Origin of the sequence: Raoultibacter timonensis (assembly GCF_900240215.1) — a bacterium.
Taxonomy (GTDB): domain Bacteria; phylum Actinomycetota; class Coriobacteriia; order Coriobacteriales; family Eggerthellaceae; genus Raoultibacter; species Raoultibacter timonensis.
This window is the reverse complement of sequence record NZ_LT964679.1, coordinates 213,532-328,874: the sequence shown is the minus strand read 5'-3', so window position 1 is coordinate 328,874 and position 115,343 is coordinate 213,532. Positions and strand designations below refer to the sequence as shown.

General features: G+C 58.7%; 91 protein-coding genes (1 of these 91 running past the window's edge). 32 read left to right on the top strand and 59 right to left on the bottom strand.

The window, feature by feature from the left end:
* The 3 genes from C1722_RS01340 to C1722_RS01330 all read left to right on the top strand — a co-directional run.
* Window positions 1-1,010, top strand: the 3' portion of a protein-coding gene (locus C1722_RS01340; protein ID WP_180994977.1) for a PucR family transcriptional regulator. It extends 193 nt beyond the left edge of the window; the window shows 1,010 of its 1,203 coding nt (coding positions 194-1,203); the start codon falls outside the window, past its left edge; the stop codon is at window positions 1,008-1,010.
* A gap of 176 nt (window positions 1,011-1,186) precedes the next feature.
* Window positions 1,187-2,827, top strand: coding sequence for an FAD-dependent oxidoreductase (locus tag C1722_RS01335; RefSeq protein ID WP_180994976.1), 1,641 nt, complete (start codon window positions 1,187-1,189; stop codon window positions 2,825-2,827).
* Between the two features lie 171 nt (window positions 2,828-2,998).
* Window positions 2,999-4,588 (top strand): PucR family transcriptional regulator, encoded by a 1,590-nt coding sequence (locus C1722_RS01330; protein ID WP_102377667.1) that lies wholly within the window; start codon window positions 2,999-3,001, stop codon window positions 4,586-4,588.
* Between the two features lie 7 nt (window positions 4,589-4,595).
* On the opposite strand, the gene C1722_RS01325 is transcribed toward C1722_RS01330, so the two are convergent.
* Together C1722_RS01325 and C1722_RS01320 are read right to left on the bottom strand one after the other, a co-directional pair.
* Window positions 4,596-5,000 carry a hypothetical protein gene (locus C1722_RS01325; RefSeq protein ID WP_102377666.1) on the bottom strand — a complete coding sequence of 135 codons (405 nt, stop codon included), beginning with the start codon at window positions 4,998-5,000 and terminating at the stop codon, window positions 4,596-4,598.
* 50 nt (window positions 5,001-5,050) lie between these two features.
* Window positions 5,051-6,589: a fucose isomerase gene (locus C1722_RS01320; RefSeq protein ID WP_102377665.1), complete on the bottom strand. Its 1,539-nt coding sequence runs from the start codon at window positions 6,587-6,589 to the stop codon at window positions 5,051-5,053.
* 282 nt (window positions 6,590-6,871) lie between these two features.
* On the opposite strand from C1722_RS01320, the gene C1722_RS01315 reads away from it, so the two are divergent.
* Together C1722_RS01315 and C1722_RS01310 are read left to right on the top strand one after the other, a co-directional pair.
* On the top strand, window positions 6,872-7,492 hold the full coding sequence (locus tag C1722_RS01315) for a LysR family transcriptional regulator (protein ID WP_102377664.1): 621 nt from the start codon (window positions 6,872-6,874) through the stop codon (window positions 7,490-7,492).
* A gap of 67 nt (window positions 7,493-7,559) precedes the next feature.
* Window positions 7,560-7,754 (top strand): hypothetical protein, encoded by a 195-nt coding sequence (locus C1722_RS01310; protein WP_146040576.1) that lies wholly within the window; start codon window positions 7,560-7,562, stop codon window positions 7,752-7,754.
* 36 nt (window positions 7,755-7,790) lie between these two features.
* On the opposite strand, the gene C1722_RS01305 is transcribed toward C1722_RS01310, so the two are convergent.
* The 3 genes from C1722_RS01305 to C1722_RS01295 all read right to left on the bottom strand — a co-directional run bounded on the left by C1722_RS01305 (window position 7,791) and on the right by C1722_RS01295 (window position 11,069).
* Entirely contained in the window at window positions 7,791-8,216 is a 426-nt protein-coding gene (locus C1722_RS01305) for an FKBP-type peptidyl-prolyl cis-trans isomerase (RefSeq protein WP_102377662.1), read from the bottom strand.
* 84 nt (window positions 8,217-8,300) lie between these two features.
* Window positions 8,301-8,660 carry a 4Fe-4S dicluster domain-containing protein gene (locus C1722_RS01300; protein WP_102377661.1) on the bottom strand — a complete coding sequence of 120 codons (360 nt, stop codon included), beginning with the start codon at window positions 8,658-8,660 and terminating at the stop codon, window positions 8,301-8,303.
* Window positions 8,661-11,069 carry a molybdopterin-dependent oxidoreductase gene (locus C1722_RS01295; RefSeq protein WP_102377660.1) on the bottom strand — a complete coding sequence of 803 codons (2,409 nt, stop codon included), beginning with the start codon at window positions 11,067-11,069 and terminating at the stop codon, window positions 8,661-8,663.
* 402 nt (window positions 11,070-11,471) lie between these two features.
* On the opposite strand from C1722_RS01295, the gene C1722_RS17100 reads away from it, so the two are divergent.
* Genes C1722_RS17100 through C1722_RS01285 form a run of 3 tightly spaced genes read left to right on the top strand, consistent with a single transcriptional unit; the run spans window position 11,472 to window position 14,198 of the window.
* Complete coding sequence (locus tag C1722_RS17100; protein WP_219724265.1) at window positions 11,472-12,074, top strand: molybdopterin-dependent oxidoreductase; 603 nt, start codon at window positions 11,472-11,474, stop codon at window positions 12,072-12,074.
* Window positions 12,050-13,852, top strand: a complete 1,803-nt coding sequence (locus C1722_RS01290) for a molybdopterin-containing oxidoreductase family protein (RefSeq protein WP_219724264.1) — start codon at window positions 12,050-12,052, stop codon at window positions 13,850-13,852. Before C1722_RS17100 ends, C1722_RS01290 begins: the two co-directional genes overlap by 25 nt.
* A 10-nt stretch (window positions 13,853-13,862) precedes the next feature.
* Complete coding sequence (locus tag C1722_RS01285) at window positions 13,863-14,198, top strand: 4Fe-4S dicluster domain-containing protein (protein WP_102377659.1); 336 nt, start codon at window positions 13,863-13,865, stop codon at window positions 14,196-14,198.
* 814 nt (window positions 14,199-15,012) lie between these two features.
* On the opposite strand, the gene C1722_RS01280 is transcribed toward C1722_RS01285, so the two are convergent.
* The 6 genes from C1722_RS01280 to C1722_RS16805 form a co-directional block, all read right to left on the bottom strand.
* Window positions 15,013-16,248 carry an MFS transporter gene (locus C1722_RS01280; RefSeq protein ID WP_102377658.1) on the bottom strand — a complete coding sequence of 412 codons (1,236 nt, stop codon included), beginning with the start codon at window positions 16,246-16,248 and terminating at the stop codon, window positions 15,013-15,015.
* A gap of 401 nt (window positions 16,249-16,649) precedes the next feature.
* A complete protein-coding gene (locus C1722_RS01275) occupies window positions 16,650-16,988 on the bottom strand; it encodes a 4Fe-4S dicluster domain-containing protein (RefSeq protein ID WP_102377657.1) in 339 nt (112 codons plus the stop codon).
* 8 nt (window positions 16,989-16,996) lie between these two features.
* The gene (locus C1722_RS01270) at window positions 16,997-19,291 is read right to left on the bottom strand and encodes a molybdopterin-dependent oxidoreductase (RefSeq protein WP_102377656.1); all 2,295 of its coding nucleotides are present in this window, start codon (window positions 19,289-19,291) and stop codon (window positions 16,997-16,999) included.
* 126 nt (window positions 19,292-19,417) lie between these two features.
* Window positions 19,418-20,224: a 4Fe-4S dicluster domain-containing protein gene (locus C1722_RS01265; RefSeq protein ID WP_102377655.1), complete on the bottom strand. Its 807-nt coding sequence runs from the start codon at window positions 20,222-20,224 to the stop codon at window positions 19,418-19,420.
* Complete coding sequence (locus tag C1722_RS01260) at window positions 20,224-22,830, bottom strand: molybdopterin-dependent oxidoreductase (RefSeq protein WP_219724263.1); 2,607 nt, start codon at window positions 22,828-22,830, stop codon at window positions 20,224-20,226. The genes C1722_RS01265 and C1722_RS01260 overlap by 1 nt, the downstream gene beginning before the upstream one ends.
* A gap of 123 nt (window positions 22,831-22,953) precedes the next feature.
* Entirely contained in the window at window positions 22,954-23,097 is a 144-nt protein-coding gene (locus tag C1722_RS16805; RefSeq protein ID WP_180994975.1) for a hypothetical protein, read from the bottom strand.
* 532 nt (window positions 23,098-23,629) lie between these two features.
* Here C1722_RS16805 and C1722_RS01255 point away from each other — a divergent pair.
* Window positions 23,630-24,313: a TetR/AcrR family transcriptional regulator gene (locus C1722_RS01255; protein ID WP_102377654.1), complete on the top strand. Its 684-nt coding sequence runs from the start codon at window positions 23,630-23,632 to the stop codon at window positions 24,311-24,313.
* On the opposite strand, the gene C1722_RS01250 is transcribed toward C1722_RS01255, so the two are convergent.
* The 12 genes from C1722_RS01250 to C1722_RS17095 all read right to left on the bottom strand — a co-directional run bounded on the left by C1722_RS01250 (window position 24,310) and on the right by C1722_RS17095 (window position 38,154).
* Window positions 24,310-24,693, bottom strand: a complete 384-nt coding sequence (locus C1722_RS01250; protein WP_244386025.1) for a 4Fe-4S dicluster domain-containing protein — start codon at window positions 24,691-24,693, stop codon at window positions 24,310-24,312. The genes C1722_RS01255 and C1722_RS01250 overlap by 4 nt on opposite strands.
* 196 nt (window positions 24,694-24,889) lie before the next feature.
* The gene (locus C1722_RS01240; RefSeq protein ID WP_180994974.1) at window positions 24,890-26,104 is read right to left on the bottom strand and encodes an MFS transporter; all 1,215 of its coding nucleotides are present in this window, start codon (window positions 26,102-26,104) and stop codon (window positions 24,890-24,892) included.
* Window positions 26,105-26,234: 130 nt separating this feature from the next.
* Window positions 26,235-27,869 carry a helix-turn-helix transcriptional regulator gene (locus tag C1722_RS01235; RefSeq protein WP_102377651.1) on the bottom strand — a complete coding sequence of 545 codons (1,635 nt, stop codon included), beginning with the start codon at window positions 27,867-27,869 and terminating at the stop codon, window positions 26,235-26,237.
* A gap of 304 nt (window positions 27,870-28,173) precedes the next feature.
* Entirely contained in the window at window positions 28,174-28,596 is a 423-nt protein-coding gene (locus C1722_RS01230; protein ID WP_102377650.1) for a hypothetical protein, read from the bottom strand.
* A 30-nt stretch (window positions 28,597-28,626) separates the two neighbouring features.
* Window positions 28,627-30,174, bottom strand: a complete 1,548-nt coding sequence (locus C1722_RS01225) for a fucose isomerase (protein WP_102377649.1) — start codon at window positions 30,172-30,174, stop codon at window positions 28,627-28,629.
* Window positions 30,175-30,489: 315 nt separating this feature from the next.
* A complete protein-coding gene (locus tag C1722_RS01220) occupies window positions 30,490-31,824 on the bottom strand; it encodes an MFS transporter (protein WP_102377648.1) in 1,335 nt (444 codons plus the stop codon).
* Between the two features lie 166 nt (window positions 31,825-31,990).
* Window positions 31,991-32,311: a hypothetical protein gene (locus C1722_RS01215; RefSeq protein ID WP_146040575.1), complete on the bottom strand. Its 321-nt coding sequence runs from the start codon at window positions 32,309-32,311 to the stop codon at window positions 31,991-31,993.
* Window positions 32,304-33,329 (bottom strand): MFS transporter, encoded by a 1,026-nt coding sequence (locus tag C1722_RS01210; RefSeq protein ID WP_102377646.1) that lies wholly within the window; start codon window positions 33,327-33,329, stop codon window positions 32,304-32,306. Before C1722_RS01210 ends, C1722_RS01215 begins: the two co-directional genes overlap by 8 nt.
* 43 nt (window positions 33,330-33,372) lie before the next feature.
* The gene (locus tag C1722_RS01205; RefSeq protein WP_102377645.1) at window positions 33,373-34,743 is read right to left on the bottom strand and encodes an MmgE/PrpD family protein; all 1,371 of its coding nucleotides are present in this window, start codon (window positions 34,741-34,743) and stop codon (window positions 33,373-33,375) included.
* 150 nt (window positions 34,744-34,893) lie between these two features.
* Window positions 34,894-35,244 carry a 4Fe-4S dicluster domain-containing protein gene (locus C1722_RS01200; RefSeq protein WP_102377644.1) on the bottom strand — a complete coding sequence of 117 codons (351 nt, stop codon included), beginning with the start codon at window positions 35,242-35,244 and terminating at the stop codon, window positions 34,894-34,896.
* Between the two features lie 36 nt (window positions 35,245-35,280).
* Window positions 35,281-37,809 (bottom strand): molybdopterin-dependent oxidoreductase, encoded by a 2,529-nt coding sequence (locus C1722_RS01195; protein ID WP_102377643.1) that lies wholly within the window; start codon window positions 37,807-37,809, stop codon window positions 35,281-35,283.
* A gap of 105 nt (window positions 37,810-37,914) precedes the next feature.
* Window positions 37,915-38,154 (bottom strand): zinc-ribbon domain-containing protein, encoded by a 240-nt coding sequence (locus C1722_RS17095; RefSeq protein ID WP_219724262.1) that lies wholly within the window; start codon window positions 38,152-38,154, stop codon window positions 37,915-37,917.
* A gap of 734 nt (window positions 38,155-38,888) precedes the next feature.
* Here C1722_RS17095 and C1722_RS01180 point away from each other — a divergent pair.
* The 3 genes from C1722_RS01180 to C1722_RS01170 all read left to right on the top strand — a co-directional run bounded on the left by C1722_RS01180 (window position 38,889) and on the right by C1722_RS01170 (window position 42,231).
* Window positions 38,889-41,219, top strand: coding sequence for a molybdopterin-dependent oxidoreductase (locus C1722_RS01180; protein ID WP_102377641.1), 2,331 nt, complete (start codon window positions 38,889-38,891; stop codon window positions 41,217-41,219).
* A 1-nt stretch (window position 41,220) separates the two neighbouring features.
* Window positions 41,221-41,553 (top strand): oxidoreductase, encoded by a 333-nt coding sequence (locus tag C1722_RS01175; RefSeq protein WP_102377640.1) that lies wholly within the window; start codon window positions 41,221-41,223, stop codon window positions 41,551-41,553.
* Window positions 41,554-41,790: 237 nt separating this feature from the next.
* On the top strand, window positions 41,791-42,231 hold the full coding sequence (locus C1722_RS01170; RefSeq protein ID WP_102377639.1) for a helix-turn-helix transcriptional regulator: 441 nt from the start codon (window positions 41,791-41,793) through the stop codon (window positions 42,229-42,231).
* 68 nt (window positions 42,232-42,299) lie between these two features.
* Here the strand turns inward: C1722_RS01170 and C1722_RS01165 are convergent, their stop codons facing one another.
* The 9 genes from C1722_RS01165 to C1722_RS01120 all read right to left on the bottom strand — a co-directional run bounded on the left by C1722_RS01165 (window position 42,300) and on the right by C1722_RS01120 (window position 56,573).
* Window positions 42,300-43,991 carry an AMP-binding protein gene (locus C1722_RS01165; protein ID WP_102377638.1) on the bottom strand — a complete coding sequence of 564 codons (1,692 nt, stop codon included), beginning with the start codon at window positions 43,989-43,991 and terminating at the stop codon, window positions 42,300-42,302.
* Between the two features lie 9 nt (window positions 43,992-44,000).
* Entirely contained in the window at window positions 44,001-44,579 is a 579-nt protein-coding gene (locus C1722_RS01160) for a helix-turn-helix domain-containing protein (RefSeq protein ID WP_102377637.1), read from the bottom strand.
* A 940-nt stretch (window positions 44,580-45,519) separates the two neighbouring features.
* Window positions 45,520-45,873, bottom strand: coding sequence for an oxidoreductase (locus tag C1722_RS01150; RefSeq protein ID WP_102377636.1), 354 nt, complete (start codon window positions 45,871-45,873; stop codon window positions 45,520-45,522).
* Window positions 45,874-45,875: 2 nt separating this feature from the next.
* Complete coding sequence (locus C1722_RS01145; protein ID WP_102377635.1) at window positions 45,876-48,440, bottom strand: molybdopterin dinucleotide binding domain-containing protein; 2,565 nt, start codon at window positions 48,438-48,440, stop codon at window positions 45,876-45,878.
* Window positions 48,441-48,744: 304 nt separating this feature from the next.
* Window positions 48,745-50,049: an MFS transporter gene (locus tag C1722_RS01140; RefSeq protein WP_102377634.1), complete on the bottom strand. Its 1,305-nt coding sequence runs from the start codon at window positions 50,047-50,049 to the stop codon at window positions 48,745-48,747.
* 215 nt (window positions 50,050-50,264) lie between these two features.
* Window positions 50,265-51,581: an MFS transporter gene (locus tag C1722_RS01135; protein ID WP_102377633.1), complete on the bottom strand. Its 1,317-nt coding sequence runs from the start codon at window positions 51,579-51,581 to the stop codon at window positions 50,265-50,267.
* A gap of 335 nt (window positions 51,582-51,916) precedes the next feature.
* Window positions 51,917-52,255, bottom strand: coding sequence for a 4Fe-4S dicluster domain-containing protein (locus C1722_RS01130; RefSeq protein ID WP_102377632.1), 339 nt, complete (start codon window positions 52,253-52,255; stop codon window positions 51,917-51,919).
* Window positions 52,256-54,793, bottom strand: coding sequence for a molybdopterin-dependent oxidoreductase (locus C1722_RS01125; RefSeq protein WP_102377631.1), 2,538 nt, complete (start codon window positions 54,791-54,793; stop codon window positions 52,256-52,258).
* Between the two features lie 190 nt (window positions 54,794-54,983).
* The gene (locus C1722_RS01120; RefSeq protein WP_244902399.1) at window positions 54,984-56,573 is read right to left on the bottom strand and encodes a response regulator transcription factor; all 1,590 of its coding nucleotides are present in this window, start codon (window positions 56,571-56,573) and stop codon (window positions 54,984-54,986) included.
* Window positions 56,574-57,486: 913 nt separating this feature from the next.
* On the opposite strand from C1722_RS01120, the gene C1722_RS01110 reads away from it, so the two are divergent.
* The 3 genes from C1722_RS01110 (at window position 57,487) to C1722_RS01100 (ending at window position 60,652) form a co-directional block, all read left to right on the top strand.
* Entirely contained in the window at window positions 57,487-59,910 is a 2,424-nt protein-coding gene (locus tag C1722_RS01110; RefSeq protein WP_102377629.1) for a molybdopterin-dependent oxidoreductase, read from the top strand.
* A gap of 10 nt (window positions 59,911-59,920) precedes the next feature.
* Window positions 59,921-60,271: a 4Fe-4S dicluster domain-containing protein gene (locus C1722_RS01105; protein WP_102377628.1), complete on the top strand. Its 351-nt coding sequence runs from the start codon at window positions 59,921-59,923 to the stop codon at window positions 60,269-60,271.
* An 81-nt stretch (window positions 60,272-60,352) separates the two neighbouring features.
* A complete protein-coding gene (locus C1722_RS01100) occupies window positions 60,353-60,652 on the top strand; it encodes a hypothetical protein (protein ID WP_102377627.1) in 300 nt (99 codons plus the stop codon).
* 60 nt (window positions 60,653-60,712) lie between these two features.
* Here C1722_RS01100 and C1722_RS01095 read toward each other — a convergent pair whose 3' ends face one another.
* Window positions 60,713-62,344 (bottom strand): PucR family transcriptional regulator, encoded by a 1,632-nt coding sequence (locus C1722_RS01095; RefSeq protein ID WP_180994973.1) that lies wholly within the window; start codon window positions 62,342-62,344, stop codon window positions 60,713-60,715.
* Window positions 62,345-62,474: 130 nt separating this feature from the next.
* On the opposite strand from C1722_RS01095, the gene C1722_RS01090 reads away from it, so the two are divergent.
* The 6 genes from C1722_RS01090 to C1722_RS01070 all read left to right on the top strand — a co-directional run bounded on the left by C1722_RS01090 (window position 62,475) and on the right by C1722_RS01070 (window position 68,372).
* Window positions 62,475-62,879, top strand: a complete 405-nt coding sequence (locus C1722_RS01090; protein WP_102377625.1) for a hypothetical protein — start codon at window positions 62,475-62,477, stop codon at window positions 62,877-62,879.
* A 42-nt stretch (window positions 62,880-62,921) separates the two neighbouring features.
* A complete protein-coding gene (locus tag C1722_RS01085) occupies window positions 62,922-64,484 on the top strand; it encodes a hypothetical protein (RefSeq protein WP_102377624.1) in 1,563 nt (520 codons plus the stop codon).
* 127 nt (window positions 64,485-64,611) lie between these two features.
* The gene (locus C1722_RS01080) at window positions 64,612-66,156 is read left to right on the top strand and encodes a hypothetical protein (protein WP_102377623.1); all 1,545 of its coding nucleotides are present in this window, start codon (window positions 64,612-64,614) and stop codon (window positions 66,154-66,156) included.
* A gap of 67 nt (window positions 66,157-66,223) precedes the next feature.
* A complete protein-coding gene (locus C1722_RS16790; RefSeq protein ID WP_180994972.1) occupies window positions 66,224-66,685 on the top strand; it encodes an acyl carrier protein in 462 nt (153 codons plus the stop codon).
* On the top strand, window positions 66,682-67,134 hold the full coding sequence (locus tag C1722_RS01075) for a SufE family protein (RefSeq protein WP_180994971.1): 453 nt from the start codon (window positions 66,682-66,684) through the stop codon (window positions 67,132-67,134). The genes C1722_RS16790 and C1722_RS01075 overlap by 4 nt, the downstream gene beginning before the upstream one ends.
* Entirely contained in the window at window positions 67,131-68,372 is a 1,242-nt protein-coding gene (locus C1722_RS01070; RefSeq protein WP_102377621.1) for an aminotransferase class V-fold PLP-dependent enzyme, read from the top strand. Before C1722_RS01075 ends, C1722_RS01070 begins: the two co-directional genes overlap by 4 nt.
* Window positions 68,373-68,537: 165 nt before the next feature.
* Here C1722_RS01070 and C1722_RS01065 read toward each other — a convergent pair whose 3' ends face one another.
* From C1722_RS01065 to C1722_RS01045, 5 genes are all read right to left on the bottom strand, one after another.
* Window positions 68,538-69,836, bottom strand: coding sequence for a trigger factor (locus C1722_RS01065; protein WP_102377620.1), 1,299 nt, complete (start codon window positions 69,834-69,836; stop codon window positions 68,538-68,540).
* Window positions 69,837-69,993: 157 nt separating this feature from the next.
* On the bottom strand, window positions 69,994-70,761 hold the full coding sequence (locus tag C1722_RS01060; protein WP_180994970.1) for a DUF169 domain-containing protein: 768 nt from the start codon (window positions 70,759-70,761) through the stop codon (window positions 69,994-69,996).
* 281 nt (window positions 70,762-71,042) lie between these two features.
* Window positions 71,043-71,477: an FKBP-type peptidyl-prolyl cis-trans isomerase gene (locus C1722_RS01055; RefSeq protein WP_102377618.1), complete on the bottom strand. Its 435-nt coding sequence runs from the start codon at window positions 71,475-71,477 to the stop codon at window positions 71,043-71,045.
* Between the two features lie 30 nt (window positions 71,478-71,507).
* The gene (locus C1722_RS01050) at window positions 71,508-72,002 is read right to left on the bottom strand and encodes a 4Fe-4S dicluster domain-containing protein (protein ID WP_102377617.1); all 495 of its coding nucleotides are present in this window, start codon (window positions 72,000-72,002) and stop codon (window positions 71,508-71,510) included.
* Window positions 72,003-72,004: 2 nt separating this feature from the next.
* Window positions 72,005-74,371: a molybdopterin-containing oxidoreductase family protein gene (locus tag C1722_RS01045; RefSeq protein WP_102377616.1), complete on the bottom strand. Its 2,367-nt coding sequence runs from the start codon at window positions 74,369-74,371 to the stop codon at window positions 72,005-72,007.
* A gap of 367 nt (window positions 74,372-74,738) precedes the next feature.
* Here C1722_RS01045 and C1722_RS01040 point away from each other — a divergent pair, with 367 nt between their 5' ends.
* The 3 genes from C1722_RS01040 (at window position 74,739) to C1722_RS01030 (ending at window position 77,477) form a co-directional block, all read left to right on the top strand.
* The gene (locus C1722_RS01040) at window positions 74,739-75,266 is read left to right on the top strand and encodes a SufE family protein (protein ID WP_102377615.1); all 528 of its coding nucleotides are present in this window, start codon (window positions 74,739-74,741) and stop codon (window positions 75,264-75,266) included.
* A gap of 126 nt (window positions 75,267-75,392) precedes the next feature.
* On the top strand, window positions 75,393-76,913 hold the full coding sequence (locus C1722_RS01035; protein ID WP_102377614.1) for a hypothetical protein: 1,521 nt from the start codon (window positions 75,393-75,395) through the stop codon (window positions 76,911-76,913).
* A gap of 117 nt (window positions 76,914-77,030) precedes the next feature.
* Window positions 77,031-77,477, top strand: coding sequence for a hypothetical protein (locus tag C1722_RS01030; protein WP_102377613.1), 447 nt, complete (start codon window positions 77,031-77,033; stop codon window positions 77,475-77,477).
* On the opposite strand, the gene C1722_RS01025 is transcribed toward C1722_RS01030, so the two are convergent.
* The 9 genes from C1722_RS01025 to C1722_RS00985 form a co-directional block, all read right to left on the bottom strand.
* Entirely contained in the window at window positions 77,474-78,964 is a 1,491-nt protein-coding gene (locus C1722_RS01025; RefSeq protein ID WP_180994969.1) for a helix-turn-helix transcriptional regulator, read from the bottom strand. The genes C1722_RS01030 and C1722_RS01025 overlap by 4 nt on opposite strands.
* Before the next feature lie 105 nt (window positions 78,965-79,069).
* Entirely contained in the window at window positions 79,070-79,411 is a 342-nt protein-coding gene (locus C1722_RS01020; RefSeq protein WP_102377608.1) for a 4Fe-4S dicluster domain-containing protein, read from the bottom strand.
* 26 nt (window positions 79,412-79,437) lie between these two features.
* Entirely contained in the window at window positions 79,438-81,999 is a 2,562-nt protein-coding gene (locus C1722_RS01015; RefSeq protein WP_102377611.1) for a molybdopterin-dependent oxidoreductase, read from the bottom strand.
* Between the two features lie 227 nt (window positions 82,000-82,226).
* The gene (locus tag C1722_RS01010) at window positions 82,227-83,540 is read right to left on the bottom strand and encodes an MFS transporter (RefSeq protein WP_102377610.1); all 1,314 of its coding nucleotides are present in this window, start codon (window positions 83,538-83,540) and stop codon (window positions 82,227-82,229) included.
* A 213-nt stretch (window positions 83,541-83,753) separates the two neighbouring features.
* Window positions 83,754-85,019, bottom strand: coding sequence for an MFS transporter (locus C1722_RS01005; protein ID WP_102377609.1), 1,266 nt, complete (start codon window positions 85,017-85,019; stop codon window positions 83,754-83,756).
* A gap of 201 nt (window positions 85,020-85,220) precedes the next feature.
* Window positions 85,221-85,562 carry a 4Fe-4S dicluster domain-containing protein gene (locus C1722_RS01000; protein WP_102377608.1) on the bottom strand — a complete coding sequence of 114 codons (342 nt, stop codon included), beginning with the start codon at window positions 85,560-85,562 and terminating at the stop codon, window positions 85,221-85,223.
* A gap of 13 nt (window positions 85,563-85,575) precedes the next feature.
* A complete protein-coding gene (locus tag C1722_RS00995; protein ID WP_102377607.1) occupies window positions 85,576-88,068 on the bottom strand; it encodes a molybdopterin-dependent oxidoreductase in 2,493 nt (830 codons plus the stop codon).
* 230 nt (window positions 88,069-88,298) lie between these two features.
* Window positions 88,299-89,732: a helix-turn-helix transcriptional regulator gene (locus tag C1722_RS00990; RefSeq protein ID WP_102377606.1), complete on the bottom strand. Its 1,434-nt coding sequence runs from the start codon at window positions 89,730-89,732 to the stop codon at window positions 88,299-88,301.
* A 32-nt stretch (window positions 89,733-89,764) separates the two neighbouring features.
* Window positions 89,765-91,309, bottom strand: coding sequence for a helix-turn-helix transcriptional regulator (locus C1722_RS00985; protein ID WP_102377605.1), 1,545 nt, complete (start codon window positions 91,307-91,309; stop codon window positions 89,765-89,767).
* Between the two features lie 242 nt (window positions 91,310-91,551).
* Here C1722_RS00985 and C1722_RS00980 point away from each other — a divergent pair, with 242 nt between their 5' ends.
* The 3 genes from C1722_RS00980 to C1722_RS16635 all read left to right on the top strand — a co-directional run bounded on the left by C1722_RS00980 (window position 91,552) and on the right by C1722_RS16635 (window position 96,404).
* Window positions 91,552-91,767 (top strand): helix-turn-helix domain-containing protein, encoded by a 216-nt coding sequence (locus tag C1722_RS00980; RefSeq protein WP_102377604.1) that lies wholly within the window; start codon window positions 91,552-91,554, stop codon window positions 91,765-91,767.
* A gap of 844 nt (window positions 91,768-92,611) precedes the next feature.
* Complete coding sequence (locus tag C1722_RS00975; RefSeq protein WP_102377603.1) at window positions 92,612-95,890, top strand: BadF/BadG/BcrA/BcrD ATPase family protein; 3,279 nt, start codon at window positions 92,612-92,614, stop codon at window positions 95,888-95,890.
* Window positions 95,891-96,050: 160 nt separating this feature from the next.
* Window positions 96,051-96,404 carry a hypothetical protein gene (locus tag C1722_RS16635; protein WP_146040573.1) on the top strand — a complete coding sequence of 118 codons (354 nt, stop codon included), beginning with the start codon at window positions 96,051-96,053 and terminating at the stop codon, window positions 96,402-96,404.
* 717 nt (window positions 96,405-97,121) lie between these two features.
* On the opposite strand, the gene rplW is transcribed toward C1722_RS16635, so the two are convergent.
* The 8 genes from rplW to C1722_RS00930 form a co-directional block, all read right to left on the bottom strand.
* A complete protein-coding gene (gene rplW, locus C1722_RS00965; RefSeq protein ID WP_102377601.1) occupies window positions 97,122-97,406 on the bottom strand; it encodes a 50S ribosomal protein L23 in 285 nt (94 codons plus the stop codon).
* Complete coding sequence (gene rplD, locus C1722_RS00960; RefSeq protein WP_102377600.1) at window positions 97,406-98,029, bottom strand: 50S ribosomal protein L4; 624 nt, start codon at window positions 98,027-98,029, stop codon at window positions 97,406-97,408. Before rplD ends, rplW begins: the two co-directional genes overlap by 1 nt.
* A gap of 31 nt (window positions 98,030-98,060) precedes the next feature.
* Window positions 98,061-98,681, bottom strand: a complete 621-nt coding sequence (rplC, locus tag C1722_RS00955; RefSeq protein WP_102377599.1) for a 50S ribosomal protein L3 — start codon at window positions 98,679-98,681, stop codon at window positions 98,061-98,063.
* Between the two features lie 14 nt (window positions 98,682-98,695).
* On the bottom strand, window positions 98,696-99,004 hold the full coding sequence (gene rpsJ / locus C1722_RS00950; RefSeq protein ID WP_102377598.1) for a 30S ribosomal protein S10: 309 nt from the start codon (window positions 99,002-99,004) through the stop codon (window positions 98,696-98,698).
* A gap of 47 nt (window positions 99,005-99,051) precedes the next feature.
* The gene (gene fusA / locus C1722_RS00945; RefSeq protein ID WP_102377597.1) at window positions 99,052-101,169 is read right to left on the bottom strand and encodes an elongation factor G; all 2,118 of its coding nucleotides are present in this window, start codon (window positions 101,167-101,169) and stop codon (window positions 99,052-99,054) included.
* Between the two features lie 17 nt (window positions 101,170-101,186).
* Complete coding sequence (gene rpsG / locus C1722_RS00940) at window positions 101,187-101,657, bottom strand: 30S ribosomal protein S7 (protein WP_102377596.1); 471 nt, start codon at window positions 101,655-101,657, stop codon at window positions 101,187-101,189.
* A gap of 76 nt (window positions 101,658-101,733) precedes the next feature.
* Window positions 101,734-102,108, bottom strand: a complete 375-nt coding sequence (gene rpsL / locus C1722_RS00935; protein ID WP_102377595.1) for a 30S ribosomal protein S12 — start codon at window positions 102,106-102,108, stop codon at window positions 101,734-101,736.
* A 381-nt stretch (window positions 102,109-102,489) separates the two neighbouring features.
* Window positions 102,490-104,001: a helix-turn-helix transcriptional regulator gene (locus tag C1722_RS00930; RefSeq protein ID WP_219724261.1), complete on the bottom strand. Its 1,512-nt coding sequence runs from the start codon at window positions 103,999-104,001 to the stop codon at window positions 102,490-102,492.
* Window positions 104,002-104,121: 120 nt separating this feature from the next.
* On the opposite strand from C1722_RS00930, the gene C1722_RS00925 reads away from it, so the two are divergent.
* From C1722_RS00925 to C1722_RS16780, 4 genes are all read left to right on the top strand, one after another.
* Entirely contained in the window at window positions 104,122-104,922 is an 801-nt protein-coding gene (locus C1722_RS00925; RefSeq protein WP_180994967.1) for a cytochrome c3 family protein, read from the top strand.
* Between the two features lie 133 nt (window positions 104,923-105,055).
* Entirely contained in the window at window positions 105,056-106,708 is a 1,653-nt protein-coding gene (locus C1722_RS00920) for an FAD-dependent oxidoreductase (RefSeq protein WP_244902398.1), read from the top strand.
* Between the two features lie 93 nt (window positions 106,709-106,801).
* Complete coding sequence (locus tag C1722_RS00915; RefSeq protein ID WP_102377592.1) at window positions 106,802-108,010, top strand: U32 family peptidase; 1,209 nt, start codon at window positions 106,802-106,804, stop codon at window positions 108,008-108,010.
* Window positions 108,011-108,299: 289 nt separating this feature from the next.
* On the top strand, window positions 108,300-108,722 hold the full coding sequence (locus C1722_RS16780) for a hypothetical protein (protein ID WP_180994966.1): 423 nt from the start codon (window positions 108,300-108,302) through the stop codon (window positions 108,720-108,722).
* Here C1722_RS16780 and C1722_RS00905 read toward each other — a convergent pair.
* Complete coding sequence (locus C1722_RS00905) at window positions 108,719-109,918, bottom strand: M20/M25/M40 family metallo-hydrolase (protein WP_244902397.1); 1,200 nt, start codon at window positions 109,916-109,918, stop codon at window positions 108,719-108,721. The genes C1722_RS16780 and C1722_RS00905 overlap by 4 nt on opposite strands.
* Window positions 109,919-110,038: 120 nt before the next feature.
* Between C1722_RS00905 and C1722_RS00900 the strand changes: the two genes are divergently transcribed.
* Window positions 110,039-110,623 carry a nitroreductase family protein gene (locus tag C1722_RS00900; protein ID WP_244902396.1) on the top strand — a complete coding sequence of 195 codons (585 nt, stop codon included), beginning with the start codon at window positions 110,039-110,041 and terminating at the stop codon, window positions 110,621-110,623.
* Between the two features lie 15 nt (window positions 110,624-110,638).
* On the opposite strand, the gene C1722_RS16775 is transcribed toward C1722_RS00900, so the two are convergent.
* From C1722_RS16775 to C1722_RS00890, 3 genes are all read right to left on the bottom strand, one after another.
* Window positions 110,639-110,815, bottom strand: a complete 177-nt coding sequence (locus C1722_RS16775; RefSeq protein WP_180994965.1) for a hypothetical protein — start codon at window positions 110,813-110,815, stop codon at window positions 110,639-110,641.
* Window positions 110,816-111,131: 316 nt separating this feature from the next.
* Entirely contained in the window at window positions 111,132-114,596 is a 3,465-nt protein-coding gene (locus C1722_RS00895; RefSeq protein ID WP_102377589.1) for a UvrD-helicase domain-containing protein, read from the bottom strand.
* The coding region (locus C1722_RS00890) for a PD-(D/E)XK nuclease family protein (RefSeq protein WP_180994964.1) at window positions 114,596-115,343 on the bottom strand (748 nt) is incomplete at its 5' end. The genes C1722_RS00895 and C1722_RS00890, both read right to left, overlap by 1 nt.

Genomic DNA, 115,343 nt, shown 5'->3' with positions numbered 1-115,343 from the left:
ATCCCGGGCCAGATGAGGCTCGCTACCGCTTCGACGCATCGCACTGCCGCCTCACCTACTTCATTCCGCTCGGCCGCGCATCCGCGTCCATCGTGCTCGCTCCCGTAAGGAAAGCCTCGGTCGAAGAGACCGTCTCGATTCTCGACGAAGTGAGCGCTCCCCTCACCTACCATCTGGCAAGCTACCTCTCATCGCAACGCATGATCAGGGCCATGAAAGACGATGCTTCGGCCCGTCTTTTCGAGAACGGCGCGCGAGGGCTGGCCGATTACCTCGCGACCCGCCAACTGCAGATCGACGAAACCGGCTCCTACTTCATCACGATCACGCGGATCGGAGGCGGCAACCAGCGCTACGATTGGGCGTCAACCTCCGAATCGGTACGACAGTACCTGCGAGAACAGCACGCTTCCGACGTTATCGACATCGGCATCGACGAGGGGTTCATTCATATCTTCCCGAGCGATTACGCGGTCGATGACGAGGGCCGCAAGATGCCTCATCGCCACTTCTACGATCTCGCATACCACAAAGCGGTTCACGATCGCTACAACGGCATCGTCACCTCTATCGGCATCGGTCGCAGCTATCCGTTTGCCCAGCTCGGCACGAGTCTGAAGGAAGCGAAGGAAGCACTCGAGCTCGGATGGCTGCTCGGCAAGGAGGACGACATCATCCGCTACGCGCAGCTCGGCATCTTCGCCATTCTGCTCGACACCGACCACGACGCGCTGAGAAGCCACTGCGAACAGGCTCTCAAACCCGTCATCGACTTTGAAGCGGCGCACGGCACCCCGCTCATGAACACGCTCAGGCTCATGCTCGACCATTCGTTTCGCTGGACCGACGTTTCGAAGCTTCTGTTCATCCACGTGAACACGCTGCGCTACCGCATGGACAAGATTGCGGAACTGCTCGACTCCGACTTCTCGGAACAGGCCGTGCGGGCAAACTACTTCATCATCGTCAAGCTGTACGATCTGTTGAACAGCGAGCAGCAAAGCTCTTAGCCGCCAACAGCTCGCATCGGGGCGTCCGGTTGCCGGATCTCCTGCTCAAGAAGTTGTTTTGTAGGATCATACAAATAAAACCAGAGCTCGATCCACTAGCTCTCGGATTGAGATCATCGTAAGGTCTTCCCATGCACCGGCCGAACGGTTCGGCCGAGGAAAAGGGAGGAAGAATCATGGAAAACAAGGATACCAATCAGCGTGCATCCATCTCGCGCCGCAGCTTCTTGCAGGGTACAGGCATCGGTATGGCGAGCTTCGCCGCTCTGGGGCTGCTCGGCGGATGCGCCCCGGGAGCGCAGGGTGAAAGCGCCCCAGCCGGCACGGACCAGCAGCCGCAAGCAGGCTCCACTGATGCCGCCGGCGAGCTGGTCAAAACATGGACGGTCGAAAACGCACCCGCGCCCATCGCCGACGCCGACATCGTCGAGACGGTCGACGCAGACGTGGTGATCGTCGGGGCGGGCACGGCAGGCATCACCGCAGCGCTCACGGCTGTGCAGGAGGGTGCCAGCGTTGCCATCCTGCAAAACGAGGCGGTATTCATCAGCCATGGCTGGAGTACCGGAGCTATCAACTCGAAGTACCAGGCTTCCATCGGCGTCGAATACGACGTGGCCGAAGTGCAAGCGCACTACGCCAAGCTCAACGGCGGCAAGGCCGATGAGCGCGTGCTCAAGATTTTCATGGACAACAGCGGCGAAACCGTCGACTGGCTTATGGCCGAGACCGATGGCACCGTCGAGTTCGCGGGCATGATGGGCGAGCCGCCGTTCGCCCACGCATGGGTCGGCCAGCAGACCGCCATGCTCGAAGCCATCCTCGACAAGGCTGTCGAAGGCGGCGCCCAGGTTTACTACAACACCGAAGGCGTACAGCTCGTCAAGGAAGGCGATCGCGTGACGGGCGTCATCGGCAACCGCACCAAGGGAGACCCCAAGGGATACGTCAAGTTCAATGCAGGCAAGGGCGTATTGCTCGCCACGGGCGACTACGGCAACGACCCCGAGATGGTCAAGGCGTTCGCACCGTTCTGCGTCGATCTCCCCAACACCTACTTCCCCGCCTCCAATACCGGCGGCGGGCACAAGATGGCCATGTGGGCAGGCGCCTCGATCGATAAGCCGGCCCATGCGCCGATGATCCACTTCGACCCGAGCCCGTTGCCCGAAGGCGACGCACCGCTCTCCGGCACCCCGTGGCTTGCGGTCAACAAGCTGGGGCAGCGTTTCCAGAACGAAGACACCGACTACCCTTACATCGTCAACCAGTGCATCCTGCAACCCGAAAGCACCCGGTTCCAGATCACCGATGCCAATTGCAGCCAGCACTGGAACGATTTCGGCGGCGATTTCATGCGCTGGACCGTTTCGGGAGACAACCAGGCGGAATGGGACGACGCCCTCGAGCGCGGCGCCATCATGAAAGCCGATTCCCTCGAAGAGCTCGCCGATATGATGGGCGTGCCGAAAGACGACTTCCTCAAGACCGTCGAGCGCTACAACGCGCTGGTCGACAAAGGCGAGGACGAGGATTTCGGCAAGAACCCCGATTACCTCAAGATCTCGAAGATCGAGAAAGCGCCGTTTTACGCCATCAAACGCGTGCCGGGCGTGCTCACGATCTTAGGCGGCCTCCACGTGAACCAGAACCTGCAGGTGCTCGACCTCGAAGAGCAGCCGATCGAGGGACTGTACGCCGCCGGTAACGTATCGGGCAACTTCTTCGGCAACGACTACCCGCTCTGGCTCGGCGCCGCCAGCTGCGGACGCGCCGTCACCTTCGGCCGCTACGCTGCGAAGAGCATGCTGGGATAGGATTCGATACCGAGCATCAAACGACAATACGGGCCCACGGCATCCATTACGTGGGCCCGTGCTCATTGCAGCCAAAGCGTGCCTCCGGCAAAACGCACGATCGCATGAACTTCCACTCCCTCATATACTAAAATGGAATCCTATACATTCTGCGGTATTCGGGGGTAGCCTTTGAAACTCAATCTGCACACCATCGCCCACGAACTCGACGATATCGTTATCGGCGAGATCATCGGTTCCGACCCCAACAAACCGAGCATCGAATATCCCGTCTTGTTCAGCGTAAACGAGTATCATTTCTACAACAACGTCCTGTATGTAACCATCGACAAACATCTTGAGGAAGCGAAAGACCGCGTTCAGCGATACCTCAGCCGGAACCCGAACCTTTCCTTCTCCTGCATCTGCATCGGCACGCCGCCGAGTTATACGGGCGCGATACCGAACTGCGATATCGCCTGGGTCGATTCGAGCCAGAGCCGTACCCGCCTGTTCAATACGATCCAGAAGATATTCCAGCGCTTTACCTCATGGGAGCGGGGACTCGAAGAGATCGTCAACGGCGGCGGGGGCCTATCCGACCTCGTCAATGCGAGCCTCGGCATCTTCAAGAACGACATCTGCATCACCGATCAGTTCAGCCGCGTCCTCGTCCATCGGGTCTACCGTACCGGACAGCTGCTGCGCGAACAGACCGACCAGATCGAGGAGGGCAAGTACCTGCCGAAGAACATGGTGTTCGATGGGGTGCTCGACGAGCAAGGGGGCATGGATTTCTCTTCCCAAGAGCCAACGTTCGCAACGATGCACGCATTTCGCTGCACCGTGCTGAGATCGACCATCAAGGTCTCGCAAGGATACTCTCTCATCCTCTCGGTCCACTCGAATTACCAAGAGATCGGCCCTTACGATTGCGCCCCCCTCCTTGTTTTTGCGGCTACGATCAAAAAGCTCTATTCGTCGTACGGGATACTCGACAGCAACGAGCGCTACGTCGACGTGCGCGCGACGATGCGATCGTTCATACAGGGTAAAAACGTTCCCGATTCCATGCTCATCCAATGCGCTATCGCGTTCGATTGGAGCAGGGAAACCGACGAATTCCTCTGCCTCTGCATCGATTTCATACCCACCATGCGCGTCGAAGACGGCATTCTCATGAAGCCCCTCGCTTCGGTATGCAACCGTATCCAGGATTGCTTCGACTGCTTGGCATTCATCCTCGAAAACCGAATCGTCGTTGTCGTGAACTGCACTCGCTCGAATATGACCGAAGAAGACCTTCTCGACCAGACCGAGCAGTTCGCGCACGAGTACGGTCTCGCCATCGGCGCAAGCTCGTTGTACCCGGGAATAAAAAGCCTGCCCGGAAGCTACCGTCAAGCGATCGCCGCCCTCGAAAAAAGCTACGCGGAGCAAAGCGAGCGCATCGTCCGCTTCGAGGACAACACGCTCGAAATCGGCATGAGCTATATCCTCAACGAGATGAACCCCGAACGATTCTGCCCGAAGGCGCTGGTCTCCCTCGCCCGATCCGAGCCAGAACTGTACCGATCGCTCGACGCCTACCTCAAGGCGAACTGCAATTCGAGCATGGCGAGCAAGGCGCTCTCCCTCCAGAGGAACAGCTTCGTCTACCGCCTCGAAAAGATAAAGAGACTTCTCGGCATGGACTTGGAAGACCCCGACGTGCGACTGCTCTTGAACATATCGTTCAAGCTTATCGACCTGTACGGTCTCGAGAACCTGCAAGACCGCTGAGCCGAGGTCATCGATCGCAAATCCGCGCGCAAACCTCCCGGGCAAGATCGTCGATGGTCTTCACGGCTCCCGATGTCCTTGCGTCGAATCGGATGCCGAGGCCCTTCTGCAGAGCCATTATAAGCAGTACTTTTTTCGTCGATGCCGAAGACGCACCGGCACACACCGATGAAACATCCTGCAAAGCCTCTTTCCGATGGTTCGCAAGCAGCTTATCGACACTCGCTTTCGAAAGAGCGGCGATGTCTTCGCTTCCCATCTCATCGTCGGCAAGGAGGAACTTGTAGCCGATATACGCTTTCAACAGCGCATGGACGGCATCTCGGTCACACCCGGCTTGTGCAATCTGCTCGAGGCATGTGTACGCCAGCTCGTTTGAACGAGCTATCGTTTCTTTCAGCGATTCGCCCATGGTTCACCCCAATCGGGACGCGCCCGCTCGAGCGCGTCCCGTCCTGTCCTTTACGCAACGACAACATCCATACCCAGAACATGGGCAAGGGCCGTCATATCATCGACATAGTCGCCGTACACCATGGCAAGGTGGTTTCCGAACGTCAGTTGCTTTTCGTAGAAATCCCTCTGATCATCTACCTTGAAGACGACCTCCCCGTTGCAGTTGTGCAGATTGTAACCGCCGTCGCAAACGATCGTTCCACGACCGATGAACATGCGCTCTCCATCGGGCGCTATGCGGCACAACGTTATCCGCTGGCCCTCATCGGCATTGAAGTTATACCGAAATACGGCACCGAAGCCCTTGTCTTCCGAGAAGTGGCGCAGCGCATACGGACCGTCTTTTTCGGGATCCCTCATGCGGTTGTGGGGAACCGAATGATGGATGACGTAAAGAGAACCCTCGTTGGCCTCGAGCTTCGGCATATCCTCTTCTTCGACTCCGAGCGGCGTAACCCACTCGCCGCCTTCCTTGATAACGGGAAACGTATTGCCCATATACGGATTCATTCCCGTCATGGCGATAAGAGCCTGCTGCGAGGCGACGGTGCACGTATCGAACTCGCACGAAGAGGGAATGCCCTGGCGCATGAGGAGCGAATGGGTAAAGCAGAACGTAAATCCCTGCTCATGGAGCCTCCGCGTCGAACACGAATCGGGGCAGGGAGCCGTAAACCCGTTGCAATCGAGCCGGCACATCTGCTTTTTCACCGTGAGGTAGGCGATGACGGAGTTAAGCACCCACCGTCGCTCGACATCGACTTCGCAAGCGTCGGCGATAAGCTCGTCGGTGAGCCTTTCAGCCTCAGCCATGTCCTCGTCGGTGATGTCCCACGTATCGCGACCAGGCGTGGTTGGATTTCCGCCTGCAACGGCAGGCGACATCTGGTCGAGCAGTTCGTGGAGATTGATGGGTTTGAAGCGAATGCCGAGTTTCTCGGTGATCGCCGTCTGATCGGGAAACGCATCGACCGAGCTCATCGAGACCGATGAGCTGAACCGTACAGGAAGGAGGATGCGCGTGTTCCCGATAACCTTTCGCGCACGAAGCACTTCGAGCTGCTTGGACAGATCGGCCCAATTCCTGAACCCGTAGAATTCGTAGTCTTTATCGCGGGCTGCAAGCGCTGCGCCGATCGACGTGGCTGAACAGGGATTGATGTATTCGGGTTCGACGCAGCACGGCTTGCCGAAACGTTCGGCGAACTCGACGACGAGTCCGTCGAGGCCTAAAAACGAATGGAAGATGTAGAAATCGGCTTCGGCTGTGGTCCTGCCGATCTCCTCCCACATGGACTCCTCGTCATCCCAGTTATCCGTCCTGGTAAACCGCAGGGGCTCCATAACGTTGACACAAGACGGAAGACGCGTCGCCATGTCTTCCGTAAACGTATTCCACCATTCCTCGTTTCGCAGAAGATCGAACTCCGGCTCGAGCTGATCGCCGACACCGCTGCGACACGGTCCCTCGTAGCGGTACAGGTGCTTGATTTCGAAGAAGATGGGCTGAACATTGAGTACGATATCTTGAGCTCGCGTAATCATGACGCGCAATCCCCCTTTTCGGTAGGTTGAAACATGCCCGATTGTAGGAATATGAACGCGTCCTTCGTGCCGGAGTCGTCTGCGCCCCAGCCTTTCCTCGGCCTTATGATAGCGCGGCATTGCCGGCAAACGCCAACACCCATTGGCTGTATGATCCAACTTTCAATCCCAAGGTATATAGTCCGCTGCATACTCTGAGTACTAACTTATCGCAGATGAGGAAAACCATACTTGCCGCCGCCCCGCCCTTCGGCAAAGATAGGGCATGGGGAAAGGACGCTCATGGAAATCAGGCAGCTCGAGTATTTTCTCAAAGCGGGCGAACACAAAAATCTTTCGGCGGCGGCTCGAGAGCTCTTCATCACCGAACAAGCGCTTTCGAAATCGATCGTCGCCCTTGAAAAGGAATTCGGGTTCTCGCTGTTCGTCCGAGACCGAAAAGGCGTTGCGCTCACCCCTGCCGGCGAAACGATGCGGTGCATTGCCGCCGAAGCGGTAGACGAAGTCGTCCAGCTCAAACGCACGGCAGCGAAGATTAGGGAAGGGCATGACGCCCAGCCGATCAGAATCGGTTTCTTCGAGGGGTTTCTCGGCGGCGACGAGGCGCCGCTGTCGACCGAGATGCTCATTGCATTCCAGAACGACCACCCCGAGATCGCCCTCCACATCTTCGAGGACACCAACGAGCGCATTCGTAAGATGACCTGCGAGAAAGAGCTCGATTTGGGCGTCTTCTCAGGCGAGGTGCCTGCCACCTGCTGCAGCATCACGCTGCACGAACTCCGTATCGATCTCGCCGTCGCCCGCGCAAGCGCGNAGAACTTTCCCCTAGGCTCGCACGACTCCTGCCGACAACCTCACCCGTATCAGGTGATTGTGAAACGCACCCGATCCTTCCGATGACTTTTCCTCCGTGTCGCCGCATGGTGAAAGCAGCCTCATCGGCCAAGCGATCCTTTGCGAAGCCGCCATGCCCATCGACAGGTGCAACGCCAAGCACGTCGATCGAGAGAGAGCCGCAATCCTCAGATTCCATCCCGAAGAGGAGATCATCCGGCCGCTCGTATCGGTTGCCTGGTCGAACGAAAAGGGAATCTCGTCGAACCACTACAAGATAACCGATCTGCTCCGCGCGCGGTTCAATCGCACGCGCGCCTTCGTCTAAGCCCGACCAGAGCGGCTGAGAACCATAGCCCGGGCATCAGCCCTTCTCGCCGACGAGCGCTATGTCGAACGTCAGATCCTTCCCGGCAAGGGGATGGTTGAAATCGATGGTCGCGATGCCTTCGTTCACCTCGAGTACCCTGGCAGGAAAACGCATATCGCCCTCATCGACGAAGTAAAACAGTTTGCCGACCTCGATATCCTTCGCGTTCGGGATCGCATACATGGGACCGTGTTCGATCCTGCCTTCGTCGTATTCGCCGTACGCCTCGCGGGCGGGTACGACCACTGTCGTACGGTCGCCGACGTTCATATGCAGAACCGCTTCGTCGAACCCGTGTATGACCGTACCCGATCCCACCACGAACTCGAGCGGCTCGATCCCCTCGGTACTGTCGAACACCGTACCGTCGTCGAGCCTTCCAACGTACTCGACAACTGCCGTCTTCCCATAGCTCGTCATCGTCTCGCTCCTTTCGGTTTTCTGCGCAAGGTCCGCCGGGGGCCCGCAAGCCCCCGGCGCGAAAGCGCGCGATGCGCATCGACCTTATTGCGCCGTACCCGCTTTCGGTACGAAAATCGCGTACTTGCTCTTGCCGTCGAAATTGGCAACCAGTTCGTCGACCGGCCCGTACTGCATGACCAGGCTCTGGCAATGCTTCACGCACAACGGCTTTTTGCCTTTTGCCGTGCGCTCGGCGCAAAGGTTGCATTGGTCGGTCGGCACCGGCACGAAATCGTACTGGTAATCGTCACCGCCGATATGCCAGGGGCCGATCTTCTGGATCTTGATGCCCCAACGGTCGACCGGCAGATCGTGCTCCATCTGGCAAGAGACTTCGCACGAATGGCAGCCTGTGCAAAACTCGTAATTGATCAGCAGGCCGTAGGCTTGTTCGTTCGCCATTTACACCAACTCCTCGTTCATCGCAAAGCGCTCGACGATCTTGTCCATGTCGGTGTCGCCGATGATCTCTTCGGGTTCGCACGGGTAAACGCGGCACATGTGCGACTTGCAGTTGTTTCCGAAACCGCTCTCGCCGCAGCCCGCTTCGATGATGACGTTGGCGTTCGACACGTACGTGTCGTAACACCCCGCACCCTCGTCTTCGGGATTGCGCTCGGGGAACCACCAGGCATGGTCGAGCGAAATGGTCGATGGATCCAAAACAGGCTGCACGTTGGCTTTGAGCTGCACGCGGCCGAGATGGTTTTCGATCCAGCACCAGTCGCCCTGCTTGACGCCGTAGCGCTCGGCGGTTTCGGGAGCGATTTCGAACTCGGGATTCGGATGAAGCGCCCGCAGGTGGGGGATCTGGCGATGCTCCGAATGGAACGACGCCCACTGACGCGCACCCGTCGTCATGATAAGCGGATACTTCTCGAGGTACTCGTCTCGATCGAAGCGCTCCGGAACTTGATTGGGGCTGTACGGGGGTTCGGCGTAGTGCGGCACCGGCTTCTGCCCCCACTGCCCGAACAGCGTCGAATACAGCTCGATGCGACCCGTCGGCGTGTTGAAGCCGAGATTGCCGTCGGGGCGCTGCTCGCCCGTACGGAATTTCTCGTAATGGTACTCGGGGTAGATCCAGTTCTCCTCGCGAGCCTCCTCGAACGACATGCCCGTTTCCTTCATCGTAAAGGTGAAGAACTCCTCGAGCGTCTCGCCGGGCCACAGCGTATCGTTCCACTGGCGACCGAGCTCCCAGCATATCTCCATGTCGGATTTGCTCTCGCCGAGCGCTTGGCAAGCCTTGTTCGTCGTTTGCACATGGTAGTATATCGAACGGATGCCGTTGCGCTCTGGATACATGCATACCGGCAGAAACACGTCGCAACACGCCTGCGCCGTCGGCGTCATGAACGGATCGACCATAACGTTGAACTCGGCGTTCTTGTATGCCTGCTCCATGCGCGTGTTGGGCTCCTGCGCCGTGCACGAAAGCGGATTGGTCGACTGGATCCAGTTCGCGCGGATCTTGTACGGACGGTTCGTCAGCATCTGATCGACGGTCATATCCGCCTGCGTCAGCACCACGCCCGAATACTTGAGCGCGGGGAAATCTTCGCCGCCGATGCGCGTCTTCTGCTCTTCGATGGTCAGGCATTCGGCCGGATCGGGCGGATTCCACGTTTGGATGTTAAAGGGCTGGTGCACCGTCACCATGCCGCCGGGGATATCGATCTGCCCCGTAATGGACCACAGATCGACGACGGCTGCAGATCCCGCCAAGCACTCCATGGTCATATCGAGCGCGAGGCCCCATTGGACCGAAGTGGGTTTTTCGGCCATCATCCGTGCTGCGCGGGCAATCTTCTCCTCGGGGATCCACGTCACTTCGGCGGCGCGCTCGAGCGTCCACTCGCGCGTAGCCTCGTAGTACTCCTCGAACCCGTAGCACCAGGATTCCACGAACTCATAATCGTACAGATCGTTTTCCACGATGTACTTGCCCATGGCGAGCGCAAGCGCCGAGTCGGTGCCGCAGCGAATCTGCAGCCACAGATCGGCTTTTGCGGCGAGCCAGGTCAGCTTCGGGTCGACGACCACGAGCTTGCTGCCGCGCTTCATGCAATCGACCACCCAGTGACCGAGGTTGCCGTCGGCGTTCGACACGAGCGGATTGTTCCCCCATACGAAGATGTTCTTCGGCGGCACCCATCCCTCGTGTTCGTAGCGATCGAAGTGGTTCTGCGAGCAGTCCGGGACGCAGTATGTGCCCATAAGCACGTTGCACGCCGCCACGCGCGGTACGTAGCAGCTGTTGCCCGAGAGCATGTAGGCGTACTGGACCGATCCGAACGCGTACTGCAAGCGCGTCATATAGGGAGCCGTCCCTCGCCCCGTCCCCAGGTGGAACACCACGGATTTCGCCCCTGACTCCGCTTTGATCGCGTCGAACTTGCTCTTGATCAACGCGTACGCCTCGTCCCACGTGACGCGCTCCCACTTATCGGCTCTTCCACGGTCTTTCGGATCGCGCTTCATCGGGTAGAGCACGCGGTCGGGATGGTACACCGCCTCTTTGAGCGCGATGCAGCGCGCGCACAGACGGCCCTGGTAGTAGGGGCTCTCCTCGTCGCCCTCCACTTTGACGAACTTGCCCGTCTCCTTATCGGTATAGACGATAACTCCGCAGCCGTCGTGGCAGCCGGGAGCCGCCCACGCGCCGGTGCGCGTGGCGATCATGCCGTCTTCCTCCCATTGCCACGGCAGGTCGCCGCCGGTGTATTTGACCGGCGGCTCGCGGAAGAAGTCAGGGCGCACCTCGTTCGTGCCGCCCTGCTCCACCTCCATTTCGATGCGTTTAACCATACCTTTCTCCTCTCGTCGCCCTCAAGTATCTGCAATCGTTGCACCGCACGTCCTGCGGCTGCCAAGCAACCAGATCGCTTCTATCGCACCGCCTGAAACATCTGCCGCGCAATGCCCCGTACGCACCCGTGCGGCACCGCGCGGCGCGGTGGCCGCCTCGACCCGACGCTTGGTCTACGGCGTGTGCGCTGCCCATAAGATAGATGATAAAAAGTAAGTTTTTAAGGTGCCGAACCATACGCCAGGCAAGGGTGCCGAGGCCGTCCGCACCCGATTTGGGCTCTGGGAAACTTACTTGTTTGCCTTTAGGATTTCCCTGCCAAGCAATCAGAAGACCTCTCTTTCAAACCAATGCGCAGAGCCCCGGCGGGGGGCGCGCATGCATAAAGACAGGAGTGCAGAATGGCTTTTCATTTCAAAGACAATCCCGCGCCGAAAGAGCAAGTGCTCGACGACGGCACGAAGATCATCCGCACCTGCGCCTGGTCGCCGCCGGGCTGCCACGCAGTCGGATGCGGCATTCGGTTGTTCGTCAAAGACGGCGAGCTTATCAAGGTGGAGGGCGATCCCGACCATCAGCTTACGCAAGGGCGTCTGTGCCCCCGGTGCCTTGCGCTCAAAGAGGCCGTCTATCACCCCGATCGCATTCTCTACCCCATGAAGCGCGCCCGCGAGGACCGCGGCCTCGACAAGTGGGAGCGAATCAGCTGGGACGAAGCGACCGAGCTCATCGTCTCGAAAACCGAGGAGATTCGCGCGAAGTACGGATCGGAATCGATCTGCGTGTACATGGGAACGGGCCGCGAGGCCGTTCGCTATGGCTTCACGCTTTCATCCAAAGTGCTGAGGACCCCGAACAACTGCTATGCGCAATCGGGNACATGGGAACGGGCCGCGAGGCCTTTCGCTATGGCTCCACGCTTTCATCAAAAGTGCGGAGGCCCCCGAACAACTGCTAGGCGAAATCGGGCTGGTCGTGCATGGGCCCGCGCCAAACCGCCATGACCATGATGCTCGGCAGCGCCTACATCGAGCTCGACTTCAACGGCGGGTCCCTCGACGTATGGGACGATCCGGAATGGACGCGCCCCGACTACGTATTCTGCCTGGGAAAAGAGCCCCTGAAGTCCAATCCCGACGGCCTATGGGGACACGCGCTTATCGAGATCATGAAGCGCGGCAGCAAGCTCATCATGGTCGATCCTCGCGTAAACTGGCTTGCAACCCGCGCCGACCAGGTGCTGCAGATCATCCCCGGCACCGACGGCGCCCTCTGTCTCGCCATATTGAACGTCCTCATCAACGAGGATCTGATAGATCACGAGTTCGTCGACAAGTGGTGCTACGGCTTCGATGAGCTCGCCGAGCGCGTACAGGAGTATACGCCCGAATTCGCTGCCGAGACGTGCGGCATCACGGCCGACGAGATCCGCGTATGCGCCCGCAAGCTCGGCTTTGACGGCGAGCACCACTGGAGCCTGCTCATGGGCGTTGCCGTCGATCAGAACCCCAACGGCTGCCAGGTTACGCAGTGCCTCATCGCCATGGCCGCCATCACCGGCAACCTCGATGTGCCCGGAGGAACGGTTGTCGGCGTGCAGATGCAATTCGAAATGACTGGCGCTACCGATTTCATGAGCGACGAGCTCAAAAACAAGTGCATCGGATGGGATACCTACCCCATCGTGAAAGTGCTCCTGAACACAACGCATCCCGACATCACGCTCGAAGCCCTCGAAACGGGACGCCCCTACGAGCTCAAGATGGCATGGCTCGATTCCACGAACCTGCTCTCCCCCACCTGCTCTGCACAACCTAAACGCTGGCACGATGCGCTCATGAAGATGGAGTTCACCGTAGCCAAAGAGATGTTCATGACCCCGACCGTCATGGCGCTCGCCGACGTGGTACTGCCTCTGGCTACCTGGGCCGAGCACGACGGCATCGTCATGACGAACCAAGGCTGCCAGATGGGCATTGCAGGCGCCATCAACAAGGGGCTGCAGGTCGGCGAGTGCAAATCCGACCTCGAAATGCTCATCCACTTCGGAAACGCGTTCTACGAGAAGGCCTACGGCGAGGAGTATCCGTTCAAAACGGTCGAGGAATACCTGACCGACGACGTGGGCAAGATGGACACCACGTGGGAAGAACTTTCCGAAAAGGTCGTTGCGACCAACGACATCGGCGGGTACCGCAAGCACGAGCGCGGGCTCATCCGCGCCGACGGGCAACCGGGCTTCCAAACGACCCCCGGCCGCGTCGAGCTGTGGTCGACCGGCTACCAGTCGCTCGGCGACGACCCGCTGCCGTACTACTTCCCGCCGAAGCTCGGCGCCGAAGCGCGCCCCGACCTCGCGAAGGAGTACCCGTTCATGTGCACGACGGGCGCCCGCTACTTCGCTTCGTTCCACTCCGAGCATCGCCAGATCCCCAGCCTGCGGCAGCTCACGCCCGAACCGTACCTCGAAATCCACCCCGAAGCCGCCGAGAAGCTCGGCATCAAGACCGGCGACGAGGTGACGATCGAGAACCCGTGGGGCAGCGCGCACGAGATCGCCAAGGTGACCCCCGTCGTTCGCAAGGATGTCGTGGCCGCGGCGCACGGCTGGTGGTATCCGGAGGAAGACGGCGAGGAGCCGAACCTGTACGGGGTTTGGAAATCCAACGTCAACAGCCTCATTCCTCACCGCGTACTCGGCAAGATGGGCTTCGGAGCCCCCTACAAGCAGGTTCCGGTAAAGGTGTACAGGACCCCGAACGAAGAGCGCGTGCTCGGCTAAGGAGGCGATCATGAGTAAAAACGGACTGCTGATCGATTATCAGTACTGCACCGGCTGCCAAAGCTGCGAGCTCGCATGCAAGAACGAGCACGATTTTCCCCTGGACAAATGGGGCATCAAGGTAGTCGAGTTCGGCCCCTTCGAAATGGAAGAAGGCAAGCTCGAATGGAACTACCTTCCGTTCCCGACGAGCTACTGCGATATGTGCGAAGACCGCGTGAACACGGGGGGAATCCCCACCTGCGCGCTGCACTGCCTCGCAAACGTCATCGAGTGGGGACCGGTTGAGGAGCTCTCGAAGAAGCTCGATGAGAAGGGTTCCAAGGCGGTGATCTTCTTGCCGTAGGGCACCGCGCATCGACGACGAGAGAATATCGAAGGCCGACTGCAAAGCCGCGTAGATATGCTGACAGGAAGCCCCCGGCTCACTTAAAGCCGAGGGCTTCCTCGTTTTCGAACCTTCCGACGCACCCGAGCCGCCGCCGACACCGAAGAGGGCCTCTGCTGCCGAAACCGGTATCGGAGCACGTTCGCCTTGGACTCGGAAACGCCGCTGCGATCAGGGCCCTTGCGCCAAGGCGCGCCCATCGCGGATTCAAAGCGGAAAACGCCCTTGCATGCACGCTGTTTCCCGAAGCACCGCACTCGGAAGCCCTAACGGCTTCGCATGTCAGGTTTTTCACCGTTGTGTTGCGCTAGAAGCCCGAATCTGCCGCTCGCTTCTCGTTGAGAAAGATCACGCGATGCGTTTTCCCTGATGGCGAAAAGGCGAGAGGCGATTCCGCGCTCGCGCGCGCAACACAACGATGAAAAACCCGTATTTCGGCACTCGCTGGACAACGTAAAGCCGGAGTATCTCGGCCGGAAAAGCGCCCCGCCCCGCTCTTCCGGCGGATCGTCTCGGCAGAGGCCGAATCCCGTCGCCGCGCAATGCCCGCAGCGGCAACGCAGCTACAAGGGCCCATGCCGTCTGCGTCCTATCGAAGACGCCTCATCGCCCCGTTAAGGCCGTCTTGCGCGATCTCCTTCTCAAGATGTTCGCCGCGTCGCCGACAAACGGCGGGAAACCCGTCGCCTTCCGAAGCGCAAAAAACGGGTGCCCGCCGAAGCGACCACCCGTTTGCGCATGCGCCTGCGCCTGCATGCTTCAGATGCGCGCTCTACGCCTCCGAAGGCTCGGCTGCCTTGTCGGCGCTCATCTTCTTGGCTTTCTTGGCCACGTAGAACAAGCCGATGAGTACGATGACGCCGATGACTATATTGAAGATCCACACCGAACTCATGATGGCGTCTGCGCCAGCAACCGTGGAAACCAGCTGGTCGATCGGCGAAGCGAGGAATCCACCGCCATTCTGAAACACGTAGCTGAAGCCCATCACCGCACCGACGATGGCGGGAGCCACAAACGTCGAAAGCAGCATCGGCACGCCGACGGTCATCGTGTTGGTGCCGAATCCGGCAAGGATGATGGCCACGTAGAACAACGCGACGTTGCCTGTAACGTGAGCAACGTACCACAGAACGTAACCCGCAATGCCGACGATCCAGAATACGGGGATAACGCTGGCATTGAGGAACTTGTACGCAGGGCCGAACAGGAGAGCCGCCGCAATGGCGCCGACGGAGAACAGGGAGAAGATGGTACCGATAACCGCCGGATTGTCCACGACCGCGCCGATGGTTGCTCCGCCGAGGTTGAACAGCGATTGGCTCATGATGATGCCGCCGAGGAACAGAACGAGCAGAAGCCAGCCGGAAACGGGGAGCTTTATCTTAACCTTCTCACCCTTGTCGTCGGTTTCGGGAACAGCGGGAACGTTTTTGGGGGTCAGCAGGAAAATGCACAGCACGAACGGGACGAGCGAGAACAGGTAGATGCCCCAAGCGAGGTTCCACGAGATGGCGCCGAGGATGCCGGCCACATTGGTGGTCACGATCATGCCGATGTTGAAGATGACCGATGCGACGCTCATCATGGTTGCGCGCACGGACTCCTTCTGAAACATGAGCGTGATAACGCCGAGCACAACGGGCATAAAGCAACCGAGGCCGAGGCCGAGGATCGCACGCGTGACGAGAATGCCCTCCCAGGGAAGCGCCGCGCCGAGGAACGTAGGCAGGCCGCCGATGAACACGAGCGCCGTAGCGAGCAGGGCGCATACGCGATAGCTCAGCTTGCGGCCGGCAACAAGGCCGATGACGAACGCAGCGGGAATCTCGAGAAGATTCGTGATGGAAACCATATACGAAATGGCATTCGCATCGACGCCGTACGTGCTCATGAGCCCCGTCGAAGCAACGTTCACGGCACTATGCGTCGGCGCGATAAAGTACATGCACATCAATGCAGCAAAGACGCCGATCTGGCCGGCAGATATCTTTGTTTTCTCAGACATGGATCTTCCTCCTTTGTAATAAGATACTAAGCCTTTGTTGGATCGCTCGGAGAAACCTTCCCTCACCCCCTATCACGCCAGCATCTCCCCTGGTTCCCGACAATCACTAGAGATCTTTGCAAAAACGACTTTCCAAGCTCAGAAGCCTTTGCAAAAACGACTCGCCGGAGTCAGGTAGCCCAGGGCCGACGTCCTCGCGATCAAACCTGCTACCTATGAGTATGGGTGACAAAAAGTAAGTTTTGAACAGCGAACGGGATCGTAAAAAACACCTGATCGCACGCTGATAAAATCACTTTTGCGTACCGCGTTCGCCCGTCGCGCGAACGCTCGCTGCCAGCCTCTGCGCGACGGGTTCTCAAGCGGTGTTGAACACAGCCTTCCTTCTGCCAGACCTTCCGTCAGGGTATGAAAATGGATGCCATCTTTCCCTTTTCGGCCATCTTCGCCGCCAGGCTTTCAAGCGTTCCGTATTCCATCGCGCTCGCCAGGCAATGATGCACGCAGCTCGGCTTCTCCCCCGCTGCCACCCGGTCCTCGCACAGGTCGCACGAGGATGTGGGCACGGGAATGTAGCGGTACTCCCAATGCTTGTTGTCTTGCAGTTTCCAAGGACCGAGCTCGAGCACCTTGATGCCCCATTGGCCATGGGGAAGGCTGCGTTCGTTCTTGCACGCAACCTCGCAGGAATGGCAGCCCGTGCAGTATTCGTTGTCTATCAGAAGACCGTATTGGGTCATCGTCGCTCCTAACTCTCGTCTGCCCGATAGATCTTGCAGGGCATGCTCTTGTAGTGGGTTCCGAAGCCAAGCGGCCCGTTCTCCTCATGCGGAATGAGCTGGTTCACGTTCACCTGGAACACGTCGTAGAGGTTCTCGGGGTCGGCCTCGGGAAGCCACCATCCGTGGTCGCAGTTCACCACGCCCCCCTTCACGATGGGAGTGAGATGTGCGCGCATCTTAACCTTTCCGAGGTGGTTTTCGACATACACCCACGAACCCTCCGATATGCCGTAGTCGGCGGCGGTATCGGGATGGATCTGCACCGTAGGCCACGGATGTATCTCGCGCAGCGTTTCGATCTGGCGGTTCTCGGAATGAAACGACGTGAAGCGACGTCCGCCCGTCGTGACGGTAAGGGGATACTCCGCAGCTAGATCGGGGCGCGAGACGGCGCTGAACTTCGGTTCGATGTAGTACGGCAGCGGATCGTCTCCGAGGTTTTGCAGCACCGTCGAATACAGCTCGATGCGGCCCGTCGGCGTGTTGAACCCCGGCGTTCCGTCGGCCCGAAGCAGGCCCTTCTCGTACTTCTTGTATTCGATCTCGTACTGGCCGATAACGTGTTCGCAGAGGTCCTCGTACGACGCATCGACATCGCGCATCTTTCCCAACTGGCTGTCGATAAAATCGGCGGGCGACGCCCATCCGGGCTTTGCGCTGTTCGGATAGAGCCGACGGTGCAGCTCGAGCATAATCTCGAGATCGGCGCGGCACTCCCCCCGAGGCTCGAGAACGGGGATGATGGCACCCATCTGACCGGGTTGCGAGGCGTTGTTGTTCGAAACGTACCCCTCTTTCTCGAAGAAGGTTGCTGCGGGCAATACGATATCGGCGACGCCCATGATGGTGGGCGTCATGAATAGATCGGCTACGGCCACGAAGTCGATCTTGCGCATGGCCTCGAGCCATCGCTTGGGCTGGGGAACCATGCAGGAAATGGCATTGTGCCCGAACACGTAGGCGAAGCGGATTTTGTACGGGACGTTCGTCTCGAGTACGTCGAGCGTCGCATCGGGATGCGTTGTGTTCACGATGGCGCTCATCGCCGGGTACCGATCGTGCCCGAGCGGCTCGACGCCGATGTTACCGTAGAGGGCAAGACCCTCAGGTTCGCCTTCGCCTTCTTCGGTCGGCGCGTTTTCCGCCATGCCCGCAAAAATCGGGGGGATGCCCATGAAGCAGCCGCCGGGCACATCCATACTGCCCGTAATCGCGAACAGGGAAAGCAGGGCATGTCCTATCTGCAACGTGTTGGGATTCTGATCGACCGCCAAACCCATCGAAAGCGTCGAGGGGCTCTGGGCGATACAGCGGGCAGCAGCCCGTATGTCTTCGGCGTCGACCTCGGTGATCGCAGCGACCTTGTCGACAGGATACTCCTTTACGCGCTCGGCAAGCTGCTCGAAACCGTAGCACCATGCATCGACGAACCCGTGATCGTAGAGATCCTCCTCGATAACTACGTTGAGCAGGCCCAAAGCCAGAGCACCGTCGGTTCCAGGACGCAGCTGAAGGTGCACTTCGGCACGCGTTGCGAGCCAGTTCACGCGGGGGTCGGCAACGATGAGCTTCATGCCGAGCTTCATCATCTCGACGATGGAATGGCCGAACAGCCCATCGGGATTCGACCGCAAGGGGTCACGCCCCCATACGAGCATGTAATTCGGACACACCCACCGAGGATCGTCGTAGCGATCGGGGAATCCGATGGAATTGTCTGCCTCGATATACGAGCTTCCCATAGTCCAGAGCATCGCCGCCATGCGCGGCACGATGCAGGACCAGCCGCTGTTGGGATGGACGGCATTCACCGTACCGAATACGTCGTTTGCCATCTGGAAGTGGATTTGGCTTGCCTCGCGCCCCGTACCGCACCATACGCTCACCGCGCCGATGCCGTACGCATCGACGGTCTCCCGATAGCGGTCGATGATGGTGTCGAGCGCTTCGTCCCAGCTGATGCGCTCCCAAGCATCCTTGCCTCGGTCTTCGCGAGCACGCTTCATCGGATGGAGGATTCTATCCTCATGGTAGTAATACTCCTTGGCCGTCAGGCACCGGACGCACAGGCGACCTTTGCTGATGGGGTTCTCCTCGTCGCCCTCCACCTTGACGAGCTTTCCGTCCTTCACGAACACCTTGAGACCGCATCCTAGGTTATGGCACCCGATTCCGGCTGAGCAGGTACGGTACACCTTCGTGCCGTCGTCGAGCTCGGCCATCGCAGGCGATGCATGCTCGTTGAAATGCAATGTTGGCATTGCAACTCCTCTCGCTTCCTTATCCTCGTCCCACGCGAACCGCCGTTCGACGAATCGAGCAGCCGCGCTTTGCACTGTCCTCGTCTTGCGCGCCGCACGGGGGCACCCGATGCGGCGCGCGTTCCATTAAGCTTTCGCAAGCGGAAAATCGCCCAGATTGAGGCTTTCCCTCAAATCGATCCCGCACCTCTCAGCCGGCTCGAATCCTTCCGCTTCGATCCTCACGCTGTACGCGCCCTCGTCGATGCGGCGGAAGTAGAAGTCTCCGAAATCATCGGTCTCGGTTTCGCGCACCGAGCCATCGGGCATCGTAAGCGTCACCCGGGCGCCTTCGATGATTTCATTTTCGACGGGGTCCCATACATCCCCCGCGATAAACAAGTGCGGCAGGTTCAAGTAGTACACGCGGGGCTTGCATCCGTCCTGCGGCACGAACGTTTCAGCGCGCGCTATCTCTTCGGCGAAATCTTCCTCGTCGCCGAACCTCAGGCCCCCGGTGGCGCACAGGTCGACGCAGTGAGGCACCTTCCCCTCGTCTACCAAATGGGCGCACCCGGTGCACTTCTGCGCCACATCGAGCTCCTCGTTGTAGAAAACAGCGCCGTAGGGACACGCTTCAACCAGTTCGCGGCGGCCCTTCGCTTTGACGGGATCGATGATCACCAAGCCGTCATCGCGCTTATAGACCGCATCGGGCGCCGCTTGCTTGCACAACGGATCGTCGCAGTGCATACACGGCCAGGGAGTGTACTCCACACACACCTTGGGCACTTGGCCGTGATCCTTTTCTTTAACGCGCATCCAAAATTGACCGGTGTTGGGCTGTGGGAGCGCATATGGCTCCCATGCGTTTCCCACATGCTCGTCTTTGCATGCCACCTGGCACCCGTAGCACCCGTTGCACTTTGCAATATCGACAATGAATACCTTCATCAGCGCACCTCCTCGCCATCTTCAAGCCATGCATCCACGATGTGCAGCGGTCCGGTCTCGGGGTCGTACGGACGAGAGAAAGCCTCGGGATACTGTTTTGCCAGCTCGAAAACATCTACTTTTTCAATACCCACCAAATACCCGCTCGTCACTTCGCCTGCGCAGTTTTTCGACGCAATGGCTTTGGGTGCGATCAGGTTGTTCGTTCCTCCTCGGTCCGACACGCCGAGTTCGATGGGATCCATGCGAGCACCGTGATCCTGCAGTACGGTTCGGGGACGAATGCGCTCGGTCACGTACACGCCGCCCATCGTCCAACCGCGGTCGTTGTAAATCCTGACGATGTCGCCCGACGCCAACCCGAGTTTCCCGGCATCGACCGGGTTGATCCAAACCGGCTCGTAAGCGTATCCGTCCGGGCCTGCGACCTTGCAGGTTTTGATTTCCCTGAACCATGCGCAGTCATCCAACTGGGAATGCAAACGCCAATGAGGATGGTTCGAAACGAGCAGAAAGGGATACTTTTCGGCGCGTGGCGTAGTCAGACGCTCATCGGGATGCGTCTCGCCCTTTTCGATCCAACGCGGATACGGCATGCGCTCTTTGTCATCGGGAAACTTTTCGGCAAGGCGCGAAGAATAGTATTCGATCAGGCCCGACGGCGTGGTGAGGGGGTGCTTTTGGGGATCGGTGTAGAAACCGAAGAAGCCCGCGGGATCGTTCTCCCACCCCTCGGCAGGAGGCACGATGAAGCTCTTCTTTTCGAGGAACTCGTCAAACGACAGGTAATCCTGGACGCCGGAGCTCTCGAACCCGATGCGCATCTTATCGTCGAGGCTCTTGCCTTCCGTCAGCTCATCGACAACACCGAGCTTTTCGGCTACGGCAACCGCGCACTCCCAATCGCTCTTCGATTCGCCGAGCGGCTCGATCGATTGTTCTTCGAGCACAAGCGTGTTGTAGTTGCCCGACATGATGTCGCAGTTGATGTCGCGCTCCTCGAATTTCGTGTTCACGGGAAGAATGATATCGGCGAGCAGGCAATCGTCCTCCATCCAGATATGCTGGGCGACGACGCATTCGATCAAATCAGAATGCAGCGCTTCGATGAACTTGTAGCCCCCGTTCCACGAAGACGTCCATTTGGGCGAGTCGATCCACACCATATGGATACGCTCGGATCCCTCGGCGGGGTACTGCATTTTACGGAATTGATCCTCGACTGGTACGCCCGCAACGGTGCATCCGTACCACGTAAGCGGGTTCTCGTGGCTGTAGTCGCCGGCAAGCGCCTCGGGAACGAGCGTCTCGGGAACGAGGGAATCGCGCGTATCGGCAGCGTAGGGCAGCAGCACCGCAAACAGGTTAGGGATGAACTTGGAACGGGGAATGGGCGTCTGCTGGGGCAGGCTGAACAGCTGATATTCCATCATCTTCAGCTGATTGCGCCCAGGAGCGCCGAGACCCTGCATACCGAGCAGGGCGACCTCCATACGCGCCGGCTCGTGCGAATAGGTGGACCGGATATAGGAGCCGCCGTTGCTGTGGGCGATGGATACGTTCTGCTTCGCCCAGGAGCGAGCGAGGGCCTTGATGATGCGGGCGGGCACGCCGCATATTCCTTCGGCCCATTCGGGCGTCTTCTCGATGCCGTCGTCGCCGCCCATGACATGGTATTCGAACCAATCGAACCCGACCGAATGCGTCTCGAGGTACTCCTTGTCGTAGGTACCCTCATTGATCCACGTATGGGCGATCGCCAGCTGCAGGGCGGCATCGGTATTGGGAAGCACCGGAATCCACTTGTCTGCGTGTACGGCGGCACCGTAATTCACGTCGGGGCACACGTATATCTGGCGAACGCCGATGTCGCGTAAGAAGAAGCAGTAGCGGCTCGGGAAATGGCCTCCCCAACCCCACGGCGTCGTAACAACGTCGCAGCCCCAGAAAAGAACCGTATCGGCATGGCGCGCCACATCGAGAAACAGGTTCTGCTGATCGCCTTCGCCAACGGGATCGCATCCCCAGATGTGCTTGGCGCCCCAATACCAGCCCTCCCAGCTGTCGGGATTGCGCGCCTGAAGGCAGTAGCCCCCCAGAACATCGAGCAGCGCGCCCTCGCACCCGCGCGGGCCGTGAAGAGTCTTCACCTGATGATGCCCGTCCGACTGGACGAAAATGGAGTTCACGCCGTACTGCTCGTGCACGCGCCTTATTTCATCGGCGATAAGCTGTGTCGCTTCGTCCCAAGTGATGCGGACGTATTTCGATTTTCCACGGTTCTGGACATTGCGCTCGCCGTTTGGATCCCAATCAACGCGTCGCATGGGATAGAGGATTCGGTTCGGCGAATACACCCGGTGCTTCGTCGCCAAAGCAAACGGCGTGATTTCCGATTTCTCCGCAGCCTTGAACTCGCGGCCGCGCGCTTTGATAGCCCATCGAACAAGCGGCTCTTTGCCGCCTTCCGCGCCGCGCGCTTGGTAGTCGAACGGCCTGATACGAACGATCCTGCCATCCATAACATCGACCTCGGCAGGCTCGGAAGCCGAGCACGGCCCGCAAAAGCCCATGGTCTTAATGGTGGTGCTGATGTTTTCTGTCACGTTGCTTCCCCCTTGTTTCACCTATAGGAACAGACACGTGCTCGGCGCGCGAGAAGGCAGACCCGCTCGTTGCCGGTACCGTGAACGCTATAAACGATTGCCCGTCTTGAAAGATGAACCGAATCAATCAAGCGGCGAGGAAAGATGGGAAAGCCACCACGAGAGGCGGTTGTCGTTATGGAAGCTCTGCTCGACGAAGCGCCAGGAGAACACCACGTTCTTCCTGTTTTGCTTCGCATCGTCGATGTGCAGAGCCATCGATACCACGTCAACCTTCCTTGCCGTTCGCCTGCTTTCCGCTAGCGCAAGTCTAGCAAGAAAAAAGTAAGTTTTTCATTCCGAACGGTGTCGGAAGCCGCTTTTCGCCCCGCCCCGCAGGCACGCGAATTACCTGAACGAAAAGCGCCTCATCAGGCGATACGCCTGACTCTAGCAGCGTCTGGCGCACAGGCGCACCCGCACGGGAACTTACTTTTCTTCACGTATCATCTTGCCTCGATGCAACCATCGACAAACGGGAGGTTCCATGGGCGCCTGCTACAGCTGCAACGGGTGCGGAAAATGCAGGGAATGGATGAGGGATCTTGAGCACGCGTGCCCCCTGTGCAAAACACCTGTCGAAGCAAGCGACAATCGCTGCCCGAACTGCGGCAGACCGCTCCCCCTTCCTGCGGGGATCGCCCGGGCAAACGAAAAATCGAAACCGCTCGACCGACGCCGAACTCGCTAAGCGGCTATAATGTACGTACGGCCCGTGCAATCCGAGTAGCGGCCGCGCACGTTCGGCGGGAGGAGTTCCATGGCAAATCGCGAAGAGAAGAAGCAATTGACCGAGCAACACCTCTACGATGTGGCCATCGACCTGTTCTGCGAGCAGGGATACAAGCAGACAACCCTGACCGACATCGCGGCCGAAGCGGACGTATCCACAAGGACGCTGTACAAGTACTTTCCCACCAAAGAATCGATTCTGAGGAAGTTCAGCAAAGAGAATATCTACTCGCTCAAATCGTTCGCGAGCAGCCTGCCGGCCAATATGCCGGTAAAAGAGAAGGTGCTCGAGACCATGGTGTACGATTTCAAAGCCATGTTCTGCCTGTTCGACGTCAGCTACATCCTCCACTCGGCACGCGACGAGCACGGCATGTTCGCACGCTTCGAGCTCGAGAACATCCTCGCAACCGAATCGATCTACTGCAACCTCTTCAGGCAAGAGCAGCTCAATCGGGGAATAGAGCCCAACGATATGGTCGTTTTATGCTCGTCGGTCATCATGGGCCTGTACCGGCACTGCAACGATCTGTATCGGTTCAGGAAAAAGGGGCCGCTCGACGAGAAGGACCTTCGGGCATTCTACAGCAGCCATATCGATGTAATCTGGGATTCCCTGTACGAGAAGCTCACTGTTGCCCAAAAAGGAGCCTCCCCTATCGCGAACATCGACAAGCACCTGTTCGGATCGGTCGACGGCATTCGGCGTTAAACGTTTTCGGGGCTTTTCGGGGTGAACAGCATCATCTTCGGCTTCGTTTTAACGAACGAAACCAGCTCGTCGATCGACCCGTAGGTAATCACGCCGTATTGGCAGTGGCGCACGCAAGCGGGCCTGTTTCCTTTGTTGACCCGCTCGGAACACAGATCGCACCAGTCCGTCGGGATGGGAACGAAATCGTATTGCCAAGCGCCGTCGCGCGTTTTCCACGGACCGAGCTTCGTCACCTTTATGCCCATCATATCGGGCCCGCAATCATGAGCCTGCATGCACGCCGTTTCGCACTCCGAACATCCGAGGCAGAACTCGTAATCAATCAGCAAAGCCTTCTTCACGCCCATATCGTACCCCCGTCCAATGTAGGCCTTCATTCATCGGCGCTCCGCATGCACGACGCGCTTCCCTTCTCGATCGCAACCTTGACCGGCCTGCCCGGTGCAGGCGGCTGCGCGGCGCCGCACACATCGCACCTCGGCGCGAACAGGTACGCGAGCTTCTCGTGACACACGACGCAGCGACCCTGCCGATCTGCGCATTTCCCGCAATGGTTGCACGGGCAGCACACGATTACTCCGTCACGTCGCTATACGGGAACCGAGCGTTTTTCCTCGTAGCCACCAGGTACGCAAGCACGATAACGAACAGGATGATGAAAGTAACCGACATGACCTCGAACAGCGCCGCCGTGCTGGTTCCGATAATGCCCTCGACCACCTGTACGTACATCGACGAGCATGCCTGGCCCGCAAACATGGCCATCGACAAAACCGACAGGGCGAACGTACGGCGATACGGATGAACCAGGCCGCTTAAGGTGGTTTGGAGATACGGGATGATGGTTCCGAGGTACACGCCGTACACGATCGCGCCGGCGAACACCCCGACCATCGAGGTGGCGGTCGCAAGCAACGTGAACGCCAGAGCGATCGAAGCCATCGACACGAGCACGGTATAGCGTTTGAGCGCCTTGAAAATAAGCATGAACGCAAGCGAGACGATCAGCGCGACGCAGGTGGTCGAAGACGATGCAAGGCCGGCCATGACCGAATCGCCTATACCCGTCTCCTGCATGAAGATCGCAAGCTTGAGCAGGTACACCATGCTGATCGTCATCGTCACGAACATGAGCAGGATGCCCATCCATCCGCGATGGCCGATGCGCTTCTGCTCGGGAGCGAGGCTCGCCGCCTCCTTGGCAAACGGCATATCCTTCTCAGGCGGAACCTTCGGAAGGAAGATGATCTGCATGATGAGCACGAACACGAAGAATATGTTGATGAAGAACGGCACATGCCATCCGATGACGGCCAGCGTGCCCGACAAGGTCGAGAACACCATGGCGATGATGCTTCCAACCGCGTTCGCTCCGCCCATCATGCTCGCGCGCTCGTTGCCCGCGAAGAAGTACGATATCAGCGTCGGCACGATGGGATAGACCAAGCCGCAACCGAGTCCGAAGAATACGCGCGTTGCCAGCAGGAACTCGAAGTTGGGAGCAAACGCGCCGCCTATGCCGCCGATGATGAACAGTATCTGCCCCACGGTTAAAATGGTTTTACGGCTTATGTAGTACGAAAGTTTCGCCGCAATGAGCGAGGCGGGGATGATGCAGAGAGGCGGCAGAGCTACGAGCAGGTTGACGTTCTCGCCCGGAAAGGCCAATGCGATGACGGCCAGTATAGGCGTCATCTCCGAACCAAGCGCATTACTGTCGCACGCGCACAGCAGAAGCGTCGCCTTGGTGCCGAGCTTCGAACGATGTTTGACTTTTCCGCTAGCCATGGAATCCCCTTTACCCCCACTGGAAAGATCGAATCTTTCCATACCGAACGATCCTCGGCAAGCCTAACAACGCACACAGGGTAGGCCAAGGCTCTCAGATACTGATGGTCGCAAGATCAGACTCTCGGTATTAAGCGCGTAAATCAGCAGTCAGGTCCGTCGTTTCGCGCGCAAGGTCATCGCAACGCGCAACTTCGACTATATCGAGCAATTCCTGCTGGGAATGAATATTTAACTTATTATAGATATTATAGATATGGCTTTTCGCCGTATGGGTCGAGATGGTGAACTTCTGGGCGATGTAGCCGGCATTGCGGCCCTGGGCCAAGCAGAGCAGCACCTCCGCTTGACGGCTCGTCAAATCGTATTCCTGTGCAATGCGTTCGACTTTCGAATGGAGCAATGCACCGGGCTCTCCTCCGATGGCGCTTGCGCGCCGCGCTTCGAGCACCGCATCCATTTTCACGGAGCGAACATACGAAAGGGGACCCGGATGGAACACGGCGAAACTCGTAATGACCACGAGAAAAACCACCAGCGCAAAGCAGACGAACAGCCGCCCGCTCGCATCGATGCCGGGCAGGAAGCTCAGCACCATGCCTACGACCCAGCCAAGCGTGCAGCCCAAACCGTTCAACGTTCTGCCGACCGCGAACGTTCTCACGTAGTTCTCGCCGAAAAGAAGCGAGCTTTTCGATACGTCGGCGATATCGACGATATCGTGGCAGGCCAAGAGGGCGAGCATGATAAAAATGCAGGCGAGCTGCCCCGCATACCCGACGAACGAGAAGAGGAAGATGCACACGAGCATGATGGGGAGAAACACCTCGATGAGGATGACGGCGATGTCTTTGGGCTTTCGCACCAGGAAAAGAACGGTAAACACCGCGGCAAACGCATTGCCTGCCGCGATCACGTACAAACCCCCTGGGTAAAACGGCTGAGTGGTCGCACACGAGCCGACGAATCCGATACTCACGCTGTAAGCGAACGCGAGCAGAATCGTGCGCATGAAGGCAATCTTGCGATCGCCCTTGTCCTCCTCCTTCGATGGAGAGCCCACCGAAGAGCGCGGTGCCTCTTCCCGCAATGTAGAGACGGACCGCGCCGAACCGTCGGTCGGCATCGAATCGATCGTCAGAGAACGCGACATTGCGAAGACAGCGAAAACGACCGAAACGACGGGAAGCGATCCGATCGCAAGAAAGGCGATGCCGCCAGGCATGAAAGCCGTCGAAATAAAAAGAAACGCTCCGATGAGAAACGAGCTCGATACCGAGAATATAACCTGCTTCCTCGTCAGCTCGACGATCTTCTTCGACCACACCAGCAGCAAGGCGGAAGAGCCTATTCCGCTTGCCGCCCAAAGCAAAAATACGATCGGCAATTCGAAGCCGGGAGACAGAAACCCCATGAGGCAGGCCATGGGGCTCAAAACCAAAGAGAGGGTCTTAAGAAGCACCTCGCCCTTTCTCGATGCGAAGAAACGCGCGAATACCCCGAACAAGACATAGGCGAAGAACATGGCGACGGTCATCACCATGCGCGCAAGATGCGCCTGGTAATCGCCGATCAGTGCTGCGGGAGTCAAAGAAGGGCTCCAAAACAAACAGAATATCCAACCGAGGTACAGAGAAAAGCCGATCAGGCAGAGGATCGGTATGCGGATGGTGAACACCCGCCGTTTCTCCTGAGCGGGCGCATCCTCCTGCTGGAATCTCAGATTGATTGACGCATCGAGCACTTGGGTATGGTCGTACCGCATTTAAGTCTCCCCCGTTCGACTTAATAAACGCAGATGGTTCCATTTCGCAAGTGTACCATGCGGTTTCCCGGCGGCCTTTTTCGTTGGTTCATCGATTTCAGCGATTTATGATGCGCTTTTCGACGTTTTTAACAACAAGAAAGACGCGGAGAAGCGCGCTCGAAAAACCGGGGTCATCCGAATCCGCAAGCAACAAGATTCGCTGGAAGGAAGACGCGGCGCTGGGCACCCCCCCCCAGCCGAGCGCTCCGCCTCGACTACGCATAAAGCCGGATAATCGGTTTTCTTTCCTCCCGAAAGCAGGTTATCGCTGCGAAACCTCGCCCGGTACCCGAAGATGCGCCCATATGGCATGCACGACGTCTTCCAAGGTATCGATTCCCATCAATTCCTGCAAAGACAACTCGACGGAAAGCGCCTTCTGTATCTTCATGAGGAGCAGCGACCTCTTCACCGTTGCCGACGTCGCCCCTTCGCAGTTCTGGCCCGCTTCGTAGTCGGCTATCAGCTCGCGGGACACGTGCAAGGCTTTGGACAAGCTGATCAAGGTCAGCTTGTCCAAATCATCCGTTTCTTCAAGATCAAGGGGGCTCAGGTGGTACTGTATCTGCACGAACCTGCGCAGATGATCGCGGAGAAAGGGGTACGTGATCTCCTCCTGATTCAAGATGAGATCGATTTCATCCTGCGCCTTCTCGGCGTTTTTACGGATATCCTCTCGCGACACCAGCAACCCCCAAAAACGACCGGTCCCGTCTTATTCGACGACGAGCGGCTCGACGTCGAGCGCCTCGGCCAAAGCTATGAGCTCTTTGGTGTAATCCCCGTACACCAGGGCGACATGGATGCCCACCTTGCATTGAGCGCGATGGGCTTTGAGCGAATCCTTGAAACGGTAGAACACGAGCTGGGTGCAATTCTCTTTGTCCTTGCCGCTGCTCTCGACGATTTCCGCCTTACCGATGAACATCTTGGAGCCGTCGGGCGAGAATTTGCACAGGGTAACGTACTCGCCCTTGTCACGCGAGAAGTCGTATCGCAACGTCGCCCCGAACTTCTGATCGTATGCGAACGGGGTGATGCCGTAGGGCGCGTATGCGCTCGGATCGGGGTGGCAGCGGTGAGCGACGGAATGCTGCGTCATCCAGAGCCTGTCGATGTTCTCGGGGTCCTGCGCCAATTCCTCGAGCTGCTCTTCGGTTGCCCCGAACACGTGTTTGAACTTTCCGTCGAGCACGGGGATCGGGCAGGTGTTGCCCATGTAGGGGCTTCTTCCCGAAACGGCTATCAGCGCCTGCTCTGAAAGGGCGGCGGGCAAATCATATTCGCACGCCGAGGGAATGCCGGCTTCCGCATTGAGCGCGTGCGTGAGGCACATCGTAAACCTGCCCTCGTTGAGCCTCCTGGTCGAGCATGCATCCGGGCAGGGAATGGAAAAGGCGTTGCAGTCGAAGTGATCCATGAATTTCTGGGTGACCACGTACGCCACGACTGAGGGAAGCATAGCCTCGCGGCTCATGCCAACGTTTTCAGCTCCCTCGATCAGCTCGTCGCAGATATCGTTCGCCCTCTTCAGATCGCATTCGTCAACGTTGAGCGTCTTTCGCCCGGGCGTCGTATGGTTGCCTTCGGGCACAGCCTCAGACATGCAGTCGAAGAATTCGTGTATGTTGGCAAAATGGAATCGCGTCCCGAACCGCTGCGTAATGTGGTCGAGGCTCGTAAACGAGTCCGGTCGGCTGACGGACTGGGTACCGTCGAATCTCGTTACGCAGAGGTACTTCGTGCGGGCGATGACCTTCTTCGCGCGAAGCGCCACCATGCGCAGGACGAAATCCTCCCATCGGTATTCCGAATAGCATGCGTACCCGACGTTTCTGGCCGCTATCGCCGCCGGAACGTCGGGCACGTTGAAAGCACCGGATGAGGGGCAGTAGCACATGGTTTTCTTGAAGCGCTGCGCGAACTTGAACGCAAGGTCCTGCACGCCCGCGCCAGCCATGGGGATAACCACGTCCGCAGCGTTGACGGCAGCCTCCATAGCCTCCCATTGCGCTTCGGGTTCGTCCCAGTCGTCCGTCCTGCGAAACAGGACCGGATCCATCACGGCCGTGCCCTCGGGAACGTGGGCCTTGATGTCGGCGATGAATTTCTTCGCCCTTTCCGCGAATACGATCTCGTCGTATCCGGGCCGCAGAGCGTCCCCGCTTCCGAATCTGCAAGGACCTTCGTAGTAGTAGAGGTGCTCGCAGAAGAGCTCCAGGGGAAGAACGTTGAGTTTGATGTCTTTTGCCGTTTCGATCATGTTCCCAATTCCTTTCTCGCCTATACCCTTACCGCCCGCAGAGAGCGGTTCGCCCGCCTCCCGGATCCGGCCGTCTCCCGGCCACGCGTCATTGTCGCCGAGGAAGCCCCTCGTTCTCGTTCGGCGGCGTGCGCTTCGCCACCTTGACGCTTCCCGCGCGCGGCCGAATGAACGCGCCGCATGCAGGGCAGTACCGCACGGATGAGTCAACCTCGTTTCGGCAGCAGGGGCACACCGATACGCTCGGCAACCCCCCGCGCGATTCGAGGCAACGCCCACAGCCCGAACACTGATAGCACATGGCGGCAGCGCCCCTTACGGCAACGGCGAGGCGTCGCGGGAGCGATCCCCGAAGCCGGATTCGTTCGTCGGGAGCCTGTCGGTTTCATCCTCTTCCCAAACGAGCTTCCCCCGCTTTCGGTATGCGAGGACGACGCATCCCATCGCGACGACGCATGTGCCCATGAGACCCGCGAACGCAGGCACGAACGTGCCGGTCGAATCGTACACGGCGCCCACGAGCACCCCCGAAAACGACCCGAACAAGCCGACCCCGGTCCGTATCCATGCGTGGATCTGCGTGTAGTTCTTCGATCCGAATATGTCGCGAATGAGCAGCGGAAGGCTGACCGACATGAGCGAATCCTGAATGCCGAACAGCACGGTCGACAGGATCAGGAACACGGGGTTCCTGAAGTATATGAACCCCGCGATGCCGATGACGATGAGCGCCAGCTCGATGATGGTCGTCCTGCGCACGCCTATCTTGTCGTTGAGCCAGCCCATGACGAGCTTGTCGATGACCGATCCCGCCGATTCTGCCGAAACGATAATGGCGGCGAACGAGGCGGTGAATCCGATGGACTGGATATAGCCCGGCATATGCTGCTCGATGCCGCCGTGGATGAATGAGGCGATGCCCGCGAATACGAACAAGCACCAGAACGCCACCGAAACGACGGCTACCCTGACGGCGACCCCGCGCATGACCGGCAAAGCGCCCCCTTCGCCGCGAGCCGTCTCCTCGTAGCCGTACGGAGCGATGCCCAGATCGGTCGGTTTTTTGCGCATGAGCAAACTGCACGGCAAAATGACCGCGAGCGACACGATGCCGACAAAAAGATACGCGGAGCGCCATCCGGTCGTCTGGATGATCGAGCTGATCACCATCGAGAAGAGCGCTGCCGAAATCCCCGAGCATGCCATAACGATGCCGTACACGAATCCGCGCCTCTTGATGAACCAGTTGCCGATAAGGGATGCCGAAGGAAGCACGAAGATACCGGCTCCCGCCGCGCCCACGAGAAACCCCGAAACCTGCCATTGCCATATTTCGGTATACGTGCTCATGGCAGCTACGGCTCCCGACAAGATCACGATAGCCGCAGACATGACGATACGCGTGTCGTACTTCGTCAAGAGCTTGCCCGCCAAGGGCGTCACGAGCGTGGTCCCGATAAAGTAGCCGGTCATATACGTGGATATCTCGGAGCGAAGGAATCCGAGATCCTCGCACACCGGAACGTAGAACAGGCTGCCGCAATTCAGAATAAGGCCCATACCGAACGCCTGAACCAAGCAGCAGCATGCCATGATGACGAACGCGTAGTGAACTCTGCCGAACAACCTGCCATTCCTGACAAGTGCCATCGCATTTCCTTCCCCGATTGCGGGGGTCGCGCAAAAGAACCGTCGTCCGACCCCCGTCAACGCCGATTACCCAGTACGCGGCGAGCCTGTGCCCGCCGCAGCGGAATCACCGCTTGGCGAACGGCGGCATACGCATTCGCCAAGCGGTCGAACCTACCCGTTCGTATTACTCGTCGCGCTTGTCTTCCAACTCTGCAGCAGCAGCCGGTTCGCGCAATCCGGCAATCCATTCGGGATGCCTCGCCTTGGTCGCTACGATGATAACGGCTACAACGACGGCCATGCCCGTAGCGAGCGGCCAGGCAACGTTCCAGCCAGCAAACTGCCCCGTTGCCGCAACGCCCATGACGCCTGCGAGAAACGCAAGAACGTACGCAGAAAAATACTGACACAGATTCTGCGCTGCTGCCAAGAGCGACAGACCAAGCGTTGCCCCCTCTTTGGGCAGAACCTTTACTATCTGCAGTATGAGCGCAGGGTTAAACATGCCGAAGGCGAAACCGTAGATGATGGCGCCCGCATAGTAACCAGGAACGCTGATCACATGCGTGAGGATAAAGAAACCGACAGCCTCGAGCAAAAGCGCGATCGGAAGATCGAAGCCGCGAAGGCGTCCTTTGATGAACGCACCGTAGCATATGGCCCCCGCAGCGCAGGCAAGCGTTTGCGTCGAGCTNGTAGCATATGGCCCCCGCAGCGCGGGCAAGCGTTGGCGGCGAGCTGATCATCCCCGAAAATCCAGTACCGCCCAGCCCCGCCTCTTTGATGCAGAGAGAGATGTTGGTGAAGAAGGAGAACTGGAAGAAGTTCCAAACGCCGGCGAGCAGGATAACGACCCACGCTGCCATCGTAATCGACTTGAGCGCATTGCCCTTCTTGCCATCCGATGTGGTTCCCGCAGGCTTCACGTCGGGCTCAGGCAGCCAGAAAACGATCATGAGGATGATAGGCACGATGAACAGGTAGCCGATAAACGAATAGCGCCATGAGAGAACGGCTAGGAAGCCGCCGATCAACTGGAAGAGCGAACCGGAAAGGCCGCCTACTGCAGTTTTAAAGCTCATGAGCTGATCGCGCTTCTTGCCATCGAACAAATCGGCTATGAACGACGACGCCATCGGGAAGATCATGCCACGACCGAAACCGAGTATGACGCGACAAGCGAGTATGCCGTAGAACCCTTCCGTCGTTTCAGGCATGAATCCGGCCGCAACGCCGCCGACAAGAGTGCAGACCATCGCGATAATGAGCATGGTCTTCTTCTTCATGTACCGCTCCATTATACCTACGGCGAACGCGCCGACGATGGCCATCAGCGAAGGCAATCCCTCTATGTTTTTGAGCATGAGCGAATCTATGCCCGCAGGAGCGTACGCCGCACCGATGGCCGACATCGCTGGCGTCGAAAACGACTTGGCATACTGAAGCGTAATAACGAGCAGTGCGGCGATCTGCACGGTTATGCCCAGCGCCTTTTTAGCTTGAGCTTTTTGTTGTGCGGTCATTTCTTTCTCCTTGTCTATGACCTAATCCCATGAACCTGTCGATCTACCTCATGAATGCGATCAATTCGCCGATGTCATCGAGCTCTTCGAGACGCGAAACGATCCCCACGACGCGATCCGCATCAGCCCGCGAGAGCGTCTGGGAGAACTCGATGTTTCTGTAGAACTTGTCCAACACCTCCTCTTCGCTCATCGGGCTCTTGTAGATGTCGCCCTTCGGGACATCGCACCGGGCGTGATACGCCGCCCCGTCCTCCATGACGATGTCGGCCTCCGCCGTCTGGTACTCGTCGGGCGCAAGCGTGGGCGCAATCTCGATCTTCTCGACCAGGCGCTTGAGCGCAGGGTCCTCCATCGCTTCCCGGTTCATCGAATCGGGGCGAACCGATTTGGTCGCTATCGCGACGGCAGCGGTATAGATGATGCTGAAAGCACCGCTCACCTGCGGGTCCTCGCCGATTTCGAACGGCTGGCCCACAAAGCCCTGAGCGGTTCGCGGCGTCGTGTGGATAACGACCTTCGCCACCTGCTCGGGATCGATATCGTGAGCGCCGACGATCTGCATGCAGGCGTCGATGGAGGGGTGCGTCGCGCGGCAGGCCGACCACGGCTTGACGACCACGTCGCCGTAGAACACCTCTCCGAGATCCTTGCAGAGCAGTTCGGGACGCTGCTTGTCGCCGCAGAACAAGAAGAAATAGCCCTTCTTGCCTCCGAAGGCGTCGTGCGTCGCCGTCATGCCGCGACGAGCGAAATCGGCCGAGAAGATCGCGTTGCGAGCCGCGAGCGCCATCGGCAGCTTGAAGGCGAGCGTCTTGTAGTTGATGTTGTCCATCGACCCGCCGAGCATGTTGAGATCGAGGCCGAGCGCGTTGTTGAGCTGGCGTTCGTCGAGCCCTCCCAGCTTGCCGGCGATAACCGTGGCTCCCAATCCGTTGATGGTGTTGGTGTTGTCCCATCCGCCGTACACGTCGAATCCCGAGGCCGCCCCGAGACGGGCTGCGATATCGTCGCCCAAGGCGAGAGCGCACATGAACTCGCGGCCGTTCGCATGCGCCCGCTCGGCGCAGGCGAGCGCCGTCGGCACCGTGGTGCCGCTGATGTGGGCGGCGCTGCTTTTCCTGTTCTCGTTTTCCGCCTCGATGGCTTCGAAGTCGTACGATCGCATGGAGAAGCTGTTGATCATAGCCGCCGAGGGCGCGTCGATGCGCTCGCCCCTGAAGAACGCGGCGCTCTGCTTCGCGGCTCCATAGCTCTTCAGCAAATCGAACAGCTCATCGCACATCGGAGCATGGACGCCCGCCGCGATCACCCCGATCGCATCGAGCACGCGCGTTTTGATGCGGGATACCGTGAAGTCGTCGAGCACTGTATAGTCCGCCCCGACAACATGGGCGCAGACCTGGTCTGTCATGTTCAATGGGATTCCTTTCCCCCGCTGTGTTCGCGGGTGCTTCCCGCGCTTCCCGCGTCAGCGAGCGGCGCTGCGTGCATCTGCTCGGCCATCGACGGGAAGCCCCCTTGCGAAAGCGCGGGCGCGCAGCGCGCGCCCGCGCCGTTCCCCTTATTCTTTGACGGTTACAAGAGACCAGCGGCTCTGGCCGTCCATCTTCTTGACGAGCTCCTCCGCCTCGCCGTAGTACATGCACCACGCTTGGCAGTGCTGCACGCACATGGGCATCTTGCCCGCCTCGGTGCGCTCGGTACACATATCGCACGCCTGGGTGATTACGGGCATGTAGGTCCATTCCCAGGTGCTCTTGAGACCCTCGCGCCCGCTGTACTCGAACGGGCCCACCTCGCATACCTTGATGCCGAACTCGCCTTTCGGCAGATCGAGAATCTTCTTGCACGCTACTTCGCACGAATGGCATCCGGTGCAGTAGTCGTAGTTGACGAGAATCGCCTTGGTCACAGCTGTTCGCCTCCTTTTCTTACGTTGCGCGGTCCTCTACTTGATAACCTCGTCGGCATGTTCTTTCGCGTACTCGAGGGCGTTGCGGCCTTGCATGTCGGCGTCTTTCACCTTGAGGCTCTGCACGCGGCGCGCGTTCTCGAGCTGCTTTTGCAGCGCATCGTTGCCCTCGGCAGCCTGCTTTTCGGCAGACTCCTTGTCGCCGGCCATGACACCGGGGATGTAGTCGCCCCAGCCGCCCTCGCGCGTAACCTTCTCGCCCGGCATCTGGTCGCCTTCTTGGTACTTGTATATCTTGGCCAAGAAGCTCTTGATGCCCGACCCGATGCCGCCCTGGCCCGTTTCGAAGTTCAGCGCCATGTTGTTGATGTTCGAGTCGAACGTACCGTACAGGCTCGGCTCGGCAGCCTCCTGCTCCGGATACCACCACGCATGCTCCATATGGATGGTGTCGCGCTTGATGCCGGGGAACAGAAACGCCTTCTGACGGCAACGGCCGTGCGTGGTTTCGATCCATACCCAATCGCCGTCTTCGATGCCGTATTCGGCAGCCGCATCGGGGTGGATGGTAACGAGCGGCCACGGATGGAACTCGCGCATGGTTTCGAGCTGACGGTGCTCGGAATGGAAGAACTCGTAGGAACGGCCTCCCGACGTGGCGATGAACGGGTATTCCTCGAGCTTTTCGGGCGTGGAGAGGGGGCTGTCCTTCGGCTCGATGTGATAGGGCATGGGATCGACGCCCCAGTGGTTGTATCCCCAACTCCAGAATTCGAACCGCCCGGTCGCGGTGTCGAATCCCGGCTGTCCGTCGGGCCGGCACATGCCCTTTTCGTACTTGTAGTACTCCGCGTCCCACGGATCGTACTTGTAGCCGCCGCGGGCTTGCAGTTCTTCGAAATCGCCCTCGTAGCGGGTACCTCCCTCGGCGTACTGGTCGGTAAGATACCAGGTTGAAAGCTCTTTATCGTCTTTCCACGGCCAGTTTTCCGGCTTGAGGCGCCGACCGAGGTCGAGGATGATCTGCTCGTCCGATTTCGACTCGTAGAAGCTCGTGCATTTGGAGATGGATCGCGCGGGGGTCCACCACGTGCGCACCGAGTTGCGTTCGCAGCTCATGGCGACGGGCAGTACGATATCGGCATGGGCGACCGCCGTCGGCGTCATGAACGGATCGGCCACCACGCAGTAGGGGATCTTGTTCATGGCCTCGTACATGCGGGGCGCATCCATGCCCGAGCACGAAAGCGGGTTGGCGCTTTGCAGCCAGAGGATCTGGGGCATGAACGGCTCGCCCGTCTCGACCGCATGGAGCAAGGCGTCCGACGACGCGCAGGCCACGATGTCGGAGGACTCGATGCCGGCGGAAAGCGTCATCTTGCCGGCGTAGTTTTCCCGCGGGATCTTGAAATCGCCCAAGCCGTAGCGCTTTTCGATGTCGAACGCGCACTTGATGAGCAGATTGCCGCCCGGATTATCGATGTTGCCCGTCACGCCCATGAGGTCGCACGCCGCCGCCGTGACGCCCAGTGCGGACAGCTGCTGCTCGAAGGCGAGGCCCCATTGGATGGATGCGTTCTCGGCGTTCGCATACAGACGCGCCGCACCGCGGATGTCGTCCGCATCGAGGCCGCATATCTCGGCCGCCCAATCGGCATCCTTGCCCTGCACGGATTCCACCAACTGCTCGTATCCGTAGCACCACAGATCGATGAACTCATGGTCGACGAGGTCTTCGTTGATGATGGTGTTGAGCATGGCGATGCCGAGTGCGCCGTCGGTTCCGGGGCGCACCTGCAGCCAGTACTCCGCTTTGGCGCCGAGCCAGGTCAGACGGGGGTCGATCGAGATGATTTTCGTGCCCATCTGCATGCATTCGAGGATCCAGTGGCCGATGAACCCGTCGGCGTTCGATTTCAGAGGCTCGTTGCCCCATATCATGATGACATCGGGGCGTTTGAACGAGGGGTCGGCGTAGCGCAGCTCGTGCGTTTCGGACACGTCGATGATGGTCATCTCGCCCATCTTCGCCGAAGCGCCGATCATGCGGGGAAGATAGCAGGCGAATCCCGTGAAACCGAAGTTGCACACGTTGGGCGTTTCAAGGGCGGTCGAAGCGAAGAGCGGCAGCTGCCACCCGATGTTGCGCCCAGTGCCGTGCACGAACAGGATGGTATGCGATCCGAAATCGCGTTTGACGGCATTGACCTTCTCGACGATCTCGTCGTAGGCCTCGTCCCACGAGATGCGCTCCCACTTGTTCTCGCCGCGCTTGCCCGCACGACGCATGGGATACTTCAGGCGATCGGGGTGATTGACGGCCTCCACCATGTCGAGGCAGCGCATGCAGAGCTTACCGCCGTTGAACGGAGCCAAGGGATCGCCCTCGATGTGCGCGAGCTTTCCTTCCTTGTCAACGTACAGCAACACGCCGCAGCCGTTGTGGCATCCAGGCGGCGACCAGTGGTTGGTGCGGGTGACGGTGTACTCGCCCTCCTGCCACCGCCACTCGCCCTCATGGTAGGCCTCGCGGTCTACCGAATCGAGGAATTCTTGATAATCCATGCTCCTCCCTTTCTCTCGTACTCGTCTTCGATGGTTGTAGGGAAACTCGTAAGGCAACCGAAGAAGGTCGGCAAGCTGTAAAGCCCGCGCCTTTTCGGGAGCTTTTTACTGCGGTGCCCCCGGAGCCTTCGGCGCGCCGGGCGCACTTGGCTTCGCCGGAGCGCCGGGCGCTGCCGGCATGCCCGGCATCGAGGGCGCTCCCGGCGCTCCGGGAGCGCCGGGCACCGAGGGGGCATCGGGAAGGTCGGCTCCGCATGCAGAGCACGACTTCGCGTCAAGCGCGCACTCTGCGCCGCACTTCGGACAGGTAACGCTCATGGAAACTGCTGCTGGTCTGAAACACATAGACAACTCCTAAAATAATCCTTTTAGTACTAGTCTTAATCGTCTTAGCTGACGTGATCAAAATAATACCTTTTAGTATGATTTCACAAGAGGTATATTTATTTTATTTTGAGAATAATTTATCGAATATGTATTCAATTAAAACATTATATTCCCTGATTAAAGGCTATTATCCAATCCTACCTATCACTATTAGGCTATATCAATCATTCATAAAATAGAATAATTTCTAATCCTATTTAGTACTATTCAATAGGAAAGATTAGTATTATTTTGATCTCATCAGATTTCATACTCTAATACTTATTGGATTAGATGTGACTTTGATCATCCTGATTGGAATTTCCGTGAGAAAGGTACCGTCATGTGCTTCAGACCAGCCGAAACAGAACTGCCGCCCGTCGTATGCCCCTCATGCGGGAAGCGCATCAACCGCGTAGCGGGGCAGCTACCCTCAAAATGCCCCTTCTGCAAAACATCGACGGAAGGGATTGAAGACGCAGTTTCCCAAGCACCGGCCCCCGCTTCCCCCGCAGCGCCGACGGCCCCCAAGGCGCCGGGCGCGCCTGCGGCTCCGACGGCGCAGCCCCCGAAAGCCCCCGGCGCCTAGCATACGGGGGCTCGGCCCATCGGCATCCCGTCCGAGGCGAGCCGGGTTTTATCATCCCAGCCAGAAGCCCCGCCTCAGACGCATTGCATACAACCAGACGAGAGCAAGGAAGGAAGGAGAGATTATGTCGGAGAGGATAATCGATTGCGGTGATGGCGTTATCAAGTGCCGCACCTGCGCATGGTCCCCGCCGGGCGATCACCCGGTGGGATGCGGCATGTACCTCACGGTAAAGGACGGCAAAGTCGTCGACGTCGAAGGCGACCCCGATCACCCCATCACCCAAGGGCGGCTCTGCGTGCGCTGCCTGACGCTTCCCGAGTACATGTACAACGAAAAGCGCATTCTGACCCCGCTCACCCGCAAACGCGAAGACCGGGGGAAAGACGCGTGGGAGGCGATAACCTGGGATGAGGCGCTCGACATCATCGAGGAGAAGGTGGCCTATGTCAAAGAGAACTGGGGCGCTGAATCCATCGTCGCGTTTCAGGGAACCGGTCGCGAGGCGACGCTCTACAAGACGCCGTTGGCCTATGCCGCGCTCGGAACGCCCAACTCATGCTTCCCGATGAGCGGCGATTCGTGTTACGGGCCCCGCTGCTCGGTGGCCGACTTCATTCTAGGAGCGGGCTATCCCGAACTCGACTATGCGGCGTTCTTCCCCGATCGATTCGACGATCCGCGTTACGAAGTGCCGAAGTACATCGTGCTCTGGGGCAAAGACCCGCTTTTCTCGAACCCCGACGGCTTCTTCGGCCATACCCTTATCGACCTCATGAAACGCGGATCCAAATACATCGTCATCGATCCGCGCGTCACCTGGATGGCAGCGCACGCCGACTATCATCTGCAACTGCGTCCCGGCACCGACGCCGCGCTCGGCCTCGGCATGATCAACCTCGTCATCCAGGAAGACCTCTACGACCACGATTTCGTCGAGAACTGGTGCTACGGGTTCGATGAGCTCAAGGAACGCGCGGCCGAGTATCCGCTCGACAAGGTCGAAGAGATCACCTGGGTTCCCGCCGAAACCATTGCGGCGGCAACGCGCGCCATCGCCACCAACCATCCCTCCTCGTTCATGTGGGGACTCGCCATCGACACGAACAGCAACGGCGTGCAGGCCGGCCACACCGTACTCATCCTCGCTGCCATCCTCGGCGATCTCGATGTACCCGGCGGCGTCACGCTTGCCGTACCCGCTAGCTTCATGGGCAAGTGGCGCTACGAATGCGCCCAGCAACTGCCCCCGGGAATGCTCGAAAAGCAGATCACCGACCCGAAGTACAAGGGCTTCCGGGCGGCGCACCTTATCGCACATCCCGACTGCATCCTCGACACGCTTGAAACCGACGAGCCCTATCCGCTCAAGATGGCATGGTTCTACGCCACCAACGGCATCGCCAACACCACCAACGCCCAAGGCAAGCGCTGGTTCAAGGCGCTCGAGAAAATGGAATTCAACGTGTGCCAAGACGTGTTCATGACACCGACCGCCATGGGACTGTGCGACCTGTTCCTGCCCGTTACCACCTTTGCCGAGCACGACGGCATGGTGCTCCCCCACTTCGGACGCAACACCCACATGGTCATGGCGATGAACAAGTGCGTCGAAGTGGGCGACTGCAAATCGGACCTCGAGATCGACTTTTTGGTGGGCAAGCGGCTGAACCCACAAGCTTGGCCGTGGGACAACGTTGCCGACTTCTTCACTGAGCAACTGCATAACGGCGGCGTCGACATGACGTTCGAAGACCTCCAGAACGACGGTTGGCTCCAGATGGATTTCGAATACCGCAAGTACGAGAAGGGTCTCCTCCGCCCCGATGGCGAGCCGGGCTTCAACACCCCCACGGGCCTTGTCGAACTGTGCTCGAGCCTGTACGAGGATTGGGGAGAGGATCCGCTGCCCTACTTCGAGGAAAACGCGCTGACACCCTACAGCAGGCCCGATCTGGCAGAAGAGTATCCGCTCATCATGACCACGGGCGGTCGGGAAACCACGTCGTTCCATTCCGAGCACCGTCAGGTCCCGTCGCTTCGCGCCATCATGCCCAACCCGCTCGTCCAGATCCATCCCGAGACCGCCGCAAAGTACGGTATCGAAGACGGCGATTGGGTATGCATCGAAAACCCGCTCGGCAAAGCCATCGAAAAAGCGAAGATCACAACCATCGTCGACCCTCGCGTCATCCATGCGCAACACGGCTGGTGGTTCCCCGAACAGGATGCGGAAGCGCCCAACCTCAACGGCGTATGGAAAGCAAACATCAACAGCCTCATTCCCCATCGCGCCATCGGCCGCATCGGCTTCGGCGCTCCGTTCAAAAACGTCTTATGCAAGATATCGAAGGTGGACGGCCTCGACGCGCTCGGCACCCTGAGCCCCGACACCGTCGAAGGCGCGATCGGCACCGACCCCGCAAGCCCCGTCGCAACAAGGAAGGAGGCCTAGCATGAACGAGTACGCTTTGCTGATCGATTACAAGTACTGCACCGGCTGCCACGTGTGCGAGGTTTCATGCCGCAAAGAGCACGATATCCCTCTTGACGAATGGGGCATCAAGCTCAACGAGATGGGTCCCGTAAAGATGGGAGGCTCATGGCTTTGGGACTACGTCCCCGTCCCCTCGGACCTTTGCGATCTGTGCGAAAACCGCGTGGCCGAGGGCAAAAAGCCCGCATGCGTTCACCACTGCCTCGCCCAGTGCATGGAACTCGTGCCCGTCGAAGAGCTATCGGTCAAGATGGCCGAGCATGGAAACAAGGTTACCTGCTTCATCCCCTAAAACTCGGTTTTCCATGGTCTAATACTCCATAGATCAGATTATCGAAGTCACTACAGAAAGATCCCTTGCATCATGAGGGGTCTTTCTGTCCTAATAATCCCTGTTTAACTGTATATTGGCTTCGGTATTTACCGAGGAGAACATTTTTCAAGAAAAAGAATGCTTTCGTGAATCATAGTTTTAATTTACCATTTATAATACTTATCAGTATTATCTCTTACAGAAAGCATCGCCACCATGAAAGAAAGCGAATCGAAAGTGCTCGAAGCCGCAGCAATCCTCTACAACGCTATCCCGGGCTACCTCGCTCAAACCGAGAGCAAGCAGCAGATGGGGCATTACCTCGTCGAACTCATCGACGCACTTGACGATATCGAGTATTCCCGCTCCGGCACGCCCCTGTACGACATCATCGGTGGCAGCGCTCCCGGCAGGCGCAAGAAGGCTATCCTTACCCTGGAAAAGAAATACGGTCTGACCGAGCGCGAAAGCCATATCCTGCGCTACCTGGCGAACGAACGCAACCCCACCTACATCGCCAATGCGCTCGGCATATCGCCGTCGACCGCAAAGGCTCACAAGTACTCGATCTTCAAAAAACTCGGCGTTCATACCTCCGACGAGCTTAAAGCCATGCTCGAGCAATCCGAAGCCCACCCCGCCGCCGACGGTGAATAGGAGCGGATCCCCAGCGCAAAGCGGGACGCCGCATCGACGCCCCGCTGACATGCCTGGTTTCTTCCGTCTCACTTGCCCGCTTTCACAAACTCCTCGGCCATCTCGCGCAGCTTGAACTTCTGCACTTTCATCGAAGGCGTCATGGGAAACTCGTCGATGAAGAACACGCGCTTGGGAACCTTGTAGCGCGCAATGCGCGGAATCGCGAAAGCACGTACGTCCTCCTCGGTCATGTCCTCGTATCCCGGACGGGTGCGGACGAACGCCCCGACGATCTCGCCGAGTCGCTCATCGGGAATGCCCACAACCTGGGCATCGAGCACGCCGGGCATGGTGAGCAGGAAGTTCTCGATTTCGAGCGGGTAGACGTTCTCGCCGCCGCGGATGATCATGTCCTTCACGCGGCCGGTCACGCGGTAGTACCCGTCCTCGTCGACGGTGCCGAGGTCGCCCGAATGCAGATACCCCTCTTCATCGATCACCTTGGCGGTTTCCTCGGGCATCTTGTAGTAGCCCTTCATCACGTTGTAGCCCTTGCAGCACAGTTCGCCCGGCTCGCCGACGCCGCACACGCGCCCCGTATCGGGATCGACGATCTTCACGAGCACTGGCTCGTGCTTGCGGCCGACCGTCTCGCACTTGTGCTCGATATCGTCGTCGACCGTCGTCTGCGTAAACACCGGGCTCGTTTCGGTGAGGCCGTAGCAGATGGTGATCTCGGTCATGTGCATCTTGTCCATGACCTCGCGCATCGTTTCGGGCGGGCACGGGCTTCCGGCCATGATGCCCGTCCGCAAGCTCGTCAGATCGTACTGGTCGAAATCGGGATGGTTGAGCTCGGCTATGAACATGGTGGGAACGCCGTACACCGCTGTCGCCCGCTCCTTGTGGATCGCCTGCAAGACGAGGCTCGCGTTGAAGTCCTCCACGATGATCATGGTCGAGCGGTGCGTCAGGTTCGCCATCACACCGAGCACGCAGCCGAAGCAGTGGAAGAACGGCACCGGCAAAACCACGCGATCGTCGGGCGTGAGCTTTTGCCCCTCGCCGATGTAGAACCCGTTGTTCAAGATGTTGCGGTGCGTGAGCATGACGCCCTTCGGAAAGCCCGTCGTGCCGCTCGTGTACTGCATCATGACCACGTCGTTGTTGTCGAACTGGGCCTCGGCATCGGGCAGCGCATCGTCGGGCAGGTATTCGCCCAGCAGTATCAGCTCGGGCACGCTGTAGAACCCGCGATGCTTCTCGGGTCCCATGTAGATGAGGTTCTCGAGCATCGGATAGTTCTCCGATTCGAGGTGGCCGCGCTGCTGCGTGAGCGATTCGGGCACGAGTTCGCGGATGATCGAGAGGTAGTCCACATCGCGGTACGCGTCGATCACGCAGAGCGCCTTCATATCGGACTGCTTGAGCACGTAATCGAGCTCATGGCTCTTGTACACCGGGTTCACCGTGACCATGACGATGCCCACCTTGGCGGTGGCGTACATGAACGTGAGCCAATCCGGGATGTTGCGAGCCCACACGCCCAGATGATCGCCCGGCTTCATGCCGATGGCCAGAAGACCGCGCGCAAGGTTGTCGGTGCGCTCGTCGAAATCCTTGTACGTCCAGCGAAGGTCGCGGTCGGGATACACGACGAACTCGTGATCGGGATCGATCGCAACCTGGTTGCGGAAATAGCGCCCGATCGTCAATTCCGAATGGAGCTTGTAGTCGGGCGAGCCGGGCTCGCCTTTGTATTCGTTGTCGGTTTCCATGATCTCCCCTTAGATCGGCGTGTACACGACGGCGAGGAACTTCGCGCTCTGCCCGTCGTGCGCGCGCACCTGGTGCGGCACGATGGAATCGTAGTAGATGCTCTCGCCCGGATGGAGCACGAATATCTCTTTGCCGTATTCGATCTCCACGCATCCCTCCATGCCGTAGAGAAACTCCTCGCCCTCGTGCTGCGACAGCACGTGGTCGGTCTCCCCCGACGGCTTGATCGTGATGATGAACGGATCCATATGACGTGAGGGACGCCCCTCAGCCAGGCTGAAGAAGCGCAGATCTCCCGCATCGGAGATCGTCTCGAGACTCGTCGCCCGCGTGGCCTCCTCGATTTCATCGGCCTTCACGTACACAGGGCCGAGCGCTTCGTCGTCGTCCATGAGGGTGCCGAGCCGCACGCCGAGCGCTCGGGTGATCTTGATGAGCGGAGCGAGCGAGGGCGCCATCTTGCCGTCCTCTAGGTCACGGATAACCTCAGGCGTACAGTTGCACCGTAGCGCCAGCTCGTCCTGCGTGAGATGCAGCGACTCGCGCAACGTGGTGATCTTGCCTCCGAGTTTGTTTTCCGTAGCCATGTTTACTCCTGTCTCTATTCCGCGCCTCGCATTGGGCGCATCGGATTATTGTAACGCGAGAACGAGCACAGGGCGAAGCGCACAGAAGAGCGGGTGCATGTGCTCGGCGGGCGCACCGGAAAGCGGGTTCGGCGAGCGCACCGCAAGAGCATCCTTTCGGAAGCGCGCGCTCTTGCGCGATCCCCGAAGGCAAACCCGGCCGCCAAGGCGCCTCCGGCCTCACTCGGACAGGAAGAGCACTCGCACGGAATGCGAGTTGGCCCTATATGCACGCTTTTGACAAGTAAAATGGCCTGAAACACAGTGGTTTACTTGTCAAAAGCGTGCATTTGTGAAATGTCGACGGTCATCGGACCCCTTCCGCCGGCCCGCCGGTCGCCGCAACGGGTACCTGCGCGCTCGGCGTTTCGAGCCCTGTCGCCCAGCGGCAGTCCGTCCGCATGCAGGGCGACCGCGGGCGGCCGCCCGAAAGCGCGGCAACGCAAAAAAAAGGGGGGGGTTCTGCGCGTTCGCGAACCCCCTTTGCCCATCATATCGGCATCGCGGCCAGAATACGGCCGCTACGCTGCCCTAACGTCCACGAGACGGATTGCTCGGCAGCGGCGGAAAGGGCGGCGGCAGGGCTGCCCCGCATTCGGGGCAGATGCGTACGTCGTTGTCGGGTTCGAGACGACCGCACGCCGGGCATTCCCGCTTGCCCAGCTTGTCCTTCATCTCGTCGGCCCGTCCGCACCTGTTGCACAGATTACAGCAGTAGCACATGCATGCAGCCTTTCCGAACTCGTTGCATGCGCGCAAGACCGCCTCCCGCGCGCATGATTATCCTTCATTGCCTGGCGGACGCCGCACGCTTGCTGCGCGCGGTGCCCGCACAACGAATCGCATGATCCGATGCAGCCCTCAGCACACGAGCGCCGAGGGCCTCGTACACGGCGCTACCCTACTCGCAGGGCGCCCAAAGCACCTGCTTCGGCTTCTTGGCGAGCTTTGCCGCCAGCTCCTCGATGGTGCCGAACTCCATGCAGAACGCCTGGCAATGGTGCACGCACGACGGATCCTTGCCGGCAGCCACGCGATCGGCGCACAGATCGCACAGATCGGTGGGGACGGGAATCTTGTTCCAGTTGAAGCAGTTGCCGCCTTCGCCGGAATCGTCCTTCTGCCAAGGGCCGTCGTCGAGCACGCGGATGCCCCATTTGCCGACGGGAAGCTTGTGCTCCTCTTTGCAGGCCACCACGCAGCTCTCGCAGCCGGTGCAGTACTCGTAGTCGATCAGAAGTCCATAGTCAGCCATGGTTACACCAACTTCCCAAATTTTTCAACGACAAGGTCCATGTCAGTGTCGTAGCTTTCCTTCAACGGGGCAATGCTGCAGCAGTTGCACTTGTAGGGTCCGCCGTAGCCGAGCTTCGAGTTGTAGTGGTTGGATACGAGGTCGTTCACGTTCGACTGCCACAAGCCGTACAGGCCCTTTTCATCGGCATGGTCGGTCTTGACGTAGCCGTTGCGGATATGGGTTCCGTTGACGTCGAACTCCAAGGGGCCGTCTTCCAGGATCTCGCCGACGGGAACGATCTCGTCGCGCGCCTCGTCATCGGCGGGCATCTCGGGGAACCACCAACCGTGATCGGTCTGGACGGTGCCCTTCTTCACGACGGGAGAAACGACGGCCTTGAACTTCGCGCGGCCGAAGTCGTTTTTGATCTCCACCCATTGGCCCTCCGCGACGCCGATCTCGGCAGCGTCTTCGGGGTGTATCTCGATGATCGGGTTGGGATGCAGCTCACGCAGCACGGGAATCTGGCGATGCTCGGCATGGAACGACGCGTAGTTGCGCGCGCCCGTGGTGAGGATGAAGGGGTACTTCTCCGCCAACTCGGGATCCTTATGCGGGCTGAACGCCGGCTCCTGATAATAGGGCAGCGGGTCTTCGCCGTACTGCGCATACGCCGTCGACCACAGCTCCACGCGACCCGTCGGGGTGAGGAAGCCGGGATGACGGTCGGGGCGCAGCTTGCCGGTTTCGTACTTGCGGTAGTTCACACCGCGCTGATAGCCGACCCTCTTGCGCAGGCTGTCGAAGTCCATGCGAATGGGGCCGGAAGTGCGGCGCTGCGTAAGGAAATCCTCGAGGTCCTTGAACATGCGCTCGCCGTTCTCATCTTTCAGGCAATCCTGATCCAGGTACTCGCCGAGCTCGATGATGAGATCCATATCGGCCTTAACCTCGCCTACGTCGACCGCCTTGTTGACGGCTCCGTAGAAGACCGGAGATCCGCCGTAATGGGTCATGACCACGTCGTCCTTCTCGGCACAGGAAGCCAAGGGCAGGAACAGGTCGCACGCCGCCTCGATGGCAGGCGTTATGAACAGGTCTGTCGCCATGCAGAACTCGAGGTTCTTGAGGCCCTCGTACCAGCCGTGAGGCTGCGCGCAGCAGGTCGGCGCGAGCAGCGTGGTGGACTGGATCCAGCCCATGCGGATCCGGTAGGGCTCGCCCTTGGTCATGGCATCGAACATGATGTCCGCCTGAGCGTTGCGGATGTTGTCGACGTAGAGCGGATACTCCTTGTAGCCGATGGTCTTGTCGCGCAGCTCTTCGGGCAGGCTGTCCCAGCCGATACGGCGAGTGGGGCGCGCCGCATCTTCGGCGGAGTTGTCGTCGGCGCCCGCATCGGCCTTGTCGAGGTTGAATTCGGCCTTCTCCCCGTCGACGGCGAGCTCGTCTTTGACGCCGGGTGCGGGGTCGATCTCGGCGACGATCTGGCCGCCGGGAACATCGATGTTGCCCGTGATGGCCATGAGGGCGAGTACGCAGTGCGCAGCCTGGTTGCCGTTCTGGTTCTGGTCGAAGGCGAGGCCCCATGCGATGGAGGCGGGCTTTGCGGCAGCGTACATGCGGGCCGCCTTGTAGATGTCTTCGACGGGAACCTCGCAGATCTCAGCGGCCTTCTCGGGCGTCATGCCCATTTCGGGATCGTTGATGCGGTCGGCGAACTCCGCGAACCCGTACGTCCAGCATTCGACGAACTCGTGGTCGTAGAGATCCTCGTTGATGATGACCCACAGCCATGCCATAGCCATGGCGGTATCGGTGCCGGGACGCACGCGCAAGTGTACTTCGGCGCGCGTGGCCAGCCAGTTGACGCGGGGGTCGACGCTGATGAGCTTCGCCCCGCGCTTCATGAGGTCGATGACGGCATGACCCCACAGGCCGTCGCCGTTGGATGCGAGCGGCATCTTGCCCCACATGACCATGACCTCGGGAACCCGATAAACGGGGTTGTCGTAGGTGCCCTCGAGGCCGCCCGCGTAGTCCATCTCGGGATAGTAGGCGCCGAGCACATGCGAACAGGACATCGAACGGGGCTGATAGCAGGCGTAGCCAGACTGGGTGTAGCAGGCGTTGGGCGTGCCGAGCACCGCCTGCGCCATATCGGACACGAGGATGCCGCCCGAACGCCCCGTGCCGGAGAACACGGCCATCGATTCCGCGCCGTAGGTATCGCGGAAGTAGTCGCGCTTCTCCTTGACGATGGCGAAGGCTTCCTCCCACGTGATGCGCTCCCACTTATCGTGCTGGCCGCGGAACTCCGGATCGCGCTTCATCGGATAGATGACGCGGCTCGGGTTGTACACGTAGTCTTTCAACGCCAAGCACCGAGCGCACAGCCGCCCCTTGGTGATCGGATTGTTCTCGTCGCCCTCGACGTGGTCGAGCCGACCATCTTTATCCACATAAAGCTTGAGGCCGCATCCTACGGGATGACATCCCGGAGGCGACCACATGGAGGTGCGCACGACGGTGAAATCGCCGTCTTCGTACGTCCACGGCTTTCCCAGGTCATTTTTAAACTCCATACCGTTCCTTCCTCTCTCGCTGCTTGCGCACACCGAAACGCTGTGCTTGCGGGCACTATACGGCGGCGCCGATCGCCTGTCATGAACCGAATATGCTTATTGTTCCAGCAGGCGTTTTTTGCCTAAGCATTGAGTGTTTATTTTTCTATGAAATAGCTTTTGTTCAGGTCTTTTGTAAAAACAACGCGTATGCGGGAAATCCGGAAGCACCCGGCCTCGAAGCCCTCGCGGTAGTTCTTGCCGCTGCGCGCTCGCCTTTCGCGCGCAACGAAAAAGCGCCCCGCATCCCGCGCCATGCCGATCGTCAGCACTTCGTCGACGGGGCCTCGGGCAGAACCGAGCCGTCGGCGTCAACCCAATGCAACCGCCTGCGGTACACGTAGGCGAGCCGCGTCGTGATGAATCCGAGCGCCGTGATGCCGATACCGAGGACGAACGCAGGGATGAAGCTGCCCGTCGCGTCGAAGATGGCCCCCACCGTCACCGGGCCGAAGCACCCTATGACACCCGTGCCTATACGGGCGTAGGTGAAGATGGCCGGAAAATCTCGCTCCCCGAAAATCTGTCTGATCAAAAGCGGCGTCGAAACCGACACAAGCGAATTCTGCGCTCCGAACAAGAAAGCGGAGATATACAGCATAACGAGGTTGCCGCCCGAGAAAATGAAACCGATGAACCCGAGTGCCACCATTGCCAACTGAATGTTGACGGTAAGCTGGACTCCCACCTTGTCGTTGAGCCACCCGACGAAGAGTTTCTCGACCACGTTTCCGATCATCACCGCCGTCAAGAGAGACGACCCGACAAGCGCCGAATGCCCCACCGATTGGGCGAATCCCGGTAAATGAGAATTGAATCCGGCAAAGTACGCGATGAGGCCCGCGAACAGGAACATGCAGACGAACGGCACGGTCTTGAGCGCCTTCTTGAGCGGAACACCGGGAAGCGCCAGGTGCTTCTCCTCCCGGCTGAGCTCAGCGCGCTCATCCTCCTCGGTCCACCCGTAGGGGCGCAGGCCCATGTCCTCGGGGCGCAGCTTGAACACGAACGCCGTCCAGGGAAGCACGAGCACCGCCATGATGATTGCCGCAATGAAATATGCATTGCGCCATCCGAAATCTTGGATGAAGATCGTGAAGAGCGGAGAGAGCGCCGCGCCTCCGATGCCCGAAAACGACATAGCGATGCCGAGGGCTATGCCGCGGCGCTTCTTAAACCAATTTCCGATAAGGATCGGAGCAGGCACAACGAAGATGAAGCTGCCCGCCAAACCGAACACGATTCCGGATATCCACCATTGCCATGCGGCGGTATACGTTCCCATGAGGGCCACGGCGACCACGACGAGGGCGAACGAAACGCTCAGCAAAACGTTGATGTTGTATTTCGTAATCCACTTGCCGACGATGGGCATGGCAAACACAGTAGCTATGAAATAAAACGTAAGGTACATCGATATCTCCGACCGCAGAAGACCGAGATCCTCGCAGACGGGAACGAAGAACACGCCCGCAGCATCGAGCACAGCACCAAGACCGCCAGCCTGCATGAAGCAGCAGCCGATCATGATCACCCATGCGTAATGCAAACGCGGAGCCTTTTTTTTCATGGAAATCACCTATCTATCGGGCGACGCGTAAAACGCGTCCTACATAGATCGCGGGGCTTTTAGATTCAGCCTGCACGCGCATATCCGACCGCATGCAGGCACCAATTCTTTGAGCTGCGCCCGCACCGCCGATCGCAGCGGCGCGGGCGCTCAGATTCCATCCGTGCGACCGGCACTCGTCGCATAGTAGGTGTAATGTTACCTGTTTACCGCAATTACGCGCGGGTTTTATCGGGTTCGCCTTCGACCGTCCACTTATCGCGGAACTTCTTCGCCGTGGTGCACGCGATAACCATGCAGGCGGCAATGATGACGAAGAACACGATGCCGCAACCGTACGCGGTCTGGAAGCCGCCCGTCATGCCGGCAACCATGGCAACGAACGTGGCGCCGATGCCGCCGAGGATGGCGATCGGCATGTTCATGTACGAGTAGATCTCGCCGTAGCGACGATCGCCGTAGCACGCACGGGTCACGAGCGGCAGACCGACCGACATCATCGCGTCGCCCGTACCGATGCAGAAGCCGGCAATGAGCATGGGCACCTGGTTGTCGCCCATGAACAGCACCATCAGCAAGAAGCCGATCATGCTGACGACGGAGAAGCCGACCATGGCGTTTTTGATGCCGATCTTGTCGGCCAGAGTGCCCAGCGTGATCTTGCCCAGGATGTTGCCGACGGCGGCCGCAGAAATCATCGTTGCGCCGAGGATGGCAAGCTCGGAACCACCGACCGACTGCACAGCCGTGGGCATCATCGACTTGTATCCGCCGCCGAGCGAAATCAGACCCGCGCCGACGAGGATGGCCCAGAATGCGATCGTACCGAGCGCGAACTTACCGCTAACGCCGCTCTTCTTCGCCTCTTCACCGCCGACGGTTTCTTCCTTCTCGATGCCGTACGGCTTGAGTCCCACATCTTCGGGACGCGTGCGGAAGAAGAAGAACGCAGGGATGAGGATCAGGACGGCAGCCACGACCGCTTCAACCATAAAGCCCGTCTTATACCCGCTCGACTGAATGATGCCCGCAAACGTAGGCGACCACACGAAGGTGCCAACCCCGGTGAAAGCGGAAGCTATGCCGAGGAACTTGCCAGCCTGCTTCGGAGCGAACCAGTTGTTGATGAGAACCGATGGACCCACCAGGAAAATCACAGGACCAGCCAAACCGAACAGCGCACCGGAGATGTAAATCTGCCACACTTCGGTCCACACCGTCATCAAAAGAAGGCCGACAACGATGAGGATGCCGCTCGCGCCGAACAGAATGCGTGCGTCAACCTTGTCGAACAAGCGGCCGCAGAACGGCAGCCAAACAAGCATGACGTACGAATACACAGTCATAAGCAGCGTCACCTGTGTAACATCAGGTCCGCCCGTCTCAGGGTTCACCAAGCCAAACGCCATCGCCATCGGTGCGAAGTAGTTGCCCATGACGTTGAGCACCAAGCCCATGCCGCCGGCCATCATCATGCAGACGCCGATGAAGACGAGCCAAGCCCGATGCATCCCCTTTTTTTCTTCAGTCATTGTTTCACCTTTCCCCAGGATTCCTCCAGGATTGAATCTCGATCGATTTGACCGTCCGGATTCCGCTTCGCCTCACCTCCCGCACTCGCTCCGCACGCGCCACCGGAACCGTTCCGTACGACCCGGGATCGAATTGGGCTGATTCTGTTCCGATTCGACGGGTTTTGCATGGGGCGTGGTTTCCTATCTGGATGAAAACGCCCGAAAATAAGGTTCAGAAGCTAAGCAATGAAGTATTATGTGATCTTCTGAACTGGTGTTTTACGGCATTTTGCCGCAGCAAAACAAAGCGCGGCAGCCGAGGCCGCCGCGCTTCGAACCACAGAATCAGGAGCCTAGCGCGTAAACAGCGCGCAACGGGACGTCCCGTCGATCTTCTTGGCAAGCTCGTCCACTTCGCCGTAGTACATGCACCACGCCTGGCAGTGCTGCACGCACATGGGAAGCTTTCCCTTCTCGGTGCGATCCGCGCACATGTCGCACGCTTTCGTGATAACCGGGAGCCACGTCCACTCCCAGCGGTCCTTGCCCGTCTTGCCTTCGTACTCGAACGGTCCCGTCTCGGTGAGCTTGATGCCGAACTCGCCAGCGGGTAAATCAAGATGCTTCTTGCACGCCACCTCGCAGGAATGGCAGCCCGTGCAGAACTCGTAGTTGATGAGTATCCCCTTCATTTAGAATCGACCTCCCTCGCGTGTCGTATTGTCGGTTGTCCATGCAAAGGGCTGCCCGGCTACGTAATCGCTGCGGAAACCGCCCAATTGCGTGACGACCTCGCCTGGCGTGGGCTCGGCCACATCCTCGGTGCACTTGTAGATCTTGCATACGATGCTCTTGAGGGGATTGCCGATGCCGCCCTGCCCCGTTTCGAAGGAAGCGGTGAGGTTGTTGATGTTGCACTCGAACGTACCGAACAGATGGGGGAACGCCGGCTCCTCCTCGGGGAACCACCATCCGTGCTCCGCGTGGATGTACTGGGGATTGAGCGTCGGATCAATGGTGACCTTCTGACGGCACCTGCCCTCGGTGTTCTCGATCCAAATCCACTCGCCCTCGGAAAGACCGTACTCTTCGGCCGTCTTCGTCGACACCTTCACGAGCGGCATGGGATGGAATTCGCGCATCGTAGCCTGCTGGCGGTTCTCGGAATGGAAGAACTCGTACGAACGGGATCCGTTGATGCAGATGAAAGGATACTCTTTCTTGAATTCCGGATCGGTAAGCCACCTTTTGGCCGAAAGCGATTCCACATGCTCGGCAAGCGGCGGAATGCCCCAAGCGCCGAACGTCGCATACGGTACGAGCTCGATGCGGCCCGAGGGAGTGGCGAACCCGGGCTGCCCGTCGGGGCGCAGCAGGCCCTTTTCGTACTTACGGTAGGTCGCGCAGAAGTCGTCGTACTCGTAGCCGCCCTTCTGCACGAGAGCATCGAACGAGCAGTTTCCGTCGTCGTGATGCTTCTTCCAGTAGTCGGTATGAACGTCGTCGACTTCGATCATGCCCGCCTTCGAACGTCCTGCGCTCTTGTAGCTCTTTCCGGTGTCGGGATCGTAGATGTTGAAACCCACGTCGAGGTAGTCCTGGAGCAACGCATCGAGCGTCGGCCAGCGCTTCTGGAAGAGCTCGGGGTTGAGCTTGTTGCCGAGCGCCACGATAAGCTCCTCGTCCGACTTCGCTTCGTACCACTCGCTCACGGCCTTCATCGCACGCAAGGGAGTCCACCACACGCGCATCGAATCGCGCTCGGCAGTGGTTTTCAGGGGAAGGAAGATGTCGGCGTACGCTACGGCGGTCGGCGTCATATACGGATCGGCCACGACGCAGAACTCGACGTTTTCGAGCATCTTATGAACGCGGGGGGCCGCCGTCGCGGAGCACGAGATGCCGTTGGACCCCTGCGACCAGAACATCTTGATAGGATACGGCTCGCCGGTCTCGAAGGCGCGGTTGACCGCGTCGCAGTCGGCCATGCCGATGAACTGGACGCATCCGGGATGCACGAGATCGACCGTGAGCTTCTTCGCGAACGTGTCGGGATCGCAGTACAGCTGCGCCGTCGCATACCCGGGGTTGATCTCGAACCCGTTGCGCACGAGGATGTTGGTTCCCGGCTTGTCGATGTTACCGCATACGCTCATGAGGTTGGAAACCGTCTGGCAAAGCTGGATGGAGTCGACCTGCGTATCGAACGCAAGACCCCACTGGATGGCACCGCGCTCGGCGTTGGCATAGAAGCGGGCGGCCGCAGCGATGTCCTCGGCGGGAACCTCGCATATCTCGGCGGCCCATTCGGGCGTGTACTGGGCTACGTGTTCCTTGAGCTCGTCGTAATAGGCGCACCAGTATTCGATGAACTCATGGTCGACAAGGTCCTCCTGCGTGATGACGTTCAGCCACGCAAGCGCTAGTGCAAGGTCGGTGGCAGGCCTGATGGGAAGCCAGTATTCGGCGCGAGCACCCCACCAGGTAAGCTGCGGGTCGATCGAGATGAATTCGGTGCCCATCTGCATGCACACGTTGAGCCAGTGGCCCAGATATCCATCCGCGTTCGAGCGCAACGGCTCGCAACCCCAAATCACGACGACGTCGGGGCGCTCCCACTCGGGGTTCGCGTAGCGGTCTTCGTGGCCCTCGGATGCATCCACGATCGGGAAATCTCCGATACCCGCTGCCGTTCCGCACGTGCGGGGCAGATAGCAGGAGTAGCCCGAGAAGCCGATGGCTCCGATGTTGGGGGTACCGAGGCATGCGCCTCCGAGGAACGGAACCCACGACGAGATGTTGCGGCCGGTTCCGTGGTTCACGAAAATCGACTCGCGTCCGAAGCCCGCCTCGTCGATGTTGACGCGAATCCAGTCGGCGATCTCATCGAGAGCCTCTTCCCACGTGATGCGCTCCCATTTGTTCTCGCCGCGCTTGCCTGCTCGCCTGAGCGGGTACTTCGGCCTATCGGCGTAGTTTACCCCCTCAACGAGGTTCAGGCAGCGCATGCACAGCCTGCCGTTTGCGCAGGGATCGAGCGGATCCCCCTCGACCTTCTCGAGCTTGCCGTCCTTCGTGTACATGAGCACGCCGCACGAATCGTGGCACCCCGGAGCGGAATACGTATAGGTACGCGTAACGGTGTAGCCGTCTTCCTCCCACTGCCATTCGCCCTCATGGTAAGCCTTGCGGTCCACCCCGTCTAAGAAGGCTTGATAATCAAATAGCATAAGCACCTCTTCCCTTTTCGTCTTCGAACGCAGTCGCAGTCCGCTCGAGCGAATCGGATGCGAACAACGCCTTTTCCGCAACGATAGAAGATGGGAGATGGGCTTTCATGGGGCGAGAAAGATTAATTATCCCGAGCTAAGCCCCCAAGGGTTAGATGAATCGCACGTCCCGCAGAAAGCCGAGCGCGCTTCAATCGGAGTTCGAAACGTCCACTTCCGTTTCTTCGACAAGGTTCATCAGCTCCTGTCGGGAATGGACGCCAGTTTTCTGGTAGATGTTGTAGATATGCGCCTTGGCGGTATGCGACGAGATGACGAGCTTCTCGGTTATGTACTCGGCATTGCGGCCTTTTGCCAGCATGACCAATACCTCTTTCTGCCTGTTCGACAGGTCGTAGCGCTCGGCTACGGCTTCGCATTTAAGATAGAATATCCCCGGGCGCGTCAACCTCGTCTCGTCACCGCCTTCGGCTTCGCTCTGCTCGCCCTGTTCGCTCGCGATGCGCCGGATAGGGGTGCCGGGGCCTGCGACGAGCACCGGCTCCTCTTCGCCCGCGTTGGCTTTCGCCTCCGCCTGCTTGAATCTGCTTTTGTCGGGATAATTGTCCTCGGTCATGACGAACGATGCCGAGAAGATGACGAGCGCCATGAACAGAATGACCGAGAGCGTCGTTGCCGTAGAACCGAACTGCTCGACCGCCGATTCCGAGAACCCGGCAAACGAAATTACCATGCCGAGGGCAACTCCGCCGAAGCTGATAAGGCGACCGAACGAGAACGCCCGAATGGCCGAGAGATCGCACAGCACCACATGGCGGCAGATGGCCGAAAGAGAGCAGGTGGTCGGGAAGATGGCGCCGCACAAAAGCAGCACGGCGAAAACGAAGCGGATCTCTTCCTGCACGAACAGGAGGGGAAACACGACCACTGCGGAAAAAGGCAAGAACAGCCGCATGGTTGCGGTTTCGTTCGCTACGTTCTTGTGCAGCGAATCGATGAGCAACCCGATGCACGTCACCAACAGCGCCACTTCGATCAAAACGAATACGCCCGACTGTGCCGACTGCGTCGACAGGATGCACCCGAGCGCGAACCCGAGGGCCATGCCCGACGTCGCCGTCGCAAGATACGAACGCCACACCACCTGGCTGCGCTTGTCGGAAACCTTCGCCTTAACCGCCTCCGCCTTATCGATGCGCAACAGAGCCATGGCGACGATGTAGGCAACGATCGCGATCGCTGGGAAGATGATCGCGAATACGAAGCTCGTATCGGGGCCGGCGAACAGAATGCCCGTGCACATGAGAACGCTTGCAGCGAAAATGCCGACGATGTAAGGCTTGACGTCGGTCTTGAAAAACAGGCAGATGTACTCGCCGTACAGGGTGTACACCAACGAGAAACCGCATCCGAGCGCAAAGCCGAAAGCCCCGTACCACGACGCGGCAAGCTCGTAAAACGAGAGACCCGCGCAGCCGACGAAGGTGAAGACGGCGGCGCAGCACACCTGCGCGACCCGGTGCGACGAGAACCAGTCCGAAAATTTCCAGCAAGCCAAAAGCGCCGTACAGCATCCGGCCAAGAACGAAAGGTGGGCAGCACCCGTCGCAACGCCTTCGAGATCCGCGAAAGGTATGAATATCGACGTTCCCAGCATGACGAACAGCCACGAAAAGCACGCTATCGCGCCTATAAGCCCGACCAGAATGCGCGCATTGACGAGAATCCATCCGCCGCCCGCGTCATTCGACGGCGCTTGGTCGACACGAAACTCCGGCATGCTCCGTTCCTCGCCCATCGTCTTCACTCCGTTTTCAGCCAACGGTATCACCCCCATACGATCATCGCCCTGGTCGGCCTTTCCCGAAGGCGAAGAAAAACTCCCGTCGCGTCCCACACTCTCATCTAAAAGTAATGTATTGCTGTTTCTACCTCCGTACCTCGGCAGTACCCGGGTGCCCCAAGCGCGATCGTTTCGCTATGGTTAAGTTTAGATATCCGATCAGAGAAGCAAAGGGGCAAAACATCCTAATCAACGGTCCGAAGGAGCGAACCATAATACCTCAGGTATTAGACCGTCGGCAAATATAGGGCATCTCTGTGCATGCTTCCCCGTTACGCCAATGTCCATAATGTGGACGACCCGGGCCCGCCCGGAGACGGAACGTTATTGAGAAAGGATGCACGTATGTGTTTTAGACCTGCTGCGGTTTCGCTCGATCGAAACTGTCCGAAGTGCGGTGCCACTTGCCCCGCCGATGCCGAATCATGCCCCTCCTGCGGAGAAAAGCTTCCCGCCGTTGCCTCAGCTCCGGGTGCACCCGGAGCTCCTGGAACCCCCAAAGCGCCGGGTGCCCCCGGCGCACCCGGTGCACCCGGAGCTCCCGGAGCTCCCGGAGCTCCCGGAGCTCCCGGAGCTCCGAAATAGCGTATCGCGCACGACGCGTCTGAAAAGAGACCCCCACGGGTCTCTTTTTTTGATGCCTCCTTTGCGCGACGCTCCCGCGCGCATACGCCCAGCAGGTGCTTCTCCCGAGAAATAGGCCGTCATTGCTAATGCTTTTCGAGCCCTCGGAGGCGAAATAGGGCTTCGTTCGGCATGCGGGCAAAACCCCTTGCTTCCTAGAATCAAACCGTCACGCATCGCGACGCACGGCATCGTCCGATGGTGCCAGACGACAGGAAGGAGCACTATGGCCGACTACAAGGAGTATATGGATAAGCTCGACCGCAAAGCTTACCATGAAGGCGAATGGCAGTGGCAAGAGGGGGATTTCACCGTAACGCGCACGACGCATTGGTCACCCCCCGGCTGCCATATGGGTTGCGGCGTTTTGCTGTACACCAAAGACAACAAGCTGGAGAAAGTCGAAGGCGACCCCCTCAACGCCGTCGCCAACGGAAAGCTCTGCATGCGCTGTCTCGATATGCCCGAGGCGGTCAACCATCCCGATCGGCTGAAGTACCCGATGCGTCGCGCAGGCGAACGGGGCGAAGGCAAATGGGAGCGCATCAGCTGGGATGAGGCGTACGACGAAATCACCGAGAAAGTGCTCAAGATCAAGGAAGAGCACGGATCCCAGTCCATCGTCGTCGTACACGGAACGGGCCGCAACATCGGCTGGCAAGTCCCCTATTTCGCTTCCGCATGCATGGAGACGCCCAACGTCTCGACGTTCGGATTCACGGGATTCGCCTGCTACCTCCCGCGTATGATCGGAACCTCGGCGAAGTACGGCGATATGATCATCGTCGACGCTTCCCAGGCGCATTACAACCGCTACGCGAACGAGGACTGGCAGGCGCCGGGCGTCATCCTCGTATGGGGCAACGAGCCGATCAAGTCGAACGCCGACGGATTTCTTGGCCACTGGCTCGTGCAGTGCGTGCAGATGGGATCGAAGATCATCTCCGTTGATCCCCGCCTGACCTGGTGGGGCGCTCGCGCAGCCTACTGGCTTCCCGTCAGGCCCGGGACCGACGCCGTCGTGGCCATGGCCATGCTCAACGTCATCGTCACCGAGGACCTCTACGATCACGACTTCGTCGATTGCTGGACGTACGGCTTCGAGCTGCTCGCCGAGCGCGTTGCCGACAAGACGCCCGAATGGGCGAGCCCCATCTGCGACGTCGATCCCGAAGCCATACGCGGTGCCGCACGGCTCATCGCAACCTCGTCGAGCTGCGCATGCCAGTGGGGCCTCGCTTTCGAGCAGCAGATCGCAGCGCTCGGCGTAACCGAGGCGGTCGCCGATATCATGGCCATCACCGGCAACATCGATAATCCGGGCGGCAATGCGCTGTACCGGTGCGCGTACCTCATCGAGAAGCGCTACGGGCTGGGTGACGAGTACATCGATCCCGAGGTGTATGCGAAGAAGCTCATTCCCGATAAGTCGGGCATCAACGAATCGAACATCGTCTCCTGCGCCGATTCGGATGCGATCCTCGCGGCCGTCGAGACGGGCGAGCCCTATCCCATCGAGATGTTCTGGATTCAAAGCTCCAACGCGCTTGCCTGCGCTTCGATGGATCCGGCACGCACGCGCGCAGCCCTCATGAAAGTCCCCTTCGTCGTGGTTGCCGACCCGTTCATGACCCCGACCGCCCAAGCGCTTGCCGACATCGTCCTGCCCGTCGCCATGAGCTGCGAGCGCAATTCCTGCCGTACGTGGTGGACGCCGGTTCGCACGATGGTCAAGGTGACCGATTACTACGAGGCGAAGTCTGACGAGCAGATATGTCTCGAACTCGGAAAGCGCATCAAACCCGAGCACTGGCCGTGGAAAGACGACAAGGAGTGGTGCACCTGGTATCTGACCGATCAGCTCACTCCGGGCGGCACCGAGTACGACAGGACCTGGGAGGAAACGGTCCAGAACCCGAGCGAGAACAGCTGCAACGGAACCGCCTACTGGGATTGGGACGCCACGTACCGCAAGTACGAGAAAGGCATGCTGCGCCCCGATGGGCAGCCCGGCTTCAACACCCCCACCGGGCGCATCGAGCTGTGGTCGTTCGGATACGATCACTGGGGCGTCGACCCGCTTCCCTATCATATCGAGCCGCCCGAGAGCCCGCTCTCGACGCCCGAAACGTATAAGGAATATCCGATCATCCTCTCCGGCGGAGGCCGCTCGTTCGAGTTCTTCCACTCGGAGCACCGTCAGCTGCCCACCATGCGCGAGTTCCATCCCTGGCCGCTCATCATGGTGAACCCTGTCGACTGCGAGAAATACGGCGTGCATGACGGCGAGTGGATCTGGGTCGAGAACAGCCGAGGCGCACGGTTCAAGCAGAAGGTGAAGGAGACCATCGAGGTACGCCCCGGCCGCGTCCATGCAGAACACGGCTGGTGGTTCCCCGAGCAAGAGGGCGCGGAGCCGAACTTCTACGGCACCTACGAATCGAACCTCAACAACATGACCGAAGCGTTCCGCACCGGCCAAGGCGGCATCGGCTCGGCGATCAAGAGCATGCTGTGCAAAATCTACCCGTGCCAAGAGGGCGACGTGCTGCCCCACGAAGTCATTGCAGAAAAAGGCGACTTCGCCGAATACGAGCCGGGCAAGCCCTACGAGCCGGTCGAAGAACCCGTCGTTACCGTGATGAACTAAGGAGTGAACCATGAAAGGCATTCTCATCAACTACGAATACTGCACCGGTTGCCACTCCTGCGAAGTCGCGTGCCGCAACGAGCTCGGCCTCGCGCAAGGCGAATACGGCATCAAGCTGACCGAAGTCGGCCCCTACGAATACGCTACCGACATCAAAGCGGATACCCCGTACGAATGGGTGTACAACCCCACGATCACCAAAGCCTGCAACCTGTGCGAGGCGCGCACGGCCGAAGGCAAGCTCCCCTCGTGCGTCCAAGCGTGCCAAGCTTGGTGCATGTACTACGACGATATCGAGGAGCTTGCGAAAAAGATGGACGGCAAAACCCGCTGGGCGCTTTACAGCCCGCTGCAAAGCTAGCATATGCAATGCCCTCGCCCGCCGATCACCCGAAAGGTCGGCGGGCATCCTCTCGTTCAGACCGACATAAGGGGAAATACTATGGAAGTGAATGTAGTCATCCGGGGAGAAGAGAAGTTTCAGGCGTTTATCGAAGAGAACGCAACGATCGATCTTGAAGCGGCAAAGCAGGATCTCCAAGAGCAGTTTCTCGCCGACGAGAAGGCGAATAAGTACGTGCTCGCAGCCGACAAATCCAAAGACGGCCAAGAGCACACCAAGGCGTACATGGGCGTTTGCATGACCTACGACGCCCAAGGAACCCAGATCGGCGGCGGCAAAGCCTACCTCGATAAGGGGCAGGAACCGGCGCGCAAGGATATCACCATCGTGTTCATGTAAGCGCCGCGCCGCTCTGCGGTTCGGGCGAATAGGCGTCAGGCGGGCAAGGCCGCTCGGCGCCTATTCGCCTTTCATCGCCAAACCGGCCGGCAGCAAGCGAAACGCCAGCATGATCTCCTCCCGCTCCCCTTCCGATGAAAGATCGACGGCGAAGCGTTCTTGCAGTCTATCGATCCGATAGACGAGCGTGTTGCGATGCATATGGAGCCGCTGTGCCGCTTCGTTGGCCCGTCTTTCGCACATCAGATAGGTATAGAGGATCCTCGCATCGTCGGTGCCGTGCTCGCAATCAAAACGGACGATGTCGGCGACGACGCTCTTTCGCACGCAGTACGCGATGAACGACGGGTCTTGGTTCCCGTGCTCGTACACGTAGGTTGAAAAATAGGTCCTGAACCGATACACCGGCACCTCGGGAGGCTCGATGGAGAAAAAGTCGCCCAGCGTCTTGGCATCTTGCTGGCCGTATTCGATAGCCAAGCGCGCCTGACGATACGCGAAGGAGATGTCGACGATGCAATGGAACGGATCCGAAACGCCGAACACTCCCCCGTACGCTTCCTGGAACGACGCGAGCCCGTCTCCCGGATCGGGCGCCTCGCCGTACGCATCCCCCCGGACTGCACGTCCCTCGACAAGCAGCAGAAGCCGTCCCTGGAATATGCTCGCCTTACCGAGCGGAACCATCTCAAGGAGCCTCCAGGCGTAGTACCCGAGCACGCGCTGCCCATCGTCGTCCTCGGGATCGACCTCCATCACGCACAGCCGATACTCGCCTTCGTAGGGTATCCGCGCCCGCTCGAGACGCTTACCCAATAGATCGCGGTTCTGCGGTCTCCGCATCACCAGATCGGAGAGCAAAGCCGCGTAATCTTTGTCGAACTGGTGGCGAGCGGTCCAATCGTGGCGCACGTACAGTTCGAGATAGTCGATCAGCATCTGAAACGTATCGACGAGCGCATCGCTGATCGGATTTTTCGTGCATTGCAGCACTACGTGCACGAAGTAGCTTCCGTGCATGCGGAAAACGTAGCTCAGCGTAGGGTTTTCGACGATGCGCGTCTGCTCGACGCGCACGATGCCGACCTGCGTCTGCCAGCGCTTAACGGCTCCATACCTTTTGAACTTGTCGACCGTCTCCTTCGCGTGGTACCCCTCGTCGATAAGACGCAGCACGACCGGATCGTCGATCGGCACGTCTTTCGTGTAGGCAAGCAGACGAAACGACGAATCGGTAATGGTTATGAAGTCCTCGAAGACATCGGCACCGCAATCGAGGATGCTCTGATAGTCTCCGCGTTCGAACAAAACAGCCCTCATGCGTTCGGTCCATCGCTCGTATTTCAGAAGAAAGCGACGCGCGTCCTCGAAAACAGCCGAAAAAGGCCGGTCGTCCTTCACGATGACGAACCTGGTAACGCAACTCGGAGAGATGGAGGCGAGCGTCGATCCGTCCCCGATGCCGAGCGCAAACGCCTCGGGGTGAGCCACCAGAAAATCGGCTGCCTGGCGCTCGTATCCGCAGTAGATCGTTTCCGCCTCTACGGCGCTTTCCCAGCCGTCCTCCGATGCAAGGCCGCCCGCATCGGTCGTGATAAGGGCAACCTGGGAAAAACGGGCATCCGCAATGCGGGGCGCGCTCACAACCCGATTTCCCCAATGCTCGAGCAGCATATGCATCGTAACCGACATTGTTACCTCATAACCCTCAGTTATTTTGACATATAACGCCATCATTTTCGGCATTTATACCATTCTATTCCCTTAGCAAGCTCCATACAATGACGGCGACGAGAAAGATCGACGATAGCTTGGGGGCATCGTGGACATCAAATCCCATGTAAAGAGGAACGAGGCGCTTGCACGCGAAGAGCTCGATCAGCTCCGCACGCAAGCGGATCCCGAACGCTTCTACCTCAGGTTGCAACGCTACATACGGCTGCGCTACCTCCTCGAAGACGATCCGTACTGGAATGACGACATAGCCGCCCTCACCCGATACAGCATCAGAAAAACGCTCGACCAGGCCGGCGATCCGGCAAAGCTGAGCGATCTCGGCGTCAATTGCGCCGGTTCCTCGTCGGCAACCACCAAGCATCTTCTCCTCATCATCTCCCTGCGCAAAGGACTCGGCATCGACCTCGATCCCGACGAAGCGGCTTGCGCAGAAACCGTACGGGAACTGGCAGCGTTGCTCAGAGCGGCGCTGCTGAAAGCGCACCGATAGCGCGGGATATGCGCCCCGCAGACGAGAACAGGAGCAACGCCGATGGAACACAGCTTCACAAAAGGTAAGGACATCGTGCTCAACGTACAGCCGGTGACGATTTCGATCTACCACGAGTACGTGTTCGAAGGCCCCTGCCGATTTGGCGAGGGCGAGCAGCTCACCAAAGAGTACGACCTCATGCGCATCGCCATGATCCACAAGAGCTTCGTCGATGAGGTGAACGAGAAACTCGGCGACGTCGGTTTCGTCAACATCCTCGAGCCCCTCGTCATCAAGCGCGACGAAACGTTTCCCGTCACCGACGAACTGCTCGACGAAATGGGCAAAAACGCCGACATAGCCGACCTGTACCTGATCAAATTCCATCCCTTCGGAATCGATTTCGCGCTCGCGTTCGCCCAGAAATACAAAAAACCGCTCGCCTCGGTCCTGCAATGCTGCAACGACTCGGGCATGGTCGCTTCGCTGCGGCCGCGCGGATGCGAAGCTTACGGTTGGCCAAGCTGGGAAGACGCAATCGAAGGCATGAAGGTGCTGCGTGCACGCAAGGCAATTGCCAACACGAGGGTGCTCTGCGTTCCCCGGAACAATTCGAACAATTCGCTCTCCGCACTCGATTCGTTCTACCATCACGACGAAGTTACCGAACGGCTCGGCGTGCAGTTCCGCTACTACAACCTCCACGAGTTCATGGATCAGACCAACAACGTCGATCCGACTACGAACCCGACGCTGCCCGGTAGATCGTGCGACAACATCAACGACAAGGACGAGGCGGAGATACACGCCATTGTCGACGCCCTCGCTGCAGGAGCCGCCGAATGCGACATGAAGCGCGAGGACATCTTCCCCTCGGTCAAGGCCCATTACCTCGTAAACAAGCTTCTGAACAAGCTTGGGTGCAATGCGTTCGCAGCTCCCTGCCCCGACATGTGCGCAACGAGGCGCCTGAACGAAGGCCGCTTCACGCTCTGCCTCAACCATTCGCTCAACAACGAGAACGGGGTGTGCTCGGCATGCGAGTACGACCTTTCGGCGCTCGTCTCGATGGTTCTTCTGTCGAACCTCTCGTTCAGTGCGCCCTATATGGGCAACACCTCCATCGGCAAGGTGATGAACGACCCCGAGCTCGAAGTGTCTCCCCTGCTTATGCGCAACAAGGATTCCTACGCCGATGCGGCAGACGCGATGGCTCAGGCGAACAACATCGCCTACACGTTTCACGCTACCCCGAACCGTCTGCTCGAAGGATTCGACGCCGAAAAGGCACCGTATGCGATCAGGCCGTTCGCTATGGGCGGACGCTGGGGAGCCACCATCCGCTACGACTTTAACCGCGACATCGGAAAAACCGTCACCATGTGCCGCTTCGATCCGCTGTGCGAGAAGCTGTTCATCGCCCGCGGCACCATCGTCGCCGGCATCGGATACAAAGACGAGAACTGCACCGAAGGCGTGTTCTTCGAGGTAGCCGATTCGAAGAAATTCTACGAATGCTCCCTGCAGGTCGGCAACCACATTCCGCTCGTGTACGGCGACGTGTACGACAACGCGGTCGATCTCGCAAAGATGCTCGGACTCGAAGTGCTCACGTGCGAATAAGCCAACGGCTTCGGGTTTCACACAAGCATGACGCAACTCGCCGCAGCCCGCATGCCCGTGGCGAGTTGCGCAAACAAGGCCCCATCCACTCGGCACAAGCCGGTGGCTAGACGAGAAGGAGACTAGTATGGTCAAAGCAGTAACCAAGGCGTTGGAAACCATCGAGAAACCGATCGACGTGAAGGTGAATATCCTTCCTATTTTCGGCTCGTTGATCCACGAGGTGGCCTACGAGGGCCCCTGCCGATTCGGCGACAAAGACGAGCTCACCAAGGAGTTCGATACGAAGGCCACCGCCATCGGCTTCAAGGCGTTCGACGAACGACTCGAGAAGACCTTCGGCGACGACCCCGACGTCAATACGCTCGAGCCGATGTGCATCGCCTGCTCGGACGAGTTCTATTTCGACGAAACCCACTTCAAGAAGATCGACGCCGTCCTCGGCGACGTGGACGTGTTCTTCCTGTACGGCAACCCCATGCCCCGTCTGGTACGCGAGATCGCCGGCCGCTATCAGAAGCCCATCATGATCCTCACGAATTCGGGCGCGATCACGCTTTCGGAGCTATCCGAACTCAAAAACCGCAACTACCCCCACGCTTACGGCTGCATCGACTGGAACGAAGTCGTGCGTAAAGCCCACTGCTTCAAGACCATGAAAGCGCTCAAGAAAACCCGCGTGCTCAAGATGGTGCGCCATGAAGGCCCCTTGTTCCTGACCGACGATTTCGAGGTCGAAGCCGACTTCGGCGTACAGGCCATGTCGATCAACATGCACGAGATGATGGATCAGCTGCATCCCGGCGACGGCACCGGCAACTACACGCTGCCGTTGCGGACCGTATGCAATCTGACCGAGGAGGAAGAGGCGGAAGCGGCCCGCGTTACCGACGAGCTGATGGCCGAAGCCGAAGAGTGCTGGATGGACCGCGACAAGATCCTCAAGAGCGTCCGCTTCAACGTGCTTACCCGCAAGCTCATGGAGCACTTCCAGTGCAACGCCTTCACCGCGCAGTGCAAGGAATGCTGTGCGACGACGCGCATTAACGAGGAGCAGGTCACTTACTGCCTCGGGCATTCCCTCAACAACGAGTGCGGCATCGCGTCGGCCTGCGAAGGCGACATGAACGCCCTGCACGCCATCACCATCCTCAGCTGCCTGTCGCACAAGGCGCCGTACCAGTCCAACACGACGCCCGTCGTGCTCGAAGACGGCGAAATCGTGTCGAAGAACTGGTTCAGCGACCAGCCCTGCATCCAGAAGTATCCCAACCAGCTCTACTGCACCTGGCATGCCGTGCCGAACCGCTACATGGAAGGCTACGACGCCGATCCCGCGCCCTATGCAATCGGGCCCTTTGCCGCAAACGAGCGCTTCGGGGCAACGCTGCGCTACAAATTTGCCGAAGACGAAGGCAAAGTCGTCACGCTCATGCGCTTCAACCCCGCAGGAACCAAGATGCTCGTGATCAAGGGCGAAATCGTAGGCGGCACCGGCTACGATCGCTACGGGTGCCCCGAGGGGATCTACTTCAAGGTTCAGGATCGCGACGGCCTGTTCCACGCTCAGCTCGAGTTCGGCTGCCATATGCCGCTTGTATACGGCGATTACGCCGATCAGCTCGTCGAGCTCGGCGCGATGATGGGCGTCGAAGTTCTCGTGTTCGATTAGCTTCCCGAATCGGGCGGATCCGAAACCTGCTTCGGATCCGCCCGCAACCATCTGAACGGAGGACGGTATGGAATACAACGTCAGCGCGCGAAACCCCGACCATGCGCTCAAGGAGCGGATGAGGGATGCAGCGGCTCGGGCCGATGCCCTCATCTCCGCTCATCCGCTCGAGCATGCCGACGAAACGACGGCATGCGAAATCGTCGGTGAATACCTGAGGATACGTTATCTCTTGGAGCCGTCCGATATGCGGCAGACCGCGTACCTCAACCGCCTCGGCGAGATGAGTGTCGCGCGGGGACTCGGCATTTCGGTTGAAGACGTCCGCAAAAACGAACTCGATTCAAAATGCGAGGGAACGTCCTCCTCGATGACCAAGAAGATACTGCTCGTCATCGCGCTCAACAAAGCGCTCGGCATCGACATCGATGCCGACACGACGGCAAACATCGTAACGGTCGCAGATCTCTGCCATGCCGTCCGCTCGCAACTCGCTTTGAAGTCCGGCGGCCCGGAGCATCGGCAATGAGCGAACCCGCATTGACGATCGACGAGGAGCAACGGGCGATCGTCGAAGAGTTCGAAGAGCTCGGCGATGCGTTCGCCCAATACACGTACCTTCTTGAGCTTTCCGCCAGGCTGCCCGCCATGAACGACAGCGAGAAGGAATCCTGCGTGCTCGTCGACGGATGTCAATCGCAGGTCTGGCTCGCAGTCACCGCAAACGACGATGGCACGATGAGCGTTCGGGGAGATAGCGATACGCTCATCGTCCGCGGTGTGCTCTTTCTTATCGTGCGTCTGCTCGATGGCCGCATGCCGGCCGAAGTCGCATCGACTCCCCTATCCTTCCTCGAAGAGACCGATCTCAAATCGGCATTTTCCGACGAGCGCATTGCCGGCTTCGCATCGATTTGCGCTACCATAAGAACCCTCAGCAAAACCATTGCGGATTCGCAGGGAGACGATCGACAATGAACGATTTCGCAGACAGGATAGACGCCATCCGCGGGGATTTCCCCATTCTGGAGCAGCGCATCGGCGACCGCCCGCTCATCTACCTCGACAACGGCGCGACCACGCAGATGCCCGATGCGGTACTCGATGCGCTCGCGGCGCATTACCGAACCGACAACGCCAACGTGCACCGGGGCATCCACACCCTGAGCGAACGCTCGACCGCGGCCTTCGAGCACGCGCGCCGAACCGTGCAGCGCTTTGTCAACGCAGCCGAAAGCGACGAGATCGTATTCACCGGCGGTACCACCGATGCCATCAACATGGCGGCACGCGCCTGGGAGGAGCGGGTGGGGCCTGGCTCGACCATCGCCGTAACCGCCCTCGAGCACCACGCGAACCTCGTTCCCTGGCAACAGCTCTGCAAGCGAACCGGTGCGCGCTTCGAGGTGATTCCGCTTACGCCGCAAGGCGACATCGACCTCGAAGCGCTCGAAACGGTACTGCGGAGCCAGAAGGTGAGCCTCGTCGCTGTCGCCCACGTATCGAACGTTCTCGGCTCTGTGAACCCCGTTAGGGAGATCGCCGCGATGGCCCACGAACGCGGCACCTGCGTGCTCGTCGATGCGGCCCAGAGCGTACGGCACGAGATCGTCGACGTGCAGGACGCGGACTGCGACTTTCTGTGCTTTTCCGGGCACAAGATGCTCGGGCCCGCGGGCATCGGCGTGCTGTACGGCAAACGCGAGCTGCTTGCAGAGCTCTCCCCCGTCCGGTTCGGCGGCGAGATGGTCGACAAGGTGAGCTTCGCGGAGACGACATTCGAGAAGCCGCCGCTGCGCTTCGAGGCGGGAACCCCCAACTACCCGGGGGCGATCGCGCTTGCGGCCGCGATCGGCTATATCGAATCGGCGGGCCGCGACAAGATCGCCTCTTACGAGCACGAGCTGACGGCGTATGCGGAACGGGCGCTCGGATCGATCGACGGCCTGCACGTTCTCGGCGATCCCGCGCGGCGCGCGGGGTGCCTCTCTTTCACGGTCGACGACGTGCACCCCTTCGATCTGGCCACGTTCATGGACAAGCAGGGCGTGGCGCTGCGCTCGGGCAACCAGTGCGCCCAGCCGCTGCTCCACGAGGTGTACGGCGTGCAGAACGTCACAAGGCTCTCCCCCGCCTTCTACAACACGCACGTCGAAATAGATTCGTGCGTCGAGCTGCTCGGACGAACCGTCGCGCTGCTCAGAGCCGCCCGCTGAAGCGCTGCGGCGCGCCGAAGGCGCGATCCCGCGCAGATGCCCAGCATCCGAACATGCGTGATCGAAACGGCCAGAACAGCCGCCGCCTGCATACTCATCGGTAAAACGAAAACGAGCCCGACGGTCATTCGTCGGGCTCGTTCGATTCGTAGCAGAAAAGCGCTTTTACTTCTGCGGCTCGGCGACGGTTACCTCCGCGTGCTCGAGCAGCCACTTGTTCGCCTTCATGCGCTCGGCGATCTCGCGCAGGGCGAATCCGCGTCCCGACGACTCCATCTGCTGGCGGGCCATCTGGGGATTCTGCGGGTTCATGAGCCTGCAGGCATCCTCGAGGTCCTCGTCGGTTACGACAAGCCCCTCGTGGCGGAATAGCGCATCGAGGGCGTAGCCCTGGACGAGCGTCTCGCGGATCTGCATCATGAGCATCATGTTGAACTGCTGTTCGCCGCCGTTTTGCTCGACGAACTGCTCGAACGTCATCCCTTGCTGCTGCAGCTCGCCGCGCATGTTCATGAGCATCGTCTGCTGCATGGCCTCGTACACCTCGTCGGCAATACGACCCGTGAAGCGCTTCGCCAGCTCGGAAGCGGCCACTTGACGCTTATAGTTCTCGTACTCGTTCATGCGTCCCTTCTCGATGCGCTCCTTGATGCTTCCGCGCAGTGCGGCAGCATCGCGGTAGAGCGGCATGTTCTTCTTGACCCACTCGTCGGTGATGGCGGGGATGACGCGCTTCTGGATCTCCTTGACCGTAACGGTGCACTCGATGGTCTCGTCGATCTGGTTTCCCTTGTCATCGAGACCGGGGCCCGTGAACGTGAACGACTTGGTCTCTCCCACGTCCATGCCGATGACGTTCTCATCGAACCCGTCGGGCATGAGGCCAGCGCCGGCGGTGTAGGTGCGCCCATCGGTTGTGAGGCCCTGCATGACCTCGCCGTCTTTCGTCGCCTCGATGGCGAGCATGCAATGGTCGCCCGATTGAACCGGATGAGGATCGTCGGTCACGAATTCGGCGAACTGATCGGCCATGCGGGCGATCTCGTTCTCCACCTCCGCGGGATCGATCTCAAACGGAGCGACCGTGATCGAGACGGGATCGTACGAGCTGAGCTCGTAGTCGGGGCGAGGCGAAACCGTCAGGCCGAACGTAAAGCTCTGGCCGCGTTTCAAGGGGCTCTTCGCCGTAGCCTTCGGGGGATACGACGGAATGATGTTCTTCTTATCGATAGCGAACGGCACGAGCATCTCGGTCGCCTGCGGCTCGACGATCGACGCGAGATCCTTGATGCCGAGTTGGTCCTCGACGATCTGTTCGATGGACTTTCCCTGCACGGGCCTGAGGTTCATCTGCTGCGCGAACCCGTATTCGGCGGCGTTCAGAGCCTGCTCGACTTCTTCCGGCGTCGCAACGGCTTCGAGCTGAATCCTGCCGTCGTCTAGCTTCTTTTCGGTAACCTTCATCTAATGCTCCTCGTATTCGACGTATCACGCATGGCTTGCACAAAAACCATATCGCTTTCTAGCGCAATCCCCTATTGCTCCTTGTGGATTGTATCGCAGAACACGGCCATCCGCGAGTTCATTTCGATAAATAGGCCATCGTCTCCCGAAGGGGCGATCAATGCCTTGCCCCGGAATCGTGAATAAGGTTTTCGTATATCGCCCCCTCTTCCTTAAGCCAGGCCTTTCTGCCAATCTCCCATGCATGGGGAACGCGTTCCATTCGACCAAGGTTTTCAAGGATGATCGGAAACCACGGCGAGGGTACGGAAACGAGTATCGAGCCGGGTTCGTACGTCTCGCGCGCCGTCGTTCCGTGGCCCGTACCCATAACAAGATAGTTGACCTTTCCCGTTAGTTGGGGGTACGAATACAGCCACGAGCACTGGAAAACCGGGGTCGCCTTCGATTCGAACATCTCCCCCGTCGAATACGCCATCGCCCTGAGAATCACCTCGCATTGGCTCATCGGGCCGCTGAAAATAAGCAGATCGGGCTCGAATTCAAGCGCTGACAGCCGGGCGAACACCACATAGCGCACCGCCCCCCTCGAGAATGACGTGTAGTGGCGCATGCATCTCATATTCGCGCCAGCATCGCTAAAGATGCCCATGCGTTCTCCGATCAACCCCGCCTCAGCCCAGCTGGGATCATCGGGCATCATCCCCATGGCGCCCCTCCCCATGCAGTCCTCGTTGCTCTCGTCCATATAGAAGGAGGTATCCCGCGTCTGCGCTTCCCTCACCATTTCGCACATAGCCATCGGCTCGCTTAAGCGCAAAATCGTCTTCGGCAAGAGATACTCGAACTTTACGCCAACGGGCTCATCATCGAAGCCCAACTGCTCGAACGGAGAAAAATCATGCGATAAGGGACGGATGGCCATACTGCTTCCTTTCATACGAACGCAGGGAGCCGAAGCTTCAAGCCTCGGCTCCCTGCATATTAGAGATCGTTATTCTCCCGGGGATCGTCTTCTTTTGCCGATCGGACACCGGCAGCTTCGAAGGCGGCTGATCCGCACGTCGAACACGCGCCTGTCGAAGGATCAACTTCGCCGCCGCATGCAAAGCACGGTATTTTTGCAGGCGGCGTATAGTACGGACTCGATTTCTCGTACTTGCCGCATCTGCCGCACCGAGTACAGGGGTAGCACATGCCAGTCGCCTATTTCAAATCGACAAGTTCGATCCAGTACGTGAGCGTCTTGCCCGCAAAGGGGTGATTGAAATCCAGCTTTACCGCATCTTGTGTCATCTCGGTCACCCAAACGGGCATCCTCCTGCCATCGTCTGGATTCGTCCAAAACATAACATCGTCCACGGAAAGGCCGTATCCCCCCTCGACCATGGTTTTCGGATACCAGTTTGCAAGTTTGTCCTGGTATTCGCCATAGCCTTTTTCGCATGGTATGTCCACCGTACGCTGCTCGCCAACCTGCATGTCCAATACCGCCTCCTCTATGCCGCGAGGTAAGCTCATATCGCCAAGCAGAACGGTGAGCGGTTCGCCGACTGAACGGTCGTCAGCCGGCTCTTCTCCTTTGATCCCGCCTCTATACCGTATCGAGGCAAGCTTGCCGATCCTGTTGCCATTGTCCATGTCTACCCCAATCAATTACAATCTCGATGCCTACTCGCCCAGTTCGTCGGTTTCGTCTATCTCTCCCACCTTGGTATCATGGCGATGGACGGCGTACGACGCCTTGCCCGTACCCTGAACCTCGATGTGCGCTGCACGGTGTTTCTGCTTGCCGCTCGGAACGAATTCGCCTTTGGCTGCAATGGGGTTGAATTGAGGCACCATCAAGAATTGCTTCGGCTTCTCATCAAGCTTCTTGGCGAGTTCTTCGACAGGTCCGTAGGTAATGATGTTCGAAAGGCAATGATGTACGCACATCGGTTCACGTCCGCCCGCCGTGCGAGTGGCGCATAGATCGCACAAGTCAGTCAGAACCGGAAAATAATTCCAGTTCCAATGCTCGTCGTCAATTTTCCACGGTCCATCGGAGAGCACTTTGATACCTGTCTTCCCTACCGGATAGGCATGCTCCTCCTTGCACGTAACCTGGCATGAACCGCAGTTCGTGCAGTATTCGTAATCGATCAATAGTCCATACGTCGCCATAGCTACACCAGCTTTCCGAATTTTTCCCAGATCAAGTCCATGTCGGTGTCGTAGCTTTCGGAAACAGGCTCGATGTTGCACACAAGGCACTTGTTCGGAGCGCCGAAACCGAGTTTACCGTAATGGTCGTTGGGAAGCAGATTGTTGATATTCGAGCGGAAGTTACCGTAGAGGTTGGGCTCGCTACCATCCTCCTCGGGGAACCACCATGCATGCTGCGCATGAATGGTCTTTTCATCAACCGTTTCGGTTATGCGCGCCTTCTCGACGCATTCGCCGAACGGGCTCCACATACGTACCCATTGCCCATCCGTAATACCTAGATCCTTGGCGACTTTGGGGTTGATCTCGACGATCGGATCGGGGTTGAGTTCGCGCAGATACGCGATCTGACGATGTTCGGAATGGAAGAACGCCGTGGTGCGTGCACCGGTAGTGAGAATGTAGGGATATTCTTTCATGAGCTCGGGATTCGCAGGGCCGAACTCGGGCTCGAGGAAATACGGCAGCGGGTCATCGCCGAACTGATTGAACGCCGTAGACCACAGCTCGACGCGACCGGTCGGCGTTGCGAAGCCGGGCTGTCCGTCCTGGCGCATCTCCCCCCGCTCGTATTTGTAATAATCGACGGGAATCTGGCAGACAACGTTTTTAGATACCTCGTCAAAGTACTTTCCTTGTTCGCGACGACCCAGGCGGAGGGCTTCCATGAATTCTTTTGCCGTATCGAATTCCTCCCAAACCTCAGGGCGCAGCCGTCGTCCGAGTTCGTAGCAGAGCTCGAAATCGGTCATGGTTTCTCCGACCTCGATCGCCTTGTGCATGAAACCAGCCGTCACGGTACAAGGCGCATAGTGGGTGAAGACCGTGCCTTCCCGCTCTGCCACCGTCGAAAGAGGAAGGAAGATGTCGCACGATGCCTCGATGGACGGATTCATGAATGTATCGAAACCGATGCAGAATTCAAGCGACTTGACGATGGCGTCATGCCATCGCTTCGGCTCCATCGACGTGCAGCTCATGAGGTTGTTACCCGCATAGAAACCCATTTTGATGGGATAGGGATCGCCAGTCTCAAGCGCGTGCAGCATAAGGTCGGCATGCGCATTCAGGATAATCATGCAGTAGGCAGGATACTGGTCGAGGCCGATCATTTTCTTTTGAAGATCCTCGCCCACACCTTTCTCGAACCCGAATCCCGATTCGTTGTGACCGGCGCCGGTTCCGGGAAGAATTTGCCCACCGGGAACATCGAGGTTGCCGGTTATCGCCATGAGGTCGACGGTCACCTGCCCGTTTTGCATGCCATCGGTTTTCTGATCGGCCGCTAGACCCCACTGAATAGCCGCTGGCTTCGCCTGAGCGTACATTCGTGCGGCAGCGTAGATCTTTTCAACCGGCACATCGCATATCTCCGCAGCTTTCTCGGGCGGCATTTCCTGAACCCGCTCGGCCAATTGCTCAAAACCATAGCACCAGTATTCTACGAAGTCGTGATCGTACAGATCTTCGTTGATGATGATGTTGAGCCACGCCATGCCCATCGCAGTATCGGTACCCGCACGAAGCTGCAAATGGATATCGGCACGGGTCGCCAACCAGTTGACACGGGGGTCGATGACGATCAAACGCGTCCCCCGTCGCATCGCATCGATAACCGCATGCCCGAAAAACCCATCGGGATTCGACTCGAGAGGGGCCTTGCCCCAAACGACGAGGCACTCGGTAAGCTCATAGCGATCGTCGTCCCAGCGACCCGGCAGCGCACCGGCGTAATCCCACTCGGGATACGTCGTGCCGGCGATGTAGGCGATGGCGGCAAGACGTGGGGTGTAGCATGCGTAGCCCGATTGCGTATAGCAGAAATTCGGTGTTCCGAAGCACATGGTGCCATACGGAGCAAACGTACCGCCCTCACGACCCGTTCCCGCAAAGACTACAATGCTCTCGCGCCCGTATGCAGCCGTAATGCGATCGTACTCCTTCTTGATGATGTCGAAAGCCTCGTCCCAAGTAACCTGCTCCCACGCATCCGCATTGCCGCGATCCTTCGGATCGCGCTTCATCGGATGAAGCAAGCGTGCGGGATTGTAGATGTAATCTTTCAGCGCGATGCATCGCGGGCAAAGCCGGCCCTGAGTAACGGGATTGTTTTCGTCGCCTTCAACCTTGACCAAACGGCCTTCGTCGTTGACGTACAGCTTCAGCCCACAACCCACCGGGTGGCACCCCGGAGGAGACCAGGGGCTCGTGCGCGTAACGGTCAGCCCGTCTTCCTCGTAGCGCCACGGCTTCCCGATATCGTTGACATCCGAAAGCGTGTCGAGCTTGACAACTTCAGCTTTTTTATAGAACTCGTCTTCGCTCATGGTCACATCCTTCCTCGTTCTCGTCATGAAACGCATATAGCGCCGTCGCGGGCAAGGATAGCGTGCGCGTTTGGCCGTTGTCGCCGTACCTAACGGAGTATTCTGATGCATACTTTAGAATTGACGATATCTGATCTGGGAAAACAGGAAAAGACTAGCCTTCATGCGGAGCATGTAGGTACGTGAGCCTAAGCTGCTTTATCGCTAACGCCCAAAGGCTAAGGATGCGTCTTATCGTCGAGAGCGCTTCCTCAGCCCTCGCAATTGCGCATACGAGATGCAGGCCACCCAAACTGCATCGAGAGTACGATGACCCGCTTTCTTTCCCCTTTTATACTGCATTCGAACACCACAGCAAGGAGTTGTCATGCCTGGCATAAAGTCAAATACCAAAAAGAATGCCTCTGAGAAGGGGGGCGCCGACGCATACGTTGAAACGGACGATGCCGATACCATTGCCAAACGAGAAGCCGAGCTCATTGATTTTCTTGCTTCCTTCGATGATTGGCTTTCCGTCTACTCGTATCTCATCGACTCGACGTTTTATCTCGACCCGTTCACGAACGAAGACCGAAAGAATGCCGAAACCGTAGAAGACTGCCAATCTGCAACATGGATACTTGCTACCGTTGAAAACGGAACCGTCAGCATCAAGGTCGACAGCGAAGCCCTCATCGTCAAAGGACTTGCCGCCCTTCTCGTCAGACTGCTCGATGGGCAGCCCGTCGATGCGGTTCTCGAATCAGAAATCGATTTTGTATCGAAAACCATGCTCGAACAGTATCTTGATGCACCCAGATCTAAAGGACTTTCAGCGATGCATAAAACCATCGTCGAGCAAGTCCGCAAGTTCGTGAAAGGCCAAACGTTTTCCCGATCAACCGTTTCGTACTGAGAGTACGATAGGCGAATTCCCTCGATTTCGCACTCATCTTTCGGTGCCAACCGTCTCCTTTGTTCTTAAGGTGTCTTCCAAGGGGATGCATGCGGCATCCAGGCGAATGCGAGAGGAGCTTCATCAATGGACGTATCATTCAAACGCCCCATCGACGAGAAATGCGTTGTGCTGCCGGTATTCGGAGCGCTCATCCACGATTACGCATACGAGGGTCCCTGCCGATTTGGCAACAAGGACGAATTGACCCATGAGTTCGACGAAATGGCGGCAGCGGCCGGGCTTAAAGCGTTCAACGAGAAGCTGGTCGACAAGCTCTCTGGGCCAGACATAGAACTCATGGACACCGTGTTTGCTGCGAATTCCGACGAATTCAACCTTCTTCAAGACACTATCGGGGAAATCGAGGCGCTCAAAGGACGGTTCGACGCAATTCTTCTCGACGGCAATCCGATGCCCTTCTGGGCTCGCGAAGTCTATCAGCACTTCGATTGCCCCATACTCATCCACACCGACACCGGGGCAATCACGATGTCTGAAGTCTGCGATGCCCATAACCGCGGATACGACAATGTGTATGCAACGCTTTACTGGGATGACGTCCGCGACCGTCTGCGCTGCATCAAAGTCATGAAAGCGCTTGCCCATACAAGAACGCTCAAAATGATCCGCCACGAATCAGACCTATACCTCACCGATGATTTCGAGGTTGCCGCCGACTTCGGCGTATCGGCACGTTCCGTCAACCTGCATGAAGTTGTTGACCAGCTCGATAGATCCGACGGCTTCAACAACCACACGCTCCCCGAAAGAAGAGCCTACAACCTTAGCAAAGATGAGGAGGCGGAAGCGGAAAAAATTGCCGATGAGCTGCTCGACGGGGCTAAAGATGTGTTCATGGATCGCGACAAGCTGCTGAAATCCGTACGGTTCAATGTCCTCACCCGTAAACTCATGAAACACTTCGGCTGCAATTCGTTCACGGCGCAATGCAAAGAGTGCTGCGCCACCACTCGCCTGAATCACGAGCAGGTGACTTTCTGCCTCGGGCATTCGCTCAACAATGAGGCGGGAATCCCCTCCGCTTGCGAGGGGGATATGAATGCATTGCATGCCATGGTGGTTATGATGTGCCTATCCCGCAAAGCTCCCTATCAATCCAACACGACGCCCGTTGTCATAGAGGACGGGGAGATTTACGGGGCAATGTGGTTCTCTCCCCACGAATGCATGGACGAATACCCCAACAAACTGTATTGCACTTGGCATGCTACGCCAAACCGCAAGATGCATGGATTCGATCTCGACGACGAATATGGCGTTGGGCCTTTCGCAGCAAATGCCGGCTTCGGCGCTACGATTCGCTATGACTTCAATGATCATATCGGTGAAGAAATAACCATGATGCGGTTCAATCCCGCCGGTACGAGGATGCTCGTATACAAGTCGAAAATCGTCGGAGGCACCGGCTACGACCGCTACGGATGCCCCGAAGGCCCCTACTTCCCCCTGAAAGACCGTGATGGGGCGTTCATGGAGCAAAACGAGTTCGGAGACCATACCGCACTGGTATACGGAGACTATCGAAAAGATCTCAAACTCCTTGCTGAAATGATGAAAATCGAATACGTGGAATTCACCGATTAGCGATAGCTGGAAAGCTTGCAGCCTCCGCTACGGCCCCGTTTCATCCGGTCGTAGCGGAGGCGAGAGCAACGCCGCAGCGCAATCAGTATCAAGCAAACCGAAGCAAGGGGCACCACCATGGAATACAACATGGGGCCGGGACGACGCGACCGAGCGCTCGAACATCGTTACGAAACCGCAGAGAAAGAAGCGAAGAAGATCGCAAAGTCCCTGAACTCCGAACCGCACCCCACGTTTGACGAATTCGAAACCGCCATTCGGTCGTACATCCGCATACGCATGCTGCTCGAGCCCGAAGACGAACTGCCCGATTCCCTGAACGTCTTAGGGCAAATGAATCTCTCTCGGGCGCTCGGAGTCTCGATCCCCGAGCTCTCGAGCATAGACATGGAAGCAAAGTGCGGGGGAACTTCAGCGGTCATGACCAAGAAGATCCTGCTCATCATGGCGTTGAACCGCGATCTCGATATATACCTCACACCCGAAGAGGCTGCCGAGACGACCAAGCTCAGCATGCTCGTCGAACGGCTGTACCGCCTATACGAACGCTCGCGCAACCGCTAGAACAGCGTTTCGTCCACATTGGGGTTTACCGCGTCGAGCAGTTCCATCAACTCCCTTTGCGTATGGATCCCGACTTTTTGGTATATGTTGTAGATATGGGTTTTCGCCGTCGATTCCGAGATGAACAGCTTGTCCTGAATGGTCAATGCCGTTCGCCCGCGACCGAGCAACCGCAAAACGTCGAGCTGACGCTCGGTCAGCCCATACTTTTTCGCAAAAAGGAAGCACTGTCGCTCATACCGGTCGTCTGCCGTCCTGGTGACGACGGTCGGTGCCGACAAAAAGCCCAAGCCCCGAAACATGTAGGTCGATGCTGCAACCAGAACGAGTACAAGTCCGAGGCAAGCTACGACAAACGCATCCGGGCGCAATGACTCCATACGGAAAGCGAAGCCAGCCACCAACCACCCCACCGCAAGCCCGAGAACGTTGCCGATCCGGCCAAAAGCCATCAATTTGGTAATGTGGGAAGCGGCACTCGACATATCTTTGACCAGCATGTCAAGATCGGCAAAGCTGTAAGCGGTGAGCGCAGCAATGAGAATGCAGGCGAAAAGGGCCCTTCCCATGCCGCTAACCAAGCACATGGGGATAAGGCAGAACGTCGCTACCGGCACATAAAGCCATAAAAGATCGCCGTATCTATATCCCCCGTGGCGCCTTACGGCGAAAAACATGGCAACCGACGCAACAACGAAAAGGGCTGAAAGAACCATATCGGCCCATGCGATGTAAAAACCCGTGGTCACCGTATGTCCGCAGAATCCAAGCGCAACACCCGAAAACCACGTCATCGTCAGCGTCTTCTTGGATAGCCTCCCGCTTGCCACGTCAAAATCTCTCTCGGGCACCGCCTTCTTTATCGCAATCCCCACGGTTACCGTTGCCAGCCGCCGATGCGAAAACATCGAGCAGATAACCGACAATGCCGGCAAAAGAGCATGGACCGCAACCGACACCGAAGGCAACAGCAACGTGGCCGAAAAAAAGACCGCGGACGAAACCACCATGGTCGAAGCGATAACAAGCGAGTGGTTCGGCATCTTCCCCAACGCCACGAGAAACCAGACCCAGTAAATCATGAGAAACGCATACCCGATCCCCGAAAAAGCCCATGCGACCCCTTGCGCCAGCATCGCCGCACATTGGCAGGAATATGCGCATTGGCTGGTGCACTCGCAGGGAAACAGCAGAGCCGCAACCGATGCGAGCGGACAGAGAAAGACCGAAGCAAGGGCAGACACCGCGATTCCCCTGCGAGAGACGAAGAACCGTTCGCATGCGCCAAGTATCGGCAGGGCGATGCCGAGCGCCGCAAGCATGATAATTCGCAACTGCAAAGCATGGTCGGCATCCATACCCGCATAAGACACCGCGAAATTGCTGAAGTATATGATCCACATCCAGCTGAGAAACAATCCGTACCCAACGCACCCCACGACGAGCCCTTGTGCACGAGCGCCTTCAGCGGACAACTCAAACGTCATCTCTTTTTTGCTTTTTTCGGCCATTGCTACCCCCGCGCAGAATCGCCGTTCGGTTACATCGGGGCGAACAGGCGCCCGATCTCGAAGTCGGGCGCCCGAACCTTGCTACCTCGTGTAGAGCGCCCAGCGCGTCTCGCCGTCCATCTTCCGGACGAGCTCGTCGGCCTCGCCGTAGTACATGCACCACGCCTGGCAGTGCTGCACGCACATGGGCATCTTGCCCTTCTCGGTGCGCGACTCGCACATGTCGCAGGCCTTGGTGATGACGGGCAGCCACGTCCACTCCCACTTCTCGGGGCCCGACTTGCCCCCGTAGGCCCAGGGGCCGGTCTCGGTGAGCTTGATGCCGAACTCGCCCTTGGGCAGGCCGAGCTCCTTCTTGCAGGCCACCTCGCAGGAGTGGCAGCCCGTGCAGTACTCGTAGTTGATGAGAATCGCCTTGGTCATGATAGTCTCCTTACCGCACTCGTCCGCTACGCCTCAGCCTTGGCGCCGGTTTTCAGATCGATACGCTCGCCCGAAGCCGGATCAACGAGTTGATTTGCCATCACATCGAACTCCATACCTTTGTCGAGAGCCGCATGGAACCGATCGATCTCGTCCTGACGGGGAGACTCGACTTTTTCATACCACGGAAAATTGCCCGCTTCGGCAATCTGCTGGTAGGGCATCGTATCGCCCTCGCGCACGGGATATATCTTGCAGATCATACCTTTGATCGGAGAACCGACGCCTCCTTGGCCCGTAACAAAAGCCTTGGTGCAGTTGTTCGGATTTGACTCGAATGTGCCGAACAGATACGGAGCCGATGGTTCGGTCTCAGGGAACCACCAGCCATGCTCGGCATGGACCGTCTTCTCGTTGACGACCGGTGACACTTTCGCCATCTGCTTGAACCGGCCATGATCGTTTTCAATCCACACCCATTGCCCATCCTGAATGCCGTACTTCTCGGCCGTCGCGGGGTTCACGAGCAAACGAGGCTGCGGATGGAGCTCGCGCATCGTCGGAAGCTGACGATGCTCGGAATGGAAGAACTCGAACGAACGCCCGCCGCAGGTAAGGATAAGAGGATATTCGCCCATCAGCTCCGGCGTCGAAATCGGGCTCTCAGGCGGCTCGGTATGGAACGGCGTCGTGCTAAGCCCCCAATACTGGTAAAGCATGGGCGCAAGCTCCAGACGCCCCGATGGGGTTCCGTAGCCCACAGAACCATCGGGACGGAACATCCCCTTCTCCGCCTTGTTGTATGTGGCATTGAACTCGTCATAGCAATGGCCCACCATGCTCGGATCGCGCACGAGCTCGTCCCATGATGCGGTAAAGAGCGTTTTACCCGAGTTCTTCGCGCCACCTTGGTCGGTTGCCTCGGTAGTCGCAGAAAACGATCCGGTCCCGTCGTGGAGATACCAGTTCAGCCAATCGATATCGGTTTCCCATTGCCCGAACACTTCGGGATTCAAGCGCTTCCCTAATTCGAGAATTATCTGCTCGTCGGATTTCGCCTCATAGAAATCGGCCGCCTTCACCATGGCCCGACATGGCGACCACCAGGTGCGAGCGGAATTGCGTTCCGCGCTCATCGCGACGGGAAGGATGATATCGGCCAAAGCAACCGACGTCGGGGTAACGTACGGATCGGCGTTCACGATGAAGGGGATGTTCTGCATCGCCTTCATGACGCGCGGTGCATCCTGGCTCGGGCAAGACAAGGTATTCGAAGATTGAATCCACATCATTTTGATCGGATACGGGAAACCGTCTTCAATCGCCTGCAATAGCCCATCCGAGCTGGCATGGGCTACGAAATCGCCGCCCTCGACCGATAGCGCAAAATTATTATTAAGCTTTTTAGCGCGCCACTCTGCGGGCGTCAGATTCTCGCCCGAAGCATACCCGGCGTTGATCTCGAACGCATTATGCACAAGGATGTTTCCACCCGGCACATCGACGTTTCCGCACAGGGCCATGAGATCGCAGCCGGCCAAACAGAGCGCCATGGCCGAAAGCTGCTGATCGAACGCCAACCCCCATTGAATCGCTCCCGGTTTGGCACCTGCATACAAGCGGGCTGATGCACGTATTTCATCCGCATCGAGATCGCAGATCTCAGCAGCCCACTCAGGCGTCGTATCCTTTACCGATTCCGCAAGCTCCTCGAATCCAGAGCACCAAGATGCAACGTAGTCTGCATCGTAGAGCCCCTCGCCGATGATAACGTTGAGCCAAGCGCACCCGAGCGCAGCATCGGTACCGGGACGAATCTGCAACCAGTATTCGGCCCTCGCGCCCCACCATGTCAGGCGAGGATCGATCGAGATGATTTTCGTACCCATTTGAACGCACTGCACGAGCCAGTGACCGATATACCCATCGGCGTTCGAAGCGAGCGGTTCGTTGCCCCATACGACAAGCACCTCGGGGGGAACCCATTCGGAATTGCTGTACCGATCCTCGTGCGTCTCGGATGCGTCGACGATCGGAAAATCTCCGAACGGTGCAATGGACCCGCAGATACGCGGCATATAGCAAGAAAACCCTGTGAAACCGAACGTCGAGATGTTCGGCGTCTTAAGCGCGGCCTGCCCGAAGAAGGGAACCTGCCAGTTGATGTTTCTTCCGGTGCCGTGTACGCAGATAATCGCGTTGCCGCCATCGGTCTCCCATATTTCTTTGACCCTTGCCTCGATCTCGTCGTAGGCCTCATCCCAGGAGATGCGCTGCCATTTGTTTTCCCCGCGCTCGCCCGCGCGTTTCATGGGGTACTTCAGGCGATCGGGATGGTTAACCGACTCGTCGAGCGTCAGGCACTTGATGCACAGCTTGCCGTTCGTGCAGGGATCGAGCGGATCGCCCTCGACGCGCTCGACTTTACCATCTTTCGTGTAGAGAAGGATACCGCATGACGTATGGCATCCCGGCGGCGAATAGTGGTACGTACGGGTAACGGTGTATCCGTCTTCCTCCCATCGCCACTCCCCCTCGTGATACGCCTCACGGTCGACCCCGTCAAGAAACTCTTGGTAATCAGCCATGATTGCTCCTATTCTCTTCGTCCAACGATTTCGTTTTGTGAAAACGTGCCGTATCGTAGCGATCCGCCACGCTAACCGCATTGCACCGATTGGATGCAATCGCAAATCCGAAGGCTTAATTCCCTTAGCAGACGAGGGCAGTCCGAGAGCATGAGAACCTTATCCCGCCGTTAGCCTGCGGGGCTTATTCCAATCAGCCGTTGGTTGACCTTGTCTTTTCGGGATTCCTAGGTAGTTTGGGCTTTTGCGGAAGAGCCCGTCTCCTGCGCGTCCGACGGACCGGCGTCGGTGGTGATCCAAAGCGTCTCTCGGATCTTTTTCTTTTGGGACACTGCGATAAGCACCAAGACCGCGCAAATGGCTATGATGGCAACTCCAGCATAAAACGAAATGTCGAAACGCCCTGTCGCGTCGTATACGAATCCGATCGCGCTGCTTCCGAAGGCCGCAATGCAGCCCGACATGCGTATATACGATAGTATCTTCGCATAATCGCGTTTGCCGAATATCTCGGATACGAGCGTAGCCATGCTAATCGTAATGATGACCGAGTTGGTTCCGAAGAAAAAGGCGCAGACCGAAAGGGGCAGCTGGTCTCGCAGCACGGCAAACCCGAATAGGGAAAGAGCCGTTATCAGCAAGGTTATAAACGATGGGATGATCACGCCGATCTTATCGGTCAGCCAACCCATAATCACCGTTGCGAATACATACCCGATCATCGACAACGACAACATTTGGGAACCGAACATGTCGCCAAGTCCTATGGAAACCGAGAAGCCCGGTAAATGCGTATTGTATCCCGACATCAGAGCCTCAACGCCTCCGTACAAAAACAACGCCCAAAACGCTACGGTAATCAGGGCTTTGCGCGCGGGGACGCCAGGGTAAGCGGAAACAACCGCACCCTCGGTGTTCTTTTTCTCTTCGTAACCATAGGGCTTGAGGCCTTTGTCTTCAGGCTTGTATTTGAACACGAACATCGTCCACGGAAGAACGAGCACCGCGGCGACAACGGCTAGAATCAGATACGTAGATCTCCATCCAACCTGGTTGATGAGCATCGTTCCCACGATAGGGAAGATCGCTCCCCCAATACCAGAGCAGCACTGCGTAATGCCCAAGGCAAGACCGCGCTTCTTATCGAACCAGTTTTCGATCAGAACCGTAGCGGCCACCACGAACACGAACGCACCGCCGATACCGTACAGGGCGCCGGAAACATACCATTGCCACACCGACGTATACGTCGACATCAGTCCCATGGCAACACAGCATATGGCGACAGCCACGCTTAAAACAATATTTATATTGTACTTTGGAAGAATTCTCGCCACGAACGGATACGTGAAAGTCGTGACGAAGAAGTATACGGTTACATACAGCGCTAACGGACCTAACCCAATGTTGAGATCCTCGGTGACCGGCGTATAGAAAATTCCCGCCGAGTTCATCATGAGGCCCAGGCAACACGCCTGCATAAAGCAGCATCCCGCTACGATCCACCAAGCGTAATGGATGCCTTTCTTTTTCTCTGCCACAGAACAATCCTCCTTGCTTATGCGCCTCCCGCCCGCTTGGGCGGGAGGCGGTCATCAGTATGAGACTAGTTGGGCATGAACCACATGCGACCGGGCAGATGGAGTCCTGTTTCCCTTGGGAAACCGCCCAGTACCAGAGGTTTTGTCAATCCCATGCGTGCAGTCCTTTCGAACTTGATCGCAGCCGATCGCGACCGCGGTTCCACTTGTTTCCTACGATTCCCAATGAGCTTCCTTAACCTTCTTCGCAGGAACGAACGACAGCAATATGATAACGATAGCGATCACGGCGATTACGGCGCCGACGAGGAACGACCCGCTGTAGGTTTTAGTCGTATCGAAAATAATACCGATAACCGGAGCACCCATAGAACCGCACAGGCCAACCCCCATCATGCAGTACGACAATATCTTGTCGTATGCCTTCATTCCAAAATGCTCGCGTGCAAGCATGGGGACCGAGATCGTTACGATAGCATTGTTCATGCCGAAGAAGAACGCCGTCACCATAAGAGCCATTTCGGTCGTTGCCATCGAGAAGCTGATATAGCAGACAATCAGGATCGCATAGAGAATCACCGTCAACCAGCGAACGCCGATCTTGTCAACGAGGATGCCGCCCACGAACGAAGCGATGATGTAGCCTATCTGCAGCGCGATCATAAGCGTCGACGAGAAGATCAGCGCCTCGGGTCCGAGAACCTCCACGGCGTTAGCTTGTACGAACGAGTTGTAGCTGCCGGGGAATGCGGAAAGCATGCACCCTAAAAACAGCAGCACGAACGCCAATGTCGGCAAAGCGTACTTGAGCGGAACGCCGGGAAGGCTCTTCGAATCGGCAATCTCGTTTTCATCGGCACCGTAAGCATGCAAACCAACCTTCGCCGGATCTTCGCTGAAAACGGTGAGCGAGAAAATGAGAATGCACAGCAGCAAAACTGCATTTACGTAATAGACGCCCTGCCAACCGAGAACCGTGGACAAAGACGTGAACACGAGAGGAAAGATAGCTCCGCCCACGCCAGACATAAGCTGAGCGATGCCGAGATACCGACCGAGAACCTTTTTACCGAACCATGCACCCATGAGCAACGGCGTTGCGTACAAAAAGTACATGCCGCCCGTCAGACCCATAACAGCGCCGATGGCCATGAACTGCCACGACCACGTAGGATCGGCGAAAGTGAACGCCACGCAGCACAATGCGGTGATGATGACGTCAGTGGAAATAACGATCTTCGCGCCAAACTTCGGGATAAGTATTCCCGCGAAGAACGTACCGAACAGAGCTGCGATGCCATAGCACGTGATCCACATTGCGAACACGCCCATGTCCACGCCCAACGCGCCGGGGACGATGGCGAAATAAGCCGAGGAAGAGTTCAGAACGGTTCCCAAGCCGAAAGCCTGCATAACGCAGCAGCCTGCGAATACGAGCATCGCCCTCTTTTTGCTACGAGCATCAATATCGGTAGACATAACCTAAACCTCCTTATTGAATGAAACCCCCAATGAATACCCCCGAAGGCGGCCGCTTGCATCCACGCTCCTTCCCGCATGCCTTTGAGTCCTTCGGAAGCGTCGAACAGCCCGTCTGAACGGACATCCAACAACGGTTTTCCGTACCCGAAAGCCGCGACCGCCCGAAGAAGCGCCCAAGCAGTCGCGGCCCGAACCTTGCTACCTCGTGTAGAGCGCCCAGCGCGTCTCGCCGTCCATCTTCCGGACGAGCTCGTCGGCCTCGCCGTAGTACATGCACCACGCCTGGCAGTGCTGCACGCACATGGGCATCTTGCCCTTCTCGGTGCGCGACTCGCACATGTCGCAGGCCTTGGTGATGACGGGCAGCCACGTCCACTCCCACTTCTCGGGGCCCGACTTGCCCCCGTAGGCCCAGGGGCCGGTCTCGGTGAGCTTGATGCCGAACTCGCCCTTGGGCAGGCCGAGCTCCTTCTTGCAGGCCACCTCGCAGGAGTGGCAGCCCGTGCAGTACTCGTAGTTGATGAGAATCGCCTTGGTCATGATAGTCTCCTCCTTACGCCTGCATGGGCTCGTAGTCATTGCGCCATCCGCCAAGCTGCGTGATCTGAACCCCCGGCATGACATCGCCTTCCTGCACCTTGTAGATACGGCAACGAGTGCACTTGATCGGAGAACCGATGCCACCCGGACCTGATTGGAAATTACGGGTCAGATTGTTCACGTTGTAGTCAAAGCAACCATGCAAATGCGGCGCAGCGCCTTCTTCCTCAGGTTTCCACCAACCGTGCTCGGCGGAAACGCAATCGTCGGGAATGCCCTCGAACACTTCGACCATCTGCTTGCATCGGCCCTCGTTGTTCTCCATCCAAATCCAATCGCCGTCATGCAAGTCGTAATCGGCAGCCGTTTTCGGGGAAACTTTTACCCGCGGTTCCGGATGAAATTCGCGCATGGTCGGCGCCTGGCGATGCTCGGTGTGGAAGAATTCGTATGAGCGAGCACCGTTGATCATGTAAAACGGCAGCTCTTCCATAACTTCAGGCGTCGTTTCCCATGTTTCGGGCGCTGAGGTGTATTCCGGATACGGGGGGATACCCCATGCTTGGAAAATCGTCGGCACAAGCTCGATACGGCCCGAAGGCGTATTGAAGCCAACTTGCCCATCGGGGCGCAACATACCCTTTTCGTGCTTGTTGTATGTAGCGTTCCACTCGTCATACGCGTGTCCGCCAGCTTCAACCAACTGATCAAATGTATAGGGACACTTCGTTGTGATGGAAGGGCCGCTATCGTCTGTCACGGAAGTATGGCCCCATTCGTCATCGGTCGCAGCCGAGAAGTTCGCCTTCTTCACTTTCCCATCGGGTCCCACAACCGCAAGGTCGGTAAGCAGGTAGTCGTTGATGAAATCTTCAGCGGAATCCCAGCGCACGAACAGCTCGGGATTCAACCGCTTTCCGAGCCATAGCGCTATCTCCTCATCCGACTTGGCCTCGTAGTAGCTCGTCACCTTCTTCATGGCGCGAAGCGGCGTCCACCACGTACGAGCCGAATCGCGCTCGACCGACATCGATACGGGTAGAATCAAATCGGCAATAGCCACCATAGTCGGCGTAATGAACGGATCGGCATACACGATAAACGGTATCTGCGACATGTATTTGTACGCACGCGGCGCCTGTCCCTCGTGGCCGGCAAACGCATTGCAGCTTTGAGCCCAAAGCATTTTGATCGGATACGGCTCGCCCGTAGCCGGAACCATCCCTGCTTCGAGTACCGATGCCATAGCATCGCAGTTCGACATGCCCACAAAGTCGAGGCCTTCATCGCCTACCATCCATTTGCGGAATTTCCTCTCAAGCGCCTTCGGATCCGCATACAGGTCCACCGACGAGTAGCCCGCATTGATGTCGAAGGAATTATGAACGAGTACATGGGTTCCCGGTTTTTCGATATTGCCGCAGATTGCCATGAGATCGCAAACCGCTTCGGTCCAATGCATGGAAGAGCGCGTGCCCGCATCGAATACAAGGCCCCACTGGATCGCACCGCGGTCGGCGTTTGCGTACATGCGCGCCGTGGCAACGATGTCATCGGCGGAAACGCCTGTAATCTCAGCCGCCCATTCAGGGGTAAACTGTTGTACGTGGTCTTTAAGCTCGTCGTAGTACGCACACCAGTTCTCGACGAATTCGTGGTCGATCAGATCCTCGTTCATGATGACGTGCAGCCAAGCAAGGGCTATGCAGCAATCGGTACCAGGATGGGGCTGCAGCCAATACTCGGCGCGCGCACCCCACCAAGTAAGCACAGGGTCGATCGAAATAACCTTCGTTCCCGCCTGCACGCACACGTTAAGCCAATGGCCTAGATAACCGTCACCGTTCGACTTCAGCGGTTCGTTACCCCATACGACAAGCACGTCGGGCCGAACCCATTCTTCGCTCGCGTAGCGATCTGGCAGCGTTTCAGAAGCATCGACGATCGGATAGTCGCCCAGAGGGCCGGCGGCTCCGCACACGCGGGGCATGTAGCACCACCATCCGGAAAAGTAGATGCCGCCCACGTTCGCGGTCCTGAAGCATGCACCCGCAATGAAAGGCACCTGCCAGTTGATATTGCGACCCGTACCATGCCCGACAAGGATAGCTTCGCGGCCGAGACCCTTATCGTCGATTTCCTCTTTGATGTACGTCTCGATCATATCGAGAGCTTGATCCCACGTTATGCGCTCCCACTTGTTTTCCCCGCGCGCTCCAGCGCGCTTCATGGGGTACTTCAAGCGCATAGGGTGATTGACCATTTCCTCCAAATCGAGGCAGCGCATGCAAAGCTTGCCGTTCGCATACGGATCAAGCGGATCCCCCTCGACCTTCTCAAGCTTTCCATCCTTGGTATACAGCAGAACACCGCAAGAGTCGTGGCAACCGGGAGCACTGTAATTGTACGTGCGCGTAACGGTGTAGCCGTCTTCCTCCCAGGTAACCTCGCCCTCATGGTAGACTTTACGGTCGACGCTGTCCAAGAATTCTTGATAATCAGCCATGAACCATTCCTCCTTCTCGTCTCTGGCGTATGATGGCGCCATTGACGCGAAGGATAGCTTGGCTCAAAAGCAGCTGTCATCGTAGCGATCTTGGTGTTCGTGTCGATACCTAGGTTTTGACGATAGCCGACCTCGCCAAATGCGGAAAGATAAGCCTCAACGTCCTTCTCTATAGGTACGACCGACTAAGACCCTCAGCCCCTAATACCCAAAGCGCGAGAGCATTAAAATCAATCTTCGCCGTACAATTTGGTGGCCTCGATGAGATTGAGGAGCTCCTGGCGCGAATGAACGCCTGTTTTACGATAGATATTGCGAATATGGGTTTGAGCGGTGCTGAGAGATATCATCAAAGTCTGTTCTATGTACTTCGCGTTGCGACCCTGAGCAACCAGCACGAGCACTTCGTACTGCCGCTCAGACAAGCCGTGCTGTTCGCTCACCGCACGGCAACGTTTCTTCCAAAGCCCCTTGGTTTCAGGAAGGGACACATGTCCGACGTCCTCAACACCTGCCTCGGGAAATCGCGCTTTGTGGCAGAACGCCGCGAGGAAACTGTAGGCTATGGCGACAACCGCAGATACCTGCACGGCAAGAAGCCCGCCGTTCGCAGCCATAGAGAAGGCAACGAAACCGAATGCAAGGCCGCCCGCCATGGCAAGATAGTCGAGAATCCGCGCTTTTGCAAACGTATGCAAGGGAGAAAGCCGCGAAATGCGAACATGCTCCGCCATAGCCGCCCAGCCGAAAACCGTATAGATGGAAAAGAGCGCTGACAGAAAACAGAGCGCCGCCACCTGGACCAGATCGTTGAAGAGGAACATCGTAACAAAGGAGAGCATTGTGAGCGGGGGCGTTATCGGCGACATGCTTCTCTCCGTTATAACCCTCTTGCCCACCCAATCAACGGCTAGCAACACCGCAGCGCCTAAAGCGGCAACGAGGCACCAGGTAGCGGCTCCCGTCTCCGAGGCAACACTGACAACCAAACCGAACTCGAAACTGCTGAACGAAAGCATGATCGTTGAGGTCCAAAGAATTTTCGAGCGCTTATCGGACTCCTTATTGCTTATCGCCGGGGGTAAAGCATCTCCCGATCGAAAACGCATCAGGGCGACCATGCATCCGAGCGATACCACCCACACGACAACGAGCAGCACCCGAGCAGCACCGTCAACAAGGTACCCCTCGATCAAGCAACCGCCGATACCCGCAGCAACGCCCACCGCAACAAGCATTAAAACCATTCGGTACGGCTGCGAGCAAACGAAGCCGAACCACTGAACGACAAGAAACGACATGCCCACGGCTATCGCACTATGGCAGGATAATTGCAAGAATCGAGGCCCGGCAGGTACGAACAGCACCAACGCCATAGCGCTCACGCCCACTACTGACCCGGCTATCAAAACGATGCACTTATGCCGCGCTATCGCATGGGCTCCCAAACTCACAGCCAAAAAGCCAACCGCCATCGATATCGCATATACGAGCCTTATCCACAGCCAGTCGGTTCCAGCCGCCGTCACGAGACCGGGCACAACAGCGTAAAGCCCGAGTACCGATGCTATTGCGCATCCGAACCCGACAAAACCCGCCAAGGCGTCCATTCCGAGTTTTAGAGCGCCCAGCCCCGACGTTCCTTTTGTTTCGATCGCTGCCATATGATCAACCCGCTCTCAAAACACGCGATGCCCTATCGCTTACTGCCCTCGTCAAGCTCGTAGTTCTCAACCAGATCCATAAGATCCTGCTGAGAATGGGTTTCAGTTTTCTTGTATATCGAGTAGATATGAGCCTTTGCCGTATGCTGCGAAATCACAAGCTGTTTTTGTATGTAGGCTGCATTTCTCCCCTTCGCAAGCAGGTGCAGGACTTCCGTCTGTCTGTTCGTCAAGCCGTACTTCTCGGCAATTGCATCGCATTTCTGCTGAAAATACTTCTTCCCATCCCCCGAGGAATCTACCTGATGCTCAAACAATATCTCCCCATCACCCCCAATGCGGGCGATCCTTTCACCGGGCTCATCTTCGCCAGGGTAGTAGCTTTTCGTGCTCAACGTCGTTGACACGAGAATAAAGAACATGACAATGACGACAACGAATACCGGCAACGTTATATCGCCGAATATCTCGCTTGAAAAAGCCGACCATCCAGCTCCAAGACCAAGAAGGAGCCCGATCGCCGCGTAGAGCCGCGCCCACGAGAACGCCCGTATAGAAGAGAGATCGCAACGCACGATATGCTCGCATGTAGCAAAAAGAGCACTTGAGTACGGCAACAGGGAAAAGCCGAACGCAAGCAAGCAAGGGACGTAGCGCCATTCCGCCGGGATGAAGAGAAGTGTAAGAATGCACGCCGCCAAAACGGGGAGGAATAGCTTCCTGATGAATGATTCTTTGATTGTGAAAGATTTCAGCGAATCAATAAGCAGGAGCAGTGCGACTACGAGAGAACCTCCCCCCAACAAAAACGACGCTACAGGGACATACGATTCCGCTTGAAGAAGCCAATAGAGCACAAACCCCTGGGCAACCGATCCCATCACCGTAAGAAGAGAGGGTTTCCATGTGATCAGCAGGCGAGAATCTGACTCTTTTGCGTCGATCGAAGGCATGGTATCCATAAGCGCAAAACGTTTACGAAGGAAAAGGTAGATCAAACACGAGATCAAAACGAACGCAAGTACGACAAACGGGGAAAACCGCACATCAACCAAGAGCACACCGGCATACCAGACAAACGAAAGGACAAAGATCGAGGCGATTGCAACCCGAACCTGGTCTTTAAGATGAACGCAGAGAAATTCGATCCAAAGCGTAGCAAGCGATGCCACTCCCGCCCCCGCGCACGCCGTTCTTATCGGCAACGCCACATCGTGCAAAAAAGACGGCCATACGCCGGGAACAGCGCTCACAAGACCGCATGCAAGCGAAAGTACGAGAAGAGCTCCTCTGTGCACCTGGAAAAAGCCGGATAATCGCCAGATTGCAAAGTATGCAGCAAAAAGAGCTCCCGCAAACCCGATGTGCAGTAGCTGGTATAAGCGAGTTTCCCCAATATCCGCGTAAAGGAAATTGGGCGTAAGGATAATCGAGAAGAACCATGAAAAGCAAAAGGAAGCTCCCACGATCCCGACAATGAGATACGGATTAACGAACAACCACTCGTTTTTCTTTTGACGAACCTTCTTTTTCGTCTGCTCATACTCGCGCGTTTGGCCAGTCGATACGTTTTCCATGCAACATCTACCCCCAGTTATTGCATTCGTGATGAGAGGGAGTCGGCATCCCCCGTTTTCAAGACTGCGGATGCGCCGCAGTGGACTTCAAGTATATAAGCAATTACCATATATGCATGGCAACCCATGCAATGCAACCAAACGCATCACCCCCAGCGCTAAACATGCTCATTTCCTAATGATAACGCCAATTGTGTCCTATCGAACACAGTACACGATACTGCTAAAGATACCATCACCCTATGACTAAAATGACAAGAAAAGCTATTGGCGCCAGAATCCGTTTTCTGAGGGAGCAAAACGGATTGACGCAGGTCACGTTTGCCAATATGGTCAACGTCGAACGCGCTTACCTCAGTAAAATCGAATCGGGCGAGCGCAATCCCAGCATCGACATGCTCGAGCGTATCGCAGGGGGATTCGACATGTCCCTTTCGGAGTTTCTCGAGGGGATCTAACAGCGGACGGTCAGCGCGATTCGCCACGGGTTTCCCTTTTCCCCACACGAGTATCCGACCGAAGCTGCCCAGGCGGTCGAGGGAACGCAGTGCCGCATCGTTTGCACGAAACGGCACCTTGCCCGTTAGAGTACCCGCAAATCGGACAAAGTCCCGGCTTGGGTTCACGACCGCATCTGTTGCAATGGGTGCAAGGATAGCACATACCTACCGTCCGATGTCGAAAGCCGTATACATGCCCGAACATACATCCTGAAGCGCCATCGCAATGCCCCAGCTTCACGATCTGCGTCTTGCGATGCCCTATAGACCCGTCCGTAGAGCGGTGCCGTAAAACGCGGCCGACGCCAACTACTTCCCAGGCGCCTTCGGTGCACCCGGGGCCGCAGGAGCGCCCGGCGCCTTCGGTGCCCCGGGTGCACCCGGGGCACCTGGGGCACCCGGCATTGCGGGGCCCGCCGGCAACGTAGCTCCGCACTCAGGGCATACGGTTTCGGCGGCTTTGCACGCCGCACCACACTGCGGGCACTTCTTGTCGAGTTCGACAGCTGCAGGTCTGAAACACATTGGCTGATCCTTTCGTTTTGTTTGGGATTCTGAAGAAACAGTAACAACGACCTTCGATAAAATCATCCCGCGATGCTCACTAAATGATCGATTAGAGATAATACCGATAGACTAATCTTGTCTTTCCATCAGGTGTTTTACCGGCATTAGATAGACCTGCCACTCGATAGAACCCAGAAATCCCGCCCTACGCCAACCCGAGAAGACCGTGTATACCGCCGATTCATGCTTCCAGCCGCATAGCGTATTTCGCCAACTTGCGGTATAGATAGTACCTATGACGTACCGCATAGGCATAGACACAGGCTCCAAAACCATCAAGATCGTCGTTCTCAACGAGGACGGCACCGTCGAGCGCGCCGCATACCGCAGACACCGAGCCGACATCAAGACTACGCTTTCCGAAGTGGCGCACGATCTCGTATGGCGCTACGGAAACGTAGCAGGCTCCGTAGCCGTAACGGGCTCGGCGGGCATCGAGTTGGCCGAGATGCTCGGCGTACCCTTCGTCCAAGAAGTCGTCGCAACCACCCGCATCGTGCAAAAGGAGATCCCCGAAGCCGATGCCATCATAGAGCTCGGCGGCGAGGACGCGAAGATCGTCTACCTCGCTGGCGGGCTCGAACAGCGCATGAACGCAACGTGCGCCGGCGGCACAGGGGGCTTCATCGACACCATCGCGTTCATGCTCGGCGTATCGTCCAAAGAGATGAGCAGCCTTGCAATGGGATCGACCAAGACCTACCCGATCGCATCGCGTTGCGCCGTGTTCGCCCAAACCGACGTGCGTCCGCTGCTCAATGCGGGGGCGAAGAAGAGCGATATCGCCGCAAGCGCGCTCGATGCCGTCGTCAAGCAGACGCTCGGCGGACTCGCCTGCGGCAGGCCCATCACGGGAACCACGGTGTTTCTCGGAGGACCGCTCGAGCATATTCCGAGCCTCGTCCACCGATTCCGGCGTGCGCTCGACCTCGACCACCGCACGGGCATCAAGCCAGCCGACGCCCATCTGTTCACGGCAAAGGGCGCTGCGCTTCTCTCGGACGATGCGGTTCGCCTCGATGCGCCCGTTGCACACCTTTCGCTTGCCGAACTCGAGGAGGCCCTCGGCACCGCCCGGGCGGCGCGAAACGATTTGCCGCGCTTATCCCCCTTGTTCTCAAGCGATGCGGAATACGAGGCTTTCAAGGAGCGTCATGCCGCGCACAAGGCACCGCGCAAGCGCTTCGGCGATGCCGAGGGGACGGTGTACCTCGGCATCGATGCAGGCTCTACAGCCGTCAAACTCGCGCTCGTCGACGAAGATGGTTGCCTGCTCCACTCCGACTACCAGCCGGTCGCGGGAAACGTGCTCGCCACTGCTGCCGAGATGCTGCTCGACCTCTACCGGGCCATGCCCCGCGAATACGACGGCACGCCGCTCTGCACGATCGGGCACGCGACCGTAACGGGATACGGCGAAAGCCTCCTAATGGCAGCGTTCGGCGTCGATTCGGGCGTCGTCGAAACCACGGCCCATCTGCAAGCCGCGCGCAGCCTCTGCCCAAAAGCCGATTTCGTGCTCGACATCGGGGGGCAGGACATGAAAGCGCTCTGGGTCGAAAACGGCGCGATTTCGAAGGCGGTGCTCAACGAAGCCTGCTCGTCGGGCTGCGGGTCGTTCATTGAGGGGAGCGCCCACTCCCTGCGCAGCACGCCCCACGCGTTTGCGCAGCTCGCGCTTAAGGCGACCGCACCTGTCGATCTCGGAACCAAGTGCACCGTCTTCATGACGTCGCGCGTACGGCATGCACAGAAGGTCGGCGCATCCGCGCATGACATCGCAGCCGGCATAGCCTACTCCGTCGTCAACAACGCCCTGTTCAAGGTTATCGGGCTCGACAGTCTCGATTCCCTTGGGAAAACCGCAGTCGTACAGGGCGGAGCGTTTCTCTCCGACGCCGTCCTGCGCGCCTTCGAGCTCGTTTCGGGGAAGCAGGCTGTAAGGCCCGATATCGCCCACCTCATGGGCGCCTACGGCGCCGCCCTCGTTGCCCGATCGCGGGCCGATGGTGCGGCGAGCTCGCTTCTCGACAGCGCCGCCATCTCGACGCTCGAGCCCCGCTACCGCACCGAAACGTGCCCCGGATGCGCCAACGCATGCGCGCTTTCCATCGTTACGTTCGAAGAGAGCACCGACCCCAAGCGAAAGAGCCCTGCGCGGGCTGCGAACTTGCATCGAAGCAGAGATTCCCGTCGTCGCTCTCCCGACGACCGCTGCTTCGTCGACGGCAACCGCTGCGAACGCGCTTATTCGTTCTTCGAAAACGCCCGAGGCCGCATCGGCGGCCAGCTTGCCGCTCGCGGAAAGGCGCCCAACACCGTAGCTCTCGAGCAAGGCCTTCTCAATCGGTACAAAAGCGTATCGTCCAACGGCTCCGATTCGCCGCGCAGAAATGTCGTCGTAGGGCTGCCCTGCGCACTCAACGAATACGAGACACTGCCCTTCTGGCATACGCTCATGGCAAGCCTCGGGTTCTCCATCGCTGTAGGCGGCGCGGTAGACCTCGGCTTAGGAGGCGTCGACACCATACCGTCGGAAAGCGTCTGCTATCCCGCCAAGATCGTCCATCAGCGCATAAGCTCGCTTCTCGATCAGGGCGTCGATGCCGTATTCATGCCGGAATACGAGCGCGGCTCGCACTGTCCCGTCTCAAGCCTGTACGCACGTGCCGTACGCGACAGCATGCCCGCGTTCCGCAGCGGCACCGCGAAACTCGTCTCGCCGAAGCTCTCCTCGTCGAAGCCCGCTCGCATCGCATCGTGTGCAGCTGATCGCGCGTCGCTTCTTGCCGCCCTGCAACACATCGTCCCGCAGGCGGTTCCCCTAACCGAGCAGGAGATCGAGCGGGCGCTATCGGAAGCGGATAACACGCAGGCGCGGTTCGTCGCAACGATGGAGCATGCATGCCGCAAAGCGCTCGATCGAATCGACGCCGAGCGAGGACGCGGCATCGTGCTGGCAGGAAGACCCTACCATATCGATCCAGCCCTGAGCCACGGCATCGATACCATGCTCGCAGCGCTCGGATTCGCCGTGCTCTCCCCTATCGGGCTTACCGGCCCGCCGCGCACGATGCGCGCTGCAGCCGAGCACGGCGGTACGCCGTCTGAGTTGAGGTCCGAAGATGAGCTTGCCGTCTGGAAGCAGGGCAAGCGGCTCAATCGGCTTGCGACGTTCGCCTCCTCACGCGAGAACGTCGACATGGTCTGCCTCCAATCGTTCGGCTGCGCCTACGATGCCGCAAGCATCCGAGNCCAACGGCACCGCACCCGACGCTTCGCCCGAGCGCGGCGAAGCGTCGGATCGCGCAGTTCAACGCCCTCAGACCATCGAACTCGGCCGCATAGAAGCCGAAGATATCGAAATCGGGCGGCGCGAGGTGAGCCAGGATATCTGCTCAACAGTCGCTGCCGTCGCAGGGCGCATCATCAGGCTCTGCAGAACCGATCCGAGCATCGGCACCGTTGTCGTGCCCGAGGGATGCGCATCATGCCTGTTCGACGCATTGCCTGATCTGGTAGAAAACCCCCTTGGATTTTCTCCCCGCATCATCCTCCGAAAAGCCAGCGACCCCGCATGGGCTGCTTTCGGGAATGCGGCCGCGCCGTGCGGCGCTTTCGCGCAAAGCGAGTCGAACGGCATTCCGCGCATCGGGATTCTCGGAAATCCGTATATGGTTTTCGAAGCGCCCTTGAACGACGGGCTCGTCGATTTCCTCGGCACGCTTTGCTGCGAGGCGATCATGCCCGACGCCAACGCGCTTCTTGTCGACGACGTTCGATTCATCGACCAACTGGAAGCATTTGAAGCGGCAGGCGTCGATCATGTTGTATACGCTCAGAGTTTCGGCTGCCTGAAAGGACATGTCGAGGTACGCGGTGCGCTGCACGGCCTGAAGGAGCGGTTTGCCACCGTACCCATCACCGTCATCGACTACGACCCGGACGCTTCAGCGCTCAATCGGAAGAACCGCATTCTACTCGTAGTCGAGGCAACAAGAAACGCGCATGCATCCGACGATTCTTAAAGGCCGACAAACAGCAAAGCAACCGCGGGGGACGGCATTCGCTTTGCGTTCGATGCGACGGATGTCATGCGCGCACTGAGTATGATGCCCGTTTCGGCAAGAAAAAACATGCCACCGATAGGATGAAATCCCCGCCAAACATAGACAAAGCAGTACTATTTTTCACCAGGGAGCGATAACTTCGGTACTAACGCATCCCGAAACCGTAAGACTCTGGGTGCAATTCTTCTCACAGGCACCCGCAAGCGCCGAATCCGACCTTGCCTGCTCGCATGATCGCCCGACCCCGTAGCTTCGCGCCGCGCTGCAGCTGATGCCCTTTGCCTCCACCATGCCGGAGCGCAGTCCGAACGCGCGCCTTACCCGCACCCGCCGCCTCAAAGTGGCTGAGATTTACGACTTGGTGGATAGATCGGCGCAAACAGAGCGAAGGCGTCCAGACAAGATTCTTGCCATCTGGGGATACAATGCCGAAAACCGACGATGACATAAGAATCAGCGCCCTTCGATCCACCAAGTCGTAAATCTCAGCCACTTTTATCCGCGCCCACCCCGCAGTCGGGGTCCAAACGCGTTTGCCCGAAGCGCATGCGCTCGCGCACAAAAAGGGCCGGATCCAAAACGGATCCGGCCCCGAAATTCAGCGCCTGCGCCAAGCAGCGATGCGCTCGGCGTACAGTCGGCTCGTTTCGCTCGATGCTCGAGCTCGAAGCGAGCCTAGGAAGCGAACAACTCGATCGAGTCGCCTTCCTTGACGGTAACCATGGCCTTCTTCCACGTGCGGGTCTTGCCGAGCTGGTAGCGAACGCGCTTCGGCTTTGCCTTGACGTTCAGCGTGTTGACCTTGACGACCTTCACGTTGAAGATAGCCTCGATCGCCTGAGCGATCTCCACCTTGTTGGCGGTCTTGGCGACCTCGAAGGTATAGCAGTTGTCCTCCATCATGTCGTAGCTATGCTCCGAGATGATCGGGCGGATGATGACTTCGCGGGGATCCTTCATTATGCGAGCACCTCCTCGATGCGAGCCAGGGCGGCAGCCGTGAAGACCAGCGCCTTGTTGTCGATCAGTTCGTAGGTGTTCGCCTCGGCAACGGGAAGCACGTTGACGCGGGGAAGGTTCCTCAGCGACAGGTACGCGTTCACATCGTCGTCGGCGATGACCACCGTCGTGCGGCCTTCGCAGCCGAGCGCCTTGATGGCGGCAGCGGCCTCTTTGGTGGAAGGCTTCTCGAAGCCGAACTCCTCGATCACGAAGAGCTCGCCGTCGGCCAGCTTAGCGGAGAGCGCAGAGCGCATCGCGAGCTTCACGACCTTGCTCGGCACCTTGAACGCGTAGGAACGCGGATGGGGGCCGAACACGGTGCCGCCGCCTGCCCACTGGGGAGAGCGGGTGGAACCCTGGCGGGCACGACCGGTGCCCTTCTGGCGCCACGGCTTCTTGCCGCCGCCACGCACCTGACCGCGGGTCAGCGTGTTGTGGGTGCCGCTGCGCCACGAGGCGCGCTGGGCACGGACAACTTCGTGCATGGCATGCACGTTCGGCTCGATGCCGAACACGGAAGCGGACAGGTCGGCGCTCTTGACCTTCTTGCCGCTCACATTCTTTACTTCAATACTTGCCATAATGTCTTAACTCCTCAAGTTTCTCTGCACTCTATGCCATGCGAATGCGGACCACGGCGTTCTTGCCGCCGGGAACAGCGCCCTTCACGAGGATGAGGTTCTGGTCTTCGTCGATGCGAACGACATCGAGGTTCTTCACGGTGACGGTCTCGCAGCCCATGTGGCCGGGAAGCTTCAGACCCTTGAACACGCGCGACGGCGTAGCGCACTGGCCGACCGAACCCGGAGCGCGATGGAAGTGCGCACCGTGACCGCCCGGGCCGCCGGCGAAGTTGTAGCGGCGCATAACGCCCGCAAAACCCTTGCCCTTAGACGTGCCGGACACGTGAACCTTCTTCGCCTCGGCGAAGTTGGCAACCGTCACTTCATCGCCGACCTTGTAGTCGGAAGCGGAGTCGACGCGAACCTCGCGCAGATAGCGCGTGGGCGCGGTACCCTGCTTCTTGAAGTGACCCGCCATGGGCTTGTTGACCTTCTTCTCCTTGATGGAGCCGAAGCCGATCTGAACGGCCTCGTAGCCGTCGGTAGCGGCAGTCTTGACCTGGCAGACCTTGTTGGGCTCCGCCTGGATGACCGTCACGGGAAACACACGGTCGTCCTCGGCGAAGATCTGGGTCATACCCAGCTTCTTACCGTAGATGGTAGTAATCATTACGCTATGCCCCCTTACAGCTTGATCTCGATGTCGACACCGGCCGGAAGGTCCAAACGCATCAGGGAGTCGACCGTATTGGGGGTCGGCTCGAGGATGTCGATCAGACGCTTGTGCGTGCGCATCTCGAACTGCTCGCGCGAATCCTTGTTCACGTGGGGAGAACGGATCACGCAGTACATGTTGCGCTCGGTCGGCAGCGGAATAGGACCGGAAACCTTGGCACCCGTCTTCTGGGCGGTGTCCACGATGAGCTTCGTGGACTGATCCACGATCTCGTGGTCATAGCCCTTCAAGCGGATGCGAATCTTTTGATTAGCCACTTGTTTTACCTCCATTATGCTTAAGCGTTATGCGAGACCACACGGCCCTACGCGTTTCCGCCAGCCTTGCTGATGATTTCTTCTGCAACGTTCTTCGGAACCGGCTCATAAGAGTCGAACTGCATCGTGTAGACCGCACGACCCTGCGTACCGCTGCGAAGGTCGGTCGCGTAACCGAACATTTCGCTCAGGGGCACCTTGGCCTTGATGGTCTTCGCGTTGCCGCGATCGCCCATGCCCTGGATCTGACCACGGCGGCTCGAGAGGTTGCCCATAACGTCGCCCATGTACTCTTCCGGCGTCTCGACCTCAACCGACATCATCGGCTCGAGGATAACGGGGCTCGACTTCTTGAGCGCGTCCTTGATGGCCATGGAACCGGCAACCTTGAATGCGGCTTCGGAGGAGTCAACCTCGTGATACGAACCGTCGACGAGCTCGACTTTGATGTCCACAACGGGGTATCCGGCCAGAACGCCCGAGTTGAGCGCTTCCTGGATGCCCTTGTCGATCGGGGTGATGTACTCCTTGGGAACAACGCCGCCCACGATCTTGTTCTCGAACTCGTAGCCCGCGCCCGGCTCCTGGGGAACCAGGTTGATGACCGCATGGCCGTACTGACCGCGACCACCGGACTGGCGGACGAACTTGCCTTCGGCGCCCTGAACCGGCTTGGTGGCCGTTTCGCGGTAGGCAACCTGCGGCTTGCCGACGTTCGCCTCGACCTTGAACTCACGAAGCAGACGGTCGACGATGATCTCCAAGTGGAGCTCGCCCATGCCGGCGATGATGGTCTGGCCGGTTTCCTGGTTCGTGGAAACGCGGAAGGTCGGATCCTCTTCGGCGAGCTTCTGCAGAGCGACGCCCATCTTGTCCTGCTCGGCTTTCGTCTTCGGCTCGACGGCGATGTCGATAACCGGCTCGGCGAATTCCATGGACTCGAGGATGATCGGGTTCTTCTCGTCGCACAGGGTGTCGCCCGTGGAGGTGTCCTTCAACCCGACGACGGCAACGATGTCGCCGGCGGCGCACTCGTCGATGTCGACGCGGTTGTTGGAATGCATCTGCAGCAAGCGGCCGATGCGCTCTTTCTTGCCCTTGCTCGCGTTGAGCACGTACGAACCGGAGTCGAGCTGGCCCGAGTACACGCGAAGGTACGTGAGCTTGCCGACGAACGGGTCGGTCATGATCTTGAACGCCAGCGAAGAGAAGGGAGCCTTCACGTCGGAGGGACGCTCGTCTTCCTCGCCCGTGTCGGGGTTCGTGCCCTTGATGGCGGGGATGTCGACGGGGCTCGGCATGTAATCGACAACCGCGTCGAGCAGCTCCTGCACGCCCTTGTTCTTGTAGGACGAACCCACGAACACAGGATGGATCTTGCAGGCGATCGTGCCCTTGCGGATGGCGGCCTTCAGCTCGTCGACCGTGACGTCTTCCTCCATGAGGACCTTCTCCATGAGGTCGTCGTCGCAGTCGGCGGCAGCCTCGAGCAGCTCCTGATGGCGCATCTCGGCCTCATCGGCGAACTCGGCCGGGATGGCATCCATGGGCTCGGGGTAGGTCATGCCCTTGTCGTCGGCCTTGAAGTCCCATGCGGTCATGGTGACGAGGTCGATGACGCCCCAGAAGTTGTCCTCGGCGCCCATGGGCATCTGCGCGGCAACAGCCGGCGCACCCAGGCGGTCCTTCATCGTCTGGATAGCGTTGAAGAAGTCCGCGCCCACGCGGTCGTACTTGTTGATGTAGGCGATGCGGGGCACGCCGTACTTGCTGGCCTGACGCCATACGGTTTCGGACTGCGGCTGCACACCGGCGACCGCGTCGAACACGGCTACGGCACCGTCGAGAACGCGCAGTGAGCGCTCGACTTCGGCCGTGAAGTCAACGTGGCCGGGCGTGTCGATAATCTGGAAACGATATTCCTTGCCGTTGTCAGCGCCCCCGGGATACTTCCAGAAGCACGTAGTGGCGGCGGCGGTGATGGTCACGCCGCGCTCCTGCTCCTGGACCATCCAGTCCATGGTAGCAGCGCCGTCGTGAACCTCGCCGATCTTGTGGGTCTTGCCCGTGTAGTAGAGGATACGCTCGGTGGTCGTGGTCTTACCGGCGTCGATGTGGGCCATGATGCCGATGTTGCGCGTGTCCTTCAGAGGTAAAATTGCCATTCTCGATACCGCCCTTCTTAGAAGCGATAGTGCGAGAATGCACGGTTGGACTCGGCCATCTTGTAGAGATCCTCGCGCTTCTTGACCGAAGCGCCGGTGTTCTCGGCAGCATCCATGATCTCGGCGGCGAGGCGCTCTTTCATGGTGTGCTCCTTACGCTTGCGCGAGAAGTCCACCATCCAACGGATGGCGAGCGTGGTGGCGCGACGGGAGTTGACCTCCATCGGCACCTGGTAGGTGGCACCGCCGACACGCTTCGGCTTGACTTCGAGGGTGGGGCGCACGTTGTCCATGGCCTTCTTGAACACGGCCAGCGGATCGCCGCCGGTCTTCTTCTCGATGATGTCGAAAGCACCATAGACGATACCCTCGGCGACGGACTTCTTGCCGTCGAGGAGGACTTTGTTGATCAGCTGCGTGACCAAGCGGTTGTTGTACGTTGCATCCGGCTGCACTTCGCGGCGGATTGCTGCTGCACGACGCGGCATTCTTTCTCCTTTTCCTGTCTGCGCGCTTCGGGGCTCATGCCCATTAGGCCGATCGGCCCGCGCGACTTAACGATTGCTAGTTCTTGGGCCTTTTGGCGCCGTAGCGGCTGCGGGCCTGACGACGGTTGTCAACGGCGGCGCAGTCGAGCGCAGCACGGATGACCTTGTAGCGAACACCCGGGAGGTCCTTAACGCGGCCGCCGCGCAGAAGCACCATCGAGTGCTCCTGGAGGTTGTGGCCGACGCCCGGGATGTAGGCGGTCACTTCCATGCCGTTGACGAGGCGAACACGGCAGACCTTGCGAAGTGCCGAATTCGGCTTTTTCGGGGTGGTGGTGAACACACGGGTGCACACGCCACGTTTCTGCGGGTTGCCCTTCAGCGCCGGCGTCTTGCTCTTCTCGGCCGAATGCTGGCGGCCCTTGCGGACCAGCTGGTTGATTGTAGGCAAAGCTGTACTCCTTCTACCTTTTCCGTTTCGACTGCCTATACTGTATATATAGGTAGTCGCTCTTTCCTATATTTCGAGTGCGTTCAGCTGTTACGCACACGAAAAATCGCGCCCCTTAGAGACGCGAACGAGAACTTTATCATCCCCCAACAGGCTTGTCAAACGCCACGCATCCGGGTGTATCTATAGATGTGAGTTTATATTTCCACTGGTAAAAGGCGCTATTCGCTAGCCGATTCTGCAAATCGGCATCTTTTTTGAAATACTTTCACCACAACGACGGTGGCGAGACGCCGTCTGCATGCGCCTGATTCCTCGCGCTCATTCGCCCATCGGCCATTGCGCGCCTCCTTCGCCGTGCAGTAAAGCATCCACAAACCCCTAATCATCGTCGCAGCCATCGATCTCGAAGCGCGTCACTAAATCGATGAGTTCTGATTTCGAATGGATATTGAGCTTTTGGTAGATATGCCGCCTATGGGTGATCGCCGTTCCCTCTGAAATGAACAGCTCATCCTGAACGCGGCTCAAACCGTGTCCTCGAGCAAGAATCGAAAGCACATCCGACTCGCGACCGGTGAGCCCGTAGGCCTTGACCGCCATAGAGACTTTTTCGTTCAACGGAAAATCGACCTCGTCGGTTTCGCCCACCGCAACCGATGCCTTCCGGTACGCCCGAGCAAGGCTACCGCGCGTTACCACAGTATTCGACCCGATCAGCCCCAAAGCCATCGCAACGATTGCCGCAACGTTAATATAGAAGTTGGGAGTCGGATCAATCAGCTCGACAACCCATGCAACGCAGTATCCGATCGCAGCTCCAGCAGCCAACCCGCACACGCCTATACCGACAGTCAGAAACGCCGGCACATGCAAGATCGCCGCTGCCTCGCGTAGCACCCCGGGCGCTATGCCGAGAAAGCACCATAGCGCCAACGTCGAAAACCAGAAGGCGAACTTGAGTGAAAAATCGCTGCCGGGATCGAACGGAAAAAACGCAATCAGCACAGGGATCGCAACGAAACGGTAGGCGAATACGAAATCCCACGTTTTCCGTACCGCCCGTCCGGCCGCAAGCAGCAACGCGGCCACGGCTATCCCCGCAAAGCCGAACATCCAAGTAAACCAGCTGGCCTGACCATGGGGGGCAATAGAGAACTGCATGATCATCATCGAGAACAGCACGCCAAACAAACCGAGAGAAACCGCGATCCTGCAATACGCCTGCCCCAATCCGCTAACTGGGCGCTGGTGCTCCATCGCTTCCCCGCACGCCGAAGCAAACCCGTAGCAGACAGCAGACAAGACAGAGAGAGCTGCCGTAGCGAACAGCAGCACCGAGTTCGCCCCTGCCTGCTGGGCGAAAGCAGCGAGAGCACAGCAAGCGATGACCACCGAAAAAGCGACGCCGGCAAGCGCCTTTCCCGCCAAGCGGCCAATAACGAGGCTCCATGTCATGACCATCAGGCTATTGCCAAACCCCAAGAGGAAGCCGACAAGAGCAAACAGCAGTCCCATCTTGTTCGACGCAAGGCCATCGAAAAGAAGGAGCATCGCCGTCCCGAGGCACGTCAGAAGAGCGCCGACGAAAGCCCCGTAGATTCCTGACGTCTGTGCACCTCTCGCCCTGAGCAAGGAAAACATTGCGGCAGAGATTGCGCAGGTGCTCAGATACGGCAAAACAAGCGCAGAAAGACCGCCGAGGGAAAGGGCGCTTGCTCGATACACATCTGAAAGCAGACCGATGATCGGCATCCATGCTTGCGCCCCGATCAAACCCACAACGCACGCGATCGGCAGAAGGCGGCCTCTGGCGAAAGCTCGACCTTCGCTGGACGCGACGTTCGCCCCGTCGATTTCCAGACGGGTATTCTTCGCTTTAGGGTTCCCCATTAGATCCTCCCATAGCACGCGGCTTCGGAATGACCGCTGCAGCCGCATCAAAGTATAGCAACATTTCCAATCGAATAGATTCGCCTCCCTGCGCATTTCCGCTGGCAAAAAGCATTTCATATGAAACAGATGATGCGTACCATCCGAAATCATCCGCGCCGTCAACGAGAAGCATCGCTTTCGGATGATGAAAAGCGCAGCCGAATCGCCGATGCTTCGACCCGCATCAGACGAACCGCTGCCACTGCGGAGGAAGTGGCCGCACGAACCGACGAGGGGACGTTCATGAAAAACGGAAACCTATCAGCTCAATCACCGAGCAAAACGCTTATCGCCATCTTCGTGGTGATCGTAATCGCAACCGCAGCAGCATGCGTATACGGATGCGCACCCAAAGAGACATCCGAGCAGACAACGGCTCAGAGCGCCGAAGAAGCCCCCGTGATGCAGGGTGAATTCTCGTTTTCTGCAGATTCCAACTGCGCAACATGTCACGAAACCGAAGGCGGGTCGATGACGGACGGCAATTGTCCCGCGGCAAACCACGCAGCGCAATCCTGCATCGACTGCCATACCGACATCGACGGGCTCACCTCCGTGCATGACGGCGTCGCATACGGCGACAAGACGGCGAAGCGCCTGAAGAAAACCGTAGTGGACGAGGCAACCTGCCTGACAGACGTATGCCACGGAAGCTACGAGGCTCTTGCAGAAAAGACGGCATCGAGCACGATCCTGACCGACAACGACGGAACCACCGTCAATCCCCACGATATGCCGGTAAACGAAGACCACGAGACGATCGATTGCGGCAGCTGCCACGACATGCACGCTTCCGACGATATCGCGAAAACAGCTCAAAAGGCGTGTCAAAGCTGCCATCACATGGGCACATACGAGTGCTATACGTGCCACGAATAGCCAACGGCCCCATCGCATTCCGAGCAAAAAAGCGCTCCCTCGCATGTAACGGCATGCGATGCGGGCCCGCTCAACGGCAATCGCACGCCTCTCTGAGACGTGTAGAGAACAGCAGATACAACAAGGAGGAATCATGAAAGATGGAATATCAAGGCGCAACTTCCTCAAGGGGTCGGCACTCGCCGCAGCAGGCGTAGCGGGTGCAGCCGCCCTATCGGGTTGCACCGCGCAAGCCGAGGAGACCACGCCAAGCTGGATGCCGACTGCATGGGACTACGAAACAGACGTCCTCGTAATCGGATACGGCGGAGCGGGCCTCTGGGCCGGCATCACCGCCTACGACGAGGGATCGCAGGTCATGTACTTGGAAAAAGCTCCCTTCCGAGGAGGCGGATCGTCCTCGATCAACATGGGGCAGTGGACCGCTCCCCACGACGCTGACGCAGCGGCACAATTCGCTTTCGAAGCGTTCCACGGGCAGACGCCGAAAGAGGTCTGTCAGGCGTGGGCAGAAGAGGCCGTACTGAACCCCGACTATGCCGACGAATACGGCCTCGAATATACGCTCGGGGAAACGCCGCGCGCCGAATACGACATTTTTACGGGATTCGAGGAGATGTACGTAGGGTCGGGAACCGGCTACGGCAAGGCTTTTTTCGAGGCGATGGACCAGCATCGCCAGGATCGCGGTATCGAGGTCCTGTTCGATTGTCACGACGAAGAGCTCATTCAAAACCCTGAAACGAAAGAAATCATTGGATGCTACACGCTTATCGGCGAAGACGGCGATAAGAAAGCAGTCAAGGCTTCAAAAGGCGTCATCTTGTGCACGGGCGGATTCGAGTTTAACTACGAACTGCAAGAGAAATACCTCAAATGCTATCCCATGAAGGGCTTTTACGGCTGGAAGTACAATACGGGCGACGGTATCAAAATGACGCAGAAGGTTGGAGCGGATCTCTGGCACATGCAGCAGGTCTGCGGCGGGGACGACGCATGGTTCGATGATCCCGAAATCGTTCCCGGCGGCGTATCCGTGGCAAGCCCCACCCCAAACTACATCAAAGTGAGCAGGCTCGGGGAGCGCTGGGGCAACGAGGAGGTATTCAGCCCTCACGGTGGCTGGAAACCCTATGCGAACTTCGATGAGGAGATCTGCGACTTCGACCGAATTCCTTCGTGGTACATCTTCGACCACACGTCTTTTTCCGGAGGCAGCTGGGGCGGAATGGTCGGCGGCGCAGCAACGGCTAACGGAGGCATGGGCATCGGCTACATGACCGAAGATCTCGATCCCGAACTCGGCGGTTGGGCAGGTTGGTCCGCTGACAACCAGTGGGAACTCGAACGCGGATGGATCACATCCGGCGAGACAATCGAAGAACTAGCCGCCAACATCGCCGCCAGCAAGTGGGACGACAAAATGGATGTCGAAAAGCTCAAAGCGTCGATCGCGCGTTGGAACGAATTGTGCGAAGCTGGAACGGACGATGATTTCGGACGCGCCGAATTGGCGAAGATCGAAACCGGCCCGTTTTATGCAATTCCGCTCTATCCCGGCATCTGCAATACGATCGGCGGAGCAAGGCGAAACGAAAACGCCAACGTAGTCGATCCTGACGGCAAGCCGATCCCCCGCCTGTATTCCGCGGGATCGTTCGGCAACATGAACGGGCACACCTACGCCATCACCGGTGGCAACGGCTCAGAGAATTGGTGCGTCGGGCGCATCGCCGGCAGACATGCCGCCTCACTCGAAGCGTGGGATGCAGCCGAAAGCAAATAGCGCGCAGCAAGCGATCTCGTCTATTGCGGACGGGACCGCACGTCAAGGCCTTCCGTTCACGTTCCTGAACGGAAGGCGTCGAAGGAAACCACTATGCCGAACTTTGAACTCTCCGTCCCGTACAACGGAAGCACCGAAACGCTCGATGAACTCATCGCACTGAAGGAATGCGGCGGCAATCGCATTCGCGAGATATATCTCAACGCTCCGCAATCGATTGCGGGATCGGGTCGCGTCGGCGAAAAGACGACCGAGGAAGATTTCACGAGCGCGGTAGAGCACATTCGCCAAGCGGGCATTCGAGTAGACATCACCATGAATTCAACCTGCGATGGCTCTGCTTGGTACAGCGCGGAAACGCTTACTCGGCAAATCGGGTTTATCCGACGCATGCACGAAGACCATGGCGTAGAGGCCGTCACGCTCGCAAACCCGTTCTTGATCGAACACGCACGAAAAGCCTGCCCCGACCTCGAGATCAGCGCCTCCGTTCTTTCCGACATCGATTGCTTTTCACGGGCCGAGTCCTTCGCTCGAGCCGGCGCCAACACGATAACCGTCGATACGGCCATCAACAAGAACCTCAAGCTCCTTCGGCATATCGTCGAGCGCCTCGGCGTCGAAATCAAGCTTATGGTGAACGAGGGATGCCTCGACAAGTGCCCGTACCGCAAGTTTCACATGAACTATATCTCCCATCGTTCGAAAGATATGGATTCCGAGGGGACATCGTTTTCGTTCGCTTGCGGAAACATCACCAAACAAGACCCTGGACAGGTTTTCAAATCAAACTGGATTCGGCCGGAAGATCTCCATCGATACGAGAAGATCACACGGTTCTTCAAAATCGTTGGGCGCGACATGCTGCCGAGCAAGGTGATCCGATGCGCAAAAGCGTATCTCAACGAATCCTACAACGGAAACCTGTTCGATATCCTCTGCAGCAGCATTGGATACTACGGTATCGAATACAGCGCGCACATCGACAACAAATCCCTTGACCAAACGTCTTTCTTCAAGCGCACGGCAACGTGCAACCGTCAGTGCCACACCTGCACCTATTGCGATGACCTCGCAAAGCAGCTGCTCGGATACGGATGGATTACCAGGGAAAACCTCGAAGACCTCGGACAATACGACATGATCGAAGCCATCGAAGCTCAGTTTGGGGGAAGCTACCCCCTCTGCCCTCGCTACACGGACAAACCGACCGGACAGCAATACGCAACCACTCGCCAGAACAGCAACAAACCATTCAGGAGGAACGATGTCACGCCAAATAAGAACTTGGCACGAGCATGATACGGACGAGGAACCACCTCGTCGCTGGGATGTGCACATAAACGGCAAGGCCGTTCCAGGCGGCTACATTATCCAAAAAAGCGACGACGCCTTCGAAATACACTACCCGCACCTCGAACCCAAAACATTCGCTTCCCTTGACGAGGCTAAGCGGCGCATAGAGCTCGCACCTCCCATTATGCGAGGAGATCTGGCCGTTGCCCACCCGGTCGCCGACGACGATACCGAGCTTTTGTCAGCAGAAGAAGCGGGCGAGCTGCTCGGAGCGAGCCGATACCGAATCAACGCCATGGTCGCAAACGGCGTTCTGGCAGGAAAGCGCTCCGGGGGCAAAACCTTCGTGAGCCGAGAATCCGTCGAAGCGCGGATTGCCCATCAAGAACCAGTCGGACCGATTGGAAAATTTGCCCATACCTTTATCTGCTATTACCCCGACAGCGGCGCAACCCCTTGGATCATGGCCGAGGTCGATCCGCACGATTCCTGTCAGCTCGACGACGCGAAACGCTTTCTCCAATCAATTGCAGACGGAGAAATTCCCGGTCAAGCAGATGCGTTCGACTATCGACGCGCTATGGCCCTCCGGGCGAAAGCGCGTCGCGAGCACGGCGAAACAGCAGACTTCACCGATCCGATTCCGATCAAAGAGCTTATCGCGCGGTTTCAACCCTCAGCCTGCACCGATTCGCATCTTACCCCTATGCAGGCCTAACCGCAGAACTCCGCGACGATCTTCTCGATGAAGCGCTTCGTGCCGACGATATCGGCAACGGCGATACGCTCGTCAACCGAATGGAAGGCCGTCATGCCGATGCCGAGCGTGACGGCCTTCGCGCCCTTCGTACCGAGCAGGTTGGCATCCGCTCCCCCGCCCGAAACGGTCGTCTTGGGCTCGAGGCCCGCAGCACGCGCCGCCGAAAAGAGCTTCTCGACGATCGGATCCTGCTCGTCGAAGAGCACGCCCGGATAGTCGACGCGCCAATCGATGTCCACCGATCCCCCGAAGCGCTCGGCAGCCGCGGTCAGCGCCTCGGTCATGTGGTCGCGCTGGGCGTTCACGCGATCCTCGAAAAGCGATCGGCACTCCCCGTCGACCGAACACGCATCGGCTACGATGTTGACCTCGCGCCCCCCGCGGATCATGCCGATGTTGGCCGTGGTGCACTCGTCGATACGACCGAGCCTCATAGCCGAGATGGCCGCTGCCGCCATCTGGATGGCCGAGACGCCCGCCTCGGGCTCTACGCCCGCATGGGCCGCCCTGCCCGCGAAGGTCGCCCGAAGCGTATAGTGGAAGGGTGCGCCGAGCACGATCGACCCGGGTGCCCCATCCGCATCGAACACGAAGCAGGGCACCGTGCCGTCGAACAGATCGGAGTCGAGCGCACCAGCACCGAGCAGGCTCAGCTCCTCGCACACCGTGAGCACGACCGTGATGTCGGGACGCGGCGCACCGGATGCGACAACGGCGGCAAGCCCCTCGATGATGGCGGCAACGCCTGCCTTGTCATCCGCCCCGAGCACGGTATCCCCCGCCGAACGCACAACGTCGTTTTCGATAACCGGTTCTACGCCGCAGCACGGGCTCACGCAGTCCATATGGGCCGAAAGCGCGATGTGCCCGGGCGCCGTGCCCGGAAGATGCGCGATCAGGTTACCGGTATCCGAACCCGTCGCCTCCCGCGTATCGTCGACGCGGGTGCTGAACCCAAGCTCCTCGAGACGCCGCTTGCAATACGCGGCGACCTGGGCCTCGCTGCGCGAGGGGCTGTCGATGCGCACGAGATCGAAGAACGTTTCGAGTACGGCAGCAGCGCAAGCCTCTGCGCTCGCAGCCGCATCGGACATCGGCGGTTCGCCCAATGCGCTCTCGTCAGTTGACGTTATGCTGTCTGCGGTGGTATCCATATGCTTCAGTCCTTAGCTCGTGCAGTCGCATGCAAACGGTCGGAAAACGGTTCGAAAGCCCGCCTTGCACCGTCGTTCGGTTACCACCATTATAGACAAAGACGAAGGATTGGAGTTCCCGTGTTCAAAGACGCCGTAATCCAAAACAGAACCTGCCGCAGGTTCCTCGAAGGCGAGCGCATCCCGCACGAGCTGCTCGTGGAGTTCGTCGACACCGCGCGGCTCGTCCCCTCAAGCGGCAACAAACAGCCGCTCAAGTATCTGATCGTCAGCGATCCGGCTGCATGCGCAAGCGTGTTCGACTGCCTCTCGTGGGCGGCTGCGCTTCCCGATTGGCCGGGACCCGGCGAGGGCGAGCGCCCGACCGGCTACATCGTCATGCTACACGACGAAAGCCTGGTCATGGGAGATCTGTTCACCGCATGGGATGAGGGAATCGCCCTGCAGACGATCATGCTCGCCGCGCGAAGCGCCGGCTTTGCCGCCTGCCCGATCGGCGCATTCAAGAAGAAGAGCCTCGCCGATGCGCTCGGAATCGACCGAGCGACGTTCGCGCCCGACCTCGTTATCGCCCTCGGCAAGCCCGCAGAGCACGTCGTCGTCGAAGACATGCCAGCTAACGGCTCCCCCGCCTACTGGCGCGACGAAGCCCGCGTGCACCACGTACCGAAGCGCTCGCTCGAAGAAGTGCTGCTGGAAAAGTAAGCCGACGATGAGCCCCTATTCGAAGACGCGGATCACGGCAACCGTTGCGGTGCCCCGATCCGATGGAGAAACCGTCGGTTTTGGCAGAAAAATCGATCTGTGCCAAATGATAATATAATACATTTCGGTTGCAGCGGCTTTCGAGAATTCGCGACCTGGTGTTTCTCCGCGATCCGCCGCTTCAGCAATCATGTATTCGATTCCCTTATTGACACAAGTCGAAATCTCTGCCACATTACGGCATATTCGCCGATAAGCCGCTATTGGCACGCATCTGCTCGAATCCTTAAAGAACAGATCGCCATCGGGTGCCGTACGCAGGCCGCATCGATTCCAGCTGCGCCCGCAGAGCAGCATGTTCGCTGTTCAATCGGAACGCACGCATCCTGTTCGACAGCCCAACCGATTTCCTACGCGTCGCTGCGCGAATCGGGCTGCCCATTCGGCGCCGATGCCGCACGTCATACCCAACACCCAAGACGCTCGCCCGGCCTCGAACAGCTTCGCTTCAGTTCCGGGCGGCCTTTGCGCGATCGGCGATAACGGCAGCCAGCGAAGGCAGCTCGCTTTTCTCGAAGCGGTACGGCACCGCCTGCAGCGTATCGCCGCCTGAAGGATCGTCCCGCTCAACGCGGACAAACGCGAACTCGACCGACTCGAACCCCTGGTTCAGCACGGCGTACGCATAGCACTGCGCCTGCAGCAGGTGCTTCTCATGCAGCTGCTCGTCGGTTTCGGCATTGTTTCCGCCCGTCTTGTAATCGACGACGAAGGCGCAGGCGCCGTCGTCTGTGCACAGAAGATCGATCTCGCCCTCGAGGCACCCTGCGCCTGCGACCATCACGCTGAACGGAACCTCGGCATCATGGCGCCGCATGCCGAGCGCTTTTGCGCAAACCCGCGACGAGAACCAGCGGTCCACAGCGCGGTGCAGTCGATCGACGTCCTTGATGCCGTACGTCGCCTCGATCGCGCCGATGCGCGAGCGGGCGAAACCGATCGAGTGCAGCGCGGCAAGCTGGGCGAGCCGATGGAAGGCGGAACCCAAGTCGGTCGCCTTGTCGGCGTCGGACGCAAACGCCTCGGGCGGCAACACGGGTTCGGCGAAATCCGGATCGTGCGCTTCGGCGATCGACGAATACGAGAAGAGCCCCGCAGCCCCCCGAAGAGCCGAGCGCGTTCCGAGCAGCGAAAACGGCTCGACATCGGGGATGCTCACCGTTCCCAACCTTCCAAGATCGGCGCACGTTCCCGCCTGCTGGCACGTCGGGTCCCCGGCCTCCCGCTCGCCCTCGGCAACCACCGCAACCCGTACGAACTCGGCAGGCTCGCTTCCGCCGTACTCGAAAGAAGCGTTCTCGGACGGGAAAAGCCCCTCGCCGCAGAACGCCGAACGGATATCGTCGAGGGTGCCGCGATAGGCTTTGTACGGATCGGTTTTCTGCTCCTTGATGCCCATCACTACGCACAGCGCCTCCTTGGCGCGCGTCGCACCCACGTAGAACAGGCGACGCTCCTCGGCGTCTTCCTCGATGCGCGAAACCCGTTTGAGCGAAGCGTGGTAGTCGAGCAGCCCTGTTGCCGTGCGGGGATCCTCGCCCGCAGGGGCGGCGTACGGCTTTCCCTGCGCCTTGGCCGAAAGCGAACCCTTGGCGGGCAACGAAGAGGGCGCTGCGAGCGAGAGGTACGTGCTGTTTCCCATCGTCTCGGCCACGAGCTTTCCCGAAGGGCCCGAGGGGCCTTTCGCAAACCGGGCGAGCGCCACGACGGGAAACTCCAGGCCCTTCGAAGCATGGATGGTCATGATCTTCACGGCCTCTTGCCCATCGGCCGAAAGCGCGCCGGGCGCCTCCTTCATGCCGGCGGCGATCATCGCCGAAAACTCCGCGGAACAGCGGGAGATGCCGAAACCCTTGTCGCGCTCCATCGATTCAACGAACCGTACGGCCTTGAGCACGTTGGCGATGCGCGCCGAGCCCTCGGCTCCCTGGGCTTCAAGACGCGCGATCCATCCCGAATCGAGCAGCACGTCCATGAGCGCTCTCGACGGCGGATTGTAGCGGATTTCCATCTGGGCTTTCTGCATGAGCAGCACCGCATGGCGCAGGCCCGCCGAAAGTTCGTCGATGCGGTCGGACAGCGCCGCGAACCCCTTGCTGAGATCGCGCTTGATAGGGATGCCGTTCGCCTCGTCGAAGCCGGTTGCGAGTTCGAGCATATCGTCGGCCGAAAGCTCGAACATAGGGCTGGTCAATACCTCGAAGAGCGCTTGGGTATCGCCCATGTCGGCAAGCACGCGAAGCAGGCGCTCGACGACCTTCACCTCGGGGGATTTATGGAACAGCGAACCGCCTGCGATGATGCACGGGAAGCCCTCGTCGCGGATAGCTTGGGCGTACACCTCGGCGAACGCCATGCGACCGAGCAACACGGCCATATCGGAAAGCGGATGGCCCGCTTCGTGCATTTCACGGAAATATGCAGCGATCGCCCGCGCTTCGGCTTCCACGAGATCGGCCGTCTTGCCCGGCAGGCCCTGGGGAACCGTAGCCGCCACGAGTTGGATGCGCGGCTTCGCGGAGCGGTAGCCGCTTCCATCGTATACCGCCGTCAGATCGAGGAAATCGCCTCCGAACACCTGGTCCTGGGAGCAGACGGCACGCACGAACGCGAGCACGTCGGCGTGGCTCCTGAAGTTGCGGGACAGCTTGAGCAGCGTCGGCTCGCCGCCACCGACACGGACCTCGTCGGTTTCCAGCCCCGCGCGAAACGCCTTGTACACGTTCACATCGGCACCGCGAAACCGGTAGATGCTCTGCTGGGCGTCGCCGACGGTGCACAGGTAGCGCAGGCCCTCGCCCGCCAGATGGCGGACGATCTCGATCTGCAGCTGGCTCGTATCCTGGAACTCGTCGACCATCACAAGCCGGAAGCGATCGCGGTACTCGCGTGCGATCTCTTCGCGGGAAAGCGCATCGAGCGCGAGTTTGAGCAGGTCGTCGTTGTCGAGCACGCCTTGCGAGCGCTTGCTCGCCTCGTACACGCTCTGGGCTCGCCTGGCGAGCGCGAGCAGATCGCCCAGAAGCGGGCGTGCCTTCGCGAGGAACGCCTCCTGCGCAACGCCCGCATGAACGTTCTGGTAGTACTCGGTTTCCTCCGCTGGGCACCCGCGCTTGCCGAGGAACTCGCACGCATCGAGCACGGCGATGAGGCCGTCGAGCGTTTTGTCGCCCGATTCGAGGAACTCCTGCAAGGCTTGGACGGCATCGAGCGCGAACGCGCGGTTCTTCTCGAGAGAAGCCGTCTGCTTGGTGCCTTCGTAGGAAGCGAGCAGCTCCTCATATGCGATAAGGAGCCGTTTCGCCAACTCCGTGGGCGGCGCCGGATCCGGTCCCGTCTCGAACCCGTCGAAGCCCCTCACCATGCCCGCCGCCTTCGCGATGAGCTCTTCGACCATCGCCGATATCGACGATCCTCCGAACCCGCTGCTGCGCGCGGGAAACGCCTCGAACAGCGCATCGAATTCGGAGCGGCTCACGATTTCAGAACCTTCCCCGATCACCTCGTTCACGGCAGCGTCGATCATCTCCTGGCGATCCAAGCCGTCGATGACCGCGAACCCGGGATCGAGCCCGAGCTCGAGCGCATGGGCGCGCAGTATCCGCGAACACATGCCGTGGATGGTCGATATCCACGCGGAATCAACCTTGAGCGCAGGTTCGAACAGGCCGTTCGCGCGCAGTGTCGACCGTACGCGGCTTTTGATCTCGGATGCGGCCTTATCGGTGAAGGTGATGGCGAGCACCTGGTCTATGTCGTCGATCCCCGAGTTCGATTCAGGCGAAAGGGCGTAGGCGATGCGTTGCGAGAGCGTGAACGTCTTCCCCGATCCGGCGCCTGCCGAGATGTCGACCGGTCCGACAAGCTGTTCGATGCAGAGCTTCTGCTCGCTCGTGTAGGATACCGAGCCCATCACTCGTCTCCCTCGCTCCGACGCTGCAGGGCATCGCGCACGCTGCAGACGGTAACCGGGCAGTACGTGCAGGCGTCTTCGTCGCGCGGACACGCAGGGATATCGCCGGCAAGCAGCGATTCGAGGCGGATGGCCACGGCCTCCTCGACGCGATCGAGCAGCTCTGCGAAACCGAGCGTTCCGCACGTAGCGGCATCGATGCCGAGCAGGTCCTTCTCGGGGTCGAGCAGCGCATGGTCGAACGAGCCTGCGATGCCCTCGTCTTTGCCGTACGAAAGGTAGAGCGCGCCCACCGGCTCGAGGCCCATGGTCTTGCGCACGGCCTGCGCGTAGATGAGCGTCTGCACCTTGCGGGGCAGAGCGGGGGGTGCATCCGCCTTTTCCCTCAGCGCATAGGACCTGCCTACGGCACCCTTGTAATCGACGACCACCGCACGGCCGTATCCGTCCACGTCGACGCGGTCGATCGTCCCGTTCACCTTGAAGCCCGCATATTCGAAGGCTCCCTGTTTCCGGCCGAAGCTCACCTCGCCGTCGAGAGGAGCGAACCCGGGCAGAAGCCTCGCCTCGCGATCGAGGTAGCCGACGAGTTTGCGCTTGAGATCGTCGACCTCGCGCCGCTCCAGATCGTCGAGCGCGACGAGCGCCGTCGCATCGCCGACGAGCGTCGCGTCGTATGCGAGCTGATCGTCGAACACGCGCTCGAGGATACGGCGAGCCCGCGGCAGCGTATCGGCGGTGACCTTC

Coding starts and splice junctions, on each gene's coding strand:
- C1722_RS01145 (WP_102377635.1), bottom strand. CDS start 48,440: ATGGAGTTTAAAAATGACCTGGGAAAGCCGTGGACGTACGAAGACGGC.
- C1722_RS01175 (WP_102377640.1), top strand. CDS start 41,221: ATGAACGAGTACGCTTTGCTGATCGATTACAAGTACTGCACCGGCTGC.
- C1722_RS01000 (WP_102377608.1), bottom strand. CDS start 85,562: ATGACCAAGGCGATTCTCATCAACTACGAGTACTGCACGGGCTGCCAC.
- C1722_RS01150 (WP_102377636.1), bottom strand. CDS start 45,873: ATGGCTGACTATGGACTTCTGATCGACTACGAGTACTGCACCGGCTGC.
- C1722_RS01085 (WP_102377624.1), top strand. CDS start 62,922: ATGGAACACAGCTTCACAAAAGGTAAGGACATCGTGCTCAACGTACAG.
- C1722_RS00920 (WP_244902398.1), top strand. CDS start 105,056: ATGAAAGATGGAATATCAAGGCGCAACTTCCTCAAGGGGTCGGCACTC.
- rplC (WP_102377599.1), bottom strand. CDS start 98,681: ATGATTACTACCATCTACGGTAAGAAGCTGGGTATGACCCAGATCTTC.
- C1722_RS16635 (WP_146040573.1), top strand. CDS start 96,051: ATGGTTTTCGAAGCGCCCTTGAACGACGGGCTCGTCGATTTCCTCGGC.
- C1722_RS17095 (WP_219724262.1), bottom strand. CDS start 38,154: ATGTGTTTCAGACCAGCAGCAGTTTCCATGAGCGTTACCTGTCCGAAG.
- C1722_RS01235 (WP_102377651.1), bottom strand. CDS start 27,869: ATGCGGTACGACCATACCCAAGTGCTCGATGCGTCAATCAATCTGAGA.
- C1722_RS01300 (WP_102377661.1), bottom strand. CDS start 8,660: ATGGCGAACGAACAAGCCTACGGCCTGCTGATCAATTACGAGTTTTGC.
- C1722_RS01280 (WP_102377658.1), bottom strand. CDS start 16,248: ATGTCTGAGAAAACAAAGATATCTGCCGGCCAGATCGGCGTCTTTGCT.
- C1722_RS01250 (WP_244386025.1), bottom strand. CDS start 24,693: ATGAAGGCCTACATTGGACGGGGGTACGATATGGGCGTGAAGAAGGCT.
- C1722_RS01295 (WP_102377660.1), bottom strand. CDS start 11,069: ATGGTTAAACGCATCGAAATGGAGGTGGAGCAGGGCGGCACGAACGAG.
- C1722_RS01060 (WP_180994970.1), bottom strand. CDS start 70,761: ATGGCCATCCGTCCCTTATCGCATGATTTTTCTCCGTTCGAGCAGTTG.
- C1722_RS01180 (WP_102377641.1), top strand. CDS start 38,889: ATGTCGGAGAGGATAATCGATTGCGGTGATGGCGTTATCAAGTGCCGC.
- C1722_RS01325 (WP_102377666.1), bottom strand. CDS start 5,000: ATGGGCGAATCGCTGAAAGAAACGATAGCTCGTTCAAACGAGCTGGCG.
- C1722_RS01220 (WP_102377648.1), bottom strand. CDS start 31,824: ATGGCACTTGTCAGGAATGGCAGGTTGTTCGGCAGAGTTCACTACGCG.
- C1722_RS00930 (WP_219724261.1), bottom strand. CDS start 104,001: ATGGGGAACCCTAAAGCGAAGAATACCCGTCTGGAAATCGACGGGGCG.
- C1722_RS01140 (WP_102377634.1), bottom strand. CDS start 50,049: ATGAAAAAAAAGGCTCCGCGTTTGCATTACGCATGGGTGATCATGATC.
- C1722_RS01165 (WP_102377638.1), bottom strand. CDS start 43,991: ATGGAAACCGACAACGAATACAAAGGCGAGCCCGGCTCGCCCGACTAC.
- C1722_RS01095 (WP_180994973.1), bottom strand. CDS start 62,344: ATGTCGGTTACGATGCATATGCTGCTCGAGCATTGGGGAAATCGGGTT.
- C1722_RS16775 (WP_180994965.1), bottom strand. CDS start 110,815: ATGATTGCTGAAGCGGCGGATCGCGGAGAAACACCAGGTCGCGAATTC.
- C1722_RS00990 (WP_102377606.1), bottom strand. CDS start 89,732: ATGGCAGCGATCGAAACAAAAGGAACGTCGGGGCTGGGCGCTCTAAAA.
- C1722_RS01305 (WP_102377662.1), bottom strand. CDS start 8,216: ATGACGAGCTATGGGAAGACGGCAGTTGTCGAGTACGTTGGAAGGCTC.
- C1722_RS01030 (WP_102377613.1), top strand. CDS start 77,031: ATGGAATACAACATGGGGCCGGGACGACGCGACCGAGCGCTCGAACAT.
- C1722_RS00915 (WP_102377592.1), top strand. CDS start 106,802: ATGCCGAACTTTGAACTCTCCGTCCCGTACAACGGAAGCACCGAAACG.
- C1722_RS01160 (WP_102377637.1), bottom strand. CDS start 44,579: ATGGCTACGGAAAACAAACTCGGAGGCAAGATCACCACGTTGCGCGAG.
- C1722_RS01035 (WP_102377614.1), top strand. CDS start 75,393: ATGGACGTATCATTCAAACGCCCCATCGACGAGAAATGCGTTGTGCTG.
- C1722_RS01105 (WP_102377628.1), top strand. CDS start 59,921: ATGAAAGGCATTCTCATCAACTACGAATACTGCACCGGTTGCCACTCC.
- C1722_RS01070 (WP_102377621.1), top strand. CDS start 67,131: ATGAACGATTTCGCAGACAGGATAGACGCCATCCGCGGGGATTTCCCC.
- C1722_RS01130 (WP_102377632.1), bottom strand. CDS start 52,255: ATGAAGGGGATACTCATCAACTACGAGTTCTGCACGGGCTGCCATTCC.
- C1722_RS01285 (WP_102377659.1), top strand. CDS start 13,863: ATGAGTAAAAACGGACTGCTGATCGATTATCAGTACTGCACCGGCTGC.
- C1722_RS01110 (WP_102377629.1), top strand. CDS start 57,487: ATGGCCGACTACAAGGAGTATATGGATAAGCTCGACCGCAAAGCTTAC.
- C1722_RS16790 (WP_180994972.1), top strand. CDS start 66,224: ATGGAATACAACGTCAGCGCGCGAAACCCCGACCATGCGCTCAAGGAG.
- C1722_RS00985 (WP_102377605.1), bottom strand. CDS start 91,309: ATGGAAAACGTATCGACTGGCCAAACGCGCGAGTATGAGCAGACGAAA.
- fusA (WP_102377597.1), bottom strand. CDS start 101,169: ATGGCAATTTTACCTCTGAAGGACACGCGCAACATCGGCATCATGGCC.
- C1722_RS01265 (WP_102377655.1), bottom strand. CDS start 20,224: ATGAAGGTATTCATTGTCGATATTGCAAAGTGCAACGGGTGCTACGGG.
- C1722_RS01100 (WP_102377627.1), top strand. CDS start 60,353: ATGGAAGTGAATGTAGTCATCCGGGGAGAAGAGAAGTTTCAGGCGTTT.
- C1722_RS16780 (WP_180994966.1), top strand. CDS start 108,300: ATGGTCGCAAACGGCGTTCTGGCAGGAAAGCGCTCCGGGGGCAAAACC.
- C1722_RS01290 (WP_219724264.1), top strand. CDS start 12,050: ATGGGCCCGCGCCAAACCGCCATGACCATGATGCTCGGCAGCGCCTAC.
- C1722_RS01195 (WP_102377643.1), bottom strand. CDS start 37,809: ATGGATTATCAAGAATTCCTCGATTCGGTAGACCGCGAGGCCTACCAT.
- C1722_RS00995 (WP_102377607.1), bottom strand. CDS start 88,068: ATGGCTGATTATCAAGAATTCTTGGACAGCGTCGACCGTAAAGTCTAC.
- C1722_RS01335 (WP_180994976.1), top strand. CDS start 1,187: ATGGAAAACAAGGATACCAATCAGCGTGCATCCATCTCGCGCCGCAGC.
- C1722_RS00905 (WP_244902397.1), bottom strand. CDS start 109,918: ATGGATACCACCGCAGACAGCATAACGTCAACTGACGAGAGCGCATTG.
- C1722_RS01120 (WP_244902399.1), bottom strand. CDS start 56,573: ATGCCGGAGTTTCGTGTCGACCAAGCGCCGTCGAATGACGCGGGCGGC.
- C1722_RS01055 (WP_102377618.1), bottom strand. CDS start 71,477: ATGGACAATGGCAACAGGATCGGCAAGCTTGCCTCGATACGGTATAGA.
- C1722_RS01275 (WP_102377657.1), bottom strand. CDS start 16,988: ATGACCCAATACGGTCTTCTGATAGACAACGAATACTGCACGGGCTGC.
- C1722_RS00925 (WP_180994967.1), top strand. CDS start 104,122: ATGAAACAGATGATGCGTACCATCCGAAATCATCCGCGCCGTCAACGA.
- C1722_RS01125 (WP_102377631.1), bottom strand. CDS start 54,793: ATGCTATTTGATTATCAAGCCTTCTTAGACGGGGTGGACCGCAAGGCT.
- rpsG (WP_102377596.1), bottom strand. CDS start 101,657: ATGCCGCGTCGTGCAGCAGCAATCCGCCGCGAAGTGCAGCCGGATGCA.
- C1722_RS01205 (WP_102377645.1), bottom strand. CDS start 34,743: ATGACAGACCAGGTCTGCGCCCATGTTGTCGGGGCGGACTATACAGTG.
- C1722_RS01075 (WP_180994971.1), top strand. CDS start 66,682: ATGAGCGAACCCGCATTGACGATCGACGAGGAGCAACGGGCGATCGTC.
- C1722_RS01005 (WP_102377609.1), bottom strand. CDS start 85,019: ATGTCTACCGATATTGATGCTCGTAGCAAAAAGAGGGCGATGCTCGTA.
- C1722_RS01065 (WP_102377620.1), bottom strand. CDS start 69,836: ATGAAGGTTACCGAAAAGAAGCTAGACGACGGCAGGATTCAGCTCGAA.
- C1722_RS01020 (WP_102377608.1), bottom strand. CDS start 79,411: ATGACCAAGGCGATTCTCATCAACTACGAGTACTGCACGGGCTGCCAC.
- C1722_RS01040 (WP_102377615.1), top strand. CDS start 74,739: ATGCCTGGCATAAAGTCAAATACCAAAAAGAATGCCTCTGAGAAGGGG.
- C1722_RS01215 (WP_146040575.1), bottom strand. CDS start 32,311: ATGTTTAACCCTGCGCTCATACTGCAGATAGTAAAGGTTCTGCCCAAA.
- C1722_RS01225 (WP_102377649.1), bottom strand. CDS start 30,174: ATGATCGAAACGGCAAAAGACATCAAACTCAACGTTCTTCCCCTGGAG.
- rplW (WP_102377601.1), bottom strand. CDS start 97,406: ATGAAGGATCCCCGCGAAGTCATCATCCGCCCGATCATCTCGGAGCAT.
- C1722_RS01135 (WP_102377633.1), bottom strand. CDS start 51,581: ATGACTGAAGAAAAAAAGGGGATGCATCGGGCTTGGCTCGTCTTCATC.
- C1722_RS01170 (WP_102377639.1), top strand. CDS start 41,791: ATGAAAGAAAGCGAATCGAAAGTGCTCGAAGCCGCAGCAATCCTCTAC.
- C1722_RS01080 (WP_102377623.1), top strand. CDS start 64,612: ATGGTCAAAGCAGTAACCAAGGCGTTGGAAACCATCGAGAAACCGATC.
- C1722_RS01015 (WP_102377611.1), bottom strand. CDS start 81,999: ATGGCTGATTACCAAGAGTTTCTTGACGGGGTCGACCGTGAGGCGTAT.
- C1722_RS01310 (WP_146040576.1), top strand. CDS start 7,560: ATGCCCATCGACAGGTGCAACGCCAAGCACGTCGATCGAGAGAGAGCC.
- C1722_RS01240 (WP_180994974.1), bottom strand. CDS start 26,104: ATGGCTAGCGGAAAAGTCAAACATCGTTCGAAGCTCGGCACCAAGGCG.
- C1722_RS01320 (WP_102377665.1), bottom strand. CDS start 6,589: ATGATTACGCGAGCTCAAGATATCGTACTCAATGTTCAGCCCATCTTC.
- C1722_RS00980 (WP_102377604.1), top strand. CDS start 91,552: ATGACTAAAATGACAAGAAAAGCTATTGGCGCCAGAATCCGTTTTCTG.
- C1722_RS01270 (WP_102377656.1), bottom strand. CDS start 19,291: ATGCCAACATTGCATTTCAACGAGCATGCATCGCCTGCGATGGCCGAG.
- rplD (WP_102377600.1), bottom strand. CDS start 98,029: ATGGCAAGTATTGAAGTAAAGAATGTGAGCGGCAAGAAGGTCAAGAGC.
- C1722_RS01255 (WP_102377654.1), top strand. CDS start 23,630: ATGGCAAATCGCGAAGAGAAGAAGCAATTGACCGAGCAACACCTCTAC.
- C1722_RS01050 (WP_102377617.1), bottom strand. CDS start 72,002: ATGGCGACGTATGGACTATTGATCGATTACGAATACTGCACGAACTGC.
- C1722_RS00895 (WP_102377589.1), bottom strand. CDS start 114,596: ATGGGCTCGGTATCCTACACGAGCGAGCAGAAGCTCTGCATCGAACAG.
- C1722_RS01045 (WP_102377616.1), bottom strand. CDS start 74,371: ATGAGCGAAGACGAGTTCTATAAAAAAGCTGAAGTTGTCAAGCTCGAC.
- C1722_RS01025 (WP_180994969.1), bottom strand. CDS start 78,964: ATGACGTTTGAGTTGTCCGCTGAAGGCGCTCGTGCACAAGGGCTCGTC.